Annotated in this window: 107 protein-coding genes and 3 pseudogenes (2 of these 110 running past the window's edge); 64 read left to right on the forward strand and 46 right to left on the reverse strand. The window is 43.0% G+C overall.

The genetic code is table 11. From position 1 onward, the window contains the following. From FW774_RS00695 to FW774_RS00750, 13 genes are all read left to right on the forward strand, one after another. On the forward strand, positions 1-614 hold the 3' portion of the coding sequence (locus FW774_RS00695; RefSeq protein WP_149346243.1) for a sulfite exporter TauE/SafE family protein. Its footprint begins 115 nt before the window's first position; the window shows 614 of its 729 coding nt (coding positions 116-729); its start codon lies beyond the left edge, outside the window; the stop codon is at positions 612-614. A 20-nt stretch (positions 615-634) separates the two neighbouring features. Beyond that, positions 635-1,543 (forward strand): dihydrodipicolinate synthase family protein, encoded by a 909-nt coding sequence (locus FW774_RS00700; protein ID WP_149346244.1) that lies wholly within the window; start codon positions 635-637, stop codon positions 1,541-1,543. Positions 1,544-1,598: 55 nt separating this feature from the next. Then, positions 1,599-3,170, forward strand: a complete 1,572-nt coding sequence (locus tag FW774_RS00705) for an SLC5 family protein (protein WP_149346245.1) — start codon at positions 1,599-1,601, stop codon at positions 3,168-3,170. A 37-nt stretch (positions 3,171-3,207) separates the two neighbouring features. Continuing rightward, on the forward strand, positions 3,208-4,422 hold the full coding sequence (locus tag FW774_RS00710) for a mandelate racemase/muconate lactonizing enzyme family protein (protein ID WP_149346246.1): 1,215 nt from the start codon (positions 3,208-3,210) through the stop codon (positions 4,420-4,422). 10 nt (positions 4,423-4,432) lie between these two features. Further along, positions 4,433-5,194: an SDR family NAD(P)-dependent oxidoreductase gene (locus tag FW774_RS00715; protein ID WP_149346247.1), complete on the forward strand. Its 762-nt coding sequence runs from the start codon at positions 4,433-4,435 to the stop codon at positions 5,192-5,194. A 720-nt stretch (positions 5,195-5,914) separates the two neighbouring features. Then, positions 5,915-8,305 carry a heavy metal translocating P-type ATPase gene (locus tag FW774_RS00720; protein WP_149346248.1) on the forward strand — a complete coding sequence of 797 codons (2,391 nt, stop codon included), beginning with the start codon at positions 5,915-5,917 and terminating at the stop codon, positions 8,303-8,305. Then, positions 8,302-8,469, forward strand: a complete 168-nt coding sequence (gene ccoS, locus FW774_RS00725; protein ID WP_149346249.1) for a cbb3-type cytochrome oxidase assembly protein CcoS — start codon at positions 8,302-8,304, stop codon at positions 8,467-8,469. Before FW774_RS00720 ends, ccoS begins: the two co-directional genes overlap by 4 nt. Positions 8,470-8,704: 235 nt before the next feature. After that, positions 8,705-10,837, forward strand: coding sequence for a cytochrome-c oxidase, cbb3-type subunit I (gene ccoN, locus FW774_RS00730; protein WP_149346250.1), 2,133 nt, complete (start codon positions 8,705-8,707; stop codon positions 10,835-10,837). A 26-nt stretch (positions 10,838-10,863) separates the two neighbouring features. Then, a complete protein-coding gene (locus FW774_RS20300; protein WP_187774766.1) occupies positions 10,864-11,034 on the forward strand; it encodes a hypothetical protein in 171 nt (56 codons plus the stop codon). A gap of 1 nt (position 11,035) precedes the next feature. Continuing rightward, on the forward strand, positions 11,036-11,929 hold the full coding sequence (locus FW774_RS00735; protein ID WP_149346251.1) for a cbb3-type cytochrome c oxidase N-terminal domain-containing protein: 894 nt from the start codon (positions 11,036-11,038) through the stop codon (positions 11,927-11,929). A 306-nt stretch (positions 11,930-12,235) separates the two neighbouring features. Continuing rightward, the gene (gene ccoG / locus FW774_RS00740) at positions 12,236-13,585 is read left to right on the forward strand and encodes a cytochrome c oxidase accessory protein CcoG (RefSeq protein WP_149346252.1); all 1,350 of its coding nucleotides are present in this window, start codon (positions 12,236-12,238) and stop codon (positions 13,583-13,585) included. A gap of 4 nt (positions 13,586-13,589) precedes the next feature. Then, on the forward strand, positions 13,590-14,018 hold the full coding sequence (locus FW774_RS00745; protein ID WP_187774767.1) for a FixH family protein: 429 nt from the start codon (positions 13,590-13,592) through the stop codon (positions 14,016-14,018). Continuing rightward, positions 14,015-14,698: a sulfite exporter TauE/SafE family protein gene (locus FW774_RS00750; protein WP_149346254.1), complete on the forward strand. Its 684-nt coding sequence runs from the start codon at positions 14,015-14,017 to the stop codon at positions 14,696-14,698. The genes FW774_RS00745 and FW774_RS00750 overlap by 4 nt, the downstream gene beginning before the upstream one ends. A gap of 284 nt (positions 14,699-14,982) precedes the next feature. Here FW774_RS00750 and rdgB read toward each other — a convergent pair whose 3' ends face one another. Both rdgB and FW774_RS00760 read right to left on the reverse strand, forming a co-directional pair. Then, a complete protein-coding gene (rdgB, locus tag FW774_RS00755) occupies positions 14,983-15,570 on the reverse strand; it encodes an RdgB/HAM1 family non-canonical purine NTP pyrophosphatase (protein WP_149346255.1) in 588 nt (195 codons plus the stop codon). 82 nt (positions 15,571-15,652) lie between these two features. Next, a complete protein-coding gene (locus FW774_RS00760) occupies positions 15,653-16,171 on the reverse strand; it encodes a hypothetical protein (protein ID WP_149346256.1) in 519 nt (172 codons plus the stop codon). A gap of 195 nt (positions 16,172-16,366) precedes the next feature. Here FW774_RS00760 and FW774_RS00765 point away from each other — a divergent pair, with 195 nt between their 5' ends. Next, a complete protein-coding gene (locus FW774_RS00765) occupies positions 16,367-17,731 on the forward strand; it encodes a peptidylprolyl isomerase (protein WP_149346257.1) in 1,365 nt (454 codons plus the stop codon). 13 nt (positions 17,732-17,744) lie between these two features. Then, on the forward strand, positions 17,745-18,710 hold the full coding sequence (locus FW774_RS00770; protein ID WP_149346258.1) for an AAA family ATPase: 966 nt from the start codon (positions 17,745-17,747) through the stop codon (positions 18,708-18,710). A gap of 122 nt (positions 18,711-18,832) precedes the next feature. Here FW774_RS00770 and FW774_RS00775 read toward each other — a convergent pair whose 3' ends face one another. From FW774_RS00775 to FW774_RS00810, 8 genes are all read right to left on the reverse strand, one after another. Beyond that, a complete protein-coding gene (locus FW774_RS00775) occupies positions 18,833-20,680 on the reverse strand; it encodes a serine hydrolase domain-containing protein (protein WP_149346259.1) in 1,848 nt (615 codons plus the stop codon). A 308-nt stretch (positions 20,681-20,988) separates the two neighbouring features. Next, positions 20,989-21,495 (reverse strand): DinB family protein, encoded by a 507-nt coding sequence (locus FW774_RS00780; protein ID WP_149346260.1) that lies wholly within the window; start codon positions 21,493-21,495, stop codon positions 20,989-20,991. Further along, on the reverse strand, positions 21,476-22,705 hold the full coding sequence (locus tag FW774_RS00785; RefSeq protein ID WP_149346261.1) for a sensor histidine kinase: 1,230 nt from the start codon (positions 22,703-22,705) through the stop codon (positions 21,476-21,478). The genes FW774_RS00780 and FW774_RS00785 overlap by 20 nt, the downstream gene beginning before the upstream one ends. A gap of 167 nt (positions 22,706-22,872) precedes the next feature. Continuing rightward, the gene (locus tag FW774_RS00790) at positions 22,873-25,140 is read right to left on the reverse strand and encodes an ABC transporter substrate-binding protein (protein WP_149346262.1); all 2,268 of its coding nucleotides are present in this window, start codon (positions 25,138-25,140) and stop codon (positions 22,873-22,875) included. 96 nt (positions 25,141-25,236) lie between these two features. Beyond that, positions 25,237-27,096, reverse strand: coding sequence for a hypothetical protein (locus FW774_RS00795; RefSeq protein ID WP_149346263.1), 1,860 nt, complete (start codon positions 27,094-27,096; stop codon positions 25,237-25,239). Next, positions 27,089-28,930 carry a DUF748 domain-containing protein gene (locus FW774_RS00800; protein ID WP_149346264.1) on the reverse strand — a complete coding sequence of 614 codons (1,842 nt, stop codon included), beginning with the start codon at positions 28,928-28,930 and terminating at the stop codon, positions 27,089-27,091. The genes FW774_RS00795 and FW774_RS00800 overlap by 8 nt, the downstream gene beginning before the upstream one ends. Before the next feature lie 210 nt (positions 28,931-29,140). Next, a complete protein-coding gene (locus tag FW774_RS00805) occupies positions 29,141-29,416 on the reverse strand; it encodes a Txe/YoeB family addiction module toxin (RefSeq protein ID WP_149346265.1) in 276 nt (91 codons plus the stop codon). Further along, positions 29,407-29,604 (reverse strand): DUF2683 family protein, encoded by a 198-nt coding sequence (locus tag FW774_RS00810; protein WP_149346266.1) that lies wholly within the window; start codon positions 29,602-29,604, stop codon positions 29,407-29,409. The genes FW774_RS00805 and FW774_RS00810 overlap by 10 nt, the downstream gene beginning before the upstream one ends. A gap of 139 nt (positions 29,605-29,743) precedes the next feature. Between FW774_RS00810 and FW774_RS00815 the strand changes: the two genes are divergently transcribed. The 10 genes and pseudogenes from FW774_RS00815 (at position 29,744) to FW774_RS20815 (ending at position 38,328) form a co-directional block, all read left to right on the forward strand. Then, a complete protein-coding gene (locus FW774_RS00815; protein WP_149346267.1) occupies positions 29,744-31,258 on the forward strand; it encodes a MiaB/RimO family radical SAM methylthiotransferase in 1,515 nt (504 codons plus the stop codon). Positions 31,259-31,295: 37 nt separating this feature from the next. Beyond that, a pseudogene (locus tag FW774_RS20805) lies at positions 31,296-31,454 on the forward strand (four helix bundle protein); the annotation flags it as partial. Positions 31,455-31,488: 34 nt separating this feature from the next. Next, on the forward strand, positions 31,489-31,671 hold the full coding sequence (locus FW774_RS20810) for a four helix bundle protein (protein WP_410522722.1): 183 nt from the start codon (positions 31,489-31,491) through the stop codon (positions 31,669-31,671). A gap of 27 nt (positions 31,672-31,698) precedes the next feature. Then, the gene (locus tag FW774_RS00830) at positions 31,699-32,949 is read left to right on the forward strand and encodes a sigma-54 interaction domain-containing protein (protein ID WP_149346269.1); all 1,251 of its coding nucleotides are present in this window, start codon (positions 31,699-31,701) and stop codon (positions 32,947-32,949) included. Beyond that, positions 32,949-33,467: an LptE family protein gene (locus FW774_RS00835; RefSeq protein ID WP_149346270.1), complete on the forward strand. Its 519-nt coding sequence runs from the start codon at positions 32,949-32,951 to the stop codon at positions 33,465-33,467. Before FW774_RS00830 ends, FW774_RS00835 begins: the two co-directional genes overlap by 1 nt. Before the next feature lie 35 nt (positions 33,468-33,502). Beyond that, positions 33,503-34,957 carry a hypothetical protein gene (locus tag FW774_RS00840; protein WP_149346271.1) on the forward strand — a complete coding sequence of 485 codons (1,455 nt, stop codon included), beginning with the start codon at positions 33,503-33,505 and terminating at the stop codon, positions 34,955-34,957. A gap of 11 nt (positions 34,958-34,968) precedes the next feature. Beyond that, positions 34,969-35,307 (forward strand): preprotein translocase subunit SecG, encoded by a 339-nt coding sequence (secG, locus tag FW774_RS00845; RefSeq protein ID WP_149346272.1) that lies wholly within the window; start codon positions 34,969-34,971, stop codon positions 35,305-35,307. A gap of 249 nt (positions 35,308-35,556) precedes the next feature. Beyond that, a complete protein-coding gene (gene groES / locus FW774_RS00850; protein ID WP_149346273.1) occupies positions 35,557-35,832 on the forward strand; it encodes a co-chaperone GroES in 276 nt (91 codons plus the stop codon). A 154-nt stretch (positions 35,833-35,986) separates the two neighbouring features. Further along, on the forward strand, positions 35,987-37,630 hold the full coding sequence (gene groL / locus FW774_RS00855; protein WP_149346274.1) for a chaperonin GroEL: 1,644 nt from the start codon (positions 35,987-35,989) through the stop codon (positions 37,628-37,630). A gap of 515 nt (positions 37,631-38,145) precedes the next feature. Then, positions 38,146-38,328, forward strand: coding sequence for a type II toxin-antitoxin system PemK/MazF family toxin (locus tag FW774_RS20815; RefSeq protein WP_149346275.1), 183 nt, complete (start codon positions 38,146-38,148; stop codon positions 38,326-38,328). A 414-nt stretch (positions 38,329-38,742) separates the two neighbouring features. On the opposite strand, the gene FW774_RS00865 is transcribed toward FW774_RS20815, so the two are convergent. From FW774_RS00865 to FW774_RS00890, 6 genes are read right to left on the reverse strand one after another with little or no spacing between them, the layout of a single operon-like run. Further along, a complete protein-coding gene (locus FW774_RS00865) occupies positions 38,743-40,089 on the reverse strand; it encodes a DUF58 domain-containing protein (protein WP_149346276.1) in 1,347 nt (448 codons plus the stop codon). Positions 40,090-40,119: 30 nt separating this feature from the next. Further along, the gene (locus tag FW774_RS00870; RefSeq protein WP_149346277.1) at positions 40,120-41,097 is read right to left on the reverse strand and encodes an AAA family ATPase; all 978 of its coding nucleotides are present in this window, start codon (positions 41,095-41,097) and stop codon (positions 40,120-40,122) included. Positions 41,098-41,102: 5 nt separating this feature from the next. Continuing rightward, positions 41,103-42,281, reverse strand: a complete 1,179-nt coding sequence (locus FW774_RS00875) for a DUF4350 domain-containing protein (protein WP_149346278.1) — start codon at positions 42,279-42,281, stop codon at positions 41,103-41,105. After that, on the reverse strand, positions 42,278-42,988 hold the full coding sequence (locus FW774_RS00880; RefSeq protein WP_149346279.1) for a DUF4129 domain-containing protein: 711 nt from the start codon (positions 42,986-42,988) through the stop codon (positions 42,278-42,280). The genes FW774_RS00875 and FW774_RS00880 overlap by 4 nt, the downstream gene beginning before the upstream one ends. 4 nt (positions 42,989-42,992) lie before the next feature. Then, a complete protein-coding gene (locus FW774_RS00885; RefSeq protein WP_149346280.1) occupies positions 42,993-43,883 on the reverse strand; it encodes a hypothetical protein in 891 nt (296 codons plus the stop codon). Beyond that, complete coding sequence (locus tag FW774_RS00890) at positions 43,865-44,836, reverse strand: stage II sporulation protein M (RefSeq protein WP_149346281.1); 972 nt, start codon at positions 44,834-44,836, stop codon at positions 43,865-43,867. The genes FW774_RS00885 and FW774_RS00890 overlap by 19 nt, the downstream gene beginning before the upstream one ends. Before the next feature lie 92 nt (positions 44,837-44,928). Here FW774_RS00890 and FW774_RS00895 point away from each other — a divergent pair, with 92 nt between their 5' ends. Beyond that, positions 44,929-45,675: an RDD family protein gene (locus FW774_RS00895; protein WP_149346282.1), complete on the forward strand. Its 747-nt coding sequence runs from the start codon at positions 44,929-44,931 to the stop codon at positions 45,673-45,675. 8 nt (positions 45,676-45,683) lie between these two features. On the opposite strand, the gene FW774_RS00900 is transcribed toward FW774_RS00895, so the two are convergent. The 7 genes and pseudogenes from FW774_RS00900 to FW774_RS00925 all read right to left on the reverse strand — a co-directional run bounded on the left by FW774_RS00900 (position 45,684) and on the right by FW774_RS00925 (position 49,469). Beyond that, positions 45,684-46,004 carry a DUF2752 domain-containing protein gene (locus FW774_RS00900; protein ID WP_149346283.1) on the reverse strand — a complete coding sequence of 107 codons (321 nt, stop codon included), beginning with the start codon at positions 46,002-46,004 and terminating at the stop codon, positions 45,684-45,686. A 103-nt stretch (positions 46,005-46,107) separates the two neighbouring features. Next, a pseudogene (locus FW774_RS20305) lies at positions 46,108-46,311 on the reverse strand (DUF5684 domain-containing protein); the annotation flags it as partial. 148 nt (positions 46,312-46,459) lie between these two features. Beyond that, positions 46,460-47,149, reverse strand: a complete 690-nt coding sequence (locus tag FW774_RS00905) for a hypothetical protein (RefSeq protein ID WP_149346284.1) — start codon at positions 47,147-47,149, stop codon at positions 46,460-46,462. A gap of 7 nt (positions 47,150-47,156) precedes the next feature. After that, a complete protein-coding gene (locus FW774_RS00910) occupies positions 47,157-47,597 on the reverse strand; it encodes a hypothetical protein (RefSeq protein WP_410522723.1) in 441 nt (146 codons plus the stop codon). 94 nt (positions 47,598-47,691) lie between these two features. Further along, positions 47,692-47,955, reverse strand: a pseudogene (locus FW774_RS00915) (DUF5684 domain-containing protein); the annotation flags it as partial. A 109-nt stretch (positions 47,956-48,064) separates the two neighbouring features. Continuing rightward, positions 48,065-48,766: a lipoyl(octanoyl) transferase LipB gene (lipB, locus tag FW774_RS00920; RefSeq protein WP_149346286.1), complete on the reverse strand. Its 702-nt coding sequence runs from the start codon at positions 48,764-48,766 to the stop codon at positions 48,065-48,067. Then, positions 48,756-49,469, reverse strand: a complete 714-nt coding sequence (locus FW774_RS00925) for a 4'-phosphopantetheinyl transferase family protein (protein ID WP_149346287.1) — start codon at positions 49,467-49,469, stop codon at positions 48,756-48,758. Before FW774_RS00925 ends, lipB begins: the two co-directional genes overlap by 11 nt. A gap of 96 nt (positions 49,470-49,565) precedes the next feature. On the opposite strand from FW774_RS00925, the gene dcd reads away from it, so the two are divergent. From dcd to FW774_RS00950, 5 genes are all read left to right on the forward strand, one after another. Beyond that, positions 49,566-50,102: a dCTP deaminase gene (gene dcd, locus FW774_RS00930; RefSeq protein ID WP_149346288.1), complete on the forward strand. Its 537-nt coding sequence runs from the start codon at positions 49,566-49,568 to the stop codon at positions 50,100-50,102. 185 nt (positions 50,103-50,287) lie between these two features. Beyond that, entirely contained in the window at positions 50,288-52,978 is a 2,691-nt protein-coding gene (locus FW774_RS00935) for a TonB-dependent receptor plug domain-containing protein (protein WP_149346289.1), read from the forward strand. Positions 52,979-53,051: 73 nt separating this feature from the next. Continuing rightward, positions 53,052-53,816, forward strand: coding sequence for an enoyl-CoA hydratase/isomerase family protein (locus FW774_RS00940; protein ID WP_149346290.1), 765 nt, complete (start codon positions 53,052-53,054; stop codon positions 53,814-53,816). A gap of 118 nt (positions 53,817-53,934) precedes the next feature. Next, positions 53,935-55,515 (forward strand): sulfatase, encoded by a 1,581-nt coding sequence (locus FW774_RS00945; RefSeq protein ID WP_149346291.1) that lies wholly within the window; start codon positions 53,935-53,937, stop codon positions 55,513-55,515. 546 nt (positions 55,516-56,061) lie between these two features. After that, positions 56,062-57,564, forward strand: coding sequence for a glycoside hydrolase family 30 protein (locus FW774_RS00950; protein ID WP_149346292.1), 1,503 nt, complete (start codon positions 56,062-56,064; stop codon positions 57,562-57,564). Positions 57,565-57,773: 209 nt separating this feature from the next. On the opposite strand, the gene FW774_RS00960 is transcribed toward FW774_RS00950, so the two are convergent. The 10 genes from FW774_RS00960 to FW774_RS01005 form a co-directional block, all read right to left on the reverse strand. Then, on the reverse strand, positions 57,774-58,007 hold the full coding sequence (locus tag FW774_RS00960) for a hypothetical protein (protein ID WP_149346294.1): 234 nt from the start codon (positions 58,005-58,007) through the stop codon (positions 57,774-57,776). 257 nt (positions 58,008-58,264) lie between these two features. Next, positions 58,265-58,501, reverse strand: coding sequence for a hypothetical protein (locus FW774_RS00965; RefSeq protein WP_149346295.1), 237 nt, complete (start codon positions 58,499-58,501; stop codon positions 58,265-58,267). A 163-nt stretch (positions 58,502-58,664) separates the two neighbouring features. Continuing rightward, the gene (locus tag FW774_RS00970; RefSeq protein ID WP_149346296.1) at positions 58,665-59,189 is read right to left on the reverse strand and encodes an NADPH-dependent FMN reductase; all 525 of its coding nucleotides are present in this window, start codon (positions 59,187-59,189) and stop codon (positions 58,665-58,667) included. Positions 59,190-59,549: 360 nt separating this feature from the next. Then, positions 59,550-60,374, reverse strand: coding sequence for an ankyrin repeat domain-containing protein (locus FW774_RS00975; RefSeq protein ID WP_149346297.1), 825 nt, complete (start codon positions 60,372-60,374; stop codon positions 59,550-59,552). Positions 60,375-60,616: 242 nt separating this feature from the next. Then, the gene (gene thiL, locus FW774_RS00980; RefSeq protein ID WP_149346298.1) at positions 60,617-61,657 is read right to left on the reverse strand and encodes a thiamine-phosphate kinase; all 1,041 of its coding nucleotides are present in this window, start codon (positions 61,655-61,657) and stop codon (positions 60,617-60,619) included. A gap of 31 nt (positions 61,658-61,688) precedes the next feature. After that, positions 61,689-62,426: a lysophospholipid acyltransferase family protein gene (locus FW774_RS00985; RefSeq protein WP_149346299.1), complete on the reverse strand. Its 738-nt coding sequence runs from the start codon at positions 62,424-62,426 to the stop codon at positions 61,689-61,691. A gap of 18 nt (positions 62,427-62,444) precedes the next feature. Beyond that, on the reverse strand, positions 62,445-63,008 hold the full coding sequence (locus tag FW774_RS00990) for an NUDIX domain-containing protein (protein ID WP_149346300.1): 564 nt from the start codon (positions 63,006-63,008) through the stop codon (positions 62,445-62,447). Between the two features lie 102 nt (positions 63,009-63,110). Next, positions 63,111-63,884, reverse strand: a complete 774-nt coding sequence (locus FW774_RS00995) for a succinate dehydrogenase/fumarate reductase iron-sulfur subunit (RefSeq protein WP_149346301.1) — start codon at positions 63,882-63,884, stop codon at positions 63,111-63,113. Between the two features lie 74 nt (positions 63,885-63,958). Continuing rightward, positions 63,959-65,938: a fumarate reductase/succinate dehydrogenase flavoprotein subunit gene (locus tag FW774_RS01000; protein ID WP_149346302.1), complete on the reverse strand. Its 1,980-nt coding sequence runs from the start codon at positions 65,936-65,938 to the stop codon at positions 63,959-63,961. Between the two features lie 30 nt (positions 65,939-65,968). Beyond that, complete coding sequence (locus FW774_RS01005; RefSeq protein WP_149346303.1) at positions 65,969-66,646, reverse strand: succinate dehydrogenase cytochrome b subunit; 678 nt, start codon at positions 66,644-66,646, stop codon at positions 65,969-65,971. A 465-nt stretch (positions 66,647-67,111) separates the two neighbouring features. Between FW774_RS01005 and FW774_RS01010 the strand changes: the two genes are divergently transcribed. The 14 genes from FW774_RS01010 (at position 67,112) to FW774_RS01075 (ending at position 88,298) form a co-directional block, all read left to right on the forward strand. Further along, positions 67,112-67,492, forward strand: coding sequence for an START-like domain-containing protein (locus FW774_RS01010; RefSeq protein WP_149346304.1), 381 nt, complete (start codon positions 67,112-67,114; stop codon positions 67,490-67,492). A 28-nt stretch (positions 67,493-67,520) separates the two neighbouring features. Further along, positions 67,521-68,954 (forward strand): LptF/LptG family permease, encoded by a 1,434-nt coding sequence (locus FW774_RS01015; protein WP_149346305.1) that lies wholly within the window; start codon positions 67,521-67,523, stop codon positions 68,952-68,954. A 57-nt stretch (positions 68,955-69,011) separates the two neighbouring features. Further along, entirely contained in the window at positions 69,012-70,235 is a 1,224-nt protein-coding gene (locus FW774_RS01020; protein ID WP_149346306.1) for a bifunctional 3,4-dihydroxy-2-butanone-4-phosphate synthase/GTP cyclohydrolase II, read from the forward strand. Between the two features lie 704 nt (positions 70,236-70,939). Next, on the forward strand, positions 70,940-72,115 hold the full coding sequence (locus tag FW774_RS01025; RefSeq protein ID WP_149346307.1) for a FecR family protein: 1,176 nt from the start codon (positions 70,940-70,942) through the stop codon (positions 72,113-72,115). Between the two features lie 154 nt (positions 72,116-72,269). After that, entirely contained in the window at positions 72,270-75,803 is a 3,534-nt protein-coding gene (locus tag FW774_RS01030; protein ID WP_149346308.1) for a TonB-dependent receptor, read from the forward strand. A 22-nt stretch (positions 75,804-75,825) separates the two neighbouring features. Continuing rightward, positions 75,826-77,292 carry a RagB/SusD family nutrient uptake outer membrane protein gene (locus FW774_RS01035; RefSeq protein ID WP_149346309.1) on the forward strand — a complete coding sequence of 489 codons (1,467 nt, stop codon included), beginning with the start codon at positions 75,826-75,828 and terminating at the stop codon, positions 77,290-77,292. 24 nt (positions 77,293-77,316) lie between these two features. Continuing rightward, positions 77,317-78,186, forward strand: coding sequence for a PKD domain-containing protein (locus FW774_RS01040; protein WP_149346310.1), 870 nt, complete (start codon positions 77,317-77,319; stop codon positions 78,184-78,186). A 213-nt stretch (positions 78,187-78,399) separates the two neighbouring features. Further along, positions 78,400-79,578: a T9SS type A sorting domain-containing protein gene (locus FW774_RS01045; RefSeq protein ID WP_149346311.1), complete on the forward strand. Its 1,179-nt coding sequence runs from the start codon at positions 78,400-78,402 to the stop codon at positions 79,576-79,578. A 2-nt stretch (positions 79,579-79,580) separates the two neighbouring features. Continuing rightward, a complete protein-coding gene (locus tag FW774_RS01050; protein WP_242457664.1) occupies positions 79,581-80,705 on the forward strand; it encodes an acyltransferase family protein in 1,125 nt (374 codons plus the stop codon). Between the two features lie 18 nt (positions 80,706-80,723). Continuing rightward, complete coding sequence (locus FW774_RS01055) at positions 80,724-82,271, forward strand: DUF4832 domain-containing protein (RefSeq protein ID WP_242457665.1); 1,548 nt, start codon at positions 80,724-80,726, stop codon at positions 82,269-82,271. A gap of 61 nt (positions 82,272-82,332) precedes the next feature. After that, positions 82,333-83,886 (forward strand): glycoside hydrolase family 31 protein, encoded by a 1,554-nt coding sequence (locus tag FW774_RS01060; RefSeq protein ID WP_242457666.1) that lies wholly within the window; start codon positions 82,333-82,335, stop codon positions 83,884-83,886. Between the two features lie 25 nt (positions 83,887-83,911). Continuing rightward, on the forward strand, positions 83,912-85,468 hold the full coding sequence (locus FW774_RS01065; RefSeq protein ID WP_149346312.1) for a hypothetical protein: 1,557 nt from the start codon (positions 83,912-83,914) through the stop codon (positions 85,466-85,468). Positions 85,469-85,939: 471 nt separating this feature from the next. Then, positions 85,940-87,673 (forward strand): GMC family oxidoreductase, encoded by a 1,734-nt coding sequence (locus FW774_RS01070; protein ID WP_149346313.1) that lies wholly within the window; start codon positions 85,940-85,942, stop codon positions 87,671-87,673. A 7-nt stretch (positions 87,674-87,680) separates the two neighbouring features. Then, positions 87,681-88,298: a gluconate 2-dehydrogenase subunit 3 family protein gene (locus FW774_RS01075; RefSeq protein WP_149346314.1), complete on the forward strand. Its 618-nt coding sequence runs from the start codon at positions 87,681-87,683 to the stop codon at positions 88,296-88,298. A gap of 267 nt (positions 88,299-88,565) precedes the next feature. Here the strand turns inward: FW774_RS01075 and gdhA are convergent, their stop codons facing one another. Continuing rightward, positions 88,566-89,906, reverse strand: coding sequence for an NADP-specific glutamate dehydrogenase (gene gdhA / locus FW774_RS01080; RefSeq protein ID WP_149346315.1), 1,341 nt, complete (start codon positions 89,904-89,906; stop codon positions 88,566-88,568). A 400-nt stretch (positions 89,907-90,306) separates the two neighbouring features. On the opposite strand from gdhA, the gene FW774_RS01085 reads away from it, so the two are divergent. Beyond that, on the forward strand, positions 90,307-90,510 hold the full coding sequence (locus tag FW774_RS01085; protein WP_149346316.1) for a hypothetical protein: 204 nt from the start codon (positions 90,307-90,309) through the stop codon (positions 90,508-90,510). Between the two features lie 338 nt (positions 90,511-90,848). Here the strand turns inward: FW774_RS01085 and FW774_RS01090 are convergent, their stop codons facing one another. After that, positions 90,849-91,607, reverse strand: coding sequence for an MBL fold metallo-hydrolase (locus tag FW774_RS01090; RefSeq protein WP_149346317.1), 759 nt, complete (start codon positions 91,605-91,607; stop codon positions 90,849-90,851). 134 nt (positions 91,608-91,741) lie between these two features. On the opposite strand from FW774_RS01090, the gene recJ reads away from it, so the two are divergent. The 3 genes from recJ to FW774_RS01105 all read left to right on the forward strand — a co-directional run bounded on the left by recJ (position 91,742) and on the right by FW774_RS01105 (position 95,851). Continuing rightward, positions 91,742-93,445 (forward strand): single-stranded-DNA-specific exonuclease RecJ, encoded by a 1,704-nt coding sequence (gene recJ, locus FW774_RS01095; protein WP_149346318.1) that lies wholly within the window; start codon positions 91,742-91,744, stop codon positions 93,443-93,445. Between the two features lie 136 nt (positions 93,446-93,581). Then, the gene (gene lptB / locus FW774_RS01100) at positions 93,582-94,316 is read left to right on the forward strand and encodes an LPS export ABC transporter ATP-binding protein (protein ID WP_149346319.1); all 735 of its coding nucleotides are present in this window, start codon (positions 93,582-93,584) and stop codon (positions 94,314-94,316) included. 17 nt (positions 94,317-94,333) lie between these two features. Further along, the gene (locus tag FW774_RS01105; protein WP_149346320.1) at positions 94,334-95,851 is read left to right on the forward strand and encodes a GH3 auxin-responsive promoter family protein; all 1,518 of its coding nucleotides are present in this window, start codon (positions 94,334-94,336) and stop codon (positions 95,849-95,851) included. A 66-nt stretch (positions 95,852-95,917) separates the two neighbouring features. Here FW774_RS01105 and FW774_RS01110 read toward each other — a convergent pair whose 3' ends face one another. Next, positions 95,918-96,370, reverse strand: a complete 453-nt coding sequence (locus FW774_RS01110; RefSeq protein ID WP_149346321.1) for a hypothetical protein — start codon at positions 96,368-96,370, stop codon at positions 95,918-95,920. Positions 96,371-96,573: 203 nt separating this feature from the next. Beyond that, entirely contained in the window at positions 96,574-96,897 is a 324-nt protein-coding gene (locus FW774_RS01115; protein ID WP_149347119.1) for a heavy metal-binding domain-containing protein, read from the reverse strand. Positions 96,898-97,533: 636 nt separating this feature from the next. Here FW774_RS01115 and FW774_RS01120 point away from each other — a divergent pair. The 8 genes from FW774_RS01120 to FW774_RS01150 all read left to right on the forward strand — a co-directional run bounded on the left by FW774_RS01120 (position 97,534) and on the right by FW774_RS01150 (position 103,024). Beyond that, complete coding sequence (locus FW774_RS01120; RefSeq protein ID WP_149346322.1) at positions 97,534-97,953, forward strand: hypothetical protein; 420 nt, start codon at positions 97,534-97,536, stop codon at positions 97,951-97,953. Beyond that, positions 97,950-98,099, forward strand: a complete 150-nt coding sequence (locus FW774_RS20310; RefSeq protein ID WP_187774769.1) for a hypothetical protein — start codon at positions 97,950-97,952, stop codon at positions 98,097-98,099. The genes FW774_RS01120 and FW774_RS20310 overlap by 4 nt, the downstream gene beginning before the upstream one ends. Before the next feature lie 321 nt (positions 98,100-98,420). Then, the gene (locus tag FW774_RS01125; RefSeq protein ID WP_149346323.1) at positions 98,421-98,882 is read left to right on the forward strand and encodes a hypothetical protein; all 462 of its coding nucleotides are present in this window, start codon (positions 98,421-98,423) and stop codon (positions 98,880-98,882) included. A 385-nt stretch (positions 98,883-99,267) separates the two neighbouring features. Beyond that, positions 99,268-99,699 (forward strand): hypothetical protein, encoded by a 432-nt coding sequence (locus FW774_RS01130; RefSeq protein ID WP_149346324.1) that lies wholly within the window; start codon positions 99,268-99,270, stop codon positions 99,697-99,699. 11 nt (positions 99,700-99,710) lie between these two features. Further along, the gene (locus FW774_RS01135) at positions 99,711-100,022 is read left to right on the forward strand and encodes a hypothetical protein (RefSeq protein ID WP_149346325.1); all 312 of its coding nucleotides are present in this window, start codon (positions 99,711-99,713) and stop codon (positions 100,020-100,022) included. 308 nt (positions 100,023-100,330) lie between these two features. Then, positions 100,331-100,840 carry a hypothetical protein gene (locus FW774_RS01140; RefSeq protein ID WP_149346326.1) on the forward strand — a complete coding sequence of 170 codons (510 nt, stop codon included), beginning with the start codon at positions 100,331-100,333 and terminating at the stop codon, positions 100,838-100,840. 7 nt (positions 100,841-100,847) lie between these two features. Continuing rightward, positions 100,848-102,329 (forward strand): zinc-dependent metalloprotease, encoded by a 1,482-nt coding sequence (locus tag FW774_RS01145; protein ID WP_187774770.1) that lies wholly within the window; start codon positions 100,848-100,850, stop codon positions 102,327-102,329. An 8-nt stretch (positions 102,330-102,337) separates the two neighbouring features. After that, positions 102,338-103,024: a T9SS type A sorting domain-containing protein gene (locus tag FW774_RS01150; RefSeq protein WP_149346328.1), complete on the forward strand. Its 687-nt coding sequence runs from the start codon at positions 102,338-102,340 to the stop codon at positions 103,022-103,024. Positions 103,025-103,097: 73 nt separating this feature from the next. On the opposite strand, the gene dusB is transcribed toward FW774_RS01150, so the two are convergent. Further along, positions 103,098-104,090 (reverse strand): tRNA dihydrouridine synthase DusB, encoded by a 993-nt coding sequence (gene dusB, locus FW774_RS01155; RefSeq protein WP_149346329.1) that lies wholly within the window; start codon positions 104,088-104,090, stop codon positions 103,098-103,100. 59 nt (positions 104,091-104,149) lie between these two features. On the opposite strand from dusB, the gene FW774_RS01160 reads away from it, so the two are divergent. Genes FW774_RS01160 through FW774_RS01175 form a run of 4 tightly spaced genes read left to right on the forward strand, consistent with a single transcriptional unit; the run spans position 104,150 to position 107,164 of the window. Continuing rightward, positions 104,150-105,097 carry a CPBP family intramembrane glutamic endopeptidase gene (locus FW774_RS01160; RefSeq protein WP_149346330.1) on the forward strand — a complete coding sequence of 316 codons (948 nt, stop codon included), beginning with the start codon at positions 104,150-104,152 and terminating at the stop codon, positions 105,095-105,097. Next, on the forward strand, positions 105,078-105,281 hold the full coding sequence (locus FW774_RS01165; protein WP_149346331.1) for a putative signal transducing protein: 204 nt from the start codon (positions 105,078-105,080) through the stop codon (positions 105,279-105,281). The genes FW774_RS01160 and FW774_RS01165 overlap by 20 nt, the downstream gene beginning before the upstream one ends. Further along, the gene (locus FW774_RS01170) at positions 105,281-106,093 is read left to right on the forward strand and encodes a phosphatidate cytidylyltransferase (protein ID WP_149346332.1); all 813 of its coding nucleotides are present in this window, start codon (positions 105,281-105,283) and stop codon (positions 106,091-106,093) included. The genes FW774_RS01165 and FW774_RS01170 overlap by 1 nt, the downstream gene beginning before the upstream one ends. Before the next feature lie 30 nt (positions 106,094-106,123). Then, the gene (locus FW774_RS01175; RefSeq protein WP_149346333.1) at positions 106,124-107,164 is read left to right on the forward strand and encodes an energy transducer TonB; all 1,041 of its coding nucleotides are present in this window, start codon (positions 106,124-106,126) and stop codon (positions 107,162-107,164) included. A 34-nt stretch (positions 107,165-107,198) separates the two neighbouring features. On the opposite strand, the gene FW774_RS01180 is transcribed toward FW774_RS01175, so the two are convergent. The 7 genes from FW774_RS01180 to FW774_RS01210 all read right to left on the reverse strand — a co-directional run bounded on the left by FW774_RS01180 (position 107,199) and on the right by FW774_RS01210 (position 111,689). Continuing rightward, on the reverse strand, positions 107,199-108,203 hold the full coding sequence (locus tag FW774_RS01180; RefSeq protein ID WP_149346334.1) for a type II toxin-antitoxin system HipA family toxin: 1,005 nt from the start codon (positions 108,201-108,203) through the stop codon (positions 107,199-107,201). Next, complete coding sequence (locus FW774_RS01185) at positions 108,200-108,529, reverse strand: HipA N-terminal domain-containing protein (protein ID WP_149347120.1); 330 nt, start codon at positions 108,527-108,529, stop codon at positions 108,200-108,202. The genes FW774_RS01180 and FW774_RS01185 overlap by 4 nt, the downstream gene beginning before the upstream one ends. An 18-nt stretch (positions 108,530-108,547) precedes the next feature. Further along, positions 108,548-108,760, reverse strand: a complete 213-nt coding sequence (locus FW774_RS01190) for a helix-turn-helix domain-containing protein (RefSeq protein WP_149346335.1) — start codon at positions 108,758-108,760, stop codon at positions 108,548-108,550. Positions 108,761-108,990: 230 nt separating this feature from the next. Continuing rightward, positions 108,991-109,209 (reverse strand): helix-turn-helix transcriptional regulator, encoded by a 219-nt coding sequence (locus tag FW774_RS01195; protein WP_149346336.1) that lies wholly within the window; start codon positions 109,207-109,209, stop codon positions 108,991-108,993. Between the two features lie 190 nt (positions 109,210-109,399). Continuing rightward, positions 109,400-109,870 carry a transcriptional regulator gene (locus tag FW774_RS01200; RefSeq protein WP_149346337.1) on the reverse strand — a complete coding sequence of 157 codons (471 nt, stop codon included), beginning with the start codon at positions 109,868-109,870 and terminating at the stop codon, positions 109,400-109,402. A 6-nt stretch (positions 109,871-109,876) separates the two neighbouring features. Continuing rightward, positions 109,877-110,158: a hypothetical protein gene (locus tag FW774_RS20565; RefSeq protein ID WP_242457667.1), complete on the reverse strand. Its 282-nt coding sequence runs from the start codon at positions 110,156-110,158 to the stop codon at positions 109,877-109,879. A 373-nt stretch (positions 110,159-110,531) separates the two neighbouring features. Beyond that, a complete protein-coding gene (locus tag FW774_RS01210; RefSeq protein WP_149346338.1) occupies positions 110,532-111,689 on the reverse strand; it encodes a class I SAM-dependent RNA methyltransferase in 1,158 nt (385 codons plus the stop codon). 59 nt (positions 111,690-111,748) lie between these two features. Between FW774_RS01210 and FW774_RS01215 the strand changes: the two genes are divergently transcribed. Beyond that, complete coding sequence (locus FW774_RS01215) at positions 111,749-112,132, forward strand: DUF3127 domain-containing protein (protein ID WP_149346339.1); 384 nt, start codon at positions 111,749-111,751, stop codon at positions 112,130-112,132. Positions 112,133-112,195: 63 nt separating this feature from the next. Here FW774_RS01215 and FW774_RS01220 read toward each other — a convergent pair whose 3' ends face one another. After that, positions 112,196-112,846, reverse strand: a complete 651-nt coding sequence (locus FW774_RS01220) for a hypothetical protein (RefSeq protein WP_149346340.1) — start codon at positions 112,844-112,846, stop codon at positions 112,196-112,198. 122 nt (positions 112,847-112,968) lie between these two features. Between FW774_RS01220 and FW774_RS01225 the strand changes: the two genes are divergently transcribed. Together FW774_RS01225 and FW774_RS01230 are read left to right on the forward strand one after the other, a co-directional pair. Further along, on the forward strand, positions 112,969-114,771 hold the full coding sequence (locus tag FW774_RS01225; protein ID WP_242457668.1) for a sensor histidine kinase: 1,803 nt from the start codon (positions 112,969-112,971) through the stop codon (positions 114,769-114,771). Next, on the forward strand, positions 114,768-115,343 hold the 5' portion of the coding sequence (locus FW774_RS01230) for a response regulator transcription factor (RefSeq protein ID WP_149346341.1). The gene runs 123 nt beyond the window's last position; only the first 576 of its 699 coding nucleotides appear in the window; the start codon lies at positions 114,768-114,770; its stop codon lies off the right edge, out of view. Before FW774_RS01225 ends, FW774_RS01230 begins: the two co-directional genes overlap by 4 nt.

The raw sequence follows: 115,343 nt of genomic DNA on the forward strand, positions 1-115,343 counted from the left end.
TTACCATGCTTGTTTTTCTCAACCTCTGCATGTCGGTGCTAACATCCCTGATCGCTATGCTTTCGGGTAAAAACCTAAGATCTATTCATAAAAGCACTTTATGGAAACTGATGGTCAGTTCGCTGATAGGCTTACTTATCGGTACCGCTATGCTGGATCTGATCAATGCCTTGATACTCAAAAAAATAACGCTGCTGGTTATTCTGATGGCCTCGCTTGTATCGCTGACCAAAAACAAGCGGCTATTTGCTCATAATTACATGACATGGATCAGCGGATTTTTCAGTGGCGTGCTTACCCCGTCTACCGGCATCAATGGCCCGCTGGTTGCTTTACATCTCAATGCAGCTTTTACAGATAAAGAACCAACCCGCAATACCATGCTTTCTTATTTATTCCTGATCATGGTTTTCGGGGTAATAGCAATGAGCATACAAGGTAGCTTGCCGGCAGAAACCTGGAATACCTTACCCAAAGTTATCATCCCGTCTGTTGCCGGTTACGTGTTGGGAATGTTGTCCTTCCGGTTATTATCGCATGGCGTATTTAAAACAATGGTCACCTTATTCCTGATCATTTCATCACTCTCATCATTCATTTATTTGATCCTGTAATCTGTAGAAAAGTCAACAATATGAATTCAATAACATCACTTAGAGGAATTTATCCCATTTTGGGAACATGTTTTTACGACGATGAACGTATTGATTACGAAAGCCAGGAACATCTGATCAATTTTTGTATTGAGAACGGGCAGCACGGACTGGTTACGCTGGCCAATGCTTCAGAAGGCCACTTAATGGCCGATGATGAAAAAAAAGAGCTGCTTTCGTTTGTTATTAAAACGGTCGGCGGGCGAATCCCGGTAGTGGTCACCGTTAACCATCCTTCTTCTTCCTGTGCCGCAGCAATGGCCCGCTTTGCAGAAGCAGAAGGCGCTGCTGCCGTAATGTGCATGCCGCCTTTCTTCGGGCGCTGGCGCTCAGGTTTGGGAGAGATCGAATCTTATTTCAAAACGATTGATGAGGCAGTACATATTCCCATTATTTTACAGGATCACCAGTTAAGCGATATTTCCCTTCCGGTAGATTTCATTGCAGAGCTTTCTGCAAAGCTTCAAAACCTGAGGTACGTTAAACTGGAATTCGGCAATATCATCCATAAAGCCAGAAAATTGCTGGCACATCCGCATGCTTCCCTGCATGGAGTGTTTGGAGGCAACAGTGGCATATTTTTACCGGAAGAATACCAGGCAGGCTGCTGCGGAACGATGCCGGCCTGCTATATGCCGGATAAGTTCAGCCGAACCTGGAAACTGCTGGAAGCGGGAAAACTGAAAGAAGCCATCGATTTTTTTACACCTTTCTCCAGGCTGGCCGCTTACGAAAAAGATGTAGCCAATCGCTGTTTATGGAAAGAGATCCTGGTAAGAAGAGGCGTCATCAGATCGGCAAAAACACGCGATCCAAAACCTGCTTTTTTTGATGAATGGAGCATTAACCAGCTATTACAAGTGGCGGAACATGCCGGAATAGAATTCTGAGAACCTCTAAAAACAGCGTAAAACCAATTGAGCAAAACCTTTAATAAAACCAGAAATGCATCCCGGACTTTCCCTGCTTGATTCTGCCGTATTCGGGCTTTATATTTTAGGTGTTTTAGCTTTAGGGATATATGCATCCCGTAAAGGATTAAAGACCAAACGGGATTATTTCCTGGCCGGAGATAAATTGCCCTGGTGGATGATCGGCGGAAGCATTATTGCAGCCAACCTGAGCAGCCACCAACTGGTAGGCACAATGGGTGTGGCTTACAGCCGGGGATTTGTGGCTATCATTACTGAATGGGGAGCTATCCTTTTGGGATATAATGCCCTGCTCTGGTTATTTCTGCCGTTCTACATACGCAATGGCTTTTATACCATGCCCGAATTTCTGCAGCGGCGTTTTGGCGGAAGCGCCCGGGCGGTTTATTCTGTTTTAGTAGTATTTACTTACATTTTTGTGGAAATAGGAGCAGTACTGTACCTGGGGGCGCTTTCGGTACACTCGCTGTTAGGTATCCCGATGTGGTGGAGTATCCTGGCGCTGGCTGCCGCAACCGCGTTATATACCATTGCGGGCGGGCTCCGTGCCGTGATCTGGACAGAAATGATGCAGCTAATCGTGCTGATAATGGGCATGCTGGCCCTATCATACTTTACTATCGAAGCGGCAGGCGGTGTTTCTGCTGTGTTAGAAACCTCTAAAAACTGGGATATGCTGCTTCCGGCCGGCGATCCGGATTTTCCCTGGACCATGTACCTGGGCGGTGCTATCTGCATCAGTGTGTTCTACTGTGCTACCAACCAGTTTATTGTACAGCGAACCCTGGCCGCCAAAAATGAGTGGCATGCCCGGATGGGAGTGATATTCGGCGATTACCTCAAGTTTATGATCCCGTTTATGATCATCGGCCCGGCGCTTGTTGCTCCGCAGTTGTTTCCCGGCCTACCCAAAGCCGACCTGATCTTTCCCACGCTGGTAGAGAATCTGCTTCCCTCAGGTCTGGTAGGTCTGGTGATGGCCGGCCTGATCGCTGCTATCATGTCGCACCTCTCGGGCGCTATCAATTCCTGTACAACCATCATGACCATGGATGTTTATTTGCCTTATATCAACAAAAATGCAACTGAAATTCAGTCGGTACGTTTCGGAAGACTGGCAGGAGTAATTATTGTAACGCTCGGAATTATATGCACCAGCCTGCTGGTAACGCATTCAAATAAGCCCGTGTTTTTGTACCTGCTAAGCGCTTACGGGCTTTTTACTCCCGGCATAGCTACCATGTTTCTGATGGGGATACTCTGGAAACGCACCACCCATACCGGGGCCCTGGCCGCCGGAATTCTCACCATTCCCTTATCCTTTATTATCGAATTTTTCTTTCCGCAAATGCCTTTTTACAACCGGACAGGCATTGTGTTCTGGGCTTGTATGCTGACTTGCTATGTAGTGAGCTTATATACTAAACCGAAGCCTGAAAGTGAGTTGCAGGGCCTGATATGGACACGGGACAGTTTGTCGCTCCCACCCGGACTGCGGGAGCAGCACCGCGGGTTTCGCAACCCTGCCATCTGGTGGGCTATTGTTACTGCACTGGTATTGTTTTTCTACGTACGTTTTGCTTAAAAAGGTATGATGCGGTGAAATTTAACATGAATAAAAAATGAAAATCCAAAACATAGCGGTTTTTGCCTTTAAATACGATCATCATTATCGTTTAGGCGGGCATACGGATGCACCGAACCGCCTTCCCGGCACCGATTATTATTTTGAGCCGCAGTGGAAGCACGCTTACAGCCGCTTAACAGAATCCTGCCTGGTGAAAATCACAACCGATACCGGCCTGACCGGCTGGGGAGAAGCCCAGGCGCCGCTGGTTCCCGAGGTACCGGCCACTTTAATTGCAAAATTATTCGGCCCGGCAATTATCGGCCTTGATCCGGAAGCACCGGAACTTATTTATGACCGTTTATATCATCTTAGCCATGTACGGGGCCATACCGCATCGTATACCATTGATGCAATTACCGGTATTGATATTGCCCTTTGGGATATCAAAGCGCAGGCTGCCGGGCAACCCCTGAATCAACTATTGGGAAAAGTCAGCTCTCCCCGGCTTTCACTCTATGTTTCGGGATTAAGAAGGTCATCATTGGCAGAACGCCGGCAACTGGCAAAAGAAAAAATTGCTGAAGGTTTTAAGGGTGTAAAAATCTTTATCGGGGATACCGCAGAAAAGACCATTGAAGAATGTGCTGCCATACGTTCGGCGATCGGGCCGGACGCTCAGCTTGCCTTTGACGCCATTTGCCGCCATGATTATCAAACGGCGTACCAGATCGGTCTGGGCCTGGATGATTTGAATGCCGCCTGGTTTGAGTCGCCGATCGACCCGGAAGATATTGCCGGACATGCCGCCCTGGCAAAAGCGATCAAGACCCCGCTGGCTATTGGCGAACCGCTGCGGACAGTGCGGGAGTTTGAACCCTGGATAGCACAGAAAGCCATGCAAATTGCCCAGCCGGATATTGCTCGCTGCGGCATTACCGGCGGACAGCGTATCATACAACTGCTGCAGGAAAATAACCTGCAAGCGGCTCCGCATATCGGCGTGTGCACCGCTATCGGAATAGCGGCCACCTGGCATGTTGCTTCGGTGCTTGCCCAGCCTGTGATGCAGGAACATCAGCTGGATATGTTTGAAGTGGCTAATAGAGTGCTGTATAAGCCGCTTCAGGTAACATCGGGACAAGCGGTTGTGCCAGATGGAACCGGCCTTGGAATACGTGTAGATGAAGAATTTGTAACAGAAAACAGTCCCGAAAAATGGCTGATCTCTTTGCAGGGTATCCGGCACGAGGTGAAAAATATAAATTAATTATCAGAATATGTATCAGAAACGTTATCAGGAACAGATCATTATTGTTACCGGAGGTGCAGAAGGCCTGGGGAAAAGTTTAGCAGCCCGTTATCTTTTGGAAGGAGCGGAGGTTGTGTTATTTGACCGCAATGAGGCGGCACTGAAGCAAACGGTCGCAGAACTCCGGGAGAAAGGTTTGAACAGCGTATCGTACATACCGGTGGATATTTCAGATCAGAAAGCCGTTGAAGAAGCTTTTGATCATTTTGACAACAGGCATGCTACCCTGGATGTTATGGTTAATTGTGCCGGAATTGTTGGCCCTTCTAATGTTAAAATTACAGAGGTGGATGTTGCCGATTTTGATAAGGTTTACCAGGTAAACCTCCGGGGCAGCTTTCTGATGGCCAAATATGCCATTATCCGGATGAAAAAAAAGAATTATGGGCGGATACTCCTGGTAGCATCTATTGCCGGCAAAGAAGGAAATTCAGGAATGGTATGCTATTCAGCCAGTAAATCGGGGGTTATTGGCCTGGTTAAATCGTTAGGAAAGGAATTTGCCCAAACCAATATTACGATCAACAGCATTGCGCCCGGTGTTATCCGCACGGCATTGGTAGATGCTATGCCCGAGCCACAGGTAAAATATATGACGGATAAAATACCCATGCAACGCTGCGGAACGCTGGAAGAATTTGCTTCATTAGCAAGCTGGATCACTTCGCCGGAAGCCTCTTTTAATACCGGATTTGTATTTGATCTGAGTGGCGGCCGGGCAACGTACTAATATATAGAAGGTACTACGAAACGTATCCCCTCGCTGGCGCAAGCTTAAGTGGTTGCCTGTGCACTGGCTTAGCTTGTGCCTGATATTAACAGTTTTGACAACTTTTAAAAAGTTGTCAAAGACAAGTTAGCACTGAGTTTACAGCACTATCCCGGCCAATCTAAACAGGATGGGAGCGGATACCGGCCTTGTGCGTAATGCCCCACGACCTTACCGCAGACAGCGTTTGAAACGCTGTCTGCGGTGTAATAAGGTAATAGTTGTGCTTAGCGTATAGATTGATAGCTCTACCAACAGGACGCATCTTTCATTCTTGTTATCCCTCGCTGGCGCAAGCTTAAGTGGTTGCCTGTGCACTGGCTTAGCTTGTGCCTTATCTAAAGTTTTGTCAAAGCGAATACAATCGCTGTTTTCAGGCATCCGCGTTGCAAACGCGGATGAGCTTGCGCCCTGATCTCTTGCAATAATAGCAGCACCGGCTGTAGTTAACTAAACCCAATTGCAGCGGATACCGGCCTGTGCGTAATGCTTCGCAGGCGTATGAGCGAAAAGTGGGGCTACCTGTTCAAAAATGATACCGGCCGTGCTTTTCAAAAATTAACTAAACTACTAATTATTTACTTTTCGGAATATTATTTGTGACAGAGATCACAAAAGCGGATAACTGCTGTCATTTGCCCGGCTACGGTTAGTGGTCACCTTTGGTTGTTAAAATTCCGTATGGCCGTAGCAACCTCAAACGGCACATTGTGCTACCATTGTGGCAACGAATGTGCAGATGATCATTACACGTTAGATAATAAAACATTTTGCTGTGCAGGCTGCCAGGGCGTGTACCAGATATTAGCCGAAAATAACCTGGGCAATTATTACTGCTATAACAGTAATCCGGGGCAGACCCTGAAACCGGGTAATACGCACTTTGAATACCTGGATGAACCCCGCGTGGCATCGCAGCTGGTTGATTATGCAGATAAGGAGATAACTGTGGTTACGTTTTACATCCCGGCAATACATTGCAGCTCCTGCATCTGGCTGCTGGAGCACCTGCATAAGCTGAACGCCTCGGTTGTGCACTCGCGGATAGATTTTCTGAAAAAGGAATTATCGGTTACGTTCCGTCACGAAGGGTTATCGTTACGGCAACTGGCCGAACTGCTGGTTTCAGTTGGATATGAGCCGCTTATCAGCCTGCAGGATGTGGTGAAAGAGAAAAAGGGATCTGTAAACCGGCAGCTGATCATGAAAATTGCGGTGGCCGGCTTTTGCATGGGCAACGTGATGTTGTTCAGCTTTCCTGAATACCTGGGACTTTCGGCAGTTGAGCAGCAATTTAAACAGCTGTTCAGCTGGCTTAACCTGGCTTTTGCCATACCGGTTACTTTTTATTGCGGTCGCGATTTTTTTGTTTCTGCCTGGGCGGGGCTTAAGAACCGGCTCATTAACCTGGATGTTCCGCTGGCGTTGATCATTGCCATATTATTTCTGCGCACCGCTTTTGAAATTATTACGCAAACCGGGCCGGGCTTTACCGATACCCTGAGCGGATTGGTGTTTCTGCTGCTGATGGGCCGGTGGGTAAAGCAACGGACGTATCAGCACCTGTCGTTTGAGCGTGATTACCGATCTTATTTCCCGGTGGCTGTTACCGTTATCCGGGATAATGAGGAAAAGCCTGTAGCAGTTAGTGAGCTTGCCGTAGGCGACCGGATACTTATCCGGAATAATGAGATTGTGCCTGCCGACAGTATCCTGATGAAAGGCGACGGCTTCCTGGATTTCAGCTTTGTAACCGGCGAATCGATGCCGGTACAAAAAGTATTGGGAGAAATTATTTATGCCGGAGGCCGCCAAATGGGCGAAGCTGTGGAGATGGAAGTGGTTAAGCCGGTTTCGCAAAGTTACCTTACCCGGCTGTGGAATAACGAGGCCTTTAAAACGCCGGAAAATAAGATACGCAATTTTAACGATAGCATTGCCCGGTATTTCAGTGCGGTGGTGCTGGCACTGGCAGTTTGTGCAGCGCTTTACTGGATAAAAATGGACGACACGGGCAAAGCGTGGGCCGCTTTTACTGCTGTGCTTATTGTGGCCTGTCCCTGTGTGCTGGCGTTAAGCACGCCGTTTACACTTTCGGCTGTGCTTGGTGTATTTGACCGTCATAGGTTTTACCTGAAAAATACCGACATGGCAGAGCAGCTGGCCCGCATCAATACCCTAGTATTTGATAAAACCGGAACCATTACCTCGCCGGGATCGGCCGATCTTTCTTTCAGCGGTCATTTATCCGGCTATAACCAGGCGCTTATCGCATCGTTAATGCGAAATTCCATACATCCGCTTAGCCGCGAGATCATCCGCTGGCTGGGCAATTCTGCCAAAGGAGAAATAACAGATTATCTTGAAACTCCCGGTAAGGGGATTTCGGGAATAGTTAACGGACACGAGGTGTTGATCGGAAGCGCATCGTTTGTTTGTCCCGTTCCATCCGATACCATGGCCTCATCTGTAGTGCATGTTAAAATTGATAACGAATACCTGGGCTTTTTTAAGCTGAAACAGCAATTGCGCACGGGCTTAAAAGATGTGATACCGGCCTTAGCCCGTAAAGTCTCCTTTCATGTAATATCCGGCGATAATAATAGCGACCGTCCTTTGCTGGCCAGGCTGTTTCCGGCAAGTACGCCGCTCAGCTTTATGCAAAGTCCGCAGGATAAGCTGGAATATATCCGGGGGCTTCAGGCAACAAAGCATAAGGTAATGATGCTTGGCGATGGTCTGAATGATGCCGGCGCCCTGAAGCAAAGCGATATGGGCGTTGCCGTAACGGATGATATCAACAATTTCAGCCCGGCCTGCGACGCCATTCTGGACGGGGCGGCCCTGCATAAGCTTCCGCAGTTTATTGCCCTGGCAAAAGATGCGGTAAAAACCATAAAAATGAGCTTTGTTATTGCCGGTTCGTATAACTTAATTGGGATTTATTTTGCCGTCCAGGGGGTGCTCTCGCCTCTTACGGCAGCGGTGCTTATGCCGCTCAGTACAGTAACTATCATCACGTTTACTACGCTGGCAACCCGCTTTCATGCCCGCAAAAACCGTTTACAATGACCATAATCTATTTTCTTATCGGATGTAGCATTGTGATGGCGCTCATTTTCCTGGGCGCCTTTTTCTGGTCGCTTAAAAACGGGCAGCATGACGATATGCATACGCCCGCCATACGCATGTTGTTTGATGATGACAGCCCGGAAGATGAAGAGGATGAGGCATAATTATTAAACCGTTAAAACGGTTTCTGCTCATAGCCATTCTCATAGCCCACGGTTTAAACCGTGGGCTATAAAAAAACAGCGTTTCATAATGGTTTTAACCATTTAAATAAATAGAAATACATGGCATCTTCAAAAACGTGACGAAGATCATATATTTTGACCAATCGGCATCATGTCTCTGCCCACTGGCTACCGGTAATTTTACACCCATAAAATTTCAATTCAATCTTTCTTTATGCAGCTTGAAAAATTTAACTACGACAACAAGATTGTACGCAATTTTGCCATCGCTACCATTGTATGGGGCATAGTTGGCATGACCGTGGGCCTGTTGGTTGCCATGCAATTATTTAAACCGGCCATGAACATGGGCTCGCAGTATTCCACGTTTGGACGTATCAGGCCGCTGCACACCAATGCGGTAATTTTTGCCTTTGTGGGTAATGCCATCTTTATGGGCGTTTATTATTCGTTGCAACGCCTGCTTAAAACCCGGATGTTTAGCGATGTGCTCAGTAAGATCCATTTCTGGGGGTGGCAGCTTATCATTGTAGCGGCGGCTATTACCCTGCCGTTGGGCTTAACTACATCGCACGAATATGCCGAGCTGGAATGGCCTATTGATATCGCCATTACGCTGATCTGGGTGATTTTTGGCATCAACATGTTCGGTACCATTATTAAGCGTCGCGAAAGGCACATGTATGTAGCCATCTGGTTTTACATTGCCACTTTTGTTACGGTAGCGGTGCTGCATATTGTTAACTCGTTCGAGCTGCCCATATCCTTTTTCAAAAGCTATTACCTGTATGCCGGCGTTCAGGACGCCCTGGTGCAGTGGTGGTACGGACATAACGCCGTGGCGTTTTTTCTCACCACGCCATATTTAGGCATGATGTACTATTTCCTGCCTAAAATGGCTAACCGGCCGGTTTACTCCTATAAATTGAGCATCCTGCACTTCTGGTCGCTGATATTTATTTATATCTGGGCCGGGCCGCACCACTTGTTATATACCTCGCTGCCCGGATGGGCGCAATCGCTGGGTGTGGTATTTTCCATCATGCTTATTGCACCGAGTTGGGGCGGTATGATCAACGGTTTGCTTACCTTACGCGGAGCATGGGATAAAGTGCGTGATAATCCCATACTGAAATTCATGGTAGTGGGTCTTACCGCTTATGGTATGGCCACTTTCGAAGGGCCGATGCTGTCGTTAAAACAGGTAAACGCCATTGCACACTTTACCGACTGGATCGTAGCTCACGTGCACGTGGGCGCCCTGGGCTGGAACGGCTTCCTGACGTTTGCCATTCTTTATTGGCTCATTCCCCGCATTTATCAAACCGAGCTGTTCTCCAAAAAGCTGGCGTCTTTCCATTTCTGGATAGGTACATTGGGAATTTTATTTTATGTAGTGCCGATGTACTGGTCGGGCTTTACACAAGGACTGATGCTGAAAGAGTTTACTCCCGAAGGCATATTGAAATACCCGGCATTCCTGGCCACTACGCTACAAATTATCCCGATGCACGTGTTCAGGGCCATTGGCGGCAGCATGTACCTGGTTGGGGTTATCGTGATGACCTATAACCTGGTTAAAACCATGCAGGCAGGCCAGCTGCTGGCTAACGAACCTGCCGAGGCGATGGCTTTAGCGCCGGTGTTTGTACCCAACGCATCAGAAAAAACAACACACCGTGTATTGGAACGCCGGCCTATGCAATTTATGATCGTTTCGCTGATTGTTATCCTGATTGGTGGAATGGTTGAAATGATGCCTACGTTCATGATATCATCTAACGTAGCTACCATTGCCAGTGTAAAACCCTATACGCCACTGGAATTACAGGGACGAGATTTATATATCCGCGAAGGCTGCGTGAACTGCCACTCGCAAACGGTGCGTCCGTTCCGCTCAGAAACCGAGCGCTACGGTGAATACAGCAAGGCCGGCGAGTTTGTGTACGACCACCCGTTTTTATGGGGCTCAAAACGTACCGGGCCCGACCTGCAACGTGTTGGAGGCAAATATTCTGATGCCTGGCATTTCAATCACCTGATGGATCCGACAACCATGTCGCCGGGAAGTATCATGCCTCCCTATCCCTGGCTGATCGAGCAGAAGCTGGATACATCTACCACGGCAAGCAAAATTAACGCCATGCGTAAGCTGGGTGTTCCTTACAATGCCGGTTATGAAAAAACGGCTAACCAGGAGCTCAGCCAGCAGGCGGAAAAAATTGCCCAAAGCCTTGCGCACGATAATATCAAGGTTAAAAGCGACAGGGAGATTGTAGCCATCATTGCTTACCTGCAACGCCTGGGAACCGATATCAAGGCCAGTAAAACAGCAAATAATAATTAAAAACGGTAAAAATTAATCGTTCAACCATGTTTAAACAATTTATTGATAAAGTTTCGGGAGGTGAGTGGTATCTCATTACGTCCCTGTGGATATTCCTGGTATTCTTCATTATTGTGGGTATCATGCTCATCAGGAGCAATAAAAACCATATTGCGTACATGAGCAGGCTTCCGTTAACCGACGAAAAAAACGACTGATATGAAACCGTTAAGATTTTTTGCTATACTGCTACCGGCTGTCAGCACAGTATCAGCCTTTGCACAGGACGCCGCAGCACCAGCTACACCGGACGCTTCTTCGAATATTCCTTATTCACAAATTACGTTTGTAGCCTTTATTCTGGCTATCCTGATCTTGCTGATAGCTATCCTGGTGCTGCTGCGGGCCATCAAGATACTTTCCAAAGAATTACTCAATCCTACACCACTCCCGGCTCCGGTTTCCGAAGAAATGGTAGAATGGTCTGCATGGGCCAAAAAGAAAAAAAACAAGCCGGGTATTATGAGTAAGATACTGGGTTTACGGCCACTGTCGGAGGAAAAGGAGCTCCTCATGGAACACGAGTTCGACGGCATTACCGAGCTGGATAACCCTACGCCACGCTGGTTTATGTGGCTGTTCTATGCTACTATTTTCTTTGGCGTGGCTTACCTGTTTAACTATCACATACTGGGTTGGGGCAAATTGCAGGACGAAGAATACGTGGCCGAAATGCAGAAGGCCGAAAAAGACAAAGCGGCGCACCTGACACAGTCGGCAGATAATGTAGATGAAAATACGGTAAAAGAAAATACCGATGCTGCGGTTATATCAGCAGGCGAGGCCATTTTCAAACAGAATTGTGTGGCCTGCCACGGCGATAAAGGCCAGGGAATTGTGGGCCCTAACCTAACCGATGAATACTGGCTGCATGGCGGAAAGATCAATAACATCTTTAAAACCATTAAATACGGCATCCCCGAAAAGGGTATGATATCCTGGGAAAAAACACTGACCGCTAAACAGATCTCTGATGTGGCCAACTACATTAAATCACTTAAAGGCACAAATCCGCCAAACCCGAAAGCGCCCCAGGGCGATAAGGAAGGGTAGGAAGGTTGTAGGTTTTACGCGGTACGTAGTTTATAGTCCGGAAGTCAGAGAAGTCCGGAAGCAGCAAGAACATAGAAGCAAGCAACAAGACATAGAACACAGTCTTACTCCCCTCTCTTTCGGAGAGGGGTTGGGGGTGAGGCCAGGCAAGAAATCTGCTTGCGCTCGTTTGTAAAACGAGTGCATAAATATCCGGCGTTTGTAACGCCGTAATTGCAGCGATTTTACAAGTGAGAACGTAGTCCAGAACGAATAACAATTTAGCAATCTCTTGTCACAATACTCATTACGCAATACTCAACATACATGCAAGAATCAAAAGGTCGGGAATGGATTTATCCTAAGCTGGTTAAAGGTAAGCTTTACCGTTACCGGGATGCATTAAGCTGGTCGTTATTATTCCTGCTTTTTGCCGGGCCTTTTATTAAAGTAAACGGCGAGCAATTGCTTTTGCTGGATGTGTTGAATGCCAAATTTGTATTTGCCGGACTGGTGTTTCAGCCGCAGGATTTTTACCTCTTTGTGCTGGCCATGCTCATCTTTATCGTGTTCATTGTGCTGTTCACAGCCGTCTTCGGACGGGTCTGGTGCGGCTGGGCATGTCCGCAAACCATTTTCATGGAAATGGTATTCCGTAAAATAGAACGATGGATCGAGGGCGACGCCGTTCGGCAGAAAAAGCTCGATCAGTCGCCGTTAACTGTCGAAAAGATCCTGAAAAAAGGAGCCAAGCATACTATATTTCTACTGATATCGTTCCTGATCGCCAACATTTTTCTGGCCTATATTATCGGCTCTGATGCCTTGCTGACCATTATCCGTGAGCCGGTAAGCCAGCACCTGGCGGGATTTATCGCCATACTGATCTTCACCCTGGTGTTTTATGGTGTGTTCGCTTATGTTCGCGAAATAGTTTGTACAGTTATTTGTCCTTATGGCCGTTTGCAGGGTGTTTTGCTCGATAAAAAAAGCATGATCGTCGGGTACGATTACGGTCGTGGCGAGCCGAGGGGAAAATTCAGAAAGAACCAGGAAAACGTATATGGCGACTGTGTGGATTGCGGTTTATGCGTGCAGGTTTGCCCTACCGGTATAGATATCCGCAACGGAACACAGCTGGAGTGCATCAACTGCACGCTTTGCATTGATGCCTGCGATATGGTGATGGACAAATTGCAGCGTCCACGCCGTTTAATTGGCTTTAAATCGGAAGAAGAGATTGAAACCGGCAAACCGTTTAAGCTGGGCAAACGTATCTACGGCTACAGCGCTGTATTATTGGTATTGATCAGTGTACTGGCTTTTATGCTGATCCGGCGTACCGATATTGAAGCCACCGTGCTCAGGGCCGGCGGAACGCTTTACCAGCTGCGTGATGATAAAACGGTAAGCAACCTGTACAATGCCGAGCTTATCAACAAAACCAATCATACTATTCGTTTTGATATTACGCCGGAAGAACCATCGGCTAAAATTGCGTACATCCGCAAAATAGATTCGGTACCGCAGGGCGGAAGCATCAAGCTTACTTTCTTTATTATTCAGCCACAGGCAAATATCGCTACCTATAAATCAACCGTAAGGTTAAATGTGGTTTCGGGCAACAAGGTGGTCGACCGTATTGAAACTGTTTTTATTGCACCTCCAAATCTTTAAAGCTATGAGCTGGGGAACTAAAATAATTATCGGGATGGGCGTTTTCATGGCATTTATTGTTGCTATGGGGGCAAAAATGATATGGAGCTCAGGCAGCGACGGCCTGGTAGAACAAAATTATTATGAGCACGGACTCAAATATGATCAGGATTATATCCGGAAAAGTAATGCTGTCCGCGATTCGATAGTTCCCGATTTTTTTGCCGATAAATACGGCCTGACCATATCATTCAGGTTTCCTGTTCAGTATAAGCTGAATTGCCGTTACCTGGCTAATGCCAGATTTGACAGGGTCTTTGAGGGATATACCGATGAAGACGGCTGTATCATTATTCCACGCAAGAAACTAAAAAAGGGAATGTGGCTGTTCCGCCTGGAGTTTACGGTAAACAATATCCCTTACCTGGTTGAACGTACAATGAAAATACCATGAGCCTTTATGCACTCGCTTTTTTTACCGGCCTGTTCGGAAGCTTACACTGCATTGGCATGTGCGGTCCACTGGCTTTAGCTATTCCTTCGTTTAAAAAAGGTTTCTGGCTGATCTGGGATAAGCTGCTTTATAATGGCGGACGTATTGCCGGTTATTCGGTGCTGGGCTTATTGGTCGGGTTAGCCGGAAGCAGGTTGTGGCTGTTGGGTATGCAATCGGGTTTAAGCATCGCAAGCGGTGTATTGATCGTTGCGGCTGCCTTATCGCAACTGTTCAGCTTTAGCTGGATTAAGGCATCGTTTTCCTTAAAGCTGCTTCGCCCGTTCAACCGTTTGCTATCGTATGCAGTTAAACACCGGGCCGGGCACTTTTTCATTGGTTTGCTGAACGGTTTTTTGCCCTGCGGGTTTGTGTATATCGCCCTGGCCGGAGCGTTAAGTGCCGCCACAATCAGCCAGTCTGTGGGATATATGGCCTGGTTTGGCGTAGGCACGCTTCCGCTGATGTTTATTGCCATGATTTCCGCCGGTTTTGTAACTCCGGCAATACGCGTCAGGCTGAATAAAAGCGTTCCTTACCTGCTGTTGCTGATGGGTTCCTGGTTTATTTTACGGGGCATGGAACTTAATATTCCGTATATCAGCCCGGTAATATCTACTGCTGCTGCTGAATGCAGATAAGATGGGCAATGCGATTTAGATTGCTGAATTGTTCTATTGTTAAATTGCTGCAGGTTATAAAGCCTCATTCCTAACCCTTCTCCTTTGGAGAAGGGAACCGGACAGTGCGATTTGTCTTGTTTCTTTATTCTTGTTTGGCCCACCCCAACCCTCCCAACCGCGTGCCGCCTTAGCTTTAGCGGTGGCGCAAGGGAGGGAGCTTAGTTTTTGCTCTTTGTCTTGTCTCTTGCGTCTATGTTCTTGCTTCTATCATAGCCTTCTACGTAAAACGTACCACGTAAAACTTACAACCTCTCGCCCTTCAAAAACTTCACCATTTTTTCTATCGCTTTACCGCGATGGCTGAGGGTGTTTTTCTGCTCCGGACTCATCTCGGCAAAGGTAATAGCGTAACCGTCAGGCTGAAATATCGGGTCGTAGCCGAAGCCGGCCGCTCCTGCTTTTTCATGCCGGATAGTGCCGTTCACCACACCTTCAAACAGATGTTCCTCACCGTTTACAATCAATGAAATGACCGAACGGAAATTGGCCTGCCGGTTGTCGGAATCTCCGAGCTTGCTTAACACCAGCTGCAGGTTTGTTTCGTCATCTCTTGTTCCCGAATACCGGGCCGAATAAACGCCGGGCTCGCCGTTCAGGGCGTCTACTTCCAGTCCGGAATCATCGGCAAAGCAATCAATTTTAAAGTATTTGTAAATATGCCGGCTTTTGATGGAAGCATTCTCTTCAAAAGTCCCTCCGGTTTCCTCAATGTCATCCTTAAAGCCCATTTCATCCAGTGTTTTCAGGATGAATGTATCACCAAGCATCGCCTGAACTTCCTGGACTTTATGTTTGTTATTGGTAGCAAAAATCAGCGTTTTGGGAAACATCCTTATTAAAATTCAAAAGTTGAGCGAAGCGAAATCCCGACTATTCGGGATCAAAATTAAAAAGTTAAAAGTCAAAAATCTGCTATAATAATTTCATCTCCTGCCAGAAGTTCTTTTTCATTTCCTTGTTATCCAGCATCTCGTTTAACGTATGTGTTACCAATATACGTACATCGCCTTGAGCGGTTATTTTATTTACCGGGATATCCGGTAAGCCAATCCGCGAAGGTTTAATACCAAACAATACCAGGTTCTTAAATGCAAAATGAGTTTTCATCGGCTCGTATTGCGCAGCTTCGTTGCGTGAAAGGTTTAGTAAAGCAACATCGTCTATGCTTTGCCGTTTGGCTCCCAGGGTTTTAACCAGGGCATCCATACAGGCATCGTCCAGGTACTCATTAGCTGCATTATCTATTACTAACAAGGTGTTTAGCTTATTTTTACCCAAATAAATGTAAGCAGGTGCCTGTTCAATAACTACCTGGCCTGCCGGTAATTCATCGTGTTTAACATCCGCCAATGCGGGGTCATCAACTTTGTAGATATCATCCGTTAGAAGCAGACCTAATGCCAGCCGGTTTGTTGTTATGAGCAAAGCCATGCGCAAAAATAAGCCTTATGTGTTAAAATTAGTTAAAACAGCAAAGCGTTCTTATATAAAAGTTTATTTTAGTGACCGTTTAAAAAAGACGCTAAATTTCAGGGAATAACGAATTTATCTGGTAATTTTGCGCACCCCGGGAATACCCGGGGATAGCGTTTTTATGAAAACGCAGTATTTTATTGACGATCAACAATGAGAAAAATCTTAGGGATATTAGTTATACTATCAATAACAGCACCTTCATTATTATTTGCGCAGCAAAGTAAAACATTAGATAAAATTGCCGCTGTTGTTGGCGGAGCTGTTATTCTTCAGTCGGATGTAGAGAACCAGTATGCCCAATACCTGGCACAGGGAAATAAGCCCGACGACCAGGTAAAATGCTATTTTATACAGCAACTGCTTACCCAGAAATTGCTTTCTCAGCAAGCTATTATAGACTCTGTTACGGTAACCGATGAGCAGGTTGATGATGAAGTTGACCGCCGGATGCGGATCTTTATACAACGTGCCGGTGGCCAGGACAAGCTGGAACAGTTTCTTAACCGCTCGGTATTGCAATACAAAGATGAGATCAGGCCGGATGTAAAAGAGCAGCTCATTGCCAATAAAATGCAGGGCAAAATAACCGAGAAAGTTTCTGTTACCCCGCTTGAAGTAAAACGGTATTTCGAGTCAATTCCCAAAGATAGCTTACCCTATTACAATACCGAGGTTGAGGTAGGCGAAATAAAGATATATCCTAAGCTGACTAAAGCCGAAAAGGAAGTGTTTTACAATAAAGCCGAGGCGCTCCGTTTGCGTATTAAAAGTGGTGAAGATTTTGCCACACTTGCCCGCTTATATTCGCAAGACCCGGGTTCTGCGCCTGATGGTGGTGATCTGGGCTTTTTTGACCGTACCGCAATGGCCAAAGAATTTACAGCAATGGCATTCAAGCTAAAGCCCGGCGAGATCTCTCCGGTGTTTGAAACCGAGTTTGGTTTCCACTTTTTGCAGGTGTTAGACCGTCGCGGCGAGCAGGTGCATGCCCGCCACATCCTGATCAGGATCAACCCTACGCCAGCCAGTCTTGAGCGTGCAAAAGCTCATGCCGATAGTATCCGCAATGATGTGGTTTCGGGCAAGCTGCCCTTTTCTACCGCGGCATCCTTATATTCGGATGATAACGAAACCAAATATAACGGTGGTATGCTGCTCAATGCCGAAAACGTGCAAACACGTACAACCTATATTCCTACCGATAAGCTTGACCCATCCATATTCCTGATCATTGATACCATGAAGGTGGGCACTTATTCTAAACCCGAATTATTTACCAGCCGGGATGGAAAACAAGGTTATCATTTTTTATACCTGAAATCTAAAACCGGGCCGCATAAGGCTAATCTTGACCAGGATTTTGCGAAGATCAAGGATGTAGCTTACGAAGACAAAATTAACCGTACGGTGAGCGAATGGTTTGAAAAACGACGTAAGACCACTTACATCAAAATTGATCCGGAATACAATTCCTGCCAAAGCCTGAAGATCTGGACAACTCCCGAGAACAACTAACCGGTCTGCGCTGATGAATAAATTTGCCTCAGAAAAAGAAGCCATAGATGCCTTAGCGGAATCCTATAACCGGATCACGCAGCAGATCGGGCAGGTAATTATCGGGCAGAATGAAGTTGTAAAATCAGTGCTGATCGCCATTTTCAGCAACGGACATTGTTTGCTGGTTGGTGTACCGGGGCTGGCCAAAACACTGCTGGTGCAGACCGTATCGCAGGTATTGGATTTAAGCTATAACCGGGTACAGTTTACTCCCGACCTGATGCCCAGCGACATTATCGGCAGTGAAATTCTGGGCGAAGACCGTGCTTTTAAGTTTATTCCGGGGCCGGTATTTTCAAACATTATCCTGGCGGATGAGATAAACCGCACACCACCCAAAACGCAGGCTGCCCTGCTGGAGGCTATGCAGGAAAAAATGGTAACCGTTGGTGGAAAAACGCATCCATTGCCTCAGCCGTTTTTTGTGCTGGCCACACAAAATCCTATTGAACAGGAAGGAACTTACCCGCTTCCCGAAGCCCAGTTAGACCGCTTTATGTTTAACGTATCGTTAAGCTATCCGTCTTTTGCCGAGGAAGTGCAGGTGGTAAAAAATACAACCTCCAATGTAACCGCTTCGTTAAGCCACGTATTAGATGGTGCACAGATCAGCTATTTTCAGAAGCTGATACGCGATATCCCGGTAACGGATAACGTGCTGGAATACGCCGTTTCTATGGCGGCAAAAACCCGTCCGGGCACATCGCTTGCAACGGCCGAGGTTAATAAATTTTTAAGCTGGGGGGCAGGACCGCGGGCATCGCAATACCTGGTGCTTGGCGCTAAATGCCATGCAGCCATTCACGGCAAATATTCTCCTGATAAAGAAGATGTACAGGCGGTAGCCGAAGCTATTTTAAGACATCGCATTGTACGTAATTACAAGGCCGAAGCCGAAGGTGTTTCTGTTGAAACACTCATTCGGCAGTTGTTTTAAGCTTTAAACTTTGCGTTAAACCTCCGTTATATCCCAATCCCACGCCAAGAACACCAGGTTTTTTCTCTGCGAGCTTCGCGTAAAACCTTTGCGGCTTCGCGTGAAAATTCCACGCTCCTGAATTACTTTCCTGCTTTCTGTATAGCCTGATAAATCACATCCTGTATTCGCGAACGGATATTCATGCTGGACAGCTTGTTAGCCGTTTGATCATGCACACGGTTAGAAAGAAAAATATACACCAGGTTATATTGCGGGTCGGCCCATACGCAGGTTCCGGTAAAGCCGGTATGGCCAAAGGTTTTTGGCGATGCCAGCTCCGAAGGATAATGTTTGGATGCATCCGGATCCCAGCGGTCAAAGCCCAGGCCCCGCCGGCTCACGGCAGACTGCCGCGAAGTAAATAGATCCACCGTTTCAGGCTTAAAATACTGATGTCCGCCGTAGCTGCCCCGGTTCAGGTACATCTGGAACAGGATAGCCAGATCATTGGCGCTGGCAAAAAGTCCGGCGTGACCGGCTACACCTCCGGCCATAGCCGCACCCTGATCATGCACATAACCCTGGAGCAGGCTGTTACGGAAATAAGTATCGTTTTCTGTGGGCGCAATATCATCCTTATTAAAACGAAGCAAAGGTTTAAAACCGGCGGTTTGCATACCTAATGGCTTATAAAATTGCTTAAGTGCATATTGATCCAGCGGAGTATGCGTAATGCCTTCTACCACCTGCTGCATAAAATACATGCTCAAATCGCTGTAAACATATTTGCCGCGGGTAGTTACTTTAGAGTGCAGCATCTGCGGCCACATCACATCGTGAAAATAGTTTTTTCGCAAGAAATAATGCTCAGAAACTTTGGTAGGATAAGCTGCCGATGAATCGGTGCTGTGATCGGAGGCTGTGAGGTACTGGTAGAACGGAATATAAGGCGTAAACCCGGCCTGGTGCAGCATTACCTCACGAACGGTAATATCCTGCTTATCCGTGTTCCGGGTAAGGGCGATATACTTTTTCAGTGTGCTGTCCAGCGATAATTTACCACTGTCTGTAAGCTGCATCACAACCGGCGTAGTTGCCGATACTTTGGTTACCGAAGCAAGGTCATACAGATCGGTTATTTTTACCGGCCGCACCGGCGAATAGGTCTGATAGCCATACGCCCTGTTAAAAATTACGCTGCCATCTTTTACTACCATAACCACAGCGCCGGGCGTAGCATGCTGCTGTATGGCTTCGCGGGCAATATTATCAATTTTATTCAGGTCGGCAATGTTTATCCCAAGCTCTTCGGGTACGGTATATTTCAACCGGATCTTTTGAGTATCAAAGCCTGAGCCTTTGGTGTACCGTGGACTGTACGTTTCGGCTAACCGGCCACTGGCAGCAATGCCACCAAAAATTACCTGTGCCGTTACCGCGGCGCTTTCCGGTGTATTTTGCGGATTCCAGATGAGTGGTGACTGGATAGCATCAAGCTTTGTCAACGCATTGGCCTGCCCCGAAAAGATAATGACTGCTTTCCGGTTCTTCTCAACTTCCAAAATGAAACGGATAATATCTTTATTGTTTATCGAAGCATCGGTAAGAGATATGAAAAGCGTATTATATAAATTCAAATCGTCTATCAGCCCGTTTATAGAGCCTGCCGAAATGTATGCGTTACCATTAATAGAGGTTACTTTTTGGTATTTGTTGAGCAGGCTGTCAAAAACAGTACTGTAGCTATTGCCGAAATCTACGCTGGCAATATGAAGTCCCGTAAGGGATGTTACCGGGATAAAACCGGAACTGTTATTTAATACGACAACATTCCGTTCGGCGATCCGCTCTTTAGCCAGCCAGCTTTGATTCTGCTGATGGCTTTGGCTGCATGCCGGACTAACAATACAGCATATAAATAATAAGAGGAATACTAACTTCAGGGAGGTGCTGAAAATTACAGTGATAAACGTGACAGACTTTTTCATATTGTTTACAAATATAATGTAACGCCGTTTTGTTTATGTTTCTGATTGTTAACTTTTGCAGCAGAGCTTTTGTAATTGTGCAATTGTTAGGTTTATTTCATGAGGCATTCAGGAACTGGTAATTATCATCAGATCAGGCACAGAGAAATAAGGATTGCATTTACTAAAGTTTTTCCTTTTGCGATACATTATGCTGTTTGGAAATAACAAATGGCCGTTTTAAAATTCTTCATACTGACAGATTTTTCGAACAAATTACACGGCCTATAAAGGCATTGCCAGGAAAGTAAACAAATCAGAGCCAGAGACTACATATATCGCTCTGTTACTATGCGCTTGTGATGATTTACATGCCCGGCTATGATGAATAGCAAGGCTCTTACACTCACATTATGCCCGTTAGCCAAACCGCTTCTTTCCAGTTCATCGCCGGTAAGCGATTGATAAAGGAATAAATTCGCCAGGCGTAACTGTTCAAATTCATCAATCAGGTTATCTAAATCCCGGCTGGCATACGAGCTGTTTGCAGCATAATAATTTTCATCAAATCCAGGTAAAGGTATCTGGTCTTTACGTGCAATATGCAACAAGCGGTAAGCCATTATCCGCTCGGTATCAATAACATGACCGATCAGCTCTTTTAATGTCCATTTGCCCGGGGCGTAAGCATAGTTGGCTTTTCCTTTATCAATCAGCCTTAAAAAGTTCGGAACGGCAGTGCTTTGAAGTTTCAATTCTGCCAATACATCATCGCTAACGGTATCAATATAGGTTTGATAATAGGGTGCAAATTCATCAGGCTGTGGTCGGTTCATACTTTAAGCTGCTTTTTAAGATAATTCTGAATATGGTTTCCTTACCCGGATCAGAATCTTTCACAAAGATCTGTCCGTTATGGTAATTTTCTATGATACGCTTGGCCAGCGAGAGGCCTAATCCCCAACCGCGTTTACGCGTGGTATAGCCCGGCTGAAATACGGTTTCAAACTTTAACCGCGGAATACCTTTACCGTTATCACATACATCAATAAATACCTGCTCTTTGGCCAGGTTTTCGGTAATTTTAATTGTTATTTTTCCGTTGTTCTCTATGGCATTAACCGCGTTCTTAAGTAGATTTTCAAGCACCCAGTCAAATAAGGGAACATTCATCAGGGCTTCAATGTGCTCATCGCCGGTAACCGAAAAGTCTATTTTATCGCTGGCCCGAAGCCTGAAATAATTTATATATTCCTGTATAACATCGTATACATTATGGCTTTGCAAAACGGGCCGTGAGCCGATCTTTGAAAAACGGTCGGCAACCATTTCCAGGCGTTTTACATCGGTTTCCATTTCCAGGATCAATGGATCATTATCGGCCTGGAATTTAGATTTCAGCAGCTCGATCCAGGCCATAAGCGACGAAATAGGCGTGCCCAACTGGTGCGCCGTTTCCTTAGCCAAACCTACCCAGACCTGGTTCTGCTCTGAACGCCTCGATGAGCTGAACGCTACATAAGCAATGAGCAGGAAGATAGCGATAACCGTTAGCTGGATATACGGGAATACGCGTAGCTGTGTAAGCAACAGCGAATCTTTATAGTACACAAACCATTTCTCGTTATTATTTACCTGGATAATGATGGGTACATGCTGGCGCTTCATCTCGTTCAACTGCCGCTGAAAGTACTCGGGATCATACTGCTGCCTGGCATTCAAAGAATCATCAGCTTCAACCTTGATATTGGTTTTTGTAGAATCTAAACCCTTCCAGTAAATAATATCGCCATTAGAGTTAGTTACCAGCGCCGGTACAGAAAGGCTATCGCGTATAGCATAGATAAAGGTGATAAACTCATCATTAATATCGGGCATGGCAATAATATTTTTATTGCTTAATGCCCATACTTCGGCACGCGTACGCTCGGCCACGGCAATGTTCTTTACCAGGTAGTTGGTGTACCACAGCGATGTTCCCGCTATAACAACGGCAAAGGCAAGCAGTAAAAATTTCCAGCGGCGCTTTTGTGCGTAAGGATTCATGGGCCTACAAATTACAAAACAGAACGTAAAGCCGGTAAATTTAGTTTATTAGTTGGTTAGTTGCAGTTTTTAGAACCCGCCCGCAAAACCTGCTATGGAATAGCCCCAAAATTCCGGAGTTACTATGGTGAGCAACGAACCCAACCATTAAGCAATCAATACGCTATTTAAATAATGAGCTTTGAATCTGTATTGATATAATTTACTTCGTTGGAAGGGGCGTCATGAAAATAAAGCTTAAACGTAGTTCCTTCGTTGGGCACACTTTCTACGCTAATACGCCCGTCAAAAGATTCAAGCTGAGATTTAACAATGTATAGCCCCAATCCGCGACCCTCTGTGCCGGGATGGAAACGCTGGTACAAGCCGAATATCTTGTCTTTGATCTTGTTTTTATCCATACCCATGCCATTGTCAGAGAATTTAACAATGATAAATCCCTTATGCGGAAATGCCTTGACCCGGATGTGCAGCCTGCGGTCTGGCGACCGGTATTTTATAGCATTGGTAAGCAGGTTTAGTAAAATGCTCTGCAGGTATCTTTTGGGGAAGTTAATGTATGTCGCCTCCGAAAAATCATATTCTATCAGCGCATTAGCATTCTGTATCTGGCTTTCTATACTTCGCATTACTTCGGTCAGCTCTGTTTCAAGGTTCAGCTTTTCTTTTTTAACCTCTTCGCCAAGCTTACTTGATACAATTTCTACCAGATCGTTCAACGTATCGCCAAGTATTTGTACACATTCTTTTATTTTTGAAAAAAGCTCCTGCATCATTTCTTCGGGCAGGTCGCCTTCGGCATACAGGTCGGTCAGGCTTTTCAGGTTAACTACCGGGGCACGCAGGTTATGCGAAATGATATATGCAAACTTTTCAAGCTCACTGTTCTTTTTCATCAGCTCTTTGGTGAGCTCTTTAAGCTCAACTTCTGTCTTTTTTAACTGGTCGATATCGAAATGGATGCCCGTAATGCGAACAGGCTTATTGTTTTCATCGCGATTAACTTTACGTAATGACATGATCCAGCGCCAGTTCCCTTTTCCATCTTTAACACGATAAGTAATCTCATCGGATGAATAATTACTGTTTAATAATGCTTCTGCCGATTGACTGGTGCGCTCGATATCATCAGGATGAACAATAGCCCGCCATTCGGGAATTGAATGCGGCACCTGGTCTTTGTCATAATCCAGCATGGTAGCCCACTGTTCATTGAACAGTATTTCTGACGTTTGCAGATCCCATTGCCATAAGCCCAGGTTTGCAGCAGCTAATGTAAACTTAAGCCTCTCTTCTGTCTGGGATCGCTGTTCAATCTCACGCCTTAATTCAAGAGCTTTGAGATCAACCTGCTGTTTTAGCTGCCTGTTCCAGACTAACGAGCCCAAAGCCAGTATCAGGATGATAACGATAAAACCGATCATGATATCTGACGCTTCTTCTTTGAGCGAATTGGGGTTGAACAGAAAGCCGTCGAGCGTGAAGCCTTTAGGTGCAATTTTTAATTGCTGATAAACGTTCAGCATTTGTTGCCACCGGTCAGGGTTAATATGCCCGATCTCTACCAGAGACGGCATGATCAGCTTACGTATCTCCGCAGCTTCATATTTCAGGCTTTCGCGGGATATTCCTCTTTTTTCAATTCCCGGTAATGTCAGAATATAATCGATCAGTTCATCTTCATGTTCCAGGGCATATTTCCACCCTTCAACACTTGCCCGGTTAAATGCCTGAACGGTTCGCGGGTCGCTGGCAATTTGCCGGCGGGTAGTAAATATCAGGTCGCCATAAAAATCCAGTCCGTAATCTGTTGGCTTAATGAGCCTTATTTTATAGCCCTCTTTTTTTATAAGAAAGGGTTCGTAAGATATATATCCGGACATTGCGTTAACCTTTCCGGATATCAGATCGTTATTATTCCAGGTATGCTGCACAAATTTTATGCGATCAACAGGTATGCCTTCACGCATCATCAGCGCCCTGATCAGCAGTTCGCCCTGTCCCTCTGCGGCCATCACTTTTTTATCTACCAGGTCAGAAAGGGTTGATATCTTGCTCTGCTCAAGCGAAATGATAACATAAGGCGTATGCTGAAATATGACCGAGGTTACCACAACAGGCTTGTTCTGTACGCGGGCATCCAGGATATCGGCCCCGGTAACACCAAAATCGGCATTGCCTTTTAATACTTCGGTTAACGGGTTGCGATGAGCGTTACCTTCAATAATTTTGACATCAAGACCTTCTTTTTTGTAAAAGCCTTTTATCTGGGCCGCATAATAACCGGCAAACTGGAATTGGTGATGCCATTTTAATTGCAGCCGGATATCTTTCGGCTCGGCAGCATTTAACCTATTGTTAACGCAAACAATTAGTACTAAACCAATAAATACTCGCGTAAGCCAGTGTAAATGAGTAAAGTTTATCAATATCAAAGTAGTTTATTCATAGTTTATTTGGGCGAAATTTAATAAATAAAGTTTATTAACTAACTAAATTTTTTAGGATATATAAATAACCTGCGTTCAACCCTACAACGAATCCTTAGCCGCTTTTTCGGCAGCCTTTTCCTGTCGCCGCTGCTCACGCTTTTGTTTCCGCTCTTCGCGTTTTTCCTGGCGTTTCTCTTTAAAATCCTGGTACTTCTGTTTTACCTTGCCCACAAAATTACCTACATCGGCAACGGTATTTCTAAGGCGCTTTTCACGGTCGGCGCTTACGCCAACACTTTCTTTTATCCCGCTGAAAAGGCTTTTCCATAACAAGCTGAAAAAAGATGCCGTTGGGTCGCGTTTGTAATAAATGGTGCCCGGCGTAAACACGCCTTTCTCGCTGGGATTATCCTTATTGATTATCACTACATTGGCTATAGCCGATACAAAGCCCTGCTTCTTCAGATTTCCTGTTTCCTTATCACGTTGCAGCACATTTACATTCAGGTTATTGTAGTAAAATTTCATTTTTCCCGATGCTGCTATCTCATTGGCACGGGCATCAAACTCCAGGCGCTTAATATCGGCCGTATTAACTTTCAGCATCCCCAGTGGAACGGTGATTTTATTGAGCGCCCGTCCATCCATCGCGGCAAGCGTACCCGAATACGTGAATGCACCCAGCTTATCCGTCAGGTTAAAGTTAAAATGAACATCCAGCGTACCTGAATTGAGCACATGCGAAGTAATGTTGGCTTTCATGAAATGGTTTTTAGCCAATGCCGCCGAATCGTTGGTAACATTATAAAATTTACCACGGGTATCATTAAAGGTAATGATACCGGTTGCCCCCGATGCCGGCTCGTATTCCGCATAGCTGATTTTGGTTTTGTGCAGGTTGAGCGTATCAACTTTCAGGTCTAACGCCAGACGCTGTAACAGCTGGTGCGGAAATTTTCCCTTTTTTACCGTACGGCGTTTGGGATAACTATTATTGCTGTACACTTCTACCAGTGCATTGGCAATGTTCAGGCTGTTGGCATAAAATTTCTGGTCGCGGGTAAACTTGCGCAGGTCAATGCCACGAATAGAAATCCCGTTAAAGGCAATATTGAATTTATCTTTGTTGTAACCTACTTTCTTATAAAAATCTTTGGTGTTGTAACGCGATACCAGGCTGAATTTATCTAAACTGAGTTTACGCCCTTCTGTTGAAAACCGGATATTATTAAACTTGATGTAATACAGGCTGTCGGGCGTAGCTATCTGGTAATCTTTCATCAGCACGTCAACACGTTTGGTGGTATAGAACCGGTTCTTATCATTTTCAGAAAGCGAATCAACCAGCACATCGTCAATATTAATGGTAAGATTGCGTATAGCCGTGGTTTTAACCGGACGGTTACTTTTATTGATAAACGTAAAATCAATGTCGTTCAGGTTGATGCTGTTTATGCGTACTTCCTTAAATATCTTCGATATGCTTTGGTATAATGATTTAGGCTTTTGGGCCGGAATGGTATCGTTATACGGTTGCCGCCGGTTCGTAATAACCAGCGTAGGATTATCAACCAGGATATTGTTAACATCCAGCTTTTTTTGGGTGTATAGCTGCCGCGGATGAAAATTCCGGATGGCAATTTTATCCACCGACAGATTGTACAAATTATCCGGGGCCTTTTTCTCCTGTAAAAGTCGCTGGTACACTGCGGTATCCGGTATCAGCTTAAAATCGGTAACGGTAGCATTGCCGGTAAGCAGGTTCAGCTGCAAATCACTGTACTCAATGTGGTAGAGGCTGTCTGACGATAGCACGACCAAAGACCTGAGCTGCGAATCAAGCAAAGGTTTCCACGACCGGCTGATGTACCAGCTTACACCGCCAATAACCAGAACTATCAGGAGGATAATGCCCAGCACCCATTTCCAGATATTGGAATGAAATTTCCGTTTAATCATCGTCGTTTTTTTCTTGTTCCTGTTTCTTTTGTTCACGCTCTTTTCGCCGCTCTTCACGATGCTTTTTCCGCTCCGTACGTCGTTCTTCGCGTTCCACTTTATCGTTCTTCGCCTTTTTAGCCCGCTCCTGCATCGAAGCTTCCTTAGCTTCGTCCAGACCGACGCTTTCTTTCAGGCCCACAAAAACGCTTTTCCACATCAGGTTAAAAAACGAAGCCCAATAAGGTCGCACAAAGCTTATTTTGCCCACCCGAAGCGGCTCACCCGGCTCCGGATTATTGTTTTTGATTACCAGAACATTAGCCAGCAATGAAATTACACCGCTCTTTTTCAGCGTATTGTTTTCCTGCTTTTTCAGGATACCGATTTTCAGGTCGTTATAATATAGCTTCAATGTACCTTTTGAGCCATTATAATCAGCATCTACGGCAAATTCGGTTTTACCTATTTTACCGGACGAAATCTCGACCATAGCCAGCGCCCGTGCCAGCGGATTAAGCGCCCGCATATCCATTTGTCCTAACGTGCCATTATAATTAAATGCGGCATTTTTGTCGGTTAGATTGAAGTTGATGTTAACATGCAGTGCTCCGCGGTTCATGAGCAGGGCCGAAAGGTCGGCTTTAGCCCAATGGTTAGCAGCCAGTGAAGCGGAATCGTTGGTAACGTGCAGAATTTTACCGTGCAAATTGCCAAATGATACCGTTCCGCGGCGCTCCGTTTTCGGGTTAAACTCGGTATAATTTACCTGGATATCATTCAGAAAAACAGTGTCGATCCGTGTGTTTATAGGCATCCGGCGTAAAGCCAGGTGCGGGTAATTACGTCCCTTATTAAATTCGGGCCGTGGCAGCTCACGGTTCATAAACACATTTACCCTGGCGCCATTCAGTATTAATCCCGATGCAATGAGCCGCCGTTGCGTATTGAGCTGCACAAAATCAACGTTGTTCAGCATAATCTCATCAAAGGCTATATCATACCGGTCGTGCTGAAACTGATATTTTCTGCTAAACTGCAGGTCAGGATAATTCGGGATAACCCGGAAATTTTTCAGGCGCAGGTACTTATCCTTTGTTGATGAGGACACTTCATCCAGCCTGAGCGTATATAAACCGTCTCGGGTAACAAATTTTTGATTTTTAAGCTGCACAAAAATATCTTTGGTATAATAGAAACGGCTTTTATCACGATGTGCCAGCGAGTCAATGAGCAAATCGGTAATTTTAATAGACATGCTGTCAAAGCCCGTTACCCTGGCTTTAGCGTAACTTTTATCGATGTATTTAAAATCAACATCCTGAAATACAATGTTCTGTATCTTTACTTTTTTCAGAATTTTAGATAATCGCTGGTAAGCCGTGCGGTTGTCTGTAGTATCAGGGCGGCTCTTTACAGGATGGTAAAACATCCGGATTACCGGCCGGCTGATGACGATGGAATTCATGTCCAGCTCTTTTCGGAAATAAATCTTACCGGGATGAATACGTTTGAGATATAGAGCGTCCAGCTTAATTTTAAACAGGTTTTGCGGAGCGTCTCCCTTTGCCTGTAAACGTTTATAGACATTGGTATCAGCCTTAAACACCACATTTTTAAAACTTACATTACCGGTTATCAGGTTCAGGCTGATATCGCTAAAGCTAATGCTGTACAGGCTATCGGTTGAATTGGTTACGGCCTGTTTGATTTTTTCGGTGATAACCGGTTTCCAATGCTGGCTGAGGTAAAAAGCAACGGTACACAATGCCAGTATCAGCACCAGTAAAATGCCAATCAGCCATTTCCAGATTACAGGGAGAGCCTTAAGTTTATTTGTAAATTTTAAATTCATAGTAAACTCGTTATCCTAAGGTACAATAATATCGGGTGTATTGTTTATGTAAGAAGCTGTTAAAAATGAAAAAGTTAGGTTATACAGAGCTGCTGGTGACATCGGCGGTGGGAGGGAGCCAGGGCTGACCAAAAAGCTCCCTGATTAAACCTGTAAACCTATCAAACAACTAATTTTGCTATGGTTGAAACGTAGATGATTTCGATATCGTTAATCTTTGTAATGGCCTCTTAGGGAAAATATTTCCAATATTGCAATTTGGTTATCGTTGTAAACCTCATATATAATTCTGTGCTCATGGTTTATTCTTCTCGACCATAACCCGGAAAGTTTGTGTTTCAGTGGTTCAGGTTTTCCAATACCTTCAAATGGATTTTCCTGAATAGCTTTTATCAGCATTGTAATTCTGTTTAGTATAGCTTTATTGCCGGATTTTCGCCATACAGCTATGTCATTTATTGCCTTGGGAGCAAAAATTACTTCCACAGTTCGTCAACGTTTACCTTTACCCCCTTGCCATTTTTTATATCTTCCCTGGCTTGCAGAATTTCCTTTACAAAATCTTCGTTGTAAGTATCTTTTTCTGTAGTAAAATCAATTTTCAACGCCTTAACGAAAGCTTTAATGGCTGCTAATTGCTCTTTGTTTTTAGGATGTAAAATTAAAGTTTCCATTTTATGCCATGTTAATTAAGCAAATATAACAAACTACCGCTCAAACTTAAGCAACCGTATTACTTGTGCCCGATACAATAAATCTGCCAATCTGTCATTTTGTTTAAAAAATAGTATTTTTGTACCCCAACATAAAATTATGGCTAATACAGCAACAAACGAATTAAGCTTCACAGAACTGCGTGTAAAGGGCGAGACGGATGAAGAACGCCAGGGTGAAGCGTTAATGCTTGAAACCAAACCGGCAAACAGCAATAACCGCAAACTGTATATAGAAAGCTACGGCTGCCAGATGAATTTTTCGGACAGTGAGATTGTAGCGTCCATCATGCAGGATACCGGATTTGAAACTACCCGGGATTACAAGGAAGCTGATGTGGTATTTATCAATACCTGCTCTATCCGCGAAAATGCGGAACAACGCGTACGTAACCGGCTAAAGGAGTTTGGTGCAGCCAAGGTGAAAAATCCGGGAATGATTGTAGGTGTGCTAGGCTGCATGGCCGAACGTCTGAAAGCTAAATTCCTGGAAGAAGAAAAGCTGGTTGATGTGGTGGTTGGCCCTGATGCTTACCGCGATTTGCCTAACCTCATTGAACAGGTTGACGATGGCAGCCGGGCAGTTAATGTGTTGCTTTCACGCGAAGAAACTTACGCCGATATTAATCCCGTAAGGTTAAATTCTAATGGAATTACAGCCTTTATATCTATTATGCGGGGTTGCGATAATATGTGCTCATTTTGCGTAGTTCCGTTTACACGGGGCCGTGAACGCAGCCGGGACCCGCAATCTATTATCGAAGAAGCCCGGCAATTGTATAACCAGGGTTATCGTGAAGTAACGCTATTGGGTCAAAATGTAGATTCGTACAAATGGAACCCGCAAACAAATAATGTTCTCCCCTCAGGAGAGGATTCAGCAGGGGCAATCTCCCTCTCCCGCCAGTTGGCGGGGCCGGGTGAGGCTGTAAACTTCGCTCAATTATTAGAAATGGTAGCATCAGTAGCTCCCGATTTACGTGTGCGTTTTTCAACCTCGCATCCTAAGGATATTACCGATGAAGTGCTGCACACCATGGTCCGCCATGATAATATCTGCAAGTACATTCATTTGCCTGTACAATCGGGCAACAGCCGTGTGCTGGAATTAATGAACCGCACCTACGACCGCGAATGGTATATAAACCGTATTGATGCTATCCGGCGGATTATCCCAACATGCGGTATTTCTACCGACGTGATTACCGGTTTCTGTACCGAAACCGAAGAAGAGCACCGGGAAACGCTGAGCATGATGGATTACGTGAAATATGATTATGCGTATATGTTCTCGTATTCAGAACGTCCGGGGACACTGGCGGCCAAGCGTTACGCGGATGATATTCCCGAGGAGGTGAAGAAACGTCGACTATCCGAAATTGTGAAAAAACAACAGGAACACTCGCACCTGCGTTTACAGCAACAGGTCGGCAAGCAGCATATAGTGCTGATTGAAGGGTTTTCGAAAAAATCAGACCAGGATTATTGCGGCCGCAACGACCAGAATGCGATGGTGGTTTTCCCGGTTGATGAACGGTACAAACCCGGCCAATACGTAACCGTTCTGGCAGAACGTTGTACTACAGCTACGTTGATTGGGAAAATTGTTGAGTAGGAACAAGAGGCAAGAAACGAGAGCCAAGAAGCAAGACATGGAGCATAATTTTAAGAACCTGAAAATCTGGCAAAAATCAATGGATTTGGTAGACTTAGCCTATGCCTTTTGTGATGGCTTACCTAAAAATGAGCGCTATAATCTTATAGACCAGATAACCAGAGCAGCTTGCTCCATTCCATCAAACATTGCCGAAGGCTCGGGTAACGCAGTAAACTGCAATTTGCAGAATATCTTTCTATTCACTTTCGTCATCGTACGAATTAGAGACACAATTGCTTATCTGCTCACGCAGAAAGTATGGCATACAAGAAAACTTACATCAATGCTTAGAGTTAGTTGTTGAGATACAGAAAATGTTATTTGCTTTCAGAAAATCTGTTGCAGAGGCTGAACAAAATCTTGTTTCTTGATTCTTAGCTCTTGATTCTAACGTTATTATGGACATTCAGGATATAAAAAATCGTTTCGGAATAATTGGCAACTCGCCGTTGCTTAACCGTGCCATTGATATAGCACGTCAGGTTGCCCCTACTGATATTTCTGTACTGATTACCGGCGAAAGCGGTAGCGGTAAGGAAGTATTTTCGCACATTATACATTCATTGAGCGCCCGCAAGCATGGGCCTTTTATCGCGGTAAACTGCGGCGCTATCCCCGAAGGTACTATTGATTCTGAACTGTTCGGGCACGAAAAAGGCTCATTTACCGGTGCGCACGAAGCCCGTAAAGGTTACTTTGAAGTAGTAGATGGCGGAACTATATTTTTAGATGAGGTAGCCGAGCTTCCGCTGGGAACACAAGCCCGACTGCTGCGTGTGCTTGAAACCGGCGAATACCTGCGTGTAGGTTCATCAAAAGTGCAAAAAACCAATGTACGGGTAATTGCAGCCACTAATGTGGATGTGTTTGATGCCGTAAAAAATGGCAAATTTCGCGAGGATTTGTATTACCGTTTAAATACCGTTCCTTTAAAAATACCGGCATTGCGTGACCGTAAAGAAGATATCTACCTGATATTCCGCAAATTCATAGCCGATTTTACCGACAAATACCGTAGCCCTTCCGTTCAGTTAACTGAAGACGCACAGCAGCTGCTCACAAATTACAGCTGGCCCGGCAACGTGCGGCAGCTGAAAAATATAGCCGAGCAAATAGCCGTTCTTGAGCGGGAACGTACCGTTAACGCCCAAACGCTGGCTACCTATCTTCCGCCCGAAACACCGGGAAGCAACCTGCCCATGCGCATCAACCCGCAGGGCAGCGAGGATTTATCTGAACGCGATATTCTTTATAAGGTGCTGTTCGATATGAAACGCGACATGGTCGAGCTGAAAAAGCTGGTGGCCGAAATTATTAAAAACGGAGGCAATGCAGCCAACATTGAGAATCCGCATCTCATTACCCAGCTTTACCGGGATTTGGAATTACCTGTTAACGGAGATAATACCACACCCCAACCAACGTTAACTATCCGCCAGCCAGCCCATAACCCGGATAAAACCGATTATGGCATTACACACGATGCTGAGGAAGTGGAAGAGGAATCGCTATCGCTGATTGAAAAAGAGTCAGACCTGATAAAAAAAGCATTGAAAAAGCATCGCGGTAAACGCAAGCTGGCAGCCCAGGAATTGGGTATTTCCGAACGTACGCTATACCGTAAAATCAAAGAGTTAGACCTGAACTGATGAACATCGCAATAAAAAAGACATACGGATTTTTCCTATTACCGTTGCTGTTGTTAACTCAGTCGTGTGGCATTTATTCATTTACGGGAGCATCCATTCCGCCCGAAATGAAAACCGTATCGGTACAATTCTTTGAAAATAATGCGCCCCTGGTTGTACCGTCGTTAAGTCAGGATTTTACCGAGGCATTAAAAGAACGCGTACGCAATCAAACCAGCCTGAGCATGGTGCGTACCGATGCCGATGCTAATTTCGAGGGTCGCATAACGGATTACAGCATAAAACCTACCGCCATAACCGGTAATTCAATTGCCGCACAGAACAGGCTCACCATAACCGTAAGCGTTAAGTTTACCAATACGGTAAAACCTGAGCTGAGTTTTGAGCAGTCGTTTAGCCGTTTTAAAGATTTTTCGTTAAGTAACGGCTCGATAGAATCACAGCAGAATGGTCTTATCAGGGATATTAACCAGATGCTGACTGAAGATATTTTTAACCGGGCTTTTGCCAATTGGTAAGCAATTTTGTAGTTTCAAGCCCCAAACCAAGCAGTGTGGAACAAAACAACAGCGAGATATTTAACCAAATCCTGACAGAATACCTTCAAAACCCTGTACAGGGCAGTAATGCCCATACAGAAACGTTAGAAGCACTACTGGAGAAATATCCGTACTGTCAGCCCGTTAAGTTTTTATATGCTGCTGCAAAAGTAAACACGCCTGAGTTTGAAGATTATTTACCGCAGGCGGCTGCCTATGCGCCGCAACGCGAATTGCTGCATGATTTTATAACTAATCCCGAACAGTTTAAGCTGGAACCGGAAGAACCCATCGCGATTACTGAACCAGAAGAAACTGCCGTTGATGCTGCTACCATTACAACCGGAAGCAGCATAGAACCGGAACCGCACAACTTCGTCGTAGTTGAGGAAGAGCCTGTTTTTGACGAAATATCGGAGATTGAAGAGGCCGCAATTTTTGCCGATACAGAAATCCACAAAGATGATATCGTTGCCGATTATCTTATCGGACATTCGGAACAGGAAGAGCAGCAACATCAGGAAGAAGAGCAACCGGAGCAATCGTCTGAAGCAGAAGATGATGTTAATGGTCAGCCTGAAATCAACGAACCTGCAATAGAGGAACCTGTTTCTGCCAGTACAGAAATACCTGAAAACACCGCGGCTGCCGGTTATTTTCATCCGGAACAGGAAGAACAGGCACAAACTGAAATAGCAGAAGAAGAAATTCGCGAACCCGAACCGGAAAAAGCTGTTCATCATCACGTAGAGACGATTATCCCCGACGAGGAAAACCTCCTGACCGAGACAGAAAAACCCGATGTCTTTGAATCTACATCGGTCAACGTTACAGCAGATGAAGCTCCGCTCGTAATTGATAACCTGGCGGCAGCAGATTATTTCGTTTTCGACCGCTCGTCTGTCGACCCCCTGCAGCATGAAGAAGCCGGGACTCTGCAAGCCATTGAAACAACCGAAGACCATACCGAAGTATCAAAATATCATGATGATGCACTACCCTACAGCTTTTTATGGTGGCTGCACAAAACCCGGCATGAGCACGCCGACACGTATCAGCCTTATGCCTCGTTTACATTGGATACCTCACAGCCCATTAAGCGGATTGAAAACCCGGAGCTGAACCAGCAGATCATAGAAAATATCTTCCATCAGCATACGCCGGTAGAGAATATGGATTATACCATTACGCCGGTAAAGCATAAAGAAGATGATATTATTGAGCGGTTTATTAAAGAAGAACCGCAGATACGTCCGCCGCGACCCGAGAAGATTGACAACGAGAACAAGGCTCGTAAAAGTGCCGAAGACCATAATGACCTGGTATCAGAAACACTGGCAAAAATCTACATCGACCAAATGCTTTATCACAAAGCCATAGACATTTACAAAAAATTAAGTTTGAAATTTCCGGAAAAAAGCGCTTACTTTGCCGACCAGATTTCTGAATTAGAAAAGAAACAACATTAATTTCAAAAGATATGTATATCCTGTTAGTAATTCTGGCCATTCTTGTTTGCGTATTGCTGGGCCTGATTGTGTTAATCCAGAATCCAAAAGGCGGTGGTCTTTCATCCGGTTTTGCCGGTTCTAATAATATTATGGGCGTACAACGTACCGGAGATTTTCTTGAAAAAGGAACCTGGGTACTTAGTATTTCGCTGATGGTGCTGGCTTTATTGATTAATATTACCATACCTAAGCATTCGGGTGCCAATAACGCAAACGATGAAATACAGAAGCAGATTAACAAGCCCGCTGCTGCACCCATATTGCCGCAAACACTTCCGGGCGCAACAACAGATACCAGCAAAAAATAATCTTTAAAGAAGGTTCGATATAAAATGGCATACAGGCATTACTGTATGCCATTTATATTTTCAGCCGTCAGACATCAAAAAATTTGTCATCAATAACTGACAGCTTGACACCGGAACCTAAAAACTATAACATCCGGCTGAACCAAAAAATGAAATTTTGACAAGCATTTACAGGCTTGTAACCTTTATATGGCATTTGGCACAATTACTGATGCCAACAAGGCAAACTAAAAATAAAATCATTACACTATGGCATTGAATATTAAACCTATTGCAGACAGAGTGGTAGTTGAAGCTGCTCCTGCGGAAGAGAAAACTGCTTCAGGTCTTTACATTCCTGACACTGCTAAAGAAAAACCACAAAGAGGAACTGTTGTTGCTGTTGGCGATGGCAAGAAAGATGAGCCCTTAACTGTTAAAGTTGGCGATCAGGTATTGTATGGTAAATATTCCGGCACTGAGATCACCTATGAAGGCAAGGAATATTTAATTATGCGTGAGTCTGATATTTATGCAATTCTGTAAGAGATATTAGATTTAGGTATGAGATATGAGCATATCCATATCAAGAACAAATATCCGTTAATACAAGTAATAAAAACTTTTAGTAAAACCAGGATTTAGCTGCTGAGCGTACAAGCCTCACATCTAAAATCTCACATCTAAAATCTCAAAAAAAATGGCAAAACAAGTTAAATACAACGTTGAAGCTCGCGACGCCCTGAAAAGAGGCGTGGATATTTTAGCCAATGCGGTTAAAGTAACCCTTGGTCCAAAAGGCCGTAATGTAATTATTGATAAAAAATTCGGTTCGCCGGCAATTACCAAAGATGGTGTAACCGTGGCAAAAGAAATTGAGCTGAAAGACCCTGTAGAAAACATGGGTGCTCAGATGGTGAAAGAAGTTGCTTCTAAAACTGCCGACATTGCCGGTGACGGAACAACTACCGCTACCGTTTTAGCTCAGGCTATTGTTACTGCCGGTATTAAAAACGTTGCTGCCGGTGCAAATCCAATGGATTTGAAACGCGGTATTGATAAAGCTGTTGCTGCCGTGGTTGAAAACCTGAAAAAACAATCGCAAACCGTTGGCGAAGACAACAACAAGATCAAACAGGTTGGTGCTATCTCTGCCAATAATGATGAAGTTATCGGTGGCCTGATTGCCGAAGCGATGAGCAAAGTTGGCAAAGACGGCGTAATTACCGTTGAAGAAGCAAAAGGTACCGAAACCGAAGTTAAAACTGTTGAAGGTATGCAGTTTGACCGCGGATATCTTTCACCTTACTTCGTTACCAACACCGATAAAATGGAAGCAGAGTTAGAGAATCCTTATATCCTGATCTACGATAAAAAGATCAGCAACATGAAGGAATTGCTTCCTATCCTTGAAAAACAAGTACAAACCGGCAAACCATTATTAATTATCGCCGAAGACCTTGATGGAGAAGCTTTAGCTACATTAGTGGTAAACAAAATACGTGGCTCGCTGAAAGTTGCTGCTGTTAAAGCTCCGGGCTTTGGCGACCGTCGTAAAGCTATGCTGGAAGATATCGCCATCTTAACCGGTGGTACCGTTATCTCTGAAGAAAGAGGCTTTAAATTAGAAAATGCTGACCTTTCTTACTTAGGTCAGGCAGAAAAAGTAGTAGTTGACAAAGACAACACTACCATTATCAATGGTTCCGGCAACGCCGATGATATCAAAGGACGTGTTAATCAGATCAAAGCTCAGATTGAAACTACCACTTCAGACTACGATAAAGAAAAACTACAGGAACGTCTGGCTAAATTAGCCGGTGGTGTTGCTGTACTGTACGTAGGTGCAGCTTCTGAGGTTGAGATGAAAGAGAAAAAAGACCGCGTGGATGATGCCTTACATGCTACCCGTGCAGCGGTAGAAGAAGGTATTGTTGCCGGTGGTGGTGTCGCATTTATCCGTGCTATTGAATCATTAAACGGATTAAAAGGCGCTAACGAAGACGAAACTACCGGTATCCAGATTGTTAAACGTGCCATTGAAGAGCCGTTACGTCAAATCTGCGAAAATGCCGGTATCGAAGGTTCTATCGTGGTTCAGAAAGTTAAAGAAGGCCAAGCTGATTACGGTTATAATGCCCGCACAGATTCTTATGAGAACCTGATTGGCGCCGGTGTTATTGACCCGACTAAAGTTAGCCGTGTTGCTTTAGAAAACGCTGCTTCTATTGCATCTATGCTGTTAACCACCGAGTGTGTGTTGGCAGATGAGCCAGAAGAAGATAAAGGCGGTCATGGCGCTGGTATGCCTTCAATGGGCGGCGGCATGGGCGGCATGATGTAATTCAAGCCAAAAGGCCTAAACAAAACCCCTTCGTAATCAATTACGAAGGGGTTTTGTATTTAAATCAGACTTCCGAAGTTTTCTTGTCGCTTGCAAATTAAACTCCGGAAGTCTGTTATAGTTTTGATGGCGCTCGTTTATAACGAAGATTATAATTAAGTGTTGGCTCGTAAAAGAGACCAACCAGGGGAATAGAGAGCTTTAATTGAACTATACACCTTCCGGTATATTTTGTATTTTTGTAATAGCATCTCACAAAAGATGATTTTATGGCAACACGGACAATTAAGCATTCGGATGAAGCATTAGCATTTTGGACGCTCTTCAAGGCAATGAAACCAAAGATAAAGAAAGAGGTGCGTGATATAATCATAAATGAAACCGAGATGGATGATATGGATACCAACGAGTTATCAACAGATATAATGACCAATATATCTATCGATACATTTCGTAATCTTTGGGATTCTCCCCGAAAATGATCACTGGAATGAGTTTATCAAAAAACATCTGCAATGTACCGACAAGGAGATATAATTGCAGTACATTATCCATTAACTGATAAACCTGCTAAATCCAAGCTCAGACCTGCCTTGGTGGTATCTAATTACACCAGTAATAAATTGGACAGTGATTTGTTGGTATGTCCCAATCACCACCAAAATCCGTCAGTCTGCATTCTCTTACTTATTGAATGATAAAGATCTCACACAGCCGCTGCTTCGTGAAAGTGAAGTACGTTGCAATAAAATCATGACCATTCGTATTTGGGATAAACAAATCGTTGGTAAACTTAGCGAAGTCACTCCCGAAGCATTGACCAAAATCCTTCAACTGGTAAAAAATACATTTTAAAGTGTGGCGGCAAGAGATGCCTGGCTGTAACTGTTAGTTTGTAGGGACAATCTGTTACCTTCTCCCTCAACCTGTGTGCAAAACAGGACAACTCTTTATCCCTACAAGTTGTTTCACGCCAATATAAAGCGTATTCTGTGGCTCTGGCATTATTTTTATCCTGTTACAGGTATTATGAAAAAGTTCATTCAAAAACGCACACGGATCTTCGAGTGGATGGTATTGGAAGCTCCACAATTACTGATCTCAATTATTAACTAAATGCGTTGCCTGGCTTTGATCTCCAGGTAACTGTTTATAACGTTTACGGTAAGGTTCTGGGGATTCGTTAGAATGGTTTGGATACCATACCGGTTAAGCTCTTTAGCAATCAGCCTCTTCTCATAGATAAATTTTTCGGCAACAGTTTTAATATAAATACCCTCAACATCTGTTGCTGGTTCATCGGCAAGCTGCCGGAGTTCGGTATTCTCGAAAAACACGACCAGCAATAAATGAAAACGTGCTATTTTTTTCAGGTATGGAAGCTGCCGGTGCATAGCGGGCATACTTTCATAATTGGTAAAGAGCACCACCAGGCTGCGCTGCTTTAATGTAGAACGCACAACACTGTACAGTGCTTCCATATTTATTTCAAGATAACGTGTTTTTTCGCGGTACAATACTTCCAGTATCCTATTCAACTGTACCGCTTTACGGTCGGCCTGGATAACGGCCCCTAAAGTTTCCGATACGGTAATTAGCCCGGCTTTATCGTCTTTAAGCAAGGCGATATTTGATAATACCAGGCTGGCGTTAATAGCATAATCGAGCAGGCTTAACCCTTCAAAGGGCATCTTCATCGCCCTGGATTTATCAATTACGCAGTAAACCTGTTGCGATCTTTCATCTGTAAATGAATTAACCATTAAATTGCCATGCCGGGCGGTGGCTTTCCAGTTTACCGTGCGATAATCATCACCCGAAACATAATTTTTGATCTGCTCAAATTCAAGACTATTGCCCAGCCGGCGAATCCTTTTTATGCCAAACTCGCTAAGCCGGTTGGATATGGCCATAAGCTCGTACTTACGCATTTGCAAAAAAGACGGATATACCGGCAGCATTTCTGCCTGTCCCAGATTGTACCGCCTCCTGATTAACGCAAGCGGCGATTGAACATACACCCGTATAATACCAAAATGATATTCACCCCGCTTGGTGGGACGTAAAAAATAGCTGATGATCTTATGCTGCCCCGCTTTAAGATGTGTTTCAAACCAGAGGTCACGCTTTTGAAACTGAAAGGGAATTTCATCAATGATCCCAATATCTACCGCAAAAGGATAGCTGTTCTCAATGTATATCCCCAATTCGTTCTCATCGCCGTTACTAAGTCTTTCCGGGGCGCTTCGCTGGGCGAAAATGTTATCTCCGGAACGGTACAATAAACCCAGATCAATAGCCAACAGTACAATGAGACATATCAGGAACAGGTACGGAATATCGCTGAGCCATGGAAAAAAGAAGGCCAGAAGGAAAAGAACCACTGAACATCCCAATCCGAAAAACAACCTTTTTCCGAGGAATAGATTACGATAAAACTTATCAAACAGTGTCTTCAATGTATCGGATTATGAGACTCAACATTCATCTTACCTGGGAACTTCAACCTTATGAATTACCTGCGTAATAACATCATCAGGAGTCAGCCCTTCCATTTCTTTATCCGGAGTGAGCATAATACGGTGCCGCAATACAGCAGGCATCACTTCTATAATATCATCTGGCGTAACAAAATCACGCCCTTTGATAGCGGCAAGTGCTTTTGCCCCGTTTGCAACAGCCAGCGAAGCCCGTGGTGAGCCACCCAGGTATAATGATTTATTGTTCCTGGTTTCGTGAATTATCTTTGCAATAAACTCCAGTATAACAGGCTCAATATAAAGTCCGCGTACCTGGCTGCGATATTCCAGTATCTGTGCAGCAGTAAGCACAGGCTCAATTTCCTGCAATTGCCCGGCAGTATTCTGCTGATGATGCTGCACCAGTATGGCGGTTTCTTCTTCCAATGTGGGGTATTTTACTTCTATCTTGAAAAGAAAACGGTCAAGCTGCGCTTCAGGAAGCCGGTAAGTGCCTTCCTGGTCTATTGGGTTTTGCGTGGCCAGTACCATAAAGGGTTCTTCCATACGATACGTGTTCCCATCAATAGTAACCTGGCGTTCTTCCATTACTTCAAACAAGGCAGATTGTGTTTTGGCAGGCGCCCGGTTAATTTCATCAACCAGGATGATATTACCGAATACGGGCCCGGGCTTGAACTCAAAATCCGACTGCCGGGGATTAAAAACGGACGTTCCCAGCACATCAGAGGGCATCAGATCGGGGGTGAATTGTATCCGCGAAAACCGGGCGTTGATGCACCGGGCGATCAGCTTGGCAGTAAGCGTTTTAGCAACTCCGGGCACACCTTCAATCAGAATATGCCCGTCGGCAAGAATACCGGCCAGCAGCAGGTTGATCATATCCTGCTGACCTACAATTACCTTTGCCAGCATATTTTTAATCTCCGTTACAGCGTTATTTAGCTGGCTGAGATCGGTGCGGTGCTCAAAATTTTCCTGTTCCATAACGTTTATCGTGAATGCTTATAAAAATTTTCAATGCAGGTGTTTAGCTCTATTAATTCGCGATCTGATATCCGCGTATTTGATTTTACCATGCTGATATACATCATCAGCTGGTCTGTCAGCTCTTTATCAATGGCGGCTTTGTTCATTAGCTGCTCTGCAAATTGCCGGTTTATATCGTTGGTTTTAATATGGTAAGCTGAGCGGATATGATCGAGCAGGTACACTATTTTCTTTTCGGCGATGTTCCGGTTATTACGTTGCTGATAGTATACCTGTCCTACCACGTTGACAAATTCTACCGATGTATTGGTCATGGGATCTGCTACCGAAATGATACGCTGCCGGCGCTTCATCTGGTAAATAACATAGGCCAGCAAACTGAATATGGTCAGGTAATATGCCCATCGCAGTTCCGCATATTTGAAAAATACCCGTAAAGGCGCCTGTTCATCTTCATTTCCAAGAGTTGCATATTCATCCCATATCAATGTATTGGCCGGATTTAAGCAGGATAACACTCTTTCAACATACGCAGCTTCCTGCGGCCTTAGTAAGCTATAGTTGGTGAACAGCAACGGGCAGGCAGAGAGATAAATAGTACCCCGGCCATACTCATATTTAATAAGATTACTGTGCCCGTTCTGGTTAACGCCCAGCACTATTGCCTTTGTTGTATCAAACTTGCTGAAATACTGGCGACCCAGATCATCTTCTACCGGATAGCCGGTAACTGTTTTTAACGATGGATTTGTAAAATTTAATGTTATTTCTTTACCGGATGAGCTGGACTCGCTGTTTATACGAATACGTAAGGAATCTGTCAGGGCGCTGCCCGGATAAAAGCAGGCCAGCAATACCTGGTTTCCGGCTTTTGCAAAAGCCGTTAGCTGGCCGAAATCGTATTGATCCATATTTATCCTCGGAGCGATGATCAGGTAGTTGGCCGACCGGAATTGCTGCTCCTTTAGCATGTTATAAACAGGCAAACGGGTTGAGATAATATCGCTCTGCGGAAAGATATCTTTAAGCTGCTGGTACAGGATAAATGTTCCATAAGGAATTTTATCTGTTCTGACAAAGGTAGGCGTCCAGTTGGTTGGCTCGGGCTTATAATATTGCGCTACCAGGTACACTATCAGCAAAAGCGAGCAGATTGCGATATAGACTCTTAAACTTTTCAAGCTCTTGACTGATTAAATTGCTGAAATGCGCTGTGTATCTGGCCAAATGTAGCCTGGTCGACCGGGAAATCGCCGTACCAGATATATTCAAACCGGCGGGTAAGCAGGCTGAATTGTTCCCGTTTTGCAGGATTTTTAATTTCATTAACATAGGCCGAATTGGTTTTGTCGGACTGCCAGCGGATAACGCCGGAATCATGTAATTTTTTAAGGGCATGCAAATAAAGTAACCGGACGGCTAAGCGGTAATTATGCAATTGAACGGCTTTTTCAATCTCATCTGCAAAGCTGATCTCATGAATATTTTCAAGCGATTCTTCGTACGGAACGGGTATATCTTCCGGTTTTCCGATAAACAATTTCAGATCGAGCCCAAAAAATTTTATTGCCAGAAATACAATGGCCGAAACACCAATAATCAGCAGAATATATTTAAGCGCAGAGCCTGTTCCCTGACCAATGCTTATGCTGTTTATCATTTGCCAGATCCTTAGCCAGAATCTTTCCCACCAGCTTAAACCGGCATCAACAGCTTGAGCATCGTAGCGAAATTCTTTTTGCAGCCTGTATTCTGTTAGCGATGCCCGGTTAAAATGCCTTACAGTAACGTTAGTGCTATCCACAATAAATTTCTGCGGTTTCTGAGCGTAAGCATTAAAACCGGTAGCTACACATATCCATAAAACCGTATAAACAATCAGCCTCATGGTATTAATATTCTTCAGACAAGGTATCGGGCTTTGTACCGCTATTACCTAAGGTACTAATACGCTCCATTAAGCCTGTTCCATCCTTCTGCTCGGCCAGGCTGAAATAACACAGGCTGACGCCAATAACGGGTATGACCATAAAGATATGGCAGATACCATTGATCACTGCCGAAATGAACGTAAATGTTAAGGTCAATTCTGGTTTAGTTTGGCTGAACATACTGACGGTTTGCATTAAGATGGCGGGCAGCGAAACCAGCGACATGCAGGCATAAGCGATCAACCAGATGATAAGCAGGGTGCCGAAAGTTACCCACCAGTTATTTTTTATGAGGCTATAGCTCCGGTCAAAGGAATAACGCAGCGTACCATTTTCCAGTACCATTACCGGGTAAACAAGTGATATGATGGGGAATAAGTATATCCCGGGAACAAGGCACAGCATTATGGCAATTACTAATGCAATGCCCAGAAGAGTTACGCTGCCCAGTATCCGCATAAAAAAGTACCTGAAATAACTCCATACCTCCTCTACCGAAGGCGCCTGCTTACCTTTTTCAAGATATAAGCTGATGTACGAAAGCACGGTTCCGGTAATTGCTGTATAATTCAGTAAAGCAAAAAATATTACCATTGCGTATTCCCATCCCATATAACTGCTAATGCGTGTATTTCTGCCGGGATACTGTCCACTTCCGGTTTCATTAACCAGGTGAACTACTTTGTTTTGCTGGATAGCTGTAGCCAGAACGCTTCCCAGAATAAAGACGCCGCACAGTATGAAAAAGACCTTTAATAAGGGCTTCAGATTCTGTTTGGCAAAGACAAACGTATCGTTAATGATTGCGCCAAAATCACGTATTTGCCTGAGTTCTATTTTTTCTTCTTCCATGATATGGTGTTGGTTAAGTTGCCGTTTAGTTTTGCCGGGTATATTATCACATACCAGATCATAAATATCAGCGATGATGCCAAAATGCTTATGCTAAGCCAGGCCGGCATTTCGGTATGCCGGGTTACAAAACCTTCAAAAAATGCTGCTGTAATAATAATTGGAATTATGCCTAAGGCTATTTTCATGCCGTCTTTTGCACCGCGTTTGAAAGATTCCATACGCTTATACGTTTTAGGGAACAATAAGCCGTTACCCAGGATCAGCCCGGCCGCTCCTGCAATAATAATGGCCGAAATTTCCAGCGTTCCGTGTATCCAGATAACCAATATGGATTGCATACCCAGCCCTCTGCTGAAAAAATAATATTCAAATGAGCCAAGCATAATGCCATTACGCATCAGCGATACAATGGCTCCTACCGAGAGAAATATACCGCTTACAAACGTGTACAAAGCAACCCAAATGTTATTGGCAGCAATAGCTATAAACATGAACGCCTCGCCTTCCTGCTTGTACACACCAAATGGATCGCCTTTGGCAATATTTTCATTGGTCATATTAACGTACTCGTTACCCAGTATAAGGCGCACAAAGCGATCGTCGTAACGGGCGGAAATAATACCTATACCTACTGATACGATGAAAAAGATAAAAGCATACAACAGCTGATTGCGGTATTGAAAAAACAAAAGCGGCAATTCCTGTTTCCAGAACAGGAGAAAGCGGTTAGATCGTTCTTTTTTATTTTTATAGATGGATTGATGAAACCGTGATGCTATACCGTTAAGGTACCGGGTGGTTTTAGATTTGGGGTAAAATGTTTTGGCAAAAGCCAGATCGTTGGTCAGGTCAATAAAACAACCGGCCAGCTCGTCCGGGTCAGCTCCATTAAACTGTTCATACCGTTTCCATTTCTCGGCATTTTGCTTTACAAATAATGCTTCTCTCATGGTAACCCCTAACCAATTTTTTGGTTAAAATAATTACAATATTTTAATCATCAGCTTAAAAAAATAAGTTTTAGCAATTATATTTGGAATAGATGGAAACCGTACGTATTCAAACTGCCCAGAATATTGATATTGATTACGAAATTGCCGGCCTCGGCGAGCGCATAGCCGCAAGGCTTATTGACTTCGGGCTTTTTGTTGCTGTTTACCTTATTGCAGCCTTTGTCATTGCGTTATCATCGCCTACCCTGCTTACAGGCGGCAAGGAATATATCTGGGTAGCGCTCATTGTTATTTACCTGGTTCTGTTTGTTTTTTACGACCTGATATGTGAATTATTTATGAACGGGCAGAGCATTGGGAAACGTCTGCTGAAAATAAAAGTTATCAGTCTGGATGGAGCGCAACCTACCCTGGGGCAATATCTGTTACGCTGGCTTTTCCGCATGGTTGATTTTACCCTTTCGGCACAATTAGGCGGACTGATAGCCGTTGCTGTGTCTGCAAAGAAGCAACGTATAGGCGACATGGTAGCCGGCACTACACTGATAAAAACTACGTTACGCACTCAATTGGAACAGCTGGCTTTTACAGGGCTTGAAGCCAATTACGAACCAGTTTTCAGGCAAGCAGACTTACTTTCTGACCATGATATTGAGCTGATTAACGAAGTGCTGAACAATTTTGTAAAGACAAGGAACAACATACTGGTTTACAATACAGCCATGAAGGTTAAAGATGTATTGGGGATTTCCATTCCCCGTGAAATGAATGAGCTGGAGTTTTTACAAACGGTTATTAAAGATTATACTTACCTGACCGCGGGAGAGGATGAATAACCGGCAAATTACCGTAGCATTTTATTGAGATAAGCTATCATCACAAAGCCTCCGGCTACATAGATCAGGGATTTAATAGCAATATTTTTAAAAGCGAAGTCATACCTGGATCCAATAAAAGACACGGTAAATAAAACCAGTAAGGGTATAGTGGGAGGATACAGCTGCCAGCTTTCGGTAAGATCTCCGCGAAACAATGCTACCACTGAGCGCTGAAATCCGCAACCAGGGCAATCTATCCCGGTTAACTTCTTAAATGGGCAGGGCAATAAATAATTTTGCAGCCTGTTAGTGATAAGCAACAGACTGCAAAATAAATAAGCAACCATACATGTCAAGTCAAAAGTTAAAAGTCAAAAGTTAAACCCGGCCAGCTTAGCATTAGAACATACCATTAAACGTATCTGTTCCAGGATTAACTAACATCTAACCTTAAACGGTTGGATCAGATTGATCTCCATTGGCATTTGGAGATTGGTATGACTTAAAAGCGTCTTCTGCGTTAAGTCCACCGGCTTCCTTTGCCGAAGGCCCTAAATAACCTGCGCTGCCAAACCCCAGCACCGGGTAAAATATAAACGGTAGCAGGAGTAATCCCACGGTAAAGCCTTCGGTTTTACCAAAACTTTTGCTTAACGGGCCGCGTATTGGCGATGGGCGGGATTTTTAGCACTACTGTTGATACGAAGAACGAAAGTTGAATTTAGTACTTCCGTTGATACGAAGCCGTTCAGCCCGCCTATTGCCAATACTATGTTGGTGGCTGGTGTGTTAATCTGTCGTGTTATTTGTCGTTGTAAAAAGTCCAATTTAGTTTAAAATTTTCTGTTGGCTCGTATTTTTTAATTTTTTCTATTATTGATTTCCTATGAGCGTAACCAAGCAAAAATACTGCTTGATTATATTTCTTTTGTTTACTGTAATTGTAAATATTGAGAAGCATCGCATCTTCTCTATATTCGTTAATATCTAACCAATTTTTATAAATCTTGCTTAATTTTTCGTTGTTAATAGTTTGTAGCCCTTTTTGTACCGCATCTGCAATCTCACTTGTTATGCCCATTGCTTTACTATTATTACAATATTGAAATCCATACATTCTAACATATTCGCAGTTTTTATCGCTTAAAACTCGATAATTATGACCATTTATATCATTAAGGTTTTCGACTGTTTCAAACACTGTTCGTAAATCAGATTTTATAAATGAGTCGGGAATATTATTATGGTTCTCCACAGGAATATATTCAAAATTATGATTCTCACTATACCTTTGAATTGCACTTATTTCTAATTTTTCACTATACACTCCATATTGAGAAAATCTTAATTGGTCATATTTTGAATATGTTTTATCATCTGCCTCTAAAAAGATTACTTCTGGGCATATTTTTTCAATGATTTTATGCAATTCTACTGAATTACATAGTCCACTGTCTGCGTGTTTTGTTGAAATTAGGGTTACGTTGTACATAAGTCAATTATTCTTTGGAAAATAAGCTACTTAAACAACGAGTTATTGCTTTTCTAATGTCATCTGCTTCTGTTGAGCCAATGCCTTCTGCGGTGCAAGAACAAACTTCTTTATATGTTTTTGCTGAAATAAAGTTTATCGTTACTTCAATCGTGTAACCACCAAGACCGACATTTCTTTTTCCACTTTCTCCGTAATTTACTATTAGAGTTTCATCGGCAAACTCGGGTTTTAGTTCGGGTAATCTAATAAATTTCTCTTTCGACAGTATTCCTGCAATTACATCACTCGGATTTACAGTCTTATTTGATGAATAATACTGCCCTGCATATGTAGCTCCCGAACCTGATGTCAAACTGTTTGTTGGAGAAATGTAAATGTATTTATAGCTGTCGGTTTTCTCGTTTTTAGTTGTTATGGGCGGTTTAAGAGTTACGCAGCTACTCATAAAAAAACTTGCAATTAAAATTGCTAAAAAACTAAATGTCTTCATTTGTCAATTTTTTTGTTCAATTCGTTTCTTGTGGACGGTGGTTTTGTACACTTGCCACCAACAGGTTAGTAAGCCATATTCCAATAACAATGTTTACGCATGGAATCAGCATTAAAACGATCCACCACAGGGGTTTACCTACAATTTCGCATAATACAACAAGGTTGTAAATGGGAATAATGGCCGCCCACCCGGGCTTGCCGGCTTTAACAAATATCTTCCACAAAGAGGCGATCATTAATACAATAATTGCCAGGTAAATAATTCCGAAGGCTCCCATACTTGCGCCGTAAGTGCTGTAATTATAGTCCATATCAGATATATTTTTGGTTAAGTTTTTTAAAAGTACTATTTTATTTTTTATAGCAACAAAAACCTTTACCCAATTTTTTCAGAAAAATAATATGAATTTCTATTGTCCGCTATTGGTAAAGCTCCATGCCGAACAAGGCAGCAATATGTGCCCGGAGCTTCTGCTTTACCTCTTCAACATCCAATTTAAAGCCAAGCTCACGCTCCATAGAGGTTACATCTTTATCATCTATCCCGCAAGGGACAATATTTTTAAAGTAAGCTAAATTGGCATTTACATTAAATGCGAAACCATGCATGGTCACCCACCTGCTGCATCGTACGCCCATAGCACAAATTTTACGGGCTTTGTGATTATCAGCATCCAGCCATACGCCGGTATATCCCGGATAACGGCCCGCAGCAATACCATAATCTGCCAAGGTATGGATAATGGCTTCTTCCAGCGTACGGAGATACAAATGTATATCCGTAAAGAAATTATCCAGGTCAAGTATCGGATAGCCCACAATTTGCCCCGGCCCGTGATAGGTGATATCGCCACCGCGATTTATTTTATAATATGTAGCCTCTTTTTCCGCTAATCCCTGCTCATCAAGCAATAAATGTTCGGGAATACCGCTTTTACCCAGGGTATAAACATGTGGATGCTCAACAAATACCAGATAATTTGACGTAGGTGTATCTGTACCGGCACTCCGGTTTGCCATTTTCTGAGCCACTACTTCGGAAAATAGCTTTTCCTGTCTGTTCCACGCTTCCTGATAATCCACCAGGCCCCAATCCTGAAAATACACTTTCTTATTTTTCATCCGTATGTTTTATCACGGTTTCATATCCGCCGAAAGGCAGGGATATACCAGCAATATCTTTACCATCGGCCACGTAGCCGATCATATAATCGTGGAACTTTTCGAAATGCACCGTGAATGTTTTATAAACATCATTAAATTGCAGCGAGGCATTAAAGCTTCCTTCCACAGCGTATGCAAAAGGTTCTAAATGGATGTGATTCAGAAACGATACCGTACGCTTGCCGTACAATTTGTAGATAGCTTCTTTGGCGCACCAGCAAATGTATAAGTGCTCTATAGCATGCTCCGGATCAATAAATTCCAGCTCGGCTGCACTCATAAACTTTTTTTCGATACGTTGTATCTTGGTTTTTACAAGCTCAATATCAATACCCACCGGTCTGTTGTTCCTGCTGATCATTACGGCAGCATAATCATACGAGTGACTGAGCGAGATCTGGTACGGAAGATTTGCCAGGAACGGCTTGCCATGCTCATCAACCTGGCAATCAATATATTCGCTGGTATTCAGCATTTTGCGCAGCAATACCCGTGTACTCAACCAGTGCAGGTTGCGTTTGCCATTATTTAATCCGTTTAAATAAGCTTTTTCATGGGCTTTAAGTTGTAGTTCCCGGTATAATTGTCCGGCAGATTCTTCTATTTTCCACACTGCAAACGCAGTATCTTCGTCCAACTGCTTTTGATAAACCAAACCCATGAGTAAAATTTAAACAGATGTAAAATTATCTTAAATAAATTATACTTTTAACATCAGAATGTTAATCGTTCAACAAATTAAATCGAAACACCAAAAATGATACTTTCGGATAAGCGGATACTTGAAGAAATTGATAAGGGAAATATAATTATAGAACCGTTTCGCAGGGAATGTCTGGGCACAAATTCTTACGACGTGCATTTGGGTAAATACCTGGCCACCTATAAAAGCCGTGAGCTGGATGCCAAGCAACACAATGAGATTGAGCATTTTGAAATTCCTAAAGATGGCTTTGTGCTGCAACCTAATACGCTTTATCTGGGTGTTACCAAAGAATATACCGAAACACACCAGCATGTCCCTTTTCTGGAAGGCAAATCAAGTACAGGTCGCTTAGGTATTGACATCCATGCCACAGCCGGCAAAGGAGACGTTGGTTTTTGCAACACCTGGACGTTAGAGATCTCTGTTGCACAGCCTGTGCGCATTTATGCCGGCATGCCTATTGGTCAGTTAATATATTTTGCCGTTGAGGGCGATATTGAAACGCTTTACAATACTAAAGGCAACGCAAAATATAACAACAAAACCACACGTCCGGTAGAAAGCATGATGTGGAAAAATAAATTTTAAACCAATGGCTTTTATTTCAATCCATAACTAACCCTCAATGTGTAATTGGGGGTTTTATTTGCAATAACGTAGGGTAACCTGGAAAAAATGAACATATAAACCGATGAATTTATAACGTGTGCAACAGCTAAGCTGAAACGCATCATGGCTTCATCAATTATTAAAAAGAACATAGTTTTTAACAGATGAAAAAACAACTTTTAGCAGCAGTAGGGTTACTTGCTGTACTTTCTTTTGGTTTTATTGCTTTTGAGGATGATCCGATAAAAGAAGTAGTAACCAAGCTGGAACGTTTCAGAAACGATGATGTCCAGGAAAAAATTCATCTCCAGTTTGACAAACCGTATTACACCATCGGCGATAATATATGGTTTAAAGCCTACGTGCTCAATGCCGAAAACAACCAGCTATCCAATTTCAGTAAAATTATTTACGTAGACCTGATCAACGATAAGGATTCTGTAAAGCAAAGTCTGCGGCTGCCCGTAATAGCCGGGCTTAGCTGGGGAGATTTTTCGTTGCCGGATACCCTGCGTGAAGGGAATTATCGCGTAAGAGCCTATACCAACTGGATGCGCAACTTTGGCGATGAATATTTTTTCGATAAAACCATTCAGATAGGTAACTCGCTGTCCAATACCGTTGTAACGGATGTAAAATATACGTTCTCAAAAGAAGGCGAGAAGGAAAAAGTAGATGCCGATATCCTATATAAAGATATGGATGGCAACCCGCTGATGCTGAAAGACGTAACCTACAGCGTACAGTTGGATGCCCGTAACATTGAAAGAGGGAAAGCAAAAACAGATATTAACGGCCATGTGATCATATCCTTTGTTAACAGCCAGCCCTTTGTGCTGAAATCCGGAACTATCAATACCACCATAAAAGTTAACGATCAGCAAACCGTAACCAAAATATTACCGGTAAAACAAACCTCTAAAGATGTTGATGTGCAGTTTTTCCCCGAAAGCGGGCAAATGGTGAATGGCATACCCAGCCGGGTTGCGTTTAAAGCCATTTCTGATGCCGGCTTAGGTGTTGATATAAGCGGCTACGTTGCCGATAATAACAACGAAAAAATAACCGATTTCAAATCGGCACATGCCGGGATGGGCAATTTTGTAATTGTTCCCGAAGAAGGCAAAACCTATACCGCCGTAATTAAATTGCCGGATGGATCTGATAAAAAGGTACCATTGCCAGCTGTTCAGAAAGAAGGATATGTATTATCGGTAAATAACAGCAATGCCGATACCTTGTTTCTGCGTATAGCGGCATCGCCGGGTTTACTTCAGAATGGTGATCTTTTTGTGGTTGGACAAACCAACGCTGTTGTTAATTATGCGGCTAAAACCCGGTTGCAGGGTTCGGTATTATCAGCCCGTATACCAAAATCCAAATTCCCTACAGGCATTTTACAGCTTACCCTGTTTGCTTCGGCTAACCAGCCGGTGGCGCAACGTTTGGTATTTATACGCCATAACGACCAATTGAACGTTAAAATAACTCCGTCTAAAACTTCGTATGGTAAACGCGACAAAGTAAAGCTGAACCTCGATGTTAAAGACGCTTCGGGCAAACCGGTTTCGGGTGCATTCTCAATGGCCGTGACGGACGAATCTAAAGTTCCTTACAATGACATCGAGGAAACGACCATCCTCTCCAACATCCTGCTAAGCTCAGACCTGAAAGGTTACATTGAAAAACCAAACTATTACTTTACCGATGTAACCCCCGAAAAAGAACGCGAACTGGATAACCTGATGCTGACTCAGGGTTGGAGCCGCTTTGTATGGACAAATATCCTGGCAAATAATTATCCGGTAACCACCTTCAAACCCGAACAGGGCATAACTATAAGCGGTACCGTGACCATGGGTAAAAAACCTATTGCAGGCGGCAAAGTTCTTCTGCTGGCTACCAAAGGCAGGGTTACCATTCTGGATACCATTACCGACAGCCAGGGCCACTTTGTTTTTGATAACTTAGTATTTGGTGATGATACCAAATTTGTAGTTCAGGCCCGCACGGCAAAAGATAAAAAGTTTGTAGATATTACGCTTGATCAGGTTCCCCCGGCGCTGGTATCACGCAACAAAAATGCACCCGATGTTGAGGTTAATGTGAACAGCAGCATGTTAACCTATTTAAAAAACAGTCAGAAACAGTTTACTGAGCTGCGCCGTTACGGTATGCTGGATAGGAACATTGTACTATCTGAAGTAAAAATTACCGAGAAAAAGCCGGAGGTTCAGAACTCAAGCAATTTAAACGGGGCCGGCTTTGCCGATGCCGTTATTAAAGCGGATCAGCTTGAAAATTGTATTGACCTTACGCAATGTTTACAGGGGCGGGTTGCAGGATTAATCATCCAAAACGGTATGGCCTATTTAATGCGTAGCATGCACACACCTATGCAGATCATTGTAGATGGTATGTACTTTGAGCCCGATATGCTCAGTGAGATCAATGTAAACGATATTGAAACCATCGAAGTGCTGAAAAGCATTGGGAATACGGCCATATACGGTATGCGGGGTGGAGGCGGCGTGCTCATTATCAACACTAAACGTGGCGATGGTGTGGTAACACGTAACACCTATACACCAGGTGTGGTTACCTATTATCCAAAAGGTTATAGCGTTTCGCGTGAGTTTTACATGCCTAAGTACGAAGGTAACAACGTGAACAATAAAATGGCCGATTTGCGGACAACCATTTACTGGAATCCTAAAATTGTAACCGATTCACTTGGCAAAGCCTCTGTTGAGTTTTACAATTCGGATGGACTTGGCACGTATAAAGCCGTTGTAGAAGGTGTCGGACTTAACGGAAAGCTGGCACGTAAAGTGTTCAGGTATAACGTTAAGTAATCCTTATATTTTCTTATCTTACAAACCTCACAGGTCTTGAAGACCTGTGAGGTTTATTTTTTAATACTGTTCTATGAATACTATACAAACCAGCATACAGGATAAGATAGCCATCATTACCCTGAACAGGCCGAAATCTAATGCCATCAATGCGGAAATGGTACATGAGCTGCAAAAAATGGTGCAGATCATTGAGCAGGATAAACAATCGGCAGGCTTAATTATTACCGGGCAGGAACGCTTTTTTTCGGCCGGTATCGATCTCATTGAACTTTACGATTATAATGAAACCGAGATCAGGGATTTCTGGGTTAGTTTCCTGAAACTGACCGCAACACTGGTATCATTTAAAAAGCCGATGGTTGCCGCCATTAACGGTCACAGCCCGGCAGGTGGCTGTATTATAGCGCTCTGCGCCGATTACCGTGTTATGGCCGAAGGCGATTTTATCATAGGCTTAAACGAGATTCCGATAGGTATCATTGTACCCGAAAATATTTTCAGCTTGTATGCCTACTGGATAGGAAAAGCTGCGGCTCACCGTAATTTATTATCGGGAAAACTGCTTACCGTTCAGGAAGCATTACAATGCCATTTGGTAGATGAAGTGGTAAAGCCCGGAGCAGTTCTGCAGGCCGCAACACGGCAATTGAAAAAATACCTGGAGTTTAGCTGGGCCGCCTGGCAACAAACCAAACTGAATATGCGGAAAGAATTAACAGACCAGTTTTCAGCCGACCCCGATGAAATACTTGAACCCATACTGAAACAATGGTGGTCGCCTAATACACGGGCTATACTGGAAACGGTTATCCGTAATCTAAAAGGCAGCAAATAGTTTTTATCTTTCTTAAGCTATCAGACTGTAAAAAATCAGGCTGTTGCTAACAAAATTGTTTAAATTTTTGCCTGAAAGACACCATCATATTAACTTCGATAAGCTAATCATTTTAACCATGAAAGTCCTCTGCTGGAATGTATTATTCTTATTGCTGAGCATTAAGATATACGCTCAACAAGCTGATAAACGACCAAACATACTATTTTGTATTGCCGACGATGCTTCTTTTCAGCACATGAGCGCTTACGGCTTATGCAAATGGATCCAAACTCCGGGTTTTGACCGGGTTGCAAAAAATGGGCTGCTGTTTACGCGTGCCTACACTCCAAATGCGAAATGTTCACCATCACGGGCCGCTATTTTAACCGGCAGAAATTCCTGGCAGTTAGAAGACGCGGGAAACCATAACTCATTTTTTCCTGCAAAGTTTACCACGTTTATGGAAGCTCTTGGAAAAAATGGGTACACTGTTGGATTCACCGGAAAGGGCTGGGGCCCCGGAAATCCGGGCAAGGTAGACGGCAAACCACGCTTACTTACCGGGCAGCCATATAATACCCTCAAAATAACAACGCCAACGTCAGCCATTTCGGCGGTAGATTATGCCGGTAATTTCGAAACTTTTATGAACAACCGGCCTAAAGATAAACCCTTCTGTTTTTGGTATGGCTCACACGAACCGCATCGCAAATACGAGTATGGCTCTGGTGTAGCTAAAGGACAAAAGAAATTATCAGATATTGACGCCGTACCTCCGATATGGATAGATAATGAGCAGGTACGAAATGATATGCTGGACTATGGCTATGAAGTGGAATATTTTGACAAGCAATTACAAAAAATACTGACCATTCTTGAGAAATCCGGCCAGCTCGACAACACTATTGTTGTAGTAACATCGGATAACGGCATGCCCTTTCCAAGAACCAAGGGGCATCTCTACGAATATGACAACCACCTGCCGCTTGCCATTATGTGGAAAAGGCAAATTTCAAATCCCGGCAGGAAAATAACCGACTTTGTGAGCTTCATCGACTTCGCTCCTACCTTTTTAGACATTGCCCGGGTAAAACCTGCTGATACCGGCATGCAGCCCATTACCGGGAAATCGCTGCTAACCATTCTTACCTCTAAATCAGGGGAAAAGATTGAGGCCCAACGCGATCATGTATTATTAGGCCGTGAAAGAGAAGATATTGGTCGCCCGCACGATCAGGGTTATCCCGTCAGGGCAATTCTGAAAGGTAACTTTATCTATGCCTGCAATTATGAGCCTGACCGGTGGCCATGCGGAAATCCTGAAACCGGTTATATGGATACCGATAGCAGTCCAACTAAAACGGCTCTTTTAGATGCCAACCGGGCCGGACAATATCATAATCTCTGGATGTTATCATTCGGCAAAAGACCGGCAGAAGAATTATACCAGGTAGATAAAGACCCCTGGTCTGTAAAGAACCTGGCTTACGATTCCGCATATACCAGCATTAAAAACAAACTGAAGGCACAAATGGAGCAGGAATTGAAAGCCCAGAACGATCCCAGAATGTTCGGTAAAGGTTATGTTTTTGATAATTACCCCTACGCCAATAAAATGCGGAATTTTTACGACAGGTTTATTAGTGGTGAACAAATTAAGATTGGTTTTGATAAGGCCGATTTTGAACCTGCCGGTTTTGAGAAAGCCCAAAAGTAAGGTTTAAGCTATAGGGTTTAAGGCAGACGGTGATTTACAATTTACGATTTTAGATTTACGAATATTATGATTGTTGAATTGTTATATTGCTAAATTGTTATCCAGATTATAACTTACAGAACAATAAAACTCCAACAAACTAAAGAACTAACAAACCAAACAACCAATATTCTAAGCGACGAAGGATTGCCCTGGCTTATTTAAACCTGATTGAAGTGTATACCGGCCTGTGGCTAAGGCCGAGCGAAAGGAACAAGCGGGCGGGGTGCGCAGTATAAACGTAAAGCAGGACTATAGGAAGCGAAGCAATACGAACCTCGCTTTTTAAAAAGTCAAAAGCACCTATCTTATGGCCTATTTTTAATCTACTCTACGATAAAATCTTTGCTGGTGCCCTTTGTAGTAGTTAAGTGATACACTCAATTGTATCAAAAGCCAGATTCAGGCTTTTGTGTATGGGTATTGTAGTAGCCTGTTAATCGCTTCCAGAGTAGATGCCTGACTACATTTGAGCTTTATTAACCGCAATAAACTCAAACCCATATCATGACGAAAAACTTTGAATGTATCGCGATGATACTGCTTACGTGTTGTGTTCAGTTCACACGTGGACAGCAAAAAATAGCACTCAGCGAAAAAACGGGACAGTTGGCTCGGCCCTTACCAGATAAAATGACTTCTATTGTTGGCAAAAGCGTGAAAGTATACACTACAGCGGCAGGTACAAGTTATCGCTTATCATTAACTGGTACATTACATTTTACCGATTTTAAGCAACCCTTAGAAACAGAAGCCTGTATTTTTATCGATCCCAATAAAACGTTTCAGTCTGTAATCGGCATTGGCGGCGCTATAACCGATGCTTCGGCGGAAACATTTGCCAGATTATCTAAGGATAAACAACAGGAACTTTTACAGGCATATTATAACCCTCAAAAGGGAATTGGCTATACGCTGGCCCGGACTAACATTAACAGCTGCGATTTTTCGAGCGGTAGTTACACCTACGTTGCCGACCACGACAGCACCCTAAAGACTTTCAGTATTACGCATGATATGCAATACCGTGTACCCTTCATTAAGCGGGCAATAGCAACGGCCGGTGGTAAATTAACTTTATTTGTCAGTCCGTGGAGCCCGCCGGCCTGGATGAAAACCAATAACGATATGTTGCATGGAGGTAAGCTCAAGCCGGAATATTACCAGGCCTGGGCCAACTATTATCCCAAGTTTATCGAGGCTTATGCAAAAGCCGGTATTCCCATTTGGGGCCTGTCGGTACAAAATGAGCCGATGGCTACTCAAACCTGGGAGTCGTGCATTTATACGGCAGAAGAAGAACGCGATTTCATTAAGAACTACTTAGGCCCCACATTGCAGAAGCACGGTATGTCGGCTAAAAAACTTATTGCCTGGGATCATAACCGCGATCAGATTTTTCAGCGATCCAGCGTTATCCTGAATGATCCGGCAGCAGCACGCTATGTCTGGGGTATTGGTTATCACTGGTATGAAACCTGGACGGGCGGAGGCATGCAGTTTGAGAACCTGAAACGCGTTGCGGAAGCTTTTCCGAATAAAAACCTGATATTCACAGAAGGGTGTGCCGAAACATTTGATGCCGCTAAACTGCACAGTTGGGCGTTAGGCGAAAAATACGGCTTATCAATGATCAACGATTTCAATAGCGGAACAGTGGGCTGGACAGACTGGAATATCCTGCTGGACGAAAAGGGCGGCCCTAATCATGTTGGGAATTTCTGTTTCGCACCGGTACATGCCGACACAAAATCAGGAGAGCTGATTTACACCAGCTCTTATTACTATATCGGCCATTTTTCAAAATTTATACGTCCTGGTGCTAAGCGTATCAGCGCTTCCTCCAGTCGCGACCAGCTAAAAACAACCGCGTTTGTTAATACCGACGGCAGCATAGCTGTTATGGTGCTGAATCTTACAGACCAGGCACAACCCTATCATTTATGGATCAATGGTAAAGCCGCAGCAACAACCAGCCTTCCCCATTCGATCATGACGCTGGTATTGTGAGAAGCAAGAGAGCATACCTATAAACTAAGAAAATCTCTTATATCTTTCGTCTTTTAGGATGTTGTCGATTTGAGAAGAATGAGAGTATCTGTACTTCCTGATCTTTAATCCGATAGTACATCGTGTTAAATTTCAAGATTGGAAAATAGTTTTCAAGATATTCGATTGTAGTTTTTAGTTCATTTAAAGCGTGATCTGTCCATAGTATTTTATAACCACTTTTCATAAAGCTTACGAGCTACAGCATGGGAAGATAATTTATTGTTATCAGCATCTTCAATTCCTTTTTCAATGGATAGCTTTTCCGGGTCGGAGATAGCGATCCACCAGTCTTTGTTTTCAGCCTCCCGAAACTTTATCAACTTTTCAATAATATTTTTGTCTTCCAGTGCTGAAAGCCATTGAATTAATTCAATTTTCTTGTCTAAAGTCCAGGCATCCATATCTTCCAATTTTCTTAATCAAATTTACGAAAATAATTTTGTTGAGTGATTTTCCAGCCTCTTCTTTTAATCCTTCAATGCATTCAGTACGCTCGATGCTTTATCCTGGGGATTCGGTTAATAATAGTGGGTTACTTCTGTTCACCGGGATTTGTTCCTCCACGGGAGTCCTTTGGACATGGGAATCACTGTATGATAATCCCGGTGGTAATAAGTGCCGGATTTAAAATCCGGCATTAGCGCCGAATGGAAAAATGTTAATGGCTGAAATACAAACCTATAATCGCTGCCATTTGTGCAACCCAAAAGCCCACCATCCACTTTACCATATCCAATTTTGATTTTGTAATGTCATCCTTTGTTGCTAAAACGGTCTTTAATTCTTCGAATTTTCTGTCTACCTTTTTTTCGAGAATCTCAATAAAAGCTTCTGCCTCACGTTCACCTATTTTTGTTTTGAGCATTTCGTATAATTGTATTTCTGATACTACCATGCCGGTTAATATTTGCTTTCTATTACAAGCTTATACAAAAGTTGCAGAATCCTGCTTCTTCTTTTAATTCTTCAACGCATTCAGCACACTTGGTGCTTTATCCTAGGCAGCCCGGGTCAAAATTACAAATCCTGACCAACGTGATGTGATGGGAAATAAGTAGCTATAATAATTCCTTCAATCGCTGCATCAGTTGTTGAATTTCCCGTAAGGTTGTATCATCAACAATTTTACCAGCACGGTTGATTTTTGTCTGTGCGAAAGGTATCAGCAGGTTTAATTCGTCAATATTTCCGGCTTCAATGACCCTTAGAGTTTCCAGTAAGGCCTGATGTGCGTATTTCCCATCGGTAGAGGCAGTAATTAAAATGGTAGGCTTTCCGGAAAATTCGCACGAAGAAACGGTCCAGTCTATGGCGTTTTTCAACGCTCCCGGTACGCCGTGGGCATATTCCGGTGTACAAATCAATATGCCATCTGCCTGCTGAAGCTGTTGCCTGAAACCGGTTACCGATGGCGTAACATCAGCATTGTCCTCATCGGGGTTAAAATGCGGAAGCGCAGCCAATTCTTCAAAAAACCTGATTTCAAAATCCTGCTTCGTAAACTCCGTAATTGCCTGTATCAGGTTATGATTGGTTGAACGTTGCCGGGTGCTGCCGCAAATAGCTAAAATTTGTTTTTTCATTAATGAGTTGCGAGGTATAGTTCATAACCTTATATCCTGCTCACTGGGATTTGTAATCCCGGTGGTAATAGTATCGGATTTAAAATCCGACATCTGTATCCCCGGCCTGTCCCCTGACGGGCCGGAACACCTAAATATATTGGTCTGTCAGGGGACAGACCAAGGCAGAGATTTCTATTTTCACAGGTCGTCGTTTACAATTAGCGGTAACGTTTTGGGGCTTTGCGTTCGGGCGGGTTTCGGAGCACAAAGTTTCAATTTATTACTAAAGTTTCATAGAAGCACAAAACTCCAAGTTTGCACGTCAGCCCGCCTGACGCAAAACCCGTGTTAGCAGTAGTGGTTCTGTCTGTCGTTGTTTCAAATTTCATTGTGTCCTAATGATTTTGCCAATTCTTTTGCGGTCAGACCGTCAATATTTTTCTTTGTCGTGTCTATACCTTTACTCACTAAAAAATCAAAAGTCTTTTTGTCGTTGTTTTTTGCAGCATAATGTAAAGCAGTCCAACCATTAATAGGATAAGCAAAATTCAAAGTCATAAAGTCCATTGAACTTTTTTTCAAAGCATCTTCCATTTGAATTAAGTCGCCTTTCTCTGCTGCTTTCATAAAGGAAAGGTTAATTTCTCTAAGTATGTTTAGCTTTTCTCTTGCATCACAATACTCATCATAATCTTGTCGTCTTTGTGCCTTTGTTTTACCACCGTGCCTCGCCAATAATTCAATTATCTCATTTGAAGTTGCTAAGTCTATGGCTTCAAAATTGTCTTGGTCGAAAAATGACACAAAAGCTCCATTGTCTATGAAAAATTGAACAAGTTGTTCGTCATTGAGTGTCGCTGCAACAAGCAATCCCGTTCTTTCTCCAAAGTCTTGTTCGTCAATGTTGTGTCCTTGTTTAAGGAGTTTTTTGATTTGGTCAAGCTGTTGAAAAGCTGTCGCTTGTGGTATTGTCAGTCCAAGAATACCTTCATCTTTACATTTGTCAATAATTTTCAACAAGTCTTTGAAGTCACCGAAAGGAGCAATTAGTTCTTCTTTTCCATTGTCAGCCAGTTGATATTGAAAACGCTTCCAAGCAAGGTCATATGGTTCAAGTCGTCCAATAAGTTTTTTGTCCTTTGAAATTTCTTCAAGAACTCTATCCCATTGTTCGTTAAATACTATGTCGTCTATGTCGTTCATACCATTACTGCTAACTCCCAAATATACGCAACTTTGTATCTTTTCCAATATTGTCTAAGAGCTTAAATGGTTGTTGTTTAGTACATTACAAAGCGTTATTGACAGGGAAAATAACGCTTTTGGTATATAGAGTCTCTGCTCACCGGGATTTGTAATCCCGGTGGTATAGTACCGGATTTTAAATCCGGCACCAGTAAGGTCAGGGTTACATATCCCGACCAGCATAAGTGGTTTTTGACTTTTTATTTTTTAAACGCGTTCCAACCCTGTGCTTTAATTTCATGCACGTTGCCCGATTTGGAGACCAGGTTGCATCCGGCAGCCTTTTCGGTAATGTGACCGATAATTGAAATATCGGCAGAATGCTTAATCTTATCGTAATCCTTCTGGCTAATGGTGAATAGTAATTCGTAGTCCTCACCGCCGCTCAAGGCGCAAACAGTCGGGTCAAGATTAAACTGCCGGGCCGTTTCATACGTCATCGGGTCTATCGGTATTTTTTCTTCATAGAGATTACAACCTTTGTCCGATTGCTTACAGATATGCAGAATTTCGGAAGCCAGCCCGTCGGATACATCAATCATAGCAGTAGGCTTAACTTTTAAATCGCGTAAAAGCTGCACAATGTCTTTACGGGCTTCGGGTTTTAGCTGCCGCTCAACAATATAATCTTTCCCTTCCAGGTCAGGTTGTATTTGTGGATTTTCCAGGAAAACCCGTTTTTCACGTTCCAGCAATTGCAAACCCATATAAGCTCCGCCCAAATCACCGCTTACCGCAATCAAATCGCCTTCCTGTGCACCGCTGCGATAACAAATATCCTTTTCATCGGCATAGCCAATACTGGTTACACTAATTACAAGGCCCTGTTTAGATGCTGAAGTATCGCCGCCAATCAGGTCGATTTTATAATTTTTGCAGGCCAGTAATATTCCGGCATACAATTCTTCAACTGCTTCCAGCGGGAACTTACTTGAAATACCAATCGATACGGTCACCTGGCTGGCCAGACCGTTCATAGCGTAAATATCGCTCAGATTTACCTGAACGGCTTTATATCCCAAATGCTTTAAGGGAGTATATGATAAATCAAAATGAACCCCTTCCAGCAAAAGGTCGGTGGAAACAAGCGTTTTCTTGCCGGAAAAATTCAGCACAGCGGCATCATCGCCCACGCCTTTAACAGTGGTTTTATCCTGTAATACAATGTTTTTGGTAAGGTGCTCAATCAGACCAAATTCACCGAGGTTGCTGATATCGGTACGTTCACTATTCTCAAACATAACTTTATATGATAGTTCAGGTTTCCTGAAATTAGTTGTTCTTTAATTCTTCTCTTACAGCCTGTTCGGCCTGCATGATAACTTCTTCGGCAGGACGGTTGTCTGGTTCAATGGGTTGCAAAACCTGCCACGTCATTTTTTCGCCGAAGCTTAGCGGATAAAAGCCATACTGCACCAATCGCCATGAATTTTTAATAGCAATCGGCACAACCAATGCTTCAGGAACTTTTTTTAACAACGTAGCAACACCGCCTACGGCGAAAGGTTTTATCTCGCCATCTCGTGAGCGTGTCCCTTCCGGGAAAATCACCGCTGACCACTTGTTTTCTTTCATCCGTTTGGCCAGCTTTATAATTTCGGAAATGGCTTGCTTGCTGTCTTTACGGTCAATATTGGCTCCACCGCCATGTTTCAGGTTAAAAGATATACTGGGGATTCCCCGCGTAAGCTCAATTTTTGATATAAATTTCGCATTGTACTTCCGCAGGAACCAGATAAGCGGCGGAATATCATACATGCTCTGATGGTTTGCAATAAATATGATTGGTCGCCCAACGGGTAACTGGTAGCGGTTTATAAACCGGATGCTACTGCCCAGAAGATAATAAGTAGCCACCAAAAAGAAGTTCAGCCAGTCTACCGACCATTTATGGGCACGATATCCGCCCAGCTTTAAACATATCCATTGTATGGGATGAAAAACAACCAGCGCTAAGCCGAAAACGATATAGTGGATTGGAGTAAAAATATATCCAAGAGCTTTATGCATAAAAACAATTATACGGATTTATAATTTACCTTCAAGGAGCATCAGTTTAACACGAAGTATGGCGGCTACGCTCATGGAGTCGGTAATCTGGCCGGATTGCACCATCTGGTACACCTCTTCGAACGGGAGTTTTTTTACCTGTAACTGTTCGGTTTCCTCAGGCTCGGCCTCGTGCTGGGTAAGTTCGCGGGCAACATATAACAACGAAAGCTCATCGCTTACCGAGTTGGAAAGATGCATGGTCTGAATGAGCTGCCATTGCTGTGCTACAAGACCGGTTTCTTCCAGCAATTCACGTTGCGCCGATTGCAAAGGTTCGGTATTTAACGGTCCGCCGCCTTCGGGTATTTCCCAGCTATACTGATTTAAGGGAAAACGGAACTGACCTACCAGCCAGGTGTTCAGCTCATCATCAAGCGGAACAATACCGATGGCATAATTTTTAAAATGCACTTTTCCGTAAATGCCCTTTCCGCCGCTCGGGTTAATTACCTGGTATTCCATCAGGTTAATCCAGGGATTATCATAAACCTCTTTATCAGATACTATTTTCCAGGGATTTATTTCTTCGTTAATGCTCATGGTGAAAAAAGCGCATTAAATTAACTTATATAAAACACAAAAGCCCAGAGCGTAAACGCCAGGGCTTTTGTGTTAATCTCCTCCTTGCCTCGTGCTGCAAAGTTAATGTATTTCTTCTTCTTTAAGAAATTTGGCAGAATAATAATCGCGATTCATTAACGCAATGTTTTCCAGCGAGATACCTTTCGGACATTCGGCTTCGCAGGCACCGGTATTGGTACAATTTCCAAAGCCTTCGGCATCCATTTGTGCCACCATACTTTGTACCCGGCGGTAACGCTCCGGCTGCCCTTGCGGAAGGTGCGCCAACTGCGATATTTTAGCCGATACGAACAGCATGGCTGACGCGTTTTTGCAGGTTGCCACACAGGCGCCGCAGCCGATACAGGCTGCTGCCTCAAAAGCGGCATCGGCATCTTGTTTCGGAATAGGAATATTGTTGGCATCTTGTGCACTTCCGGTATTTACCGAGATAAATCCGCCAGCAGCAATGATACGGTCGAATGAGGAACGGTCAACAGAAAGGTCTTTGATAACCGGAAAAGCCTGTGCACGCCATGGTTCTACCACAATGGTATCGCCATCCTTAAACGAACGCATGTGCAGCTGGCAGGTTGTAATGCCTTGTTTTGGTCCGTGCGGACGTCCGTTGATAAACATGGAACACATACCGCAAATTCCTTCGCGGCAATCGTGGTCAAACACAATTGGCTCTTCTCCTTTGCTGATAAGCTGCTCGTTCAATACGTCAAACATCTCTAAAAAAGACATATCGGGCGAAATATCACTTACCTTATAATCTACCAAACGGCCCTGGTCTTTGCTGTTTTTTTGACGCCAAACTTTCAGCGTTAAGTTCATATTTCCTGTACTCATGGTTCTCAGATTTGAGATTTGAGATTTGAGACATGAGATTCACTATCTCACATCTAATGTCTCACATCTAACGTCTATTTATAACTTCTTTGTGCTACTTTGATGTTTTCAAAATTCAGGTCTTCTTTATGAAGCGTGAAGCTTGTGCCCGGCTGATATTCCCAGGCGGCTACGTATGAGAAATGCTCATCATCGCGTAGCGCTTCGCCTTCTTCGGTCTGATATTCTTCCCTGAAATGGCCGCCGCAGCTTTCATTGCGATGCAAAGCGTCGATGCACATCAATTCGCCCAATTCAAGGAAATCGGCTACGCGGCCTGCTTTTTCAAGCTCCGGGTTAAATTCATTGGCATCGCCGGTTACACGTACATCTTTCCAGAATTCTTCACGCAATGCCCTGATCTCCTGTATGGCTTCCTGCAACCCTTGCGCATTACGGGCCATACCACATTTATCCCACATAATTTTACCGAGGGCCTTGTGGAAATGGTCAACCGATTTGGTTCCCTTAATCTCAAAAAGCTTTTTAATGGTATTTCTTACATTATTTTCCGCTTCCTCAAACGCCGGGTGACTGGTTGGGATGGGCTTGGTTGAAATTTCCTTCGACAGGTAAGCGCCAATGGTGTACGGTATTACAAAATAACCGTCAGCAAGGCCCTGCATCAGTGCGGATGCGCCCAGGCGGTTAGCGCCGTGGTCTGAGAAATTGGCTTCGCCCAGCGCATACAATCCCGGTACAGTGGTCATCAGGTTATAATCAACCCAAAGACCGCCCATGGTATAGTGCACGGCAGGGTAAATCCGCATGGGTGTTTCGTAAGGGTCTTCGCCGGTAATTTGTTTATACATATCAAACAGGTTACCGTACTTTTCCTTAATTACCTCGCGACCCAGGCGCATGCAGGTTTCCTTATCGGGATTATGATTTCCTTGTTTGGTGGCTTCTATACGTCCGTAACGTTCGGTATTGGCTGTAAAATCAAGATAAACGGCTAATTTGGAAGCTCCCACGCCGTAGCCGGCATCGCAACGCTCTTTCGCGGCACGCGATGCCACATCGCGGGGAACCAGGTTACCGAAAGCCGGGTAACGGCGCTCCAGGTAATAATCGCGTTCTTCTTCGGGTATGTCTGTTGGCTTACGAGGGTCATTTTTTTGTTTCGGAACCCAGATACGACCGTCGTTACGCAACGATTCGGACATCAGCGTAAGCTTTGACTGATGGTCGCCGGAAACGGGAATACAGGTTGGGTGTATCTGCGTATAGCAGGGGTTACCGAAGAATGCGCCTTTTTTGTGCGCTTTCCAGGCGGCGGTAACGTTGCTTCCCATGGCATTGGTAGACAGGTAAAACACGTTTCCATAACCACCGGAACAGAGTAAAACGGCATGGCCGAAATATCTTTCCAGCTCGCCGGTTATCAGGTTACGGGCAATAATACCGCGGGCTTTGCCGTCTATCACCACCACATCCAGCATTTCGTGGCGGGCGTACATTTCTACCTTACCCATACCTATCTGGCGTTCGAGTGCGCTGTAAGCCCCCAGCAGCAATTGCTGACCGGTTTGCCCGGCGGCGTAAAACGTACGCTGAACCTGAACCCCTCCGAACGAGCGGTTATCCAGTAATCCGCCATATTCGCGGGCTAACGGAACGCCCTGCGCCACGCACTGGTCTATAATGTTGGCGCTAACTTCGGCCAGGCGGTACACATTGGCTTCGCGTGAGCGGTAGTCGCCGCCTTTAATGGTATCGTAAAACAAACGGTAAACACTGTCGCCATCGTTCTGGTAATTTTTTGCGGCATTGATACCGCCCTGTGCGGCAATGGAGTGTGCACGGCGGGGTGAATCCTGGAAACAGAAACATTTAACCTTATAGCCCATTTCGGCTAAAGACGCGGCTGCCGAAGCGCCGGCCAATCCTGAACCGATCACGATAATTTCAAGGCTTCGTTTATTTGCGGGATTAACCAATGGAACAGAAGAACGGTACTTTGTCCATTTCTGTGCTAATTCTCCCTCTGGTATATGTGAATTTATTTCTGACATGATTGTTAAGCTATTCGTACTACCTGATTATTAAATTAAGCCTGCATAAACTGCAATTGGCATCAGCGCAAAAATTAACGGGATGATAATGGAATACCAAAATCCTACCTTTTTTATAATGGGCGTGTATTTTTTATGGTTCCAGCCCATGGTTTGAAATGCCGAAGGAAAGCCGTGCAGCAGGTGATAGGCCAGAGAAACCATTGCCAGCACGTATAAAATCACAATCCAGACGTTCTGGAAGGTGAGCTTCATCACGGCATATAAGTCATCGTGACCGTTGGCATCGGTAGTTGGGATACCGGTAAAACGCGATACCACCCAAAAGTTTGATAAATGTACTATCAGGAAAATCAGCAGTATTGTACCCAATAAGCCCATTGACCGCGAGTACCACTTACTGTTAGCGTTACCGTCGTTGTACGCATATTTAACGGGACGTGCCGCCCGGTTCTCTATGGTTAAGCGTGCCGATTGCACGATATGCACAATAAATCCTAAAAATAACACTACCTCCATAGCCCTGATCAACCAGTTGGTTGCCATGAAGTGAGCACCTTCATTAAAGGTTAAACCGCCATCGTTAACAAAAATCAATGAATTTAAAAAGCAGTGAATAATTAAGTATAAAATTAAGAACAGGCCGGTTATGCCCATTACTAATTTTTTCCCTATCGACGAGGAAAAAGCCTTTCCGGAATTACTCATTTTAGATTATGTATTTAGTTTACGCCGCAAAAATATCTTAATTTAGAAACGCTTTATGGCTATGGCAAGCATTTTAATTTATTTAGAAACGTTCTAAGAAGGTAAGGCCTAAGATTGAAGTAAAAGGTGCAAGATAATTAAAGGACGACACTCGCAGCAGGATTTTAATATTAATAGTTGATTTTTTTAGAAAAGCAAGGTCCGGTAATTATCGGTTCCGGTAGCCCGGCTGTCCGCTCATACGCCTGCAAGCATTCCACACGAGGCCGGTATCCGCTCCATCCGGTTTAAATTGGCCAGGGCAGTGCTATTGATCCATATTCTGGCAATTTTAAAAATTGCCGGATATCTGCAAAGAGAAAGCCTAAAGTTTGCCGCCTGCTAAAAATGGTTTGCAATTGTAGTTTAAAATACTTTTCTTTAGAAACGAATGTTAAAGACATACAACGTTTACACCTGTTTATAATGGCAGAAAAAAAGAAATTTACATTAGAATACGAGGTAAAATCGTCACCGAAAATTTTGTTCAGCTTTTTAAATGAACCTAACGGATTAGCGCAGTGGTTTGCAGATGATGTGGAGTATAAAGACCAGATCTACACCTTTACCTGGGATAACGAGGAGCATAAAGCCAAGCTGTTATCAATGAAAGAGAACAAGCTGGTAAAATTCAAATGGCTGGATGACGAACCGCAGTGCTATTTCGAAATGGAAATTATCCAGGATGAGCTGACCAACGACGTTGCTTTGGCAATAACCGATTTTGCTACCCCCGAAAATATAGAAGAACGCAAGCTGATCTGGGATAACCAGATGCAATACCTGGTAAGTGTTTTAGGCGCCTGAGATACAGGTAAAATCCTAACTTTGTAACGTGAAAAAGATTTATCTGCTGGTCTTAAAGGCCTTCATCAGGCCATTTATAGTCACGTTTTTCATCGTTATGTTCGTGTTGTTGATGCTATTTTTGTTTAAATACATCGATGACCTGATCGGCAAAGGCTTTGAGTGGTACGTGATCTTGCAGCTAATGTGGTATGCATCGGCCACCAACGTGGCTATGGCATTGCCGCTGGCCATGCTTTTATCATCGATCATGACCTTTGGCACCCTGGGCGAAAACTATGAGCTGGTGGCTATAAAATCATCCGGTGTATCTTTACAGCGGGCCATGATGCCATTGATCATAACCGTAGGGCTGATGAGCATCGGCGCTTTTTTATTTTCAGATTACATGTTGCCGGTGGCCAACCTCAAAATGGGCTCGCTGTTGTATGATGTGCGTAACCAGAAAGCCGCATTCTTAATAGAAGAAGGCATTTTTAACAACAGCATTCGCGGTTATTCTATCAAGGTAAATAAAAAAGATAAAGACGGACAGACCTTACATGGCGTTTTAATTTACGAGAATAATCCCAATACCGGCAATGTCAATACCCTGATGGCTAAAACCGGTAAAATGTACCGCTCTGCAGATGATCAGTACCTGATACTGAAATTGTATGATGGCGTACGATATGAGGAAAATTCAAGCGGAAGAGGCGTTTATGATCCCAGGAAGGAATTTAAACGTTACCGTTTTAAAGAGACCGAGCAAAAATTCGACCTTTCGGATTTTAAGATGAAGCGTACCGATGAAAACCTGTTCAAGTCGAATTACGCCATGTTGAATATCAGGCAGTTAAGATACTATCGCGATTCTACCCAGCGTGAAATAGACAGCAACGTAAATACCATATTTAATAACATTAAGTACAACTACCGGTATTTCCTGTTCAGAGATACTGCAAAGCACCCGGTAAGAACCATAAAAAACTATGCTAATACCGTTCTGGATATTATCCCTAAGGATGAACGCGTTTCGGCATTGACAAATGCCCAGAGCGAATTGAACAGCATTAAAAATACACTATCGTTAAAGGTTGAGACCTATACTACTTACAGTCAAAGCATCAGGAGATACATTATTGAATATCAGCGTAAATTTACGCTTTCTGTATCGTGCCTGATCCTGTTTTCGGTAGGAGCACCGCTGGGAGCCATCATCCGTAAGGGTGGCCTGGGACTGCCGGTTGTAATGTCTATTATCTTTTTCCTGATCTATCACATTATTTCTACCATTGGCGAAAAATCGGCCAAGCAAGGTGATATTTCGCCTATCTGGGGCATGTGGATCGCCATTATTGTCCTGGCCCCGCTGGGTATGTTCCTTACCTATAAAGCCACGGTAGATTCGGCGTTGTTTGATATCGATGTGTACAAACGGTTCTTCCAGAAACTGTTTTCCCGAAAGAAAACCAAGGCATAGTTTATTTACGTTTAAATTATAGTAAAACCATTCAGGCTCTGTAATTTTGCGGTACTTATGCAAGTAAAGCTAAATACCATACAAGAGGCTATTGACGATATCAAAGCCGGCAAAATTATTATAGTTGTTGATGATGAGGACCGCGAGAACGAGGGAGATTTTGTAACCGCAGCACGAAACGTTACCCCCGAAATTATCAATTTTATGGCCCTGCACGGGCGGGGATTAATTTGTGCACCTTTAACTGCCGGACGTTGCGACGAGCTTAAGTTAGACCTCATGGTGGGTAATAATACCGCCCTGCACGAAACAAATTTTACCATTTCTGTTGATCTGATCGGTAACGGTTGTACCACAGGTATATCGGCCTCAGACCGTGCAAAAACCATACAGGCGCTTATTGACCCTGCCACCAAACCCGAAGATTTAGGTCGTCCCGGGCATATTTTTCCGTTGCGGGCTAAAGAGGGCGGTGTAATCCGTCGTGCCGGGCATACCGAAGCTGTGGTTGACCTGGCTGCGCTGTCTGGTATGGAACCTGCCGGTGTGCTGGTAGAGATCATGAAAGAGGACGGCGAAATGGCCCGCTTGCCTGAGCTGATGGAAATTGCCAAGAAATTTGATCTCAAAATTATTTCTATCCGCGATCTGATCTCGTACCGGCTTCAGACAGAGTCGCTGATTAAAAAAGAAGTATCTGTAAAACTACCTACCGAATGGGGCGATTTTGAAATGGTAGCTTATACGCAGATCGATACAGGCGCTCATCACCTGGCACTGATAAAAGGTAGCTGGCAGCCTGATGAGCCCGTGCTGGCCCGTGTGCACAGCTCATGCGTTACAGGCGATATTTTCGGTTCATGCCGTTGCGATTGCGGCGCCCAGTTACACAAAGCCATGGAGCTGATAGAAAAAGAAGGCAAAGGTGTTATTGTTTACATGAACCAGGAAGGCCGAGGCATTGGGCTTATCAATAAGCTGCATGCCTATAATTTGCAGGAGAACGGCCTGGATACTGTAGACGCTAATTTAGAGCTTGGCTTTAAAGCCGACGAACGCGATTACGGTGTAGGCGCCCAGATATTACGCAGCCTGGGTGTTACCAAAATGCGCCTGATGTCGAACAATCCAACCAAACGTGCCGGCTTAATTGGTTACGGTCTGGAGGTAGTTGATAATGTGCCTTTGCAGATAGCGTCTAACAAGCATAACGAACTGTACCTGCAAACCAAACGCGATAAGATGGGGCATATCCTTACACCATCGAAAAAGATATCGTAGTAGCCTTAAGAGGTAACTTAATAGTGTTAAGCCTAAAAGCCGGGCGTTGCAAGATCCCGGCCATTCGCATTGCCGTCAATGATTATTAATCTATTGATGAGCATTTTTGTTGCATAAAATCAACCCGACGTGTTATGTAATCACTCAGGATAAAATATGCCACTACTTTAGAACACGTTTAAATTTCATGAAATCAATGTTTTTATTGCTGCTGACCAAAAAGCCAAAAAGTAGCGTCATTTCGATCCCTCCCGTACGTATAGGCATCAAGATAATTTCAGGGTTTTGTTATCAATTTATTGATTATTAGATAGTTATTTGAAAAAAGTAGCAGGTGAAGTGTCAGCACAGACAGAGCTAAAAAGCCCGGAACCCCGTCACCCTGAACTTGATTCATCCCGAGACTTCGGGAGTAAAGCGGCGCTTATGCTGCTATTTAGGAGATTCCGGATCCCCCGAGTACTCGGGGCGGACGGCAAGGGCTTTTTAGCTCTTATCTTGACGCCTATGCGAAACTTCGGGATCGGGATGACGGGAGCTTTTTGGTCAGCCCCGGCTGAGGCCATGGACGGTGTCTCCACCATCCATTCACAATGACCACATACACAAAATTTAAATATGCTCTAACATCAACTATATAAATTTTTTTTAAACCGTTTAGGGGTTAGGCACTTTATAAGTGCCATACATACAGAAAGCCCTGAATGGAAAAGAACGAATTTCAACAATTAGCAGAAAAGATCAGTAACGGAACGGCAACCGCAGAAGAAGTTGCCTTATATAACCATTACTATAACCAGCTTCAGGAAGATGCAGGCTGGGATAGTGAAAAATTAGGCGAACAGTATCAGCTTGAAACCGAATTGCATGCCCGTATTACTGCAAATCTACCCGGTTATACAGAATATAAAAGACCATTCCCTTATCTGAAAATAGCCGCGGCTGTTGCGTTGATCTTTATTTCAGTATTAGTTTATCTCAAAACCGGTAATAACTCCGGCATGCTGGCCCACAATGAAAGTAAACGTTTTGAGCACGATGTAAATCCGGGACGAAACAGAGCTGTGCTTACGCTGGAAGACGGTTCACAGCTTAATCTGGACGAATCAGGTACAGGTATATTGGCCAAGCAGGGAAACGTACAGATAAGCAAGCTGAATAACGGGCAAATTGTGTATACAGCAACCCGGGGCAGGCCGGTTCCGGCGAATAAGAATTTGTTTAATACAATTACCATTCCCCGCGGCGGGCAATACCAGCTTACGCTTCGGGATGGAACAAAAGTATGGCTTAATGCCGCCAGCTCTTTAAGATTTCCTGCCCTGTTTACCGGAAAAAGCCGGGTTGTTGAGCTTAATGGCGAGGCTTATTTTGAAGTAGCTAAAAAGGTGGAAGGCGGTAAGGCGGAAGGAAGGAAGGTGCCGTTTATTGTTAAAACCGCAACGCAGGAAATAGAAGTGCTGGGTACTCACTTTAATGTGAACGCCTATGCCGATGAAAAAATCACCAAAACTACCCTATTGGAGGGATCCGTAAAGGTTTCATCCATTAAAACCGGTGCTGTACAAATGCTTAAACCAGGCGAGCAATCGCAGCTTACTGAATCAGGTGATATCCATTTGGCAACAGGTATTGACATGGATGAAGCTGTAGCCTGGAAAAATGAATTGTTTTATTTCAATAATACGGAGTTAGCGCTCATCATGCGTCAGCTCTCACGTTGGTATGATGTTGAGATCGATGCGGATAATATGCCGCGAAAACGGTTTAACGGTATTCTTTCGCGAAATGTAAAATTATCACAGGTACTACAAATGATGGAAAAAACAAGCGGATTGAAATTTAAAATAGAAGAAAGGAGGATATCTATGCTGCAATGAGATACAATCTTATTGTATAAGCCCAAAAACTTAAAAGCCTCTTCTTGCGAAAGAGGCCTTTAAAAAAGGTGGTGGAACACCTTAGCTATAAGGTTTATGCAATTAACAACGGCTAAGCAATTAATTGATTTATAACCCTAACTTATACAAATGTATGAATTATACTATTCATGACAAAAGTGTATGCGTAACATATACTGCGGGCATTTATTGTCCTAAAGCATTATCAAAAATTTTATTGATCATGAAACTGGCTGCTATATTAACCCTGCTCACTTGTTTGAACCTGCGGGCTGCAGTTTATTCTCAACAGATAAGTTTATCAGTAAAAAACGCTTCGCTCGAAAAAGTAATTAAGCAAATACGTCAGCAAAGTGGATATGCCTTCTTTTACGATTCAGAATATTTACAGCGGGCTTCGCCTGTAACTGTAGAAGTTAAAAATGTTTCGGTAGAAGAAGCATTGCTTAAAACGTTCTCATCCCAGCCTTTTACCTGGGAGATATTAGACAAAACCATCCTCATCAAGCCCGCATCGGTTAAGGGGATGACCATGCTGATCCAAACCAACGATATTAAAGGAAAAATTACCGATGCCAATGGCGAGACTTTGCCCGGGGCAACGGTAAAAATTAAAGGAACTACCATCGGTACAGTAACCGATGTAAATGGGAATTTCACGCTTAAATCGGTAAAATCAGATGCCATACTTATTGTTTCTTATACGGGCTTTGTTACCCGGGAAATCCCGGTAAAGGGCCAGCGTGACTTCGCAATTACGTTAGAAGTAAGCAGCCAGACACTCGAAGAGCTGGTAGTAATTGGATATGGTACTCAAAAGAAAAGAGATTTGACCGGGGCGGTTTCATCTGTAAAAGCCGCCGATTTAGTTGTTTCTCAAGGACCCGAAGTTGGCAATATGCTGAAAGGAAAGGTGGCGGGCTTAACCATTCGCCAAAACAGTGCGCAGCCTGGCGGTGGTCTGGATATATTAGTACGCGGAGCCGGTTCAGTAAATGCCAGTAATGAACCGCTATTTGTAGTAGACGGTTTCCCGATTTCGGATTTACAGCAGCCAGGTACAGGCAACCGTTATGATGGCGGTACACAAAGCATGTTGAATTCTTTTAACCCTAATGATATTGAATCAATAGAGGTTTTAAAGGACGCGAGCGCTACCTCTATATACGGTTCCAGGGCCGCTAACGGTGTTATTTTAATTACCACCAAAAGAGGTAAAGAAGGAAAAACGAAGGTAGATTATTCAAACAATTTCTCTTTTCAAAAATGGGATAATTCATTTGAAGTGCTGCCATTGAATGAATGGATGCAGGTTCGGAACGATGCCAGGTTCGAAAAATGGATGTGGGATAACGAGGTTACTCCTTACGGAAGCAAAACACTTGCTGAAGCAGAAGCCAACCCAAAAGATGGCCGCTCATACCAACAACTATATACACAAAATGCCATCAACAATGTAGGCAGAGGTACCGATTGGTTTAATCTGGTAATGAGAAACGGCAAATCACAGCAACATAATATATCACTTTCGGGAGGCAGTAAAACAACCAGATATTTATTATCAGGAAATTACTTTGGTCAGGATGGGGTTGTAAAAAATTCCAAATTCAATAGATATTCCATGAGAGCGAATATCGATCAGGAAATAACTAAATATATCAAAGTAGGGCTAAACCTCACCAGTAGCAGGATAGATAATGATAATACCCAATTGGGCGGTAACAACTGGGAAAACTCTGGGATTTTGAGGGCGGCCATCCAGATGGGACCTCATATTCCAGCCATCGATGAAGACGGGAATTACCCTATCAACCCCGAACTGCCTTTGCAACCTAATCCGGCATCGTTACTGACTGTTTCTGATAAAGGCCGTATTGAACGGATGCTACTAAATACCTTTGTAGATATAAAACCTATTAATGATTTAACCATCAGGCTTAAAGCCGGAATGGATAGAGGTTATACCAAACGTTCTACCTATCTGCCACGAACAACCATACATGGCGCATTAGAGGGGGGAAGAGCCTCTATTAGCAACCTGGATAAGGATGATTACCTGTTAGAAGCAACCGCTAATTATACCAAAACATTTGGAGATGGGCATAAATTTGAATTGTTAGGAGGTGCTTCGCGACAAAAATTTATTGAAAACTCCGGAAGCAGCGCCGCGTCCGGCTTTATTACAGACGCTTTTTTATGGAACAACTTAAATGCCGGTAGTCTGCAGTTGCCCTCAAGTTCCTACCGTTCAGAGAACATGATTGCCTCTTATTTCAGCCGTTTAAATTATAATTATAAAAGCAAATACCTTTTCACTTTCACCATCCGTACAGACGGATCCAGTATTTTCGCCAGAAATCATAAATGGGCAACCTTTCCATCTGCCGCAATAGCATGGAACGTAGCGGAAGAACCTTTTCTTCAGAACATAAAGAATACGGTTTCCCAGCTTAAGGTCCGCTTCAGTTACGGGCAAACCGGTAACGCGACAATTAGCTCAGCAGCACTTGATAAGTTTGGCAGTGTAGTTAGCAACGCATTCCCCGCATACAGCGCTTATCCCGGATGGTTATCAAAGGATGATGCCAGGATGATAGCGGTATCCTTATCCCGGTTAGAAAACCCGGATTTAAAATGGGAAACCACTACGGGCGCCAACCTGGGTATAGACTACTCGCTTTTTAACGGGAAAGTAGAAGGCTCTGTAGAGCTATATAATAATGTGATTTCTGATTTGTTAGACACCAAATTTTTAAACTCTTATAATGAAGTAAACCAAGTTATTGCAAACGTTGGGAAAACAAGAAGCAGAGGTATAGAAGTGAGTGTGAGCACACGGAATATTCAGCGAAAAGATTTTCAATGGAGGACAACCGCAAATTTCTCACTTTACAGAGACAACTGGCTGGAGAGAGCGCCAGACTGGAAACCTTCTGTATACGAGAATGCCAAAGACCCTATCAGGCCTATTTATACAAGATTATCAGACGGAATACTACAAATTGGCGAGCCAATACCGGCAGCACAACCAAACCTGAAACCGGGACAAGTAAAAATCCGGGATATCAACGGCTTTAAAAGAGACGGAGCGGGTATTCCGGTAGTAGATGAAAATGGAAGGTTCCAAAGAACCGGACAGCCTGACGGAATTATAGATGAAGCAGACAATGTGCTTTTGGGCACTTCAGACCCGGGTTATATGGTAGGTTTAACCAATATCATCAAGTATAAAAAATTCAGCCTGAATTTCGATTTTAACGGATTATTAGGAAGAAAAATGATTGATCCTAATTTCCAAATCTACGGATATAGCGCATACGGCATTGCGGATCAAGGTTACAATGCACTCACCAGTGTAAAAAACAGGTGGACACCAACAAATCCATCTACTACAGTACCCAGCTCTTTTGCAGATTCCTCTCCAGACGGATTAGGAGACTTTTTGATGCAGGATGCCTGGTTTATCAGGTTGCAAAACGTGTCTTTAGGGTACGATTTACCTACCAGATGGCTTAAAGGCACCTTCTCTTCTGCCCGTATAAACGTTTCGGCATATAATCTTTTTGTGATTTCGCCATACACAGGGGTAGATCCCGAAACAGACTCTTATACCGCGGCTTACCCCAATGTAAGAACGTTTACCGCAGGGCTGAATATTACATTTTAAATGAATATATAAAGATATAAACATGAAAAAGATTACATTTTTTACCATAGCACTCATGTTTTTGTTAGCAGGTTGTACCAAAGACTTGGTTTCTGTTGATTATGGCGAAATAAATCCGGCAATTTTCCCGAAAACCGCCGCCGACATAGAATCAATGGTGAACGCCGCTTACTATCCATTAAGAGGATCCTGGTTTGATGGAATATTCTCAACCTCAGAAAGAGGCGTAATGATGATAAGTGATTGTACTACCGAGATATTAACCGGATGGTACGATGAAAAGCTGGAGGCTACACAACATAGTTATACTCCTGATGTAGCCGGTATCACTTACTTTTATGATAGCTTTTACAATAAAATTAGCCGGATGACTTTGACCATAGATCTGATTCAGGAATCCAGCGTAAGCGAAGAGTTAAAGAAAAAAGCGATTGCAGAAATACGTTGTGCCCGGGGCTTATTGGCCTATACCTTGTTCGACCTTTACGGCCCTATAGTTATAGCTCCCCTTGAAGTTTTAAAAAACCCCTTACAAGAACAACCTCTTGCCAGAATGCCTTATGACGATATGGTGAACTTTATTGAAGCGGATTTGCTGGCTGCAGCAGAAGATCTTCCGTACCCGGCAGAAGCAGATTATGGCCGGTTTAATAAAGCCCTGGCAAAAATGCTGTTGATCAGGTTAAACCTTCACGAAAAAAGATGGGATAAAGTAGTACAGCTTGCAAATGACATCATTGGTTATAACTATTATCACCTGGATGATGATTACGTAGGCATGTGGGGTTTAGACGGAGCGAAAAAAAGCCCCGAGGTGATTTGGGCTATTCCATGTGATTATGAGGGAACCAGCCAAAATCAATGGCAGTTAATGGTATTGCCGGGAGTTTATGCGCCTAAAGGAGGTTGGGGAACCATACAGAGCAGCTGGTGGTTTTACGATACGTTTGAATCTCTTGATAAAAGAAAAACAATGCTCATTACTCAATTTACAGACGTTAACGGTGTAACTTATAACAGAGCTAATCCGGGTTCATACCTTAACTATGGCCCACTGCCCTTAAAAATAAATGAAGACGCCGCCCGTACCACAAGCTATTCTACAGTGGATATTATCATGTATCGTTACGCGGATGTATTGCTTTCTAAAGCGGAAGCGCTGGCCAATGGTTCAGGAACACCTTCGCAGGAGTCTATTGACCTTATTAACCAGGTAAGGCACCGGGCAGGGATTGGCGATGTGAAACTGGCAGATTATTCAAGCCTTAACGCATTTAACGATATGCTTCTCACAGAAAGAAGCCATGAGTTCTGGTGCGAAAACGGGCAGTACAGGGCAGATTTGATCAGGCATGATAAATTTGTTTCCCGCTGCTTAGAGGTAAGGCACTCATCTTATACCGCTAAGTATAAAGAAGTATTCCCATTCTCAAGGGGGAAGATATCAGAGGGTAAAGGAAAATTTATCCAGAATCCCTTTTATAATTAACGTACATTTTAAATGTAAAGAGATATGAAAAGAGAGATAATTAATTTAACATGGATTGCCATAATCATGATATTGACAGTATCCTGTAAAAAGGAAAAAGACAACGAAGGTACAAAAGCGGTATTTAGTTATGTAACAGATGGTTATGTAACAAACTTTACTAATTTTTCTACCGATGCTACCACATATGAATGGGATTTTGGCGATAATAGCGGAGCAACCTCTACCAAAAAGTCACCACAATATGTATACAAAACTAAGGGGAAATATCTGGTGTCCCTAACCGCGAAAAAAGGGGATATTGTCTCCACATTCAAAGACACGGTAAATATTCTGGGGCCTAATATCAAAATTGACGGTGACTTTACCGATTGGGAACATGTAGAGTATACTTATGTAAATGAGGATAACCAGGGAGGGACTTTACGAGCGGTAAAAACATTTGCTAACGGTAAATATTTAAATTTTCTGTTAGAAGGTACAGACCAAATGGTATTGGATGTTATAGTTGTCCACATGGATACAGATAAAAATCCCGATACCGGATATAAAATTGACTGGCTTTATCCCGTTGCATCTGGAACTGATTATAAGTTAGAAGGCAGTTTTACTGGAAACTGGGGCGGTTTAGCTAAACATTCCGGTAACCCTGCTGACGGATGGAATGGTTTCTCTAGTGATATAGCATCTTTTGACGAAACTATCCTTTATTCGCCACCTAAAACCGTAGAGGGTAAAAAATTAATAGAATTCTCTATCGATAGGTCGTTTTTAGGCACGCTAAATGGTTCTCTTAACTTTTGTATCATTGAAAATTCAAGCAGTTATACAGAAAGGGGATCTATACCTGCAACCGGGCTTCCCGATGGAAAATATGCCATATATCCATTATAGAACATCGGCATTATAAATATAGTCTTATAGTTTGAATTCCACCCTGCTGATAGTATAGCTGGCATACATAAAGCCAGCTATACTATCAGCAGAGCTTATCTTAAATTCTTTCAGGTAAACAAAAGAAACAGAGAAAGTTACGCCCTATCCTATTTAAAGAATTGAGCTTAACCATCTGGGTTTTTCAACTTAATCAGTTAAAAATAAATAATCATGAAAAGGAAACTTACATTAATTTTTAGCCTTTTATGGCTTGTTAACATTACTGCCAAGGCAGATATTGTTATTGACGGAAATTTTTCTGACTGGGACGCTATTCCGTATGCTCATACCAATGCAGAAGGTACAGGAGGAAGTCTGCTGGCATTGAAAACGTATGGTACCGAAACACATCTGTATTTTTTAGTAGAAGGTACTACAGCAATGACCTTTAACACCTTGCGGATGTATCTGGATACAGATAACAACCCGGCAACAGGCTACGATAATTCATGGCAGTATGGCGCCGGGGCCGGAGCCGATTATATGCTAAATGGAAATGCGCCATGGTGGGGCGATTTATTTCAGCATTCGGGAAATCCGGCAGATGATTGGGGCGGTTTTACCTCGATAGAAAATCTTGGGACTAATCCAGCCGTACATACAAGGTCGGCAGTTGTAGAAGTGGGAGGGAAAAATTTCATAGAGTTTTCCATTACCAAATCATACCTGGGCACTTTAGGAGCTTTTATCAATGTAGCTATTTTAGACAATGACCCTGAAAATACCGGAACGCTTCCCGCAATAGACCCCGATGCTTCCGTAGCCAAATACCTGAAAATTAATACCACAGGAAATACTACTTTACCAGTTTCTTTGGCCTCCTTTACCGGTGCATCAACAAAAAATGCAGTTAAATTAAACTGGTCAACTTATTCAGAGCACAATAACTCCCGGTTCGAGTTATACAAATCTGCAGATGGAGTTTCATTTAATAAAATAGCCACCATAAACGGAGCAGGAAATTCAAATTCCCGGCTATTTTACAGCTATACAGATTACAGCCTTTCAAGCGGAAGCGTTTATTATGAATTAAAGCAGGTTGATTTAAATGGAGCAGTAACCTCTCTGGGTGTAGTAGAAGTAAAATCCAAATTTCAAAAAACACAATTTAATGTACATAAAGTACCAGGGCAGGATATTTTGGAACTCAATGTTTACACAAATGGAAATTCGGCTTCCAGGTTTTTACTGTCTGATATAAATGGAAAAATACTAACAAACAGCACTGTACGGTTAGTTCCGGGTAATCAGGTAATCAGGTTACCATTGTCTGCAAAATCAGGGATATATGTAGCCACTTTAAATACTACCGAAGGTTTGTTCAGCCATAAAATAGTAATAGCTGAATAACCATGAAAAACGAGCCACGAAATATGGAGCTTGTGAAACAGCGTTTACTCTCGCTGGATGTTATGCGTGGGCTTATCATGATTCTGCTTGCCGCAGAGAGTTGTATGCTTTACGAAGCATTGGATAATATTACTTCTGATAAATCACTTTCTGGCAATATCGTTAAGCAATTTTTCCATCATCCATGGCATGGGTTGCGTTTCTGGGATTTAGTACAACCCGCATTTATGCTGATGGCCGGAACTGCACTCTATATTTCGTGGCACGGAAAGTCTACAAGGGGCATTAGCTGGAAAAATAACTTTAACCACATACTTGTGCGCAGTTTCAGGCTGTTTTCGCTTGGAACCGCGTTACATTGTGTGTATGCGGGCAGGTTAGTCTGGGAATTATGGAATGTGCTTACCCAGCTTTCTGTAACCACCATCATTGCCTACCTGATTATACGCAAATCAAAAACCTGGCAAATAGTTTTTTCCTTACTCCTGTTATTATTAACCGAGTTGCTGTACCGTTTTGTACAAGTACCCGGTTTCGACCAGCCTTTTACAGAGCATCACAACTTCGGCGCTTTTATGGACACCGTTTTAATGGGGAAAATAAATACCGATGGGTGGGTAACCATTAATTTCATCCCCACGGCAGCACATACGATATGGGGTGTTGTAGCAGGTAAATTATTAATCTCCTCATTAAATAACCGGCAAAAAGTGAATTATCTGATTGCAGCCGGAATCATTGCTTTAATAGCCGGATACGCGTTAGACCTGAGTGGCATTACCCCAATTATCAAACGCATAAGCACCAGCTCATTTGTTTTGGTTTCCGGAGGATGGGTATTGTTAATTATGGCCTTTTTATTCTGGATAAATGATGTGAAAAAACAATCGAAATATGCCTGGATATTTACGGTAGTTGGTATGAACGCCATTTTTATTTACCTGTTTTCCAATACGGTGGGTATGCAATGGTTCAATGGTTTTGTAGCGGTGTTTGTTAAAGGATTATTAAGCATAACCGGTCTTTCCAATCAAATAATGTCTGTAATATCTGCTATGGTTGCGCTCTTTACCCAGTGGTACCTGTGTTACTGGCTTTACCAAAAGAAAATATTTTTTAAACTCTAATTATTTAATTCATTCCTCATGAAACCATTTAGAAATTTGTCCCGCTATGCATTAATGTTGGTTTTAGCGTTGCTGAGTTGTAAGAAGAAAGGCGGAACCTCTCCAGCGCCCGACCCCGGCCCGCAACCTACGGTTACTTATACAGAAAGTACAGAAGATTTTCCGAACCCCGAGCGTGGATTTTACCGGTATACAGAAACATATACCAGCAATTTTACAGTTTTAAACGCTCATACTTTAGCAGGATATCGCCAATTGCAAAGCATCGTTAATGCTAACTATCGCGTTTACAGTACGTTGGTATTCAGATATTATGTACTGGATGATGTAAAAAATACAGCTATACCACAAAGTACTTTAGATAAAATTAACGAGGACATGGCCGCGGCCAGAACCGCGGGAGTAAAGCTCATACCACGGTTTGTTTATACCATAAGTTCAACCGGGGGTAATTGCTCTGACGGAAGCATTTGCCCGCCTTATGGCGATACATCAAAAGAAAAGGTACTACAGCATATAGCAGATTTAAAACCTGTTTTACGGGATAACGCGGACGTGATAGCCTGTGTTCAGTTTGGCTTTATAGGCATCTGGGGAGAACAGTATTATACCGATTTCTTTGGCGACCCATCCGCTAACGGCGGACAAGGCAAATTGACCGATACTAACTGGACAGACAGGGCAGAAATACTTGCGGCGTTGTTAAATGCTGTTCCTGCAAGCAGAATGGTACAGGTAAGATACCCGCAGCAGAAGCAACGTTATGTGTATGGTGTTAACGCCCCTGTAACGGTTGCTCCATTAACAGAGGCCGAAGCCTTCATAGAAAATGAAAAATCTAGAATAGGTTTTCATAACGACTGTTTCTTGTCGGGGCCTAATGATACCGGAACCTACGAAGACTATGGCAATAGTTCAAGCGGCAGAAGTGCAAGCTCTTCCATAGTGGATGCTCTAAAAGAATACCAGCGCAAAGACAGTAAATACGTGGTTGTAGGCGGAGAAACCTGCGCACCGTTTTTGCCGGATATTAACTGCGAACCTGCCGGAAGGGCACAGGCGGCATTTGCCGAAATGCACTACAGCTACATCAATGCGCAATATAATAATGAGGTAAACAATGTTTGGCAAACAACAGGATGTATGGACAATATCAAGAAAAATCTCGGATACAGGTTTGTGCTGCAAAATGCCATATTTCCTGATGCGGTAACAGCAGGCAATAATTTCGCATTTACAATAAACCTAATCAATAAGGGATACGCGTCACCCTATAATGCCCGTCCGGTGCAATTGCTGTTGCGTAAAGCAGGAACACAGGAAGTAACAACATTAGCCATTGATACCGATATAAGAAAATGGTACACCGGAACCGTTAAACTGGAGTCTGCTGTAACCATTCCTGCAAATCTGGAAAAGGGCGAATACGAACTATTATTGAACCTGCCAGATGCTTATGAAAGTATAGCTGCAAGGCCGGAATACAGCATCCGCTTAGCCAATAATAATGTTTGGGAAGAAACTACAGGCTATAATAAATTGAATTATAAAATTCAGGTGAAGTAAAGGCATGATGAGGGAAGTATTTATAAAATTGAATTTGTTGGTTTTATTCTTTTTGAGCATCGTGCCAGATTTAGTCGCACAAGAAAGAATAATCCAATTAAGCAAGGAAGAAAAATGGTTCGGAGGAGCAGTTAATGAGGCCCATTTAATGCCTTTTAAGAACGGTTACAATTTCGACCTTTACGGAAATACCGGCACCAATCAAGCTGCACCCCTGCTTGTTTCAACCAAAGGGAAATTTATCTGGAGCGAAGAGCCTTTCCGTTTTACTATCAGAAATAATCAATTAATTATATCAAACAGCGGAGAACCCGTTGTGGTAGATTCTTCAGGAAAAAATCTTCGTGAAGCTTATCTAAACGCCAGTAAAAGGTTCTTTCCGTCTAAGGGGAAACTTCCGGATACATTGCTGTTCACCAGTCCGCAATATAATACCTGGATAGAGTTGGTTTATAATCAGAACCAAAAAGATATCATCGCTTATGCCAAAGCAATTATAGCTAACGGTTTTCCTCCGGGGGTAATTATGATTGATGATAACTGGGCGGATTACTACGGACGATTTGATTTCAGGGCAGACAGGTTTAATGACGCTGCAGGTATGGTAGATACCTTGCACCGGATGGGCTTTAAAGTGATGCTGTGGATTAGCCCGTTTATTTCTCCTGATACAGAGGTTTTCAGGGAATTACAGGCTAAAAAATACCTTTTATATGACGGGGCAAGTAAAAAGGCCTGGTCAGAAGCAGACAAGATTGCTATAATCAACTGGTGGAACGGCTACAGTGCCGTAATGGATTTTACCAATCCTGATGCAGAAAAGTGGTTTCATAACAGGCTGGAATACATGGTAAAAACATATCATCTGGATGGATTCAAATTTGATGCAGGTGATGCGGATTTTTACCCTAAAAATGCCATTTCTTTTAAACCCGCCACTCCTAATGAACATAGTCTTCTTTGGGGAAGATTTGGTAAATACTATCCGTTAAACGAATACCGGGCCATGTGGAAAATGGGAGGAGAACCCCTGGTACAACGCTTACGCGATAAAAAGCATAGCTGGGAGGACCTTCAAAAACTAATTCCCCATATCACCACCGCCGGTTTATTAGGCTATCAGTTTACCTGTCCGGATATGATTGGAGGAGGCGAGTATGGGTCTTTTATCGGAAGAAAGAACCTGGATGAAAAACTTGTAGTACGTTCTGCCGCGTGTTCGGCTTTAATGCCAATGATGCAATTCTCCGTTGCTCCATGGCGTGTATTAAACGAGGCAAATCTGGCCGCTGTAAAAAAGATGGTGGCCGTAAGAAAAAAATATGTCCCATATATTATGGAACAGGCAAAATCATCCGCTATAAGCGGAGAGCCTATTGTCAGAACAATGGAGTATGAATTCCCCAATCAGGGAATGGCAGAAATACAAGACCAGTTCATGTTGGGTAAGCGGTATATGGTAGCGCCCGTTGTAACCAAAGAAAATACAAGGAAAATACACTTGCCCAAAGGCGTTTGGAAAAGTGATGCGGGAAAGATTATCAGGGGACCTAAAATAATAGAGGAGAATGTCTCATTAGACAGGCTGCCTGTATTTGAGTTGATAAAAAAATAATTAACCCTTTTTAAACCAATTAAACATGAAAAATTTAATTTTATTAGGAATGATTGCTTTCGCCTTTAGTTCTTGTTCTAAAAACAATTCCATTGAGGCGGAACTTAGGGCAGGGTCAAAAAGCAAACCCGCGAAAGTATCTTCAATTACCAACTACTATGTAGATGATACTTCAGGAAATGATGCGAATGACGGGCTCTCGCCAGCTACGGCGCTTAAGACTATTCAGGCTGCACTGTGGAAAACAACAGATGGTGTTGGCGCTACCATATACGTAGCGGGAGGCACTTATCATGAAAGACTGTGGTGGCCCAATTCAGGTGCATCTAACTCAGAACCAATTACTCTGACAAGTTACAACGGAGGAACAGTAATTCTGGATGGTATTAATGCAACCAACAGTACGCAAAATGCCATGATTAGTATTGAAAGCAAAAGTTATATCCGTATTGATGATATCCATATAACCAACAATATTAGAAATTACGCTTCCGGAATCGCAATGACAGGGTCGGGCACTGATGTCCATTTTACACAGTGCGAAATTTCCAATATTAATTGGACATCAAATCCTAGTGCGACCCCTACATCTAATGATAATGCCAGCCCACTTATTGTTGTTGGCCAAACAGCTACATCCTATTCGGAAATTTACATCGGATACAATGAAATTTATGATTGTAACACCGGGTATAGCGAAGGATTAACATTAACCGGGAATGTGGTGAATTTTTTACTGGAAAACAATACTGTACATGATATCAGTAATATCGGTATTGATATGTCCGGTCATTACTCATGGACCGGGGCTCCATCTAATGTTAATTATGCCCGCAATGGAAATTGCAGGGGAAATATCGTTTATAATTGCGTTTCACCAATAGCTACTTCCGGAGGAATTTACGTTGATGGCGGCAAATGGATTAATATAGAAGGCAACACTTGCTATGCCAATTATGCGGGTATCAATGTAGGATGTGAAAATGATAACAATACGGCAGAAGGTATAAATGTTCGCAGCAACTTTATTTATAACAACATTGAAGCCGGGATATTATTCGGGGCGAACCAACCCAACAGTAGCGTAATTAACTCAATGGTAAGTAATAATACCTTGTTTAATAATTATTCAGCAGGCGGCTGGGGCGGCGAAATACACCTTCAAAATATGGACAATGTTTCATTTATAAACAATATAGTACATTCGCGATCAAATATTGTTGTGATTGCATTAGCAGGATATGCCTCAACAAATCTGACTTTCGATTATAATAACTACTACTCTACGTCGGGAACGCCATCAAATATTATATTTGATTGGGGAGGAAACGGAGGACCAACCTATTTAACTTTTGCTTCATTTATCTCAGGAACAGGGCTTGACGCTAACTCAACCTATGGAAGCCCTGGATTTGTCTCGGGTAGCTTACCAACTCCTGATCTTCATTTAGCCAGTTCATCTGCTTGTATAAATTCAGGTTTACCTTCTTTTGTTGCTCAGCCTGGTGAATTTGATGTAGACCACAGTACCAGGGTGGTCAATTCAAGGGTAGATATCGGAGCTGATGAATCTCCATATTAATCTTAAAATTACAAACTGTCCGTAGGGCTAAGCAATAGCAGCTCTACGGGCTTGGTAATACAAAGGAGCTAACAATCGCTAGTGCGATCGTGGCGCTCGTACTCCTAACTGAGTTAAGTTTAGGGGAAAGACTGAGTTGTGGGCTAACTTAAGCCTGGAGCACGTTTAAGCTAACCATTACAGTGGCCAAAACTTAAACTTAAGCGAGGGAGGGTCTCTCGTACCTGAAAGATATAAGAATATAGACACAAGCGGCGCTTGCGCCCGTAGCCAGCATGATGGATATTTTTTTATAACCACGCATCAACAATTTTCGTATATTAACCAGCAATTTTAGCTTAGATTAAGAGGTTGTTGAAGATGATTTTAGCAGTCAGATGAATCCTGATAAAAACCAGGTAACGGCCTGAAGCATCCAAAATAATCTCAAAATAAACCTATACGAGCATTATTAACCTTATTTAATTAAAGATGCAAATCAAAAAATCAGCTTCTGTGTACGATGCTGTTATTGTTGGTTCGGGTGCCGGTGGCGGAATGGCGGGTTACGTTCTCGCCCATGCCGGGCTTAATGTACTGATGCTGGAAGCGGGTCCATTCTGGGATCCGGCTAAAGATTCCATGCAGTTAAAATTTCCGTACGAATCACCACGCCGGGGAGCTTCAACCACCCGTCCGTTTGGTGATTTTGATGCCGCCTTCGGCGGCTGGCAGCTGGATGGCGAGCCTTATACCACAAAAGATAGTACCGACTTCCAGTGGTTTCGCTCACGGATGCTTGGCGGACGTACCAATCATTGGGGACGTATCTCGCTGCGGATGGGGCCTAACGATTTTAAAAGTCATCATATAGATGGTCTTACAGACGACTGGCCGATCACTTATGATGAAATAAAACCATACTACGATAAAGTAGACCGCATGATCGGTATTTACGGAACCGTTGAAAACCTGGAAAATGAGCCTGACGGGATATTTTTACCACCACCCAAACCCCGTTTGCACGAGCTGATGATTAAAAACGGGGCGCAAAAAGCCGGAGTAACCGTTATCCCCGGCCGGGGTTCGGTACTTACCGAAGCCTTACCCGGAAACAGTAACCGTGGAGCCTGCTTTTTTTGTGGTCAGTGCGGACGGGCCTGCAAGGTTTACGGAGATTTTTCATCTTCATCCTGCCTGGTAATACCCGCAATAAAAACAGGAAACCTGAAAGTTATTACCAATGCCATGGTCCGCCAGGTGCTTACCAACGAAGAAGGTTTGGCCACCGGTGTATCCTACGTCAGCAAAGATGATATGCAGGAATATCAGGTAAAAGGCAAAACCGTGATTTTGGGTGCCAGCGCCTGCGAAACGGCCCGGCTATTACTCAACTCGGCATCAAAACAACATCCCGGCGGACTTGCAAACAGCAGTGGTGTAGTTGGAAGATACCTGCATGACTCTACCGGGGCCAGCCTGAGTGGTTTTCTGCCGCAACTGCTTGACCGCAAAAGATATAATGAAGATGGCGTAGGCAGCGTGCATATCTATTCGCCCTGGTGGCTCGATAATAAAAAGCTTGACTTTCCACGGGGTTATCATATTGAATACGGCGGCGGTATGCACATGCCATCGTATGGTTTTGCCGATGGCATCCACAAAAAGAACGGTTTGGTTCCCGGAAAGAACGGTGAGAAAAAAAAGGCCGGCGGGTTCGGGGTTTCCCTTAAAGATGATTATCGCCGCTTTTTTGGTACCAATGTATATATGGCCGGTCGGGGTACTGCCATTGCCCGCAAGGATAACTATTGTGAAATAGACAATAACGTAGTGGATAAATACGGAATTCCGGTGCTCAAGTTTCACTATAAATGGACAGATGCCGAAATAAAGCAGGCCCGGCACATGCAGGAAACATTTCAGTCCGTTATGCATCACATGGGAGCTATTATTACTTCTACCGTACAAGGTCCTGAAACCAATTACGGGCTGGAAGCTCCCGGAAAGATCATTCATGAAGTAGGTACAGTACGCATGGGTGATGATCCTAAAACCTCGGCGCTGAATAAATGGTGCCAGGCGCACGATTGTAAGAATCTGTTTGTAGTAGATGCCGCTCCGTTTGTTCAGCAGGGCGATAAAAATGCCACCTGGACTATTCTGGCCTTATCCATGCGAACTTCCGAATACATTCTTCAACAACGAAAAAAACTAAATATCTGATAAAGAAATGAACAGACGCGATTCTCTTAAAGCAATTGGTGTTGGCGCTGTTTCGGCCGGGCTGTTGCTGGAAAACTGCAAACCTTCAAAAAAGACCAGCAATGAAAAAGAGCTGGTTCAGGAGCCAACGGAAGGCTTACAGCCCTTTGAAATTGAACGCAATAAGAAGCTACATGAGGAGATATTTTTTACACCCGAAGAGATGGCAGTTATTACCGTGTTAGCCGATATGATCATCCCTAAAGATGAGCGCTCTGGCAGCGCATCTGACGCCGGTGTACCGGCTTTTATTGAATTTATTGTAAAAGATATACCCGACCACAAAATCCCTATGCGTGGCGGCATACGCTGGCTGGAATTACAATGCATGAACAGGTTCGGCACATCGTTTGTGCAATGTACCCCGGCCCAGCAAGTGGAAATTGTTGAAGAAATCGCTTACCCCGATGAAGCCAAACCCGAAATGAAACAGGGAGTAGCATTCTTTAACCGTATGCGTGACCTCACCGCATCGGGCTTCTTTACCAGCAAAATGGGCCTGGAAGATATCGGCTATGCCGGAAATAAACCCAACCGGTGGACCGGTGTACCCGAAGATGTATTGAAACAATACGGGCTATCCTGACAACTGACAAAAAATTGTTTTAATGCTCATTCTGTTAGTCTATGAGTATGTTAAAAACACAACTATTTGAATCAAGCCCGGAATGACGGTCGGGGCTTTTTAGCTCTTATATTGACCGCTAATGCGAATACCCGTGATCGCAGTAACGTCCCTATTTTCGTCCTTGTCCCAATGGGATTCCTTTGGAACGAGGAGGAATCCCGTACGTACGGGAAAGCAATCTGCTTCTGTATAAATATTAGGGATGAAATTTAATCCTGTTCTGAATTAAACAACCCCCTGGGCAATCATCGCATCAGCAACCTTTACAAAGCCCCCGATATTTGCACCCTTTTCGTAGTTCACATGCCCGTCTTCTTCTGTACCGTACTTTACACAGATGGAATGAATATCGTGCATAATTCTTTTCAGCTTTGAATCCACTTTTTCCCTGTCCCAGTTATAACGCAGCGAATTTTGCGCCATTTCTAAACCAGAAACCGCTACTCCGCCGGCATTAGCCGCTTTACCGGGCGCATAAGATATTTTTGCTTTGGTAAATTCCTGTACAGCTTCGGGTGTGCAGGGCATATTTGCACCTTCGGCAACGCAGAAACACCCGTTAGCAATCAATGTCCTGGCATCTTCGCCATCCAGCTCATTTTGCGTGGCATTAGGCAACGCGATATCACATTTGATTCGCCAGGGTTTTTCGCCTTCAAAATATTGCGCCGAAGGATACTGCGTGATGTATTCCTTTATTCTGCCCCTTAAATTATCTTTCAGGTTTTTAATATAAGCCAGCTTAGTCAAGTCAATGCCTTCAGGATCATAGATAAACCCTGAAGAATCTGACATGGTTACTACCCTGGCTCCTTCCTGGATACATTTCTCGGCAGCAAACTGAGCCACATTTCCCGAACCTGAAATAACCACAACCTTTCCCAAAAGGTCTTTGCCCTGGGTTTTGAAAATTTCTTCAACAAAATAAACCAAGCCGTAGCCGGTGGCCTCAGGCCGGATCTGGCTGCCGCCCCATTCTATACTTTTTCCGGTTAAAACGCCTGTAAATTCATTTTGCAGCCGTTTATACTGGCCGAATAAGTAACCTATTTCGCGTTTTCCAACACCGATATCCCCGGCGGGAACATCCAGGTTAGCGCCAATATGCCGCGATAGCTCCGTCATAAAGCTCTGGCAAAAGCGCATTACTTCGTTATCTGATTTTCCTTTGGGGTCAAAGTCCGAACCGCCTTTACCGCCACCCATCGGAAGCCCGGTTAAGCTGTTTTTAAATACCTGCTCAAACGCTAAAAATTTTAAAACACTTAAATTAACCGATGGATGAAAACGCAAACCACCTTTGTAGGGGCCAATAGCGCTGTTCATTTGTATGCGATAGCCTCTGTTTACGTGGATCTCTCCTTTGTCGTCAAGCCAGGGTACTCTAAATATAATTACTCTTTCCGGCTCGGCTATTCGTTCAAATATCTTATTCTTTTTATAAACGGGATGTTTTTCAATGTAGGGCAGTACAGACTCAGCAACCTCGGTTACTGCTTGTAAAAACTCAGGCTCAGAGGCATTTCTTGCTCTGATAATGTTTAACGAATCATTATTTTCAGACATAGTTTTAATACGGTTATAGGAGGATGTTTAATTACTATTTTAGCAATTAAACAATTAAAACGGCGAATTTAATTTAAAATATGAGGCAGCCGCATAGTAATTGTTGAGAAATTTGCAATATTAATGTAATATATTAACAATTAGAAAGTGCATCGTTCAATCGCTGAGGCTTAACTCTCCAACTCAGGCACTTGAACATAAGCTGAAAATTATAAATTGGCACATACATATTTTTTTACACCGTTTATTGTAAGTGTTTTACAGATTTTTATCCCCGAACTCCGAATTACTGACAACATTAAGGAATATTGAAAAGCGACAGGAATTGGCTCTATAGCCCATAGCTACGCTTTTAGCGATAAATAGGAATAGCGCTATTGTTACACCAAAAACAACATACATGGCAGCGCTAATCATAGAAAGCAAAAACCCCTCGAACTTAAAAGTATTGGCTGCAATGACCAAACAACTGGGCGATACGGTAAAAGCAGTTAACATTGAGGATATTGAGGACATGATTTTTGGTGATATGATGACCAAAGCTAAAACGGGAAAATTTGTTACTAAACAGGAGCTGCTGAAAAAACTACGATCGGCAAAATGATACTCAAGATTGAGCGATCTTTCTACAAAAGCCTTGATAAAATTGATTATGGCAAAATAGCCGATAAAATTGAGGCTATTTTAGGGGAGGTTGAAAAATGCCCAAAAGTATACGCCAGATAAAAAACGTTAAGAAAATAAGCGGTTATAAACCTATTACCGCATAAAGCTCGCTGATTATAGGCCTGGAACTACTGGATACTCAAACGGTATCGCTTCTTATCATTGCGCACAGGAAAGATATTTATAAGAAATTTCCATAGCCCACAAACCCGAAAGTTCACACGGGTGAGCGTTTGCAGCCCTGTCTTCCGGGACTATCAGATTCGATCGCGGATTCTACACTGTCACAATCTTAAACCGGCCCTCATTTTCTTCTACATAGCCCATCGCCGTGCTTTTGGCATGATAGAACAGGCATAGCCAATGTTCCAGTGCAGCTTTATGACCGTATTCTTCGCGAAGCTGCATCGCTTTGCGACCGTCAAAATCATATTTGGCTATAAAACGACGCAAAAGCTGTTCGGGTTCAGGCAGAATATCGCCTCCAAAAAATATCGTTTTACCCGCATTTTTAATGGTAAATACCTGGTGAAATTCACAATGACCGCCGGTAAGCTCATAGCTGATATCATCCGTCAACTGGCCGCTGCCTTCAACAAAATGGATGTTGCCGCTGCGTTGCACAATATCGAATATTTCAGTCCGGTAGCTGGCAGAGGGTTTGCTGTATGCGTTCTCCCATTCGCCACGCTGAATAACGTATTCGGCATTGGGGAAAGCCAGTTGTGTGCCGTCTGTCATGCCTCCCGAATGGTCGTAATGCAAATGCGACATCAGCACCAGGTTCACATCTTCGGGTTGGTAACCAGCCCGGCGTATATTTTCATGGATCAATAATTGCCCGTTAGCCGCCCGCTGACCTAAGCCGGTATCTAACACCATTAAATGCTTGTTGGTTTTAACCAGGAAAGGCTGCACATAAATAAATAAGGAACCGGGGCGACTTTTAGGGTCGTCCGTTTCGGGGTTAAATGGCAGGAATTTTTTGGAACCGTCAACAGAGTAAGAGCCTTCGTATAACGCAAATGCATTCATTGTCATTCAATTTCGGTTAACCGGATGTAAGTTCTATATGATTGAGCCTTATGCTATTCTGAATAAAAATGGTAAAGGCGCTAACAACCGGCCATGTTTTTAATGTATATTTACCCAATAAACCGAGCAAAAGTATGCAAAAAAGGTGGGTGCAGCAGCATATTACCGATAGTGAATCCGTTAAAAGGTTGAAAGAATCGTTACAGGTAGACGAAATACTGGCAAGTCTGCTGGTAAAGCGCCAGGTAACAGATTTTGACGCTGCCCGTAGTTTTTTCAGACCGGAGCTAAACCATTTGCATGATCCTTTTCTCATGAAGGATATGGATATCGCCATACAACGCATTGAAAAGGCGATTGCCCGGGAGGAACGTGTACTGATCTACGGCGATTACGATGTTGACGGAACTACCTCCGTGGCGCTGGTTTACAGCTTTTTCAGGAAGTATATACGCAATATTAATTTTTATATTCCCGACCGCTATAAAGAGGGCTATGGTATATCAACAGCAGGTATAGATTATGCTGCCAGCCACGGTTACAGCCTGATCATTGCGCTCGATTGTGGTATAAAATCCATTGATAAGATCGCTTATGCCAACCAGAAAAACATCGACTTTATTATTTGCGATCACCATTTGCCCGGGGCTGAGCTGCCGCAGGCCTGTGCCGTGTTAGACCCTAAACGTAAGGATTGCGCTTACCCGTACAAAGAGCTGTCGGGATGTGGCATAGGTTACAAATTAGTGCAGGCCTATAGCCAGAAAAATAACCTGCCGGCAGATGAGCTGGAATGTTACCTGGATCTGGTTGCCGTAAGCATTGCTTCGGATATTGTCCCCATTACCGGCGAAAACCGGGTGCTGGCCTGGTATGGTATCAAAAAGCTGAATGAAAATCCGTGTACCGGGCTTTCGGCGCTAATGGATGTGGCCGGACGAAAGTCGGCCTATACCATTTCGGATATTGTGTTTACCATTGGCCCGCGTATCAACGCGGCCGGACGTATAGACGATGCCAAGCATGCGGTAAACCTGCTCATAGCCGATAATCACCATGTAGCCCGGGATAAGGGCGTGCTCATCAATCTGAAAAATACCGAGCGTAAGGAACACGATATTACCATTACCGAGCAGGCGCTCGAAATGCTCGATGCCGACATCCATACGTCAACCCGCAAAACTACGGTGGTTTATAACCAGAACTGGCACAAAGGCGTTATTGGTATCGTAGCATCGCGGCTAACCGAAAAATACTACCGGCCAACCATCGTGCTAACACAATCTAACGACCATGTGGCCGGTTCGGCACGTTCTGTAGTAGGTTTTGACCTGTACGAAGCGTTAAGCTCATGCAGCGATCTACTCGAACAGTTTGGCGGACATAAATATGCGGCCGGCCTAACCATGAAAGAAGAGAACGTTCCCGCTTTCAGGCAACGTTTTGAGGAAGTAGTATCGCAAACCATTACCGATGATATGCTGGTGCAGGAAATTACCATTGACGCCTGCATGGAGCTGGAAAATATTACACCCAAATTTTTCAGGATATTGAACCAGTTTGCCCCCTTTGGCCCGGGAAATATGGCCCCGGTATTTTTAAGCAAAAAGGTTTATGTCAACGGCTCGGCATCTATTGTGGGCAACAATCACCTCAAAATGATGGTTTACCAGGATAATTCGCCGGTGTTTGAGTGTATCGGTTTCGGGTTAGGACATCATTTTGCCGAAATCCGTAAAGGTATTCCGTTTGATATTTGCTACACCATCGAAGAACGTATCTGGAAAGAGAAGAAATCTGTTCAGCTAAATATCAAGGATATCAGAACTTATGGCTAAGGTGAAATTCAAATAGGTAATTGTTCGCGACCTGTCCCAAGCTGCCCGATGTTAAACGTAAAAAGATAACCCGCCACAATAAAATCCGGATTTTTACTTTTAATTTAACGCCCGGTTTCCGGAGAAACAATAAAGCATGATACTCAAAGCAGAAAATCTTGTAAAAAAATATAAGCAGCGAACCGTTGTAAACAATGTATCCTTCCATGTGTCGCAGGGCGAAATTGTAGGATTGCTTGGCCCGAACGGAGCCGGCAAAACCACTTCGTTTTACATGATCGTAGGTTTGATAAAGCCAAACGAAGGCCACGTTTACCTGGAGGATGAAGATATAACCGGCGACCCGATGTATCGCCGGGCGCAAAAAGGTATTGGCTACCTGGCACAGGAAGCGTCTGTGTTCCGGAAGCTTTCTGTAGAAGATAACATCATGGCCGTGCTTGAAATGAACGTACATAACAAGGCCGAGCAACGCGAAAAGCTGGAAGAGCTGATCAATGAGTTCAGCCTGAACAAAGTACGTAAAAACCGTGGCGACCTGCTTTCGGGCGGTGAGCGGCGACGTACCGAGATTGCCCGTGCCCTGGCCGCCAACCCGAATTTCATTTTACTGGATGAGCCTTTTGCCGGCGTAGACCCCATTGCCGTTGAAGAAATACAATCTATCGTTGCCAAGCTTAAATTACGCAATATCGGTATACTGATTACCGACCATAACGTGCAGGAAACCCTGTCTATCACCGACCGTGCCTACCTGCTAACCGAAGGTAAGATCATGCTTACCGGCACACCGCAGGAAATAGCCGGAAATGAAATGGCCCGTAAGTTTTACCTGGGTCAGCATTTTGAGCTTCGTCGTAAAAAATTGTAACAGTTTACAGGAAAACAATGACACTTGTAAACTCCATATTCAACTGGATAATGAAAAAGCGGATTCATCAGATCGAGCTTTTCATAAAATATCCGCACGATGTACAGGAAGAATGGTTCCAGCAGCTGATCTCTACCGCCCAGCATACCGAGTGGGGCAAAAAATATCGCTACGAATCTATCTTCACCCAAAAAGAATTCAGGGAACGTGTTCCGGTGCAAACATACGATACGTTGAAGCCTTACATTGAGCGTATGCTCAAAGGCGAGCAGAATATTCTCTGGCCCTCGGAGATCCGCTGGTTTGCAAAATCGTCGGGCACTACTAACGACAGAAGCAAATTTATCCCGGTAACGGATGAGTCGCTGGAAGAATGTCACTATAAAGGCGGGAAAGATCTGCTTTCCATTTACTGCAACAACCGCCCCAATGCCAAAATATTTACCGGCAAAGGACTGGTTCTCGGCGGCAGCCACCAGGTAAACCAGCTGAACGAAGAAATTTATTACGGCGATCTTTCGGCGGTGCTTATCCGAAACCTGCCGTTCTGGGCTGAATTTTACCGTACACCGGATATTTCCATCACGCTGATGGATAATTTCGAGGAAAAGGTTGAAAAGGTAGCTCATGCGACCATTACTGAAAATGTAACCAACATATCCGGAGTTCCCACGTGGAACATTGTGCTGGCAAAGCGCATCCTGGAATTGACCGGGAAAAGCAATTTGCTGGAAGTATGGCCTAACCTGGAGCTTTATTTTCATGGTGCCGTGAGCTTTACACCGTATCGTGAGCAGTTCAAAAAGCTCATCCCGTCAGACCAAATGTATTACCTGGAAACGTACAATGCGTCTGAAGGATTTTTTGGCATACAGGATCTGCCAAATTCCGAAGAAATGCTGCTGATGCTGGATTACGGCATTTTCTACGAATTTATCCCTATGGAGCACTTAGACCGGGAAAATCCACCGACCATAGGTTTAGAGGATGTGGAGCTCGGCAAAAATTATGCGCTGGTGATATCCACCAACGGCGGTTTATGGCGGTATATGATTGGCGACACCATCAAATTTACTTCGCTATCGCCTTACCGGATACAGATAACCGGGCGAACCAAGCACTTTATCAATGCCTTTGGTGAGGAGCTGATCATTGACAATGCCGAAAAGGGACTGACGGAAGCCTGCCGGAAAACCGGGGCCAGTATCCGCGACTATACCGCTTGTCCGGTTTACTTTAAGGGTAACGAAGCCGGTAGTCATGAATGGATCATTGAGTTTGAGCGCCCACCCGATAACCTGGATGTATTCATCGATACGCTTGACCAAACCTTACGTGAGATCAATTCAGACTACGATGCCAAGCGGTTTAAGGATATGGCGCTTCGGCGGCCTTTGGTGCACGTGGCTCCCGATGGCACATTTTACCAATGGATGAAAAATCGTGGTAAGCTCGGCGGACAAAACAAAGTGCCCCGTTTAGCCAACGAGCGGCGATACGTAGAAGAGATCCTGGACATTATGAAGGATGCTTAGAAACAAACGCAGACAACGTTTTGAACGCTGTTTGCGTGTTGCAGACTATTCTCGTCCGTGCAAGAATTATTTTCTAAACTGCCCGTAGAACTGGCCGGTTAAAGAGCCAACATTGACTTCGTTTAATCCGCCCTGGGTAGATGCCGATGCCGCGAAGCTCACGTTAAATTTACAATTGTCAGGAAAAGAAACCTCTACCGGGCTTGTTGCACGCGGATTTTCGATGGTAACACAGTCTGATGCGGTGCTTACTTTTAATTTATTATCGCTGGTAAGCTCAAAGTTGACCTGCTCGCCATCGGCAAAAGGGCCGCCATTATTAACTTTGTGGTACGTAAGCTTGTATTTTCCTACAATGCCCGAAGGGGTTGTTCCAGCTGTTTGCCCGTTGTCAAGCGGCTTATTACAGACTGTTCCACAGGAAGAGCTGTCGTCATCCTTTTTATTCTTTTTGCAGGCGCCAATGCCTGCTGCCAGCAATACAGCCAGTGCCAGGGTAAGTAATGGTATGCGTTTCATAGCAACGATAATTTGATTAAACAATGGATAAAGTTAGGTGCCCGGTCAATCATTGGAAATACCAATAAACCCTTATTCCCTATCCGTATTTACCCGTAGTTATCGCTGCCTGAAATTCTGTTATCGTCCGCGTTTGTAACGCGGATGCATGAGCACTGCGATTTTATCGCAGATAATAATTTGTGACGCTTTCTAAACGATACTTAATCTTCGTAAAACACCGCTGTGCCGGATGCTGTTACCATAAGCATGCTGCCGCCGTTGCCTACAGTTTCGTAATCCAGGTCGACGCCAACAATAGCATTAGCCCCAAGCGACATGGCATACTGCTGCATTTCGCGTAAAGCGGTATCCTTTGCCTGTCGCAATACTTCTTCATACGACGAAGACCGTCCGCCGACAATATCGCGGATACCTGCAAAAAAATCCCGGAATAAATTGGCGCCGATAATGGTTTCGCCGGTAACTATACCTAAATATTTGGTAATCTTTTTTCCCTCAATGGTGGGCGTTGTGGTAGTTATCATCATCTTAGTTTTTTCGGTTGTTGTGTGTTAGATATCAATTAACGGAAAAAGTTACAAAGGGGTATGAAATAAATGGCTTGGATTAGGATGGGATAATACTACTCTCATTGTTCTATTTCGCTTATTAATTTATCACATTCCGAAAAGGCGGCCTGCAAAAATTTGTTCCTGTATTTTTCACCCTGTCCGCTAAAAGCAATTGACTTTTTTATCCGGTCTCGCATCCATTCCTGCGTTTGGCTTAAGTCTCAGCACTGGGCTGGGCCAGGGGCTAACTTTAAGCCTTCTTCTTAAGCAATACCCGTTAAGCACTATCTTTTAATAATATTTTTTGTAGCGTTAGACATAACGCACACGTTTTAAGTAAAATAAAGTTGTTTCATTAATGGATTTTTTCTAAACTTGTTTTACTAACCTATTTAAACCATGAAGCCTCATCCACCAGTTTGTGGCGATTTGCCGCCGTGATAAATTAAATCTAATTTTCACATAGGCATCAATTACAGTATAGTCGGTGTTATTATTTCTATTTCCAGCTAAATCACTTTCTTAAATACTTCTCTAAAAAATGTATCTGCCGGCTTAGCGAATCGAAAATGTTCTGCAATTAATCTTACTATAACAAATCTTACAATTATGAAAACAACCCAAAAAGTATTTACAGCTATTTTCTGTATTATGGCATTAGCATTTTTAATGGAAGGCTGTAAGAAGAAAAACGAGGCACAATGTGAAGGCTGCAATAATCCCGTAGTATTTACCATACAGGATAGTGATAATAGAACAGGATACATATATAAAAACAACATCCAAGATAACCCTAATGTACCCCAATTCAATTATGGGATATGGTTTAACGATACTGATTGTATTGATTGTGTACATACTTTTTTTGTATGCAATGATGCTTTCTTAAATAGTCTTGGAAATATACCTGAATATCCGGGTATTAAAATAAAATTCTCGGGCCAGGCGATGAAACTATGTAAGGAGCCATTTCATCCTGCAGATTACACTTACAATCATATTATTTTAACTAAAATCGAAAAACAATGAAAAAATTATTACTTATTATTGTTGCTATTTTTCCATTGGTTATATATGCACAGGCCCCCCTCTGGCTTAAGTTTCAGCTTGGGCTGGGCCAGGGGCTAACTTTAAGCCTTCTTCTTAAGCAATACCTGTTAAGCACTATCTTTTAATAACATTTGTAGCATTACGCATAACAGCCTCGTTTTAAGCAAAATAAGTTTTGCTTTATTAATAGATTTTTATTAAACTTGTTTTACTAACCTATTTAAACCATGAAACCTCATCCACCAGTTTGTGGCGATTTGCCACCGTGATAAATTAAATCTAATTTTCACATAGGCATCAATTACAGTATAGTCGGTGTTATTTCAAGCGAAACCACCTTCCGTTATAAGCCTTCTTAAAAAACATATTTGCCGACTTAATATCAGTGCTACTTCATTATTGATAATAAAACCAATAATGAGTACTTAAATAATATTTATATCACGATGAAAAATGTATTTTTTATTCTATTCGCTATAACCCTTATTAACATCATTTGCTTTACGGGATGTAAAAAGAAGGAGCATTCCCCGCTTAATATGACCTTATATGACAAACCTCTTTCTGTTATCCAGGCTGCTATTCATGGAAAGTGGAAACTGCAATATGGAAAAGGGGGAATTAATGCAAAGATGGTTCAATATTATAATAATTCTTATTACGATTTCTCAACACAAAATACAGTAAGAGTTACATATAATGATGTTATTTACGCCGATACTACAATAATCTGGAGAAATGAAGCGGAAATATACACTAACGGATTATCCACTTTCACTATGAATTTTTATGATAAGCGGGGCTATCCTTATATTCATATTGTAGATAGATTTATTAATGATACATTAGTGCTGCATGATTATGCTGTTGATGCTGTTTATTATTACTTCACCAAAGTAAAAAACTAATTAAACAATATTAAAATAATCACAAAATCATGAAAAAACTTTTACCCCCCTCTGGCTTAAGTTTCAGCTTGGCCGGGCGCAAGGGTTAACTTAAGCCGCTTCTTAAGCAATACCCGTTAAGCACTATCTTTTAATGATATTTTTTTGTAGCGTTAGACATAACGCACACGTTTTAAGTAAAATAAAGTTGTTTCATTAATGGATTTTTTCTAAACTTGTTTTACTAACCTATTTAAACCATGAAGCCTCATCCACCAGTTTGTGGCGATTTGCCGCCTTAAATAAAATATACGATTAATGATTAAATCTTTACTGATTCTAATTAAACCTGCATGCATTACCATAGCTGCATTTCAGCTAAATTTCAAAATTAACTTTAATCACCATGAAAAAAAATAATGCTATAAAATATATTTTGAGTGCCTGTATTTTAACACTTTTCGGTTGTGATAAACAGAAAGCTTCTTTTACAGAAGAGATATATGTAATCGGCATAGATCCCTGCACTAAATATAATTCTTACAACCTCAAAGGATATGTAATTGAACTTATTAAATCTAAAGATACAGTACTTACTTATAATTTGCCTGTTGAAACAGCACAGTTAATCCAGAAAGAGGAACCTGAATTTAAGGACGCATATCTATTTGCTTCAACATATAGTAAGAATTATCCCTTAGTTATTACTTATAGATATGCAAAAGATAATGAAAAGAAACTCCCTCTTTGCACAGCAAATACAGATATCTCCGGCATTTCCAAAATTAACAACAAACAAATAATAATTAACAAAGAAATATATGGCTCTGAAAATTAACAAATAGCAATATGAAGAAACCTTTATTTTCTATTATTTTAACTCTGCTGATTGGAAGTTTAATTACTGTAATATGTAGTTTTATTCTCCCTATTAACCATAAAGTATATTATTATGCCTATAATGAGAAAGTTTATATAAAAAAATTAGATTCTAAAGTAGCGATCAGATATAAAAATAGTGAGGCGGCACAACTTTCTAATGCAATTGCTCAAAAAAGTAAAAATGAAAATTTCGAAATTAAATGGCAAGATAGCCGAACGATTGTTATAAATACAAATTCAGTAATTAAAGCCGATAGCCTAATAACCCCTCTGGCTTAAGTTTCAGCTTAGGCCGGACGCAAGGGTTAACTTAAGCCGCTTCTTAATCAATACCCGTTAAGCACTATCTTTTAATGATATTTTTTGTAGCGTTAGACATAACGCACACGTTTTAAGTAAAATAAAGTTGTTTCATTAATGGATTTTTTCTAAACTTGTTTTACTAACCTATTTAAACCATGAAGCCTCATCCACCAGTTTGTGGCGATTTGCCGCCGTGATTATCTTATTATTATATGATTTCGAAATATTTTATTTGTGTTATTTACTACCCTAAATTTTTTTATTCCAAATAAAACTTAAAAGATATGAAAGATCTCACGCATTTTGAATATGCACATATAATTTGGATTGGGCTAATCTTTCTCTTGCCCTTGATTGGCGGTTGCCAAAAGAAAGACGCATCAAATGGTATCCTTCAATGTCCTGTAGACGCGGTGGCTGGCTCAGAAACTGATATCGGTGGAAAATGGAAGCTGGTCAAGGGAGAGCATTACTCCAGTAACTCCCGACAACGTCAGACTAAAGACTATTCTTGCAATAATATTGTATACCAATTCCATTCGGACGGACGGCTGATAATAAGTAGCGATATTGAAGATAACATAGGTTTTGCTGCCGGAGAATATATGTATGAAGCTACTTTACACGGAGGCGGACAGAATGATTTACTGAAAATTGGCAATAACCTATATGCTGTAGCTATGTTTTCAGATAAAATGACAGTCGAAATAAATCCAATTGACCCTTTAGCGATATATGAATCTAAATTGACAGCGTATTTTATTAGAATTCAGAGTAATGATTCTTTAAATTGAAATGGTAATGATAAAAAAAATACTTCATCACTGTCTTTGTGTGATTCTTGTTTGTTCTACAATAGAATCATTCAGCCAACAAAATTTATTGTATGAAAAAATACAGCAAGCTAAGGTAAATTTCACCAAAATTAATTCTGTATTTAAACAGGTTGTAACAGAAAAACAGGCACTGAATCTTTTTATAAACCCAAAAGACGTAAGTTTTATGGATTATAAAAAAGAAACATTTGCCAGTCTAAACGAAGCAATTATCTTATCAATTCCCTTTAAGGAAGATTCAATTCAAATAGAATTACTCAAAGTCCCTGCTTCTTTCTATAACTATGAGGTTGTGACAAATAATGGACAAAGATTCCCTGCAAACAAACAAATAAAACATTATCGTGGAGTTGTAAAAGGCAATCCTAATAGCTTGGTTGCCATTAGTTTTTTAGAGGATGAAGTAATAGGATTGATCGTTACTGAAAAGGGTAACTTTAATTTGTCTTTAGACAAAAGACTTGGTAAACATATTGTTTATAACGACAAGAACTTAAAAGATAAAATGAGTTTCAAATGTGGAACACGAGATAACAATCTCATAAAATATAATCCTGAAGTGCTGTTCCAATCATCTAAACTTGCTACTCTTTCAGGTGATGTTTGTGTTCGCTTGTATCTTGAGACCGAATATGATATTTTTCAAACAAGAGGGAGCATAGCCTCTGTCGAAAGTTTTATCTCTGCTGTATTCAATCAGGTAGCAACATTATACCAGAACGAAAATATTGAAATCTCTCTTTCTGAGTTATATGTTTGGACTACGACAGACCCATATACGTCCAACGATTTAAGTACACTTTTGCAACAGTTCCAAACATATAGAACTACATTTAATGGGGCTTTAGGCCAATTACTCACATTTAGATCTGGCGTTGGGGGAGGACTTGCAGCCGGATTCGATGGGTTATGTAATTCAAATGTTTCGGATAGGTTATCTGTAGCTATGCTATATGACAATTATGCATCAGTTCCTACATATAGTTGGACTGTACAAGTAATTACCCATGAATTTGGTCATCTATTTGGGTCTCGCCATACTCATGCTTGTGTATGGAATGGTAATAACACAGCAATTGATGGTTGCGCAGGAGGAACAGAGGGCGGGTGTTCTATTCCTGGTATTCCATCTGGTGGAGGGACTATTATGAGTTACTGCCATTTACAAAGTGTAGGTATAAATTTCAATCTTGGGTTCGGTTCTCAACCAGGTAATGTCATTAGAAACAGCGTGGCAAATGCTAATTGTTTATGTGAATGTGCTCATTCGACTATCTCCGGCCCATCCTACATCTGCGATGAAGCTACATATTCCATCTCTAATTTACCCACCGGCGCTACCGTAACCTGGACGGCAGAAGGCGATAACTGGGCAGTAACCATCAACTCCCCCAATTCCACACAAACCACCGTTACCCCAGAGATGATTACGGCATCATCCGGTTAAAGGCAACTGTGCATACCGCTTGCGGCAATGTAGAAGTAACCAGCGATCCAATCCATGTGGGTCTGCCTTATTGGGTTAATTACGTTGAAGTCAGCTCAAATGGTCTGGGCGGCGGTACTGACATTCTCTGTAACCACGACGAGGATTACGATGATTACGCCAATACATATACCTATACACTAAATGAGACGCCTTCTTATTCCTTAACCCTCCATGCCACCTTGTATGACGCCTATGGTAGCTATATGCTCCCCTCGCATACCATTACGTCTAAAACAGGTACCTATAGTTTACCTGAATCTATGCCCGTAGGGTACTATGGCTTAGATGTATGGGTAAGCGGAGGTCCTTGTAACGAAGAGAATGATGTTGCTGAATGGTATGAAGCATGGTTCGAATATGCCAATTGCGACAGCTATGAACGCTTAGCAATTTACCCCAACCCGGCAAATACCGAGTTAACCATTGGCTACCCGGCTACAGCGAAAGCGGCAACAAGCCAAAAGCTTATGATGCCTGAATTTAGCGTAAAACTACTGGATGATAAGGGAAGGATACTAAAAACAAGTAAAACCATAAAAGAAAGTGAAAATCTTGTATTGCCTGTAGCCGATATACCCAATGGCACTTATTACCTGCACATAAAACAAGGCCGTAATCTAACCCGGCAGCAGGTGGTTATTTATCACGAGTAGGATTTTTTATAGGAACCCGTTGTCAACTTTACCGGGCGCTTTGCCGGTAAAGTTGACAACGTTATTTACTAAATTACGCTTCCACACTTTCGTAAACCTCGCTGATTTCGTTCAGCAGGCTGTGTATCTGATCAATATTATCTGATGAAACCAGTTTCATGCGGTATTCCTTAAAATCGGGTAAACCTTTAAAATAATTGGCATAGTGGCGCCGCATTTCGAATATGCCGGTTTTGGGGCCTTTCCATTCCATGGATTTATCCAGGTGTGTTCTGCAAACCGCTACACGTTCGGCGATGGTTGGGCCGGCCAGTATTTCGCCGGTTTGGAAAAAATGTTTGATTTCCCGGAATATCCAGGGATAACCAATGGCCGCACGACCAATCATAATGCCGTCTACTTCATATTCCAGGCGCCAGTTGGCCGCTTTCTCCACGCTATCCACATCGCCATTACCAAAAATTGGGATTTCAATGCGGGGATTGCGCTTGATTTCACGTATTAATGTCCAGTCGGCCTGGCCTTTGTACATTTGCGCCCGTGTACGTCCGTGAATGGTCAATGCCTTAATACCTACGTCCTGTAAGCGTTCGGCTACCTCGTACACATTTTTGGTGTTATCGTCCCATCCCAGTCGGGTTTTAACCGTGACCGGCAGATGGGTGGCTTCCACAACCGCACGAGTCATGGCAACCATTTTATCAATATCCTGTAAAAGGCTTGCCCCTGCCCCACGACAGGCTACATTTTTTACCGGACATCCGTAGTTAATATCAATTAAATCCGGATTTACCTGTGTGGCAATCTGCGTAGCCTCACGCATACTTTCAATATTGCTGCCGAAAATCTGGATGCCGATGGGCCGCTCATATTCAAAAATATCCAGCTTCTGCACACTTTTAGCCGCGTCGCGTATCAATCCTTCCGACGAGATAAATTCCGTGTACATCAAATCAGCACCGTTCTGCTTGCACACGTAACGGAAAGGAGGGTCGCTCACATCTTCCATAGGGGCCAGCAGCAGCGGGAATTTCCCCAAATCTATATTTCCAATCTTAACCGACATTAGCTATCTTGAACGCACAAAATTTTAAGCGTGCAAATTTACAAATAATTAACTGTCAAATGTATAAGCAGCGGTCATCAGAACGCCATCCTTTAGAATCACTGGTTTACCTGGTTTTACTGGCCGTAGCCGGTGGAATACTCTTTACATTGGTTGCGCTGATATTCGCCATGCTGGTGTTTAAAATCCCTCCTACGGAGATAATGACACAAATAATATATGGCATTACAGATATAAGGCTGCTTAAAACCCTACAGGTATTCTCAACCGTTGGTATATTTATTGTACCGGCGCTGGTATTTGCCCGCATAGAAAGTTCGAAACCCTTAACCTGGCTAAAAATTAACCGCAGCGTTTCGTTTCCGGTATTGTTAATATCGCTTTTACTGATTTTTTGTATCGGGCCGTTTTTGCAGTTCACCATCAACCTGAATGCCGGCATGCATTTACCGCATTGGCTTAACGGGCTTGAGCGCTGGATGCGCTTACAGGAAGACCAGGCGGCACTGATAACCAAACAATTCCTGGAAGGTAAAACGCCCGCGGTTCTCATCATTAATATGCTGATGATTGCGGCGCTACCTGCCATTGGCGAAGAATTGTTGTTCAGAGGATGTTTGCAGCAACTTTTTATCCGCTGGTTCAGGAATCCGTATATGGCGATTTGGGTTACTGCCATTGTTTTCAGCGCTATACACGTGCAGTTTTTCGGTTTTCTGCCCCGTATGCTGCTGGGTGCTTTGCTGGGTTACCTGTTTTTCTGGACAAAAAACATCTGGGTTTCGATAGCGGTGCATTTTACAAATAATGCCATGAGTGTAATTCTGGCATACTATTACCAGTTGCAGGGCAAACCGCTTGATGACCTGATTAATGAAACGGACCCGGTAACCTGGTACGCCTGTTTGGGCAGTATCGTAGTATCGGCAATGTTACTGCTGGTCATTTACCGCATAACGAAAAATACCTATAGTCAACCCGATACCGATGGAGAGCAACTGGCTTAAAATATATACTACGGCCGATTTTTATAAGGCGGAACTGGTGCGGCAGGTATTAATTGAGCACGAAATTGAGGCGGTAATGATGGATAAACGGGGATTTCCGTACCGGTTCGGGCAGGTTGAAGTGTACATTCATGAAGGCAGCTTTAACGATGCCATCGAAATTATTATTAAAAACGAGCTGTAATGAAGACAAGGGCGATAACAGGTTTTTTCTTTGTAGTGGTTATGCTGGCATCGGTGCTAACCGGGCAATACACCTTTAGCATATTTTTTATGTTGCTCAGCCTGTTTTGCCTGGCCGAATTTTACAACCTGGTAAAAACAAACGAGGTAAAACCACAATTGATAACCGGCCTTTTAACCGGTTTCGTGCTGTTTTTAACGGTTATTCTGCATTTTATCGCCGGTTTACCGTTCAGCTATTTATTATTGGCAGTATTGCCGTTATTGCTCATTTATATTACAGAGCTGTACCGGAAAAACAGTATGCCGTTTCACAACATCAGCTATACCTTAACGGGATTATTTTTTAGCGTTATACCATTTTGCTTTTTTTATGCGTTAGGTTTTCTTACGGGAAGCTATAGTTTTCACGCACCGTTATCGTTTTTGTTATTGTTGTGGGCAAGCGATACGGGAGCGTATTTATTCGGAATAAAATTGGGGAAAAACCGTCTGTTCGAGCGTCATTCGCCTAAAAAATCGTGGGAAGGGTTTTTTGGCGGCATGTTTACCAGTTTGCTGGTAGCGTTTATACTGAGCCTTTTTTATACCGAACTGCCGGCCTTGCACTGGGCGGCATGTTCCGTTATCATCGTTGTTTTGGGCACTTATGGCGATTTAACAGAATCTATGCTGAAACGCAGTATGGATAAAAAGGATTCGGGCTCCATACTTCCCGGACACGGTGGCTTGCTCGACCGTTTTGACGGATTGTTTCTGGCAGCTCCGGCAGTTTACCTGTATTTATATTTTTTTGTTTACCTTAATGCTTAATCGTATTACCAGGGCTTAACCTGTTAATGAATGGAAGAAAACGACACCATCAGGCAACAATCGGATGAAAATCAGCCGGTAAAGAAAGACAAATCTTTGCTGTACATGGGTATTGCGCTGGCTGTAATTATTGTTTCTATGGGCTACCTCACCTTGTTTGTTGATGACCCCTGGAAATTATTCAAACCCGAAACACATCCCGTTAAGGTAGTTGATAACGGCTCAAAATCGCTGGATAAAACCGAGGAAATGAGCGACGAGGATGTGCGGAAATCGCTGATAAAATTCATCGAGGCGTTTTATGTGGATATGCGCCGCGGCTATTTTGACCCGCCCAGCTATTTTGCACCGATAACGGAAACGTTTTACAACTATCATAACCTTACGCACAGGCGTCTTCGCGATATTTACTGGCGGCGCAAAGCGGATATGGAAAGCCTGAAAAGCAACTGGATTGTATCGTCGCTTGATTTTGAACGCCGCGGACAGCAATTGATTGCTACTTACTGGCTGCACGAAAGTTATTACCGGCCATCGCGTAAGCAACAGGAAGAAGGTGATTTTAAAATGGAGATGACCATTGATGAAAATGGAAAAATTGTTTCGTACCTGCCTGTTGAAGAACGAAATATCCGGATATCGCCTTTATATATCACACTCGATTCAATTATTGATACGCCGGTAGCACAACCATCGGCAACTAATGTGCAGGTTGAGCAAAAGCCGCAAACAACAGAATCTGCCGACCAAAAGGTGTATAACCTAAGCGCAGTGGAATCTCCTCCTGAATTTAAGGGTGGTGCTAAAAAAATGCAGCGCATTATACGGCGAAAGCTGCATTACCCGGACAGGGCGAAAAGCCTCAATGTACAGGGTCAGGTAATGCTATCGTTCATTGTAGAAAAGAACGGAAGCCTGAGTGATTTGAAGGTTGTAAAGGGAATAGGCAGCGGCTGCGATGAGGAAGCTTTACGTGTAGTACAAAAGGAGGTGTCTGAATGGAAACCGGGAACAATTGCCGGAAAGCCTGTACGTACGCTGGTTACCTTGCCAATTGTATTTCAGCTGTAGGGATTGGTAATACGGCTTTTAATAGCCTGATATATTACGTATTCAGAAAATTTCTTCTGGTATTGTACATCAGCAGATATCTTTTTTTACTGGGTTCATTTAAGAAAGAACGGTTTACCAAAGTTTCTATCAGGGGCTGCTTTTTTAGAAAGGGAATCAGCAATTTTTCTATCCGGCTTTCTGTTATACCAATTCTGTTAGCAAATTCTATAAAATCAGCTTTAGAGGGATGTCCGTTCTTTTTATAGTGTATGCTTTTGAAATTATCCGTAAACAATCCCTGATTGAGGGCGAAGTCTGTATCATCGACGTGTATCCGTGTATTAATCAGGTCATAAGCAGGGCTGAGCAGGTAATCGCCCTGGGAGGATTCCAGTAATGAGAAATTTTTCAAATGCGCATCACCATTTGACAATAAATAATTGAAAACAACCAGCCGGAAATATTTTTCAATTTCTATTCGCCATGCAGGAACATACTGCTGAATCAATAACCCAATCTCTTCGTAGCTATACCTGTATTTGAAATCAGGCCCGGCATTATGCTTTGTTTTGCCTGCTAATGTTGCAAAATCCTCTTTTCCCCATTTGCTACCGTCATTCTTTACATCAAATCGCCGGGTAATATATGCGGGAGAACCATCTTTAAAAAATATCATAGCATTTTCGGCAGTATTTATTCCATATACCTGTTTTGCTATTTGCATGGTAAGATGCTCGTTGGCCGGAACCTGGTCGACTTTTTTTAAATCCCGGGGTATGGGCTTTAGGATATAGGTTCCCTGCTCTTTTTCTTTGGTAAGCCGGAGCTGGTTTTTTTCAAGAATGAGGCTCAGCTTTTCCTGTACGCCTGATATGGAAATGTGCTTCCGGTTTTCCATAAAAAGTTCAGCTACCGCCTCGTTTTTCTGCGGTTGCTCATAAGGTAAAATATGACTTACCTTTCTGCCATTAAATAATTTACGCAGGCAACCCGGACTGTACGTATGAAACCCCTCGGCTAAAGTGCCCGGACAATATTTTAGTTCGTTTAAATTCATATTGCAACTATCGGTTTTACGGTAATTGCCCCTATAGTGTCGTACTGCGCCGTTGCCATTAACAGCCCGAAATCATCATTTTCGTCAATCCGCAATTGTGTACTTTGAAGTTTCCGGTTTACGCCTTCGCTTAATATGTTATAAAAGCATGGGAACAAAAATTTACTACGGTATTCTTTTTGTGTTTTTGGCAATGTTAAGCTGATTGCGGGTTTGTTTACATCGTTAAAATAACCATCGTTGTACCTGAATACAAATTGCTGGTGGTTTTCTTCCCTCAGTATTCCGGCCAATATTCCGTTCCTGTAAATTTCTGCCGCCCGCATTTTATTCAATTATCCCGGTTATAAGACCTGATTTTTTACTTTAAGGGTTAATTCCATACCCAATACGTTTGCCAGCCTGCTCAGCACCTCTAATGACGGATTGCTTTGTCCCCGTTCCAGCTTATAGAGCGTATTGGTGCTTATTTGTGCCAACTCTGCTAAGTGTGGTTGCGTTATACGTAATTCTTTTCGCCGGGTCTTAATGATTCTGCCAAGCTCTTCAGCTAACATTATAATGTGATTTTTTTATAAAAATAGAAAAAAATTTTATAAAAAATATGAAGAATCATATTGTAGTATGATTTTGTAGTTTTGTATGAAAACAGTTTAAACAAGAGAATAGAAATCCACATTACAACGTGATTTCATGAAAAAATCTTATCTCCCTATTTCTGTGAGCACACCGGCTAATTTATCGTACATGTAAACGTTAGCTCGTTTCATTTTAATGGATTATCTGTTTAATGTTTTTCAGGATTCGTTCTTTCGGCGGGCAACGGGCCCAGTTCATGACCGAATAAAGCTAATACCTGATTTACTTTATCCATTTGCAGGGTTTGTTTACCCTGCTCCAAATCCCGGATAAACCGTAGGCCAACTCCTGCTTTAAAAGACAAATCTTCCTTGGTTAGCCCCAGCAATTTTCGCCTGTTTTTAATAAACTGACTTAGCGTATTCATTCAAATTATACCTTTTCGGGTATAAAAATAGACTGAATGTAAAAATTATACCCGGAAGGGTATAATAAGAATATAGTTACACTAAATTTGTTTATTGTTAAGTCCGTCAAAGGAGAAATCAGCCGGACTTTTGTTTGTTTTAATTATCTCCTCAACCCTTCATACAGCTCATATTCCAGCAGCCGGCAATTCATTCAGCAGCTACCAATAAATTCCTGTAATCGTATTTACGGTAATCTTTATTTTTCGCTTTCTCTTTATTTATTTCAATGAGCTCGTTTTTTACCTCAATTCTTAGCCAGTATTCCGGACCTATATGAGAGAATGAGCTCAATTTTAATACTAATGCAGAATTTAGCTTTCTTTCACCTGTTAAATACTTGTGTAAATTGCTGTTTTGCATTTCAAACAGGTCTGCTAATTTCCGTTGCGTTATGTTAAATGTTTTGAGATATAATTTTACGAAATCTAAAATTTCTAATTTAACCGCTGTATTTTCTGACGTTATATAATCTTCTATCTGGTATTTGATTGCCAGTAATTCATTTCTGATTTTCTGTTCCCTGGTCTGCTTTTGTGAATGAGAAAGAATGAAATCGCTTAAAGATTTTCTTTTTCCCTCATTCCAAATATCGGTTACCTGAATTTCTTTACTTTTCATATCCCGTTAACTTAAATATTCATTTATTAATTTTTCACCGGTTTCGGGTGCTATTACCATGGTTGTTTCACCCCATTTCAAAGCCCCATATTTCTGACAATACAAAGCCATGAGTTTTATTTCATCCTTTTTATCTTCTTCCATAACATCGAAAGCCAGCCATCCTTTATAATCATTCGTGCCATGTATAAAACTAAGCCGGCACGCATAAGCAATTAAACAACCCGCTACGCTATCATAGCGTCTTTTTTCTCCTTTATTGTGAGGCGCTATTTCAATGTAAGCCATATAAGGTTCTATGGTATCTTTTAATTGAAAAAATAAGACAGCCTTCTATTACATCCGGGGTTTCATTACATACTAACGCATAGGTTTGAGCTCCTTTTAATTTTGAGTGTCTTTTGAAATTAAATCGCCACCAATCAGTAATAGATGGCAAAACCTTCTCCGGTTGCGGAGATATCGTTGCATCTATTTGCTTATTGTCAATAAGTCTGATGATTCTTACTTTCACCGGAGCAATACTATAGTAACAAAAATAAGAAAAGTTATACATATTGTATAACTTTTGAAAGATTATTGACTGATTTAAATTTTAAATAGTCAAAATTCCGGTGGTAACCCTCAAAGAAGAAGCCAGCCGGGCTTTTGTCCGTTTTAATTATCTCCTCGACCCCTCATACAGCTCATATTCCAGCAACCGGCAATCCAGCTTGCCGTTATAAAACTCAATGCGACGAGAGGCCCTGAGTCCGATTTTTTTAGCCAGGTCGGGGTTGCCGGTAAAGATATAGCCGCTATAGCCTTTGCAATGCTGTTTCATAAAATCGCCCATGCGTTTATACGTAGCTTCCAGCTTGGTATGCGTTCCCAAACGTTCGCCATATTCAGGATTGAAAAATACAACACCATTACCTGTGGGAACTTCAGTTTCGGCAAAATCGCATACCTGGAAATCAATTAAGTGGTCAACACCGGCAGTTTTAGCATTTCGGCGGGCTACGTCAACCGCATCGGCAGAAATATCGCTGGCGATAATTTTAAAATCCAGGGTTTTTGTTGCCTGGTCTTTCAGCTTACGGCGCTCGGTAAAAAATACGGTTTCATCGTAACCCAAAATGTGCATAAAAGCATAATTCATCCTGAAAAAGCCGGGACTTTTATGGGTTGCCAGCAGGGCGGCTTCGATGGCCAGTGTGCCCGAACCGCACATGGGATTTACAAACGCACTTTTCCTGTCCCAGCGTGTAGCCATGATGGTTGAAGCGGCCAGAGCCTCCAGCATAGGCGCTTTGCCCGGAATTTTGCGGTAACTGTGTTTGGCCAGTGTTTCGCCCGAAGTATCTAAAAATATCTCGGCATACTCATCCTTCCAGTACAGGTGAACAACCGTTTTATTTTGTTCGGGGCCGGAGTTGGGCCGGATACCTTTTTTCTCCTTAATACGGTCAACAATGGCATCTTTAACCTTAACGTTGGCGAAAAGAGGCGTGGTAATATGCTCGTTATCCACATTGCTGGTTACCGAGAAATAGCCGGAAAAATCTATCAGCTCTTCCCAGGCAATTTCCGTCAGTTCTTTATACAGTCTGGCGGGATTTTCGGCGGTAAAGCTTTTCAGCGAATACAGAACCTGGCTGGCGCATCGCAAATTAAGGTTTAGCGGAATACAGTCCGTTACGGTACCTTCCAGCTCAACGCCGGTACTGAATGCCCGTTTAATGTCGAATCCGAGTTCGGTAACTTCCTGTTGCAGGTACGGCGACAGCCTTTTGTTACAGGTGATGATAATTTTGCGGTTGGTGTGGAAAACTTGCATAAGATTGTGCGAAGTTAATCAATAAAATTTGGCAGTTTTGTTTACAAAACATTTATATCATGGATATTAAAGGAAAAGTGCACGAAGTATCGCCTGTACAAAATGTAACCGAAACATTTAAAAAACGTGAATTAATTATTGAATACGCAGAAAATCCGCAATACCCCGAATATATCAAGTTCGAGGCTTTACAGGATAAAGTAGCTTTGTTCGATGCGGTTAAAGTAGGTGACCAGGTAGAAGTGTTTTTTAACCTACGCGGTCGCCCGTGGACAGACCGTAACGGTAAAACATCCTATTTTAATACGCTGGTTGCATGGCGTGTAAACGTATTAGGCGCTGAGCAGGCTGCTCCTGCCGCTGCCCCTCAACCTGAATTTGCACAGGCCATTGACGTCAATGCTGCTGCTACTTCGCAGGATGACGACGATTTGCCGTTCTGATAAACAGAAAACCCCCGTTTCTTTACGAACGCGGGGGCTTCTGCTCTCTCAAAACTAAAACAGCTATTCTTTAATAAATTGCTTTATAAACCAGCGTTCTCCCTGGTTTATAACCAGATAATACAATCCGTTTTTGGGTATAGTAACCTGTTTAAAGTAGTTCCCGCTAAAGGTTGACCGCGTAGAGAAAAGCTCGTGAAAAGCGCTGTTTAAAATTTTAACCGATGTATTTCCGCGTCGGCTTAATATAAAATGCAGGCTGAGCTTATTACTTTTAAAATCAGGAAATAACACTAAATTTTCTATTTCAAGCACATTGGCCGGGTCGCCGCCTTCGGTTAGCTTTTTTACGGCGCTGCGGTCTGCATCGCTTAACGCAATATTGATATCAGTGGGCACGCCGTCCTTATCAATAGTTTCGTAATGGAAGAATTGTGTGTTCTTTCGTTCGGGAAAGATGCTTTGCGGCCGGTGTAACGGGAACGGATGCGGCCGGCCTTCATGACCCCGCCAAATGCTTACTAGTGTATCTGTTTGCCGGGGCGAAATAATACTATCCGGAAGCAGCAACAACCTGATGGTGTTTTGAGGTTTACGGTGATTTAACGTGTCCTGACGGGAAGTTGGTTCAGCAAAACTTTGTGTGCAAACGCCGGTTATCCCAACGGATAATGCTATTGAAAAATAAGACCGGCCTAAGCTGAAAAAATTCATAACCTGCTGATTGCAATGACGAACCAAAAGTATATTGTACGATTTCTAAATTTTGTTAAGGGAGTGTTAAAAAGTGTTAAAGCTGCCCGTGCCTTAAAGGGGTTGCGTATTTTTGTTAATAGATGAAAAAGAAGAGTATCAGCCTGATTATCGGATTGATGAGTTTTGCCTTGCTGGGTGTGATGGCTATGCAATACTATTTCATAAGCGAATCGTATCACCTCAAATCGCAGCTTTTTGACCAGGCTGTAAGCGAAGCGTTAAACGCGGTGAGTAAAAAGATTGAGCGTCGCGATGCGATGCTTTTTTTCAGGAAGCAGGTAGAAAAAAAACAGCAGGTTATCAAGGAAGAAAATACTTCGCCCGTGCCTCAGGCGCATCAGCATCAGCATGTGCCCAATTTTGCCGAGCAGCTAAAAATCAGGAAGCAGAAATTAGACCGCGATTTTATGATGCGTGACAGCTTGCTGCGTCTTAAATATCCGCGGGCCGTACAGATAGATGATGATTTTTACGAAACCTATTTTCGTAATCCCGAAGATATTAACAAAGTGCACCTGGCTGTAAGGCAGCAGCAAACCATTGATGCGTATGGCCGGGTATATCAAAATGAGGTACGGGAGTTGTACGTTGAAAAAGCTGACCAAAAACGACTGAAGAAATCGACCAATGATAGTGTTCATTACCTGGTTGAAGACCCCGAGCTGGGTTTGACGGTTGTTGGTTTGCCCCGTGTAAATCCCAAACTTTCGGCTAACATCAAAGCCGAGCAGGAGCGGCAGGTTAAAAAGGTAACCAAGTACCTGGATTCGGTGAAAACCATGAAGCAGAAAACGGCTGTTTTTGAAGACATCGCTAACGAATATGAGCTGGCCCACATGCCTTTGGCAAAGCGTATCAGCTTTACATTTATCGATACCGTTTTAAGAACAGAGCTGTACAACCGGGGTATTATGCTGCCTTATAACTACAAAATTACCATGGCAAACCCCGATTCAGTGCTGTTTATGCGCATAGCCGATAAAAGCGTTAATTTTAACGCCGACAGCTACAGTACGGCGCTGTTCCCTAAAGATATGGTAAGAGAAAGCGGTATGATAACCGTTAATTTTCCCAGCCGTACCAGCCTGCTGCTGCAAAACATGAAAGCGGTGCTGCTCTCGTCGGGAAGTTTGTTGCTGGTACTGTTGGGCTGTTTTGCCTATACTATTTCAAGCATTCTGCGTCAGAAAAAAGTATCCGAAATGAAAACGGATTTTATTAACAACATGACGCATGAGTTTAAAACACCGGTGGCAACTATCATGATAGCCAGCGAAGCGCTCAAAGACCCGGATGTAAACATAGATAAAGACCGGGTTAACCGCCTTGCGGGAATTATTTACGACGAAAACATCCGCTTAGGCAACCACATTGAACGGGTATTGAATATTGCCCGTATTGACCGCGACGATTTAAAGCTTGAAAACAAACCGGTTGATATTAACGATCTGATCACGACGGTTATAGACAGCATGTCGCTGCAATTGCAAAAACGCAATACCGAAGTAAACCTGCATCTCGATGCCAAAAATCCGGTTGTTATGGGCGATGAGTTGCATTTAAGCAACGTTATTTTTAACTTGATTGATAATGCGAATAAATACAGCAAAGCCGACCCGAAAATAACCATCAGTACCTTTAATTCGGGAGATAAGCTGATGATAAAAATTGCCGATAAAGGCATTGGCATGAGCAAAGACCAGTTGTCTAAAATTTTTGAGCAATTTTATCGCATACCTACCGGGAACCTGCACGATGTTAAAGGTTTCGGGCTTGGTTTAAGTTATGTAAACAATATTGTTAAACGCCTTAACGGGGACATCCGGGTTAAAAGTGAAAAAGATAAAGGCTCTGAATTTGAAATAAGCTTTTTAAACGCATGAAGAAAATTTTATTAGTTGAAGACGACCCTAACCTAGGCATGCTTTTACAGGATTACCTGCAGCTCAAGGGCAAATATCATGTGGTATTATGTAAAGATGGCGAAGAGGGCCTGAAAGCGTTTACCGCTGAACCGTTTGACCTCTGCATTCTGGATGTGATGATGCCTAAAAAGGATGGTTTCGCCCTGGCCAAAGACATACGCAAAATAAACGCCGATATACCCATTATTTTTGCCACGGCAAAAGGCATGATGGAAGACAAAACCCAGGCATTTACACTTGGCGGCGATGATTATATCACCAAACCTTTCCGTATAGAAGAGTTGTTACTGCGTATTAACGCCTTGTTAAAACGTGTAGCCAATCAGGGAAAAAACTCGTCTGAAGAGCAGCTTGCCACTCATTTCCAGATCGGCGATTATGAATTCGATTATACTTCGCAGCTTATCAGCCGGCATGGATGGCAGCAAAAAATGTCAACCAAGGAAGCGGAGCTATTGCGCCTGCTTTGCCTCAAGAAAAACGAAGTGCTTACCCGCGAAGAAGCCCTGTTAAGCATCTGGCACGACGAT

The organism is Pedobacter sp. BS3 (assembly GCF_008274585.1).
Taxonomy (GTDB): Bacteria; Bacteroidota; Bacteroidia; order Sphingobacteriales; family Sphingobacteriaceae; genus Hufsiella_A.

Coding starts and splice junctions, on each gene's coding strand:
- FW774_RS00700 (WP_149346244.1), top strand. CDS start 635: ATGAATTCAATAACATCACTTAGAGGAATTTATCCCATTTTGGGAACA.
- FW774_RS00705 (WP_149346245.1), top strand. CDS start 1,599: ATGCATCCCGGACTTTCCCTGCTTGATTCTGCCGTATTCGGGCTTTAT.
- FW774_RS00710 (WP_149346246.1), top strand. CDS start 3,208: ATGAAAATCCAAAACATAGCGGTTTTTGCCTTTAAATACGATCATCAT.
- FW774_RS00715 (WP_149346247.1), top strand. CDS start 4,433: ATGTATCAGAAACGTTATCAGGAACAGATCATTATTGTTACCGGAGGT.
- FW774_RS00720 (WP_149346248.1), top strand. CDS start 5,915: ATGGCCGTAGCAACCTCAAACGGCACATTGTGCTACCATTGTGGCAAC.
- ccoS (WP_149346249.1), top strand. CDS start 8,302: ATGACCATAATCTATTTTCTTATCGGATGTAGCATTGTGATGGCGCTC.
- ccoN (WP_149346250.1), top strand. CDS start 8,705: ATGCAGCTTGAAAAATTTAACTACGACAACAAGATTGTACGCAATTTT.
- FW774_RS20300 (WP_187774766.1), top strand. CDS start 10,864: ATGTTTAAACAATTTATTGATAAAGTTTCGGGAGGTGAGTGGTATCTC.
- FW774_RS00735 (WP_149346251.1), top strand. CDS start 11,036: ATGAAACCGTTAAGATTTTTTGCTATACTGCTACCGGCTGTCAGCACA.
- ccoG (WP_149346252.1), top strand. CDS start 12,236: ATGCAAGAATCAAAAGGTCGGGAATGGATTTATCCTAAGCTGGTTAAA.
- FW774_RS00745 (WP_187774767.1), top strand. CDS start 13,590: ATGAGCTGGGGAACTAAAATAATTATCGGGATGGGCGTTTTCATGGCA.
- FW774_RS00750 (WP_149346254.1), top strand. CDS start 14,015: ATGAGCCTTTATGCACTCGCTTTTTTTACCGGCCTGTTCGGAAGCTTA.
- rdgB (WP_149346255.1), bottom strand. CDS start 15,570: ATGTTTCCCAAAACGCTGATTTTTGCTACCAATAACAAACATAAAGTC.
- FW774_RS00760 (WP_149346256.1), bottom strand. CDS start 16,171: ATGGCTTTGCTCATAACAACAAACCGGCTGGCATTAGGTCTGCTTCTA.
- FW774_RS00765 (WP_149346257.1), top strand. CDS start 16,367: ATGAGAAAAATCTTAGGGATATTAGTTATACTATCAATAACAGCACCT.
- FW774_RS00770 (WP_149346258.1), top strand. CDS start 17,745: ATGAATAAATTTGCCTCAGAAAAAGAAGCCATAGATGCCTTAGCGGAA.
- FW774_RS00775 (WP_149346259.1), bottom strand. CDS start 20,680: ATGAAAAAGTCTGTCACGTTTATCACTGTAATTTTCAGCACCTCCCTG.
- FW774_RS00780 (WP_149346260.1), bottom strand. CDS start 21,495: ATGAACCGACCACAGCCTGATGAATTTGCACCCTATTATCAAACCTAT.
- FW774_RS00785 (WP_149346261.1), bottom strand. CDS start 22,705: ATGAATCCTTACGCACAAAAGCGCCGCTGGAAATTTTTACTGCTTGCC.
- FW774_RS00795 (WP_149346263.1), bottom strand. CDS start 27,096: ATGATTAAACGGAAATTTCATTCCAATATCTGGAAATGGGTGCTGGGC.
- FW774_RS00800 (WP_149346264.1), bottom strand. CDS start 28,930: ATGAATTTAAAATTTACAAATAAACTTAAGGCTCTCCCTGTAATCTGG.
- FW774_RS00810 (WP_149346266.1), bottom strand. CDS start 29,604: ATGGAAACTTTAATTTTACATCCTAAAAACAAAGAGCAATTAGCAGCC.
- FW774_RS00815 (WP_149346267.1), top strand. CDS start 29,744: ATGGCTAATACAGCAACAAACGAATTAAGCTTCACAGAACTGCGTGTA.
- FW774_RS00830 (WP_149346269.1), top strand. CDS start 31,699: ATGGACATTCAGGATATAAAAAATCGTTTCGGAATAATTGGCAACTCG.
- FW774_RS00835 (WP_149346270.1), top strand. CDS start 32,949: ATGAACATCGCAATAAAAAAGACATACGGATTTTTCCTATTACCGTTG.
- secG (WP_149346272.1), top strand. CDS start 34,969: ATGTATATCCTGTTAGTAATTCTGGCCATTCTTGTTTGCGTATTGCTG.
- groES (WP_149346273.1), top strand. CDS start 35,557: ATGGCATTGAATATTAAACCTATTGCAGACAGAGTGGTAGTTGAAGCT.
- groL (WP_149346274.1), top strand. CDS start 35,987: ATGGCAAAACAAGTTAAATACAACGTTGAAGCTCGCGACGCCCTGAAA.
- FW774_RS20815 (WP_149346275.1), top strand. CDS start 38,146: ATGTACCGACAAGGAGATATAATTGCAGTACATTATCCATTAACTGAT.
- FW774_RS00870 (WP_149346277.1), bottom strand. CDS start 41,097: ATGGAACAGGAAAATTTTGAGCACCGCACCGATCTCAGCCAGCTAAAT.
- FW774_RS00880 (WP_149346279.1), bottom strand. CDS start 42,988: ATGAGGCTGATTGTTTATACGGTTTTATGGATATGTGTAGCTACCGGT.
- FW774_RS00885 (WP_149346280.1), bottom strand. CDS start 43,883: ATGGAAGAAGAAAAAATAGAACTCAGGCAAATACGTGATTTTGGCGCA.
- FW774_RS00890 (WP_149346281.1), bottom strand. CDS start 44,836: ATGAGAGAAGCATTATTTGTAAAGCAAAATGCCGAGAAATGGAAACGG.
- FW774_RS00895 (WP_149346282.1), top strand. CDS start 44,929: ATGGAAACCGTACGTATTCAAACTGCCCAGAATATTGATATTGATTAC.
- FW774_RS00900 (WP_149346283.1), bottom strand. CDS start 46,004: ATGGTTGCTTATTTATTTTGCAGTCTGTTGCTTATCACTAACAGGCTG.
- FW774_RS00905 (WP_149346284.1), bottom strand. CDS start 47,149: ATGTACAACGTAACCCTAATTTCAACAAAACACGCAGACAGTGGACTA.
- FW774_RS00910 (WP_410522723.1), bottom strand. CDS start 47,597: ATGAGTAGCTGCGTAACTCTTAAACCGCCCATAACAACTAAAAACGAG.
- lipB (WP_149346286.1), bottom strand. CDS start 48,766: ATGAAAAATAAGAAAGTGTATTTTCAGGATTGGGGCCTGGTGGATTAT.
- FW774_RS00925 (WP_149346287.1), bottom strand. CDS start 49,469: ATGGGTTTGGTTTATCAAAAGCAGTTGGACGAAGATACTGCGTTTGCA.
- dcd (WP_149346288.1), top strand. CDS start 49,566: ATGATACTTTCGGATAAGCGGATACTTGAAGAAATTGATAAGGGAAAT.
- FW774_RS00935 (WP_149346289.1), top strand. CDS start 50,288: ATGAAAAAACAACTTTTAGCAGCAGTAGGGTTACTTGCTGTACTTTCT.
- FW774_RS00940 (WP_149346290.1), top strand. CDS start 53,052: ATGAATACTATACAAACCAGCATACAGGATAAGATAGCCATCATTACC.
- FW774_RS00945 (WP_149346291.1), top strand. CDS start 53,935: ATGAAAGTCCTCTGCTGGAATGTATTATTCTTATTGCTGAGCATTAAG.
- FW774_RS00950 (WP_149346292.1), top strand. CDS start 56,062: ATGACGAAAAACTTTGAATGTATCGCGATGATACTGCTTACGTGTTGT.
- FW774_RS00960 (WP_149346294.1), bottom strand. CDS start 58,007: ATGGATGCCTGGACTTTAGACAAGAAAATTGAATTAATTCAATGGCTT.
- FW774_RS00965 (WP_149346295.1), bottom strand. CDS start 58,501: ATGGTAGTATCAGAAATACAATTATACGAAATGCTCAAAACAAAAATA.
- FW774_RS00970 (WP_149346296.1), bottom strand. CDS start 59,189: ATGAAAAAACAAATTTTAGCTATTTGCGGCAGCACCCGGCAACGTTCA.
- FW774_RS00975 (WP_149346297.1), bottom strand. CDS start 60,374: ATGAACGACATAGACGACATAGTATTTAACGAACAATGGGATAGAGTT.
- thiL (WP_149346298.1), bottom strand. CDS start 61,657: ATGTTTGAGAATAGTGAACGTACCGATATCAGCAACCTCGGTGAATTT.
- FW774_RS00985 (WP_149346299.1), bottom strand. CDS start 62,426: ATGCATAAAGCTCTTGGATATATTTTTACTCCAATCCACTATATCGTT.
- FW774_RS00990 (WP_149346300.1), bottom strand. CDS start 63,008: ATGAGCATTAACGAAGAAATAAATCCCTGGAAAATAGTATCTGATAAA.
- FW774_RS00995 (WP_149346301.1), bottom strand. CDS start 63,884: ATGAGTACAGGAAATATGAACTTAACGCTGAAAGTTTGGCGTCAAAAA.
- FW774_RS01000 (WP_149346302.1), bottom strand. CDS start 65,938: ATGTCAGAAATAAATTCACATATACCAGAGGGAGAATTAGCACAGAAA.
- FW774_RS01005 (WP_149346303.1), bottom strand. CDS start 66,646: ATGAGTAATTCCGGAAAGGCTTTTTCCTCGTCGATAGGGAAAAAATTA.
- FW774_RS01010 (WP_149346304.1), top strand. CDS start 67,112: ATGGCAGAAAAAAAGAAATTTACATTAGAATACGAGGTAAAATCGTCA.
- FW774_RS01020 (WP_149346306.1), top strand. CDS start 69,012: ATGCAAGTAAAGCTAAATACCATACAAGAGGCTATTGACGATATCAAA.
- FW774_RS01025 (WP_149346307.1), top strand. CDS start 70,940: ATGGAAAAGAACGAATTTCAACAATTAGCAGAAAAGATCAGTAACGGA.
- FW774_RS01030 (WP_149346308.1), top strand. CDS start 72,270: ATGAATTATACTATTCATGACAAAAGTGTATGCGTAACATATACTGCG.
- FW774_RS01035 (WP_149346309.1), top strand. CDS start 75,826: ATGAAAAAGATTACATTTTTTACCATAGCACTCATGTTTTTGTTAGCA.
- FW774_RS01040 (WP_149346310.1), top strand. CDS start 77,317: ATGAAAAGAGAGATAATTAATTTAACATGGATTGCCATAATCATGATA.
- FW774_RS01045 (WP_149346311.1), top strand. CDS start 78,400: ATGAAAAGGAAACTTACATTAATTTTTAGCCTTTTATGGCTTGTTAAC.
- FW774_RS01050 (WP_242457664.1), top strand. CDS start 79,581: ATGAAAAACGAGCCACGAAATATGGAGCTTGTGAAACAGCGTTTACTC.
- FW774_RS01055 (WP_242457665.1), top strand. CDS start 80,724: ATGAAACCATTTAGAAATTTGTCCCGCTATGCATTAATGTTGGTTTTA.
- FW774_RS01065 (WP_149346312.1), top strand. CDS start 83,912: ATGAAAAATTTAATTTTATTAGGAATGATTGCTTTCGCCTTTAGTTCT.
- FW774_RS01070 (WP_149346313.1), top strand. CDS start 85,940: ATGCAAATCAAAAAATCAGCTTCTGTGTACGATGCTGTTATTGTTGGT.
- FW774_RS01075 (WP_149346314.1), top strand. CDS start 87,681: ATGAACAGACGCGATTCTCTTAAAGCAATTGGTGTTGGCGCTGTTTCG.
- gdhA (WP_149346315.1), bottom strand. CDS start 89,906: ATGTCTGAAAATAATGATTCGTTAAACATTATCAGAGCAAGAAATGCC.
- FW774_RS01085 (WP_149346316.1), top strand. CDS start 90,307: ATGGCAGCGCTAATCATAGAAAGCAAAAACCCCTCGAACTTAAAAGTA.
- FW774_RS01090 (WP_149346317.1), bottom strand. CDS start 91,607: ATGAATGCATTTGCGTTATACGAAGGCTCTTACTCTGTTGACGGTTCC.
- recJ (WP_149346318.1), top strand. CDS start 91,742: ATGCAAAAAAGGTGGGTGCAGCAGCATATTACCGATAGTGAATCCGTT.
- lptB (WP_149346319.1), top strand. CDS start 93,582: ATGATACTCAAAGCAGAAAATCTTGTAAAAAAATATAAGCAGCGAACC.
- FW774_RS01105 (WP_149346320.1), top strand. CDS start 94,334: ATGACACTTGTAAACTCCATATTCAACTGGATAATGAAAAAGCGGATT.
- FW774_RS01110 (WP_149346321.1), bottom strand. CDS start 96,370: ATGAAACGCATACCATTACTTACCCTGGCACTGGCTGTATTGCTGGCA.
- FW774_RS01115 (WP_149347119.1), bottom strand. CDS start 96,897: ATGATAACTACCACAACGCCCACCATTGAGGGAAAAAAGATTACCAAA.
- FW774_RS01120 (WP_149346322.1), top strand. CDS start 97,534: ATGAAAACAACCCAAAAAGTATTTACAGCTATTTTCTGTATTATGGCA.
- FW774_RS20310 (WP_187774769.1), top strand. CDS start 97,950: ATGAAAAAATTATTACTTATTATTGTTGCTATTTTTCCATTGGTTATA.
- FW774_RS01125 (WP_149346323.1), top strand. CDS start 98,421: ATGAAAAATGTATTTTTTATTCTATTCGCTATAACCCTTATTAACATC.
- FW774_RS01130 (WP_149346324.1), top strand. CDS start 99,268: ATGAAAAAAAATAATGCTATAAAATATATTTTGAGTGCCTGTATTTTA.
- FW774_RS01135 (WP_149346325.1), top strand. CDS start 99,711: ATGAAGAAACCTTTATTTTCTATTATTTTAACTCTGCTGATTGGAAGT.
- FW774_RS01140 (WP_149346326.1), top strand. CDS start 100,331: ATGAAAGATCTCACGCATTTTGAATATGCACATATAATTTGGATTGGG.
- FW774_RS01145 (WP_187774770.1), top strand. CDS start 100,848: ATGATAAAAAAAATACTTCATCACTGTCTTTGTGTGATTCTTGTTTGT.
- dusB (WP_149346329.1), bottom strand. CDS start 104,090: ATGTCGGTTAAGATTGGAAATATAGATTTGGGGAAATTCCCGCTGCTG.
- FW774_RS01160 (WP_149346330.1), top strand. CDS start 104,150: ATGTATAAGCAGCGGTCATCAGAACGCCATCCTTTAGAATCACTGGTT.
- FW774_RS01165 (WP_149346331.1), top strand. CDS start 105,078: ATGGAGAGCAACTGGCTTAAAATATATACTACGGCCGATTTTTATAAG.
- FW774_RS01170 (WP_149346332.1), top strand. CDS start 105,281: ATGAAGACAAGGGCGATAACAGGTTTTTTCTTTGTAGTGGTTATGCTG.
- FW774_RS01175 (WP_149346333.1), top strand. CDS start 106,124: ATGGAAGAAAACGACACCATCAGGCAACAATCGGATGAAAATCAGCCG.
- FW774_RS01180 (WP_149346334.1), bottom strand. CDS start 108,203: ATGAATTTAAACGAACTAAAATATTGTCCGGGCACTTTAGCCGAGGGG.
- FW774_RS01185 (WP_149347120.1), bottom strand. CDS start 108,529: ATGCGGGCGGCAGAAATTTACAGGAACGGAATATTGGCCGGAATACTG.
- FW774_RS01190 (WP_149346335.1), bottom strand. CDS start 108,760: ATGTTAGCTGAAGAGCTTGGCAGAATCATTAAGACCCGGCGAAAAGAA.
- FW774_RS01195 (WP_149346336.1), bottom strand. CDS start 109,209: ATGAATACGCTAAGTCAGTTTATTAAAAACAGGCGAAAATTGCTGGGG.
- FW774_RS01200 (WP_149346337.1), bottom strand. CDS start 109,870: ATGAAAAGTAAAGAAATTCAGGTAACCGATATTTGGAATGAGGGAAAA.
- FW774_RS20565 (WP_242457667.1), bottom strand. CDS start 110,158: ATGGCTTACATTGAAATAGCGCCTCACAATAAAGGAGAAAAAAGACGC.
- FW774_RS01210 (WP_149346338.1), bottom strand. CDS start 111,689: ATGCAAGTTTTCCACACCAACCGCAAAATTATCATCACCTGTAACAAA.
- FW774_RS01215 (WP_149346339.1), top strand. CDS start 111,749: ATGGATATTAAAGGAAAAGTGCACGAAGTATCGCCTGTACAAAATGTA.
- FW774_RS01220 (WP_149346340.1), bottom strand. CDS start 112,846: ATGAATTTTTTCAGCTTAGGCCGGTCTTATTTTTCAATAGCATTATCC.
- FW774_RS01225 (WP_242457668.1), top strand. CDS start 112,969: ATGAAAAAGAAGAGTATCAGCCTGATTATCGGATTGATGAGTTTTGCC.